Annotated in this window: 102 protein-coding genes, 1 tRNA gene and 5 pseudogenes (2 of these 108 only partly in view); 63 read left to right on the forward strand and 45 right to left on the reverse strand. The window is 66.4% G+C overall.

The genetic code is table 11. From position 1 onward, the window contains the following. The 9 genes and pseudogenes from QSJ95_RS00270 to QSJ95_RS00305 form a co-directional block, all read left to right on the forward strand. Positions 1 to 181, forward strand: the 3' portion of a protein-coding gene (locus QSJ95_RS00270) for a M15 family metallopeptidase (RefSeq protein ID WP_285639008.1). 494 nt of this gene lie to the left of the window's left edge; only the last 181 of its 675 coding nucleotides appear in the window; its start codon lies beyond the left edge, outside the window; it ends in the stop codon at positions 179 to 181. A 232-nt stretch (positions 182 to 413) separates the two neighbouring features. Next, positions 414 to 620, forward strand: a pseudogene (locus QSJ95_RS32840) (PAAR domain-containing protein); the annotation flags it as partial. Between the two features lie 66 nt (positions 621 to 686). Continuing rightward, positions 687 to 2,279: a phospholipase effector Tle1 domain-containing protein gene (locus QSJ95_RS00275; RefSeq protein WP_285639010.1), complete on the forward strand. Its 1,593-nt coding sequence runs from the start codon at positions 687 to 689 to the stop codon at positions 2,277 to 2,279. After that, on the forward strand, positions 2,276 to 2,923 hold the full coding sequence (locus QSJ95_RS00280) for a DUF2931 family protein (protein WP_285639012.1): 648 nt from the start codon (positions 2,276 to 2,278) through the stop codon (positions 2,921 to 2,923). The genes QSJ95_RS00275 and QSJ95_RS00280 overlap by 4 nt, the downstream gene beginning before the upstream one ends. A gap of 232 nt (positions 2,924 to 3,155) precedes the next feature. Continuing rightward, complete coding sequence (locus QSJ95_RS00285) at positions 3,156 to 3,446, forward strand: hypothetical protein (protein ID WP_285639014.1); 291 nt, start codon at positions 3,156 to 3,158, stop codon at positions 3,444 to 3,446. Positions 3,447 to 3,639: 193 nt separating this feature from the next. After that, complete coding sequence (locus tag QSJ95_RS00290) at positions 3,640 to 4,284, forward strand: DUF2931 family protein (RefSeq protein WP_285639016.1); 645 nt, start codon at positions 3,640 to 3,642, stop codon at positions 4,282 to 4,284. A gap of 72 nt (positions 4,285 to 4,356) precedes the next feature. After that, the gene (locus QSJ95_RS00295) at positions 4,357 to 5,001 is read left to right on the forward strand and encodes a DUF2931 family protein (RefSeq protein WP_285639018.1); all 645 of its coding nucleotides are present in this window, start codon (positions 4,357 to 4,359) and stop codon (positions 4,999 to 5,001) included. Between the two features lie 77 nt (positions 5,002 to 5,078). After that, positions 5,079 to 5,675 carry a GrpB family protein gene (locus QSJ95_RS00300; protein WP_285639020.1) on the forward strand — a complete coding sequence of 199 codons (597 nt, stop codon included), beginning with the start codon at positions 5,079 to 5,081 and terminating at the stop codon, positions 5,673 to 5,675. A 134-nt stretch (positions 5,676 to 5,809) separates the two neighbouring features. Further along, positions 5,810 to 6,139 (forward strand): excalibur calcium-binding domain-containing protein, encoded by a 330-nt coding sequence (locus QSJ95_RS00305; RefSeq protein WP_285639022.1) that lies wholly within the window; start codon positions 5,810 to 5,812, stop codon positions 6,137 to 6,139. A gap of 125 nt (positions 6,140 to 6,264) precedes the next feature. Here the strand turns inward: QSJ95_RS00305 and QSJ95_RS00310 are convergent, their stop codons facing one another. Then, complete coding sequence (locus QSJ95_RS00310; RefSeq protein WP_285639023.1) at positions 6,265 to 6,561, reverse strand: XRE family transcriptional regulator; 297 nt, start codon at positions 6,559 to 6,561, stop codon at positions 6,265 to 6,267. 180 nt (positions 6,562 to 6,741) lie between these two features. On the opposite strand from QSJ95_RS00310, the gene QSJ95_RS00315 reads away from it, so the two are divergent. Continuing rightward, positions 6,742 to 6,999 (forward strand): hypothetical protein, encoded by a 258-nt coding sequence (locus QSJ95_RS00315; RefSeq protein WP_024128108.1) that lies wholly within the window; start codon positions 6,742 to 6,744, stop codon positions 6,997 to 6,999. Between the two features lie 34 nt (positions 7,000 to 7,033). Here QSJ95_RS00315 and QSJ95_RS00320 read toward each other — a convergent pair. From QSJ95_RS00320 to QSJ95_RS00355, 8 genes are all read right to left on the reverse strand, one after another. Next, positions 7,034 to 7,129, reverse strand: a tRNA-Sec gene (locus QSJ95_RS00320). Positions 7,130 to 7,211: 82 nt separating this feature from the next. Beyond that, positions 7,212 to 9,137 carry a selenocysteine-specific translation elongation factor gene (gene selB / locus QSJ95_RS00325; protein ID WP_285639026.1) on the reverse strand — a complete coding sequence of 642 codons (1,926 nt, stop codon included), beginning with the start codon at positions 9,135 to 9,137 and terminating at the stop codon, positions 7,212 to 7,214. Then, positions 9,134 to 10,540 (reverse strand): L-seryl-tRNA(Sec) selenium transferase, encoded by a 1,407-nt coding sequence (gene selA / locus QSJ95_RS00330; protein ID WP_285639028.1) that lies wholly within the window; start codon positions 10,538 to 10,540, stop codon positions 9,134 to 9,136. The genes selB and selA overlap by 4 nt, the downstream gene beginning before the upstream one ends. Before the next feature lie 95 nt (positions 10,541 to 10,635). Beyond that, entirely contained in the window at positions 10,636 to 11,568 is a 933-nt protein-coding gene (gene fdhE / locus QSJ95_RS00335; RefSeq protein ID WP_285639030.1) for a formate dehydrogenase accessory protein FdhE, read from the reverse strand. A gap of 185 nt (positions 11,569 to 11,753) precedes the next feature. Beyond that, a complete protein-coding gene (locus QSJ95_RS00340) occupies positions 11,754 to 12,380 on the reverse strand; it encodes a formate dehydrogenase subunit gamma (RefSeq protein ID WP_069863216.1) in 627 nt (208 codons plus the stop codon). Between the two features lie 81 nt (positions 12,381 to 12,461). Further along, complete coding sequence (gene fdxH / locus QSJ95_RS00345; RefSeq protein WP_043318779.1) at positions 12,462 to 13,394, reverse strand: formate dehydrogenase subunit beta; 933 nt, start codon at positions 13,392 to 13,394, stop codon at positions 12,462 to 12,464. Beyond that, positions 13,391 to 16,486, reverse strand: a complete 3,096-nt coding sequence (gene fdnG, locus QSJ95_RS00350; protein ID WP_150131470.1) for a formate dehydrogenase-N subunit alpha — start codon at positions 16,484 to 16,486, stop codon at positions 13,391 to 13,393. The genes fdxH and fdnG overlap by 4 nt, the downstream gene beginning before the upstream one ends. 170 nt (positions 16,487 to 16,656) lie before the next feature. Continuing rightward, complete coding sequence (locus tag QSJ95_RS00355) at positions 16,657 to 16,851, reverse strand: hypothetical protein (protein WP_009613266.1); 195 nt, start codon at positions 16,849 to 16,851, stop codon at positions 16,657 to 16,659. A 197-nt stretch (positions 16,852 to 17,048) separates the two neighbouring features. Here QSJ95_RS00355 and QSJ95_RS00360 point away from each other — a divergent pair, with 197 nt between their 5' ends. The 3 genes from QSJ95_RS00360 to QSJ95_RS00370 all read left to right on the forward strand — a co-directional run bounded on the left by QSJ95_RS00360 (position 17,049) and on the right by QSJ95_RS00370 (position 19,990). Then, the gene (locus QSJ95_RS00360) at positions 17,049 to 19,076 is read left to right on the forward strand and encodes an NADPH-dependent 2,4-dienoyl-CoA reductase (protein ID WP_285639038.1); all 2,028 of its coding nucleotides are present in this window, start codon (positions 17,049 to 17,051) and stop codon (positions 19,074 to 19,076) included. A gap of 333 nt (positions 19,077 to 19,409) precedes the next feature. Beyond that, complete coding sequence (locus QSJ95_RS00365) at positions 19,410 to 19,688, forward strand: type II toxin-antitoxin system RelE/ParE family toxin (RefSeq protein ID WP_285639039.1); 279 nt, start codon at positions 19,410 to 19,412, stop codon at positions 19,686 to 19,688. A 14-nt stretch (positions 19,689 to 19,702) separates the two neighbouring features. After that, the gene (locus QSJ95_RS00370; RefSeq protein ID WP_009613269.1) at positions 19,703 to 19,990 is read left to right on the forward strand and encodes a HigA family addiction module antitoxin; all 288 of its coding nucleotides are present in this window, start codon (positions 19,703 to 19,705) and stop codon (positions 19,988 to 19,990) included. Between the two features lie 246 nt (positions 19,991 to 20,236). Here the strand turns inward: QSJ95_RS00370 and QSJ95_RS00375 are convergent, their stop codons facing one another. Next, positions 20,237 to 20,671, reverse strand: a complete 435-nt coding sequence (locus QSJ95_RS00375; protein ID WP_058488270.1) for an SRPBCC family protein — start codon at positions 20,669 to 20,671, stop codon at positions 20,237 to 20,239. Between the two features lie 89 nt (positions 20,672 to 20,760). Here QSJ95_RS00375 and QSJ95_RS00380 point away from each other — a divergent pair, with 89 nt between their 5' ends. From QSJ95_RS00380 to QSJ95_RS00400, 5 genes are all read left to right on the forward strand, one after another. Next, positions 20,761 to 21,210 carry a DMT family transporter gene (locus QSJ95_RS00380; protein WP_009613271.1) on the forward strand — a complete coding sequence of 150 codons (450 nt, stop codon included), beginning with the start codon at positions 20,761 to 20,763 and terminating at the stop codon, positions 21,208 to 21,210. A gap of 155 nt (positions 21,211 to 21,365) precedes the next feature. Continuing rightward, positions 21,366 to 22,610, forward strand: a complete 1,245-nt coding sequence (locus tag QSJ95_RS00385) for a DUF1835 domain-containing protein (protein ID WP_285639043.1) — start codon at positions 21,366 to 21,368, stop codon at positions 22,608 to 22,610. 83 nt (positions 22,611 to 22,693) lie between these two features. Continuing rightward, entirely contained in the window at positions 22,694 to 23,095 is a 402-nt protein-coding gene (locus QSJ95_RS00390; RefSeq protein ID WP_043318795.1) for a YkgJ family cysteine cluster protein, read from the forward strand. Between the two features lie 52 nt (positions 23,096 to 23,147). Continuing rightward, entirely contained in the window at positions 23,148 to 24,497 is a 1,350-nt protein-coding gene (locus QSJ95_RS00395; RefSeq protein ID WP_285639046.1) for an MATE family efflux transporter, read from the forward strand. Between the two features lie 112 nt (positions 24,498 to 24,609). After that, a complete protein-coding gene (locus QSJ95_RS00400) occupies positions 24,610 to 25,068 on the forward strand; it encodes a DUF2214 family protein (protein WP_285639048.1) in 459 nt (152 codons plus the stop codon). On the opposite strand, the pseudogene QSJ95_RS32845 reads toward QSJ95_RS00400, so the two are convergent. Then, positions 25,065 to 25,897 (reverse strand): annotated as a pseudogene (locus tag QSJ95_RS32845) (arylamine N-acetyltransferase family protein). The gene QSJ95_RS00400 and the pseudogene QSJ95_RS32845 overlap by 4 nt on opposite strands. After that, complete coding sequence (locus QSJ95_RS00415; protein WP_285639052.1) at positions 25,894 to 26,637, reverse strand: NAD-dependent epimerase/dehydratase family protein; 744 nt, start codon at positions 26,635 to 26,637, stop codon at positions 25,894 to 25,896. Before QSJ95_RS00415 ends, QSJ95_RS32845 begins: the two are co-directional and overlap by 4 nt. Before the next feature lie 185 nt (positions 26,638 to 26,822). On the opposite strand from QSJ95_RS00415, the gene QSJ95_RS00420 reads away from it, so the two are divergent. Then, entirely contained in the window at positions 26,823 to 27,383 is a 561-nt protein-coding gene (locus QSJ95_RS00420) for an NADPH-dependent FMN reductase (RefSeq protein ID WP_009613278.1), read from the forward strand. A gap of 617 nt (positions 27,384 to 28,000) precedes the next feature. Here QSJ95_RS00420 and QSJ95_RS00425 read toward each other — a convergent pair. Next, positions 28,001 to 28,303 carry a chaperone modulator CbpM gene (locus tag QSJ95_RS00425; RefSeq protein WP_285639058.1) on the reverse strand — a complete coding sequence of 101 codons (303 nt, stop codon included), beginning with the start codon at positions 28,301 to 28,303 and terminating at the stop codon, positions 28,001 to 28,003. Beyond that, on the reverse strand, positions 28,300 to 29,250 hold the full coding sequence (gene cbpA / locus QSJ95_RS00430; protein WP_043268738.1) for a curved DNA-binding protein: 951 nt from the start codon (positions 29,248 to 29,250) through the stop codon (positions 28,300 to 28,302). The genes QSJ95_RS00425 and cbpA overlap by 4 nt, the downstream gene beginning before the upstream one ends. A 124-nt stretch (positions 29,251 to 29,374) precedes the next feature. On the opposite strand from cbpA, the gene pdxR reads away from it, so the two are divergent. Then, on the forward strand, positions 29,375 to 30,793 hold the full coding sequence (gene pdxR / locus QSJ95_RS00435; RefSeq protein ID WP_285639059.1) for a MocR-like pyridoxine biosynthesis transcription factor PdxR: 1,419 nt from the start codon (positions 29,375 to 29,377) through the stop codon (positions 30,791 to 30,793). A gap of 144 nt (positions 30,794 to 30,937) precedes the next feature. Here the strand turns inward: pdxR and speA are convergent, their stop codons facing one another. From speA to QSJ95_RS00455, 4 genes are all read right to left on the reverse strand, one after another. Next, a complete protein-coding gene (speA, locus tag QSJ95_RS00440; protein ID WP_253392197.1) occupies positions 30,938 to 32,851 on the reverse strand; it encodes an arginine decarboxylase in 1,914 nt (637 codons plus the stop codon). A 232-nt stretch (positions 32,852 to 33,083) separates the two neighbouring features. Next, positions 33,084 to 33,455, reverse strand: a complete 372-nt coding sequence (locus tag QSJ95_RS00445) for a translation initiation factor Sui1 (RefSeq protein ID WP_043268734.1) — start codon at positions 33,453 to 33,455, stop codon at positions 33,084 to 33,086. A 396-nt stretch (positions 33,456 to 33,851) separates the two neighbouring features. Next, entirely contained in the window at positions 33,852 to 34,391 is a 540-nt protein-coding gene (locus QSJ95_RS00450) for an NUDIX hydrolase (RefSeq protein ID WP_472783065.1), read from the reverse strand. Continuing rightward, on the reverse strand, positions 34,391 to 35,458 hold the full coding sequence (locus QSJ95_RS00455; protein WP_024128112.1) for a DUF2333 family protein: 1,068 nt from the start codon (positions 35,456 to 35,458) through the stop codon (positions 34,391 to 34,393). Before QSJ95_RS00455 ends, QSJ95_RS00450 begins: the two co-directional genes overlap by 1 nt. Before the next feature lie 249 nt (positions 35,459 to 35,707). Here QSJ95_RS00455 and QSJ95_RS00460 point away from each other — a divergent pair, with 249 nt between their 5' ends. Further along, positions 35,708 to 37,321, forward strand: coding sequence for a GGDEF domain-containing protein (locus QSJ95_RS00460; protein WP_285639065.1), 1,614 nt, complete (start codon positions 35,708 to 35,710; stop codon positions 37,319 to 37,321). A 186-nt stretch (positions 37,322 to 37,507) separates the two neighbouring features. On the opposite strand, the gene speB is transcribed toward QSJ95_RS00460, so the two are convergent. Together speB and QSJ95_RS00470 are read right to left on the reverse strand one after the other, a co-directional pair. Further along, complete coding sequence (gene speB, locus QSJ95_RS00465) at positions 37,508 to 38,470, reverse strand: agmatinase (protein WP_285639066.1); 963 nt, start codon at positions 38,468 to 38,470, stop codon at positions 37,508 to 37,510. A gap of 67 nt (positions 38,471 to 38,537) precedes the next feature. After that, positions 38,538 to 39,635, reverse strand: coding sequence for a polyamine ABC transporter substrate-binding protein (locus QSJ95_RS00470; RefSeq protein ID WP_472783066.1), 1,098 nt, complete (start codon positions 39,633 to 39,635; stop codon positions 38,538 to 38,540). Between the two features lie 109 nt (positions 39,636 to 39,744). On the opposite strand from QSJ95_RS00470, the gene QSJ95_RS00475 reads away from it, so the two are divergent. From QSJ95_RS00475 to QSJ95_RS00590, 24 genes are all read left to right on the forward strand, one after another. Then, complete coding sequence (locus tag QSJ95_RS00475) at positions 39,745 to 40,653, forward strand: LysR family transcriptional regulator (protein WP_285639068.1); 909 nt, start codon at positions 39,745 to 39,747, stop codon at positions 40,651 to 40,653. Positions 40,654 to 40,786: 133 nt separating this feature from the next. After that, positions 40,787 to 42,643 (forward strand): protein-disulfide reductase DsbD, encoded by a 1,857-nt coding sequence (gene dsbD / locus QSJ95_RS00480; RefSeq protein WP_285639069.1) that lies wholly within the window; start codon positions 40,787 to 40,789, stop codon positions 42,641 to 42,643. 141 nt (positions 42,644 to 42,784) lie between these two features. Next, entirely contained in the window at positions 42,785 to 43,228 is a 444-nt protein-coding gene (aroQ, locus tag QSJ95_RS00485) for a type II 3-dehydroquinate dehydratase (RefSeq protein ID WP_009613296.1), read from the forward strand. A 25-nt stretch (positions 43,229 to 43,253) separates the two neighbouring features. After that, positions 43,254 to 43,724 (forward strand): acetyl-CoA carboxylase biotin carboxyl carrier protein, encoded by a 471-nt coding sequence (gene accB / locus QSJ95_RS00490; protein ID WP_009613297.1) that lies wholly within the window; start codon positions 43,254 to 43,256, stop codon positions 43,722 to 43,724. Between the two features lie 17 nt (positions 43,725 to 43,741). Continuing rightward, a complete protein-coding gene (gene accC, locus QSJ95_RS00495) occupies positions 43,742 to 45,088 on the forward strand; it encodes an acetyl-CoA carboxylase biotin carboxylase subunit (protein WP_009613299.1) in 1,347 nt (448 codons plus the stop codon). Between the two features lie 108 nt (positions 45,089 to 45,196). Then, a complete protein-coding gene (gene prmA / locus QSJ95_RS00500; RefSeq protein WP_116424288.1) occupies positions 45,197 to 46,075 on the forward strand; it encodes a 50S ribosomal protein L11 methyltransferase in 879 nt (292 codons plus the stop codon). Between the two features lie 75 nt (positions 46,076 to 46,150). Next, positions 46,151 to 47,620, forward strand: coding sequence for a DUF3426 domain-containing protein (locus tag QSJ95_RS00505; protein ID WP_285639073.1), 1,470 nt, complete (start codon positions 46,151 to 46,153; stop codon positions 47,618 to 47,620). Between the two features lie 227 nt (positions 47,621 to 47,847). Continuing rightward, a complete protein-coding gene (gene dusB / locus QSJ95_RS00510) occupies positions 47,848 to 48,846 on the forward strand; it encodes a tRNA dihydrouridine synthase DusB (RefSeq protein ID WP_009613304.1) in 999 nt (332 codons plus the stop codon). After that, a complete protein-coding gene (fis, locus tag QSJ95_RS00515) occupies positions 48,843 to 49,163 on the forward strand; it encodes a DNA-binding transcriptional regulator Fis (RefSeq protein ID WP_009613305.1) in 321 nt (106 codons plus the stop codon). The genes dusB and fis overlap by 4 nt, the downstream gene beginning before the upstream one ends. 116 nt (positions 49,164 to 49,279) lie before the next feature. Then, a complete protein-coding gene (purH, locus tag QSJ95_RS00520; RefSeq protein ID WP_285639078.1) occupies positions 49,280 to 50,887 on the forward strand; it encodes a bifunctional phosphoribosylaminoimidazolecarboxamide formyltransferase/IMP cyclohydrolase in 1,608 nt (535 codons plus the stop codon). 90 nt (positions 50,888 to 50,977) lie between these two features. Continuing rightward, positions 50,978 to 52,267, forward strand: coding sequence for a phosphoribosylamine--glycine ligase (gene purD / locus QSJ95_RS00525; protein ID WP_069863200.1), 1,290 nt, complete (start codon positions 50,978 to 50,980; stop codon positions 52,265 to 52,267). 147 nt (positions 52,268 to 52,414) lie between these two features. Continuing rightward, on the forward strand, positions 52,415 to 55,219 hold the full coding sequence (locus tag QSJ95_RS00530) for a hybrid sensor histidine kinase/response regulator (protein ID WP_285639081.1): 2,805 nt from the start codon (positions 52,415 to 52,417) through the stop codon (positions 55,217 to 55,219). Positions 55,220 to 55,734: 515 nt separating this feature from the next. After that, positions 55,735 to 56,331, forward strand: a complete 597-nt coding sequence (gene tspR, locus QSJ95_RS00535) for a type III secretion system genes modulator TspR (protein WP_009613314.1) — start codon at positions 55,735 to 55,737, stop codon at positions 56,329 to 56,331. 273 nt (positions 56,332 to 56,604) lie between these two features. After that, positions 56,605 to 57,855, forward strand: coding sequence for an urea ABC transporter substrate-binding protein (urtA, locus tag QSJ95_RS00540; protein WP_061562897.1), 1,251 nt, complete (start codon positions 56,605 to 56,607; stop codon positions 57,853 to 57,855). 129 nt (positions 57,856 to 57,984) lie between these two features. Further along, a complete protein-coding gene (gene urtB, locus QSJ95_RS00545; RefSeq protein WP_285639086.1) occupies positions 57,985 to 59,574 on the forward strand; it encodes an urea ABC transporter permease subunit UrtB in 1,590 nt (529 codons plus the stop codon). Between the two features lie 68 nt (positions 59,575 to 59,642). Next, entirely contained in the window at positions 59,643 to 60,722 is a 1,080-nt protein-coding gene (gene urtC / locus QSJ95_RS00550; protein WP_285639088.1) for an urea ABC transporter permease subunit UrtC, read from the forward strand. Next, entirely contained in the window at positions 60,719 to 61,564 is an 846-nt protein-coding gene (urtD, locus tag QSJ95_RS00555) for an urea ABC transporter ATP-binding protein UrtD (RefSeq protein ID WP_285639089.1), read from the forward strand. Before urtC ends, urtD begins: the two co-directional genes overlap by 4 nt. A gap of 90 nt (positions 61,565 to 61,654) precedes the next feature. Further along, entirely contained in the window at positions 61,655 to 62,353 is a 699-nt protein-coding gene (gene urtE / locus QSJ95_RS00560) for an urea ABC transporter ATP-binding subunit UrtE (RefSeq protein ID WP_058071130.1), read from the forward strand. 319 nt (positions 62,354 to 62,672) lie between these two features. Then, complete coding sequence (locus QSJ95_RS00565; protein WP_069862356.1) at positions 62,673 to 63,506, forward strand: urease accessory protein UreD; 834 nt, start codon at positions 62,673 to 62,675, stop codon at positions 63,504 to 63,506. 1 nt (position 63,507) lies between these two features. Next, complete coding sequence (locus QSJ95_RS00570; protein ID WP_043268703.1) at positions 63,508 to 63,810, forward strand: urease subunit gamma; 303 nt, start codon at positions 63,508 to 63,510, stop codon at positions 63,808 to 63,810. A 43-nt stretch (positions 63,811 to 63,853) separates the two neighbouring features. Beyond that, positions 63,854 to 64,360 carry a GNAT family N-acetyltransferase gene (locus QSJ95_RS00575; RefSeq protein WP_285639091.1) on the forward strand — a complete coding sequence of 169 codons (507 nt, stop codon included), beginning with the start codon at positions 63,854 to 63,856 and terminating at the stop codon, positions 64,358 to 64,360. Positions 64,361 to 64,516: 156 nt separating this feature from the next. Next, positions 64,517 to 64,822 (forward strand): urease subunit beta, encoded by a 306-nt coding sequence (locus tag QSJ95_RS00580; RefSeq protein ID WP_285639093.1) that lies wholly within the window; start codon positions 64,517 to 64,519, stop codon positions 64,820 to 64,822. Between the two features lie 109 nt (positions 64,823 to 64,931). Then, the gene (gene ureC, locus QSJ95_RS00585; RefSeq protein WP_285639095.1) at positions 64,932 to 66,632 is read left to right on the forward strand and encodes an urease subunit alpha; all 1,701 of its coding nucleotides are present in this window, start codon (positions 64,932 to 64,934) and stop codon (positions 66,630 to 66,632) included. A gap of 310 nt (positions 66,633 to 66,942) precedes the next feature. Then, positions 66,943 to 68,190, forward strand: a complete 1,248-nt coding sequence (locus QSJ95_RS00590; RefSeq protein ID WP_285639097.1) for a substrate-binding protein — start codon at positions 66,943 to 66,945, stop codon at positions 68,188 to 68,190. 6 nt (positions 68,191 to 68,196) lie between these two features. Here the strand turns inward: QSJ95_RS00590 and QSJ95_RS00595 are convergent, their stop codons facing one another. Next, positions 68,197 to 68,460 carry a DksA/TraR family C4-type zinc finger protein gene (locus tag QSJ95_RS00595; RefSeq protein WP_043318848.1) on the reverse strand — a complete coding sequence of 88 codons (264 nt, stop codon included), beginning with the start codon at positions 68,458 to 68,460 and terminating at the stop codon, positions 68,197 to 68,199. Between the two features lie 156 nt (positions 68,461 to 68,616). Between QSJ95_RS00595 and QSJ95_RS00600 the strand changes: the two genes are divergently transcribed. Further along, positions 68,617 to 69,288 carry a hypothetical protein gene (locus QSJ95_RS00600; RefSeq protein ID WP_285639101.1) on the forward strand — a complete coding sequence of 224 codons (672 nt, stop codon included), beginning with the start codon at positions 68,617 to 68,619 and terminating at the stop codon, positions 69,286 to 69,288. Between the two features lie 99 nt (positions 69,289 to 69,387). Continuing rightward, complete coding sequence (locus QSJ95_RS00605) at positions 69,388 to 70,044, forward strand: hypothetical protein (RefSeq protein WP_269962237.1); 657 nt, start codon at positions 69,388 to 69,390, stop codon at positions 70,042 to 70,044. A gap of 6 nt (positions 70,045 to 70,050) precedes the next feature. On the opposite strand, the gene QSJ95_RS00610 is transcribed toward QSJ95_RS00605, so the two are convergent. Then, complete coding sequence (locus QSJ95_RS00610) at positions 70,051 to 70,914, reverse strand: oxaloacetate decarboxylase (protein ID WP_009613347.1); 864 nt, start codon at positions 70,912 to 70,914, stop codon at positions 70,051 to 70,053. A 217-nt stretch (positions 70,915 to 71,131) separates the two neighbouring features. On the opposite strand from QSJ95_RS00610, the gene QSJ95_RS00615 reads away from it, so the two are divergent. Beyond that, complete coding sequence (locus tag QSJ95_RS00615) at positions 71,132 to 72,397, forward strand: Hsp70 family protein (protein WP_285639109.1); 1,266 nt, start codon at positions 71,132 to 71,134, stop codon at positions 72,395 to 72,397. Positions 72,398 to 72,841: 444 nt separating this feature from the next. After that, on the forward strand, positions 72,842 to 73,192 hold the full coding sequence (gene osmE / locus QSJ95_RS00620) for an osmotically-inducible lipoprotein OsmE (RefSeq protein WP_009613351.1): 351 nt from the start codon (positions 72,842 to 72,844) through the stop codon (positions 73,190 to 73,192). 16 nt (positions 73,193 to 73,208) lie between these two features. On the opposite strand, the gene QSJ95_RS00625 is transcribed toward osmE, so the two are convergent. Next, positions 73,209 to 73,463 (reverse strand): hypothetical protein, encoded by a 255-nt coding sequence (locus tag QSJ95_RS00625; RefSeq protein ID WP_043268683.1) that lies wholly within the window; start codon positions 73,461 to 73,463, stop codon positions 73,209 to 73,211. Between the two features lie 112 nt (positions 73,464 to 73,575). On the opposite strand from QSJ95_RS00625, the gene QSJ95_RS00630 reads away from it, so the two are divergent. Next, positions 73,576 to 74,031: a GyrI-like domain-containing protein gene (locus QSJ95_RS00630; RefSeq protein ID WP_285639114.1), complete on the forward strand. Its 456-nt coding sequence runs from the start codon at positions 73,576 to 73,578 to the stop codon at positions 74,029 to 74,031. 1 nt (position 74,032) lies between these two features. On the opposite strand, the gene QSJ95_RS00635 is transcribed toward QSJ95_RS00630, so the two are convergent. Continuing rightward, a complete protein-coding gene (locus QSJ95_RS00635; RefSeq protein ID WP_285639116.1) occupies positions 74,033 to 76,105 on the reverse strand; it encodes an AsmA family protein in 2,073 nt (690 codons plus the stop codon). Positions 76,106 to 76,601: 496 nt separating this feature from the next. Here QSJ95_RS00635 and QSJ95_RS00640 point away from each other — a divergent pair, with 496 nt between their 5' ends. After that, the gene (locus tag QSJ95_RS00640) at positions 76,602 to 77,108 is read left to right on the forward strand and encodes a hypothetical protein (RefSeq protein WP_009613357.1); all 507 of its coding nucleotides are present in this window, start codon (positions 76,602 to 76,604) and stop codon (positions 77,106 to 77,108) included. A gap of 69 nt (positions 77,109 to 77,177) precedes the next feature. Here QSJ95_RS00640 and QSJ95_RS00645 read toward each other — a convergent pair whose 3' ends face one another. After that, positions 77,178 to 78,479, reverse strand: a complete 1,302-nt coding sequence (locus QSJ95_RS00645) for an MFS transporter (protein WP_276215270.1) — start codon at positions 78,477 to 78,479, stop codon at positions 77,178 to 77,180. A gap of 252 nt (positions 78,480 to 78,731) precedes the next feature. Here QSJ95_RS00645 and QSJ95_RS00650 point away from each other — a divergent pair, with 252 nt between their 5' ends. The 3 genes and pseudogenes from QSJ95_RS00650 (at position 78,732) to QSJ95_RS32915 (ending at position 81,069) form a co-directional block, all read left to right on the forward strand. Next, on the forward strand, positions 78,732 to 78,977 hold the full coding sequence (locus QSJ95_RS00650; protein WP_009613362.1) for a DUF6868 family protein: 246 nt from the start codon (positions 78,732 to 78,734) through the stop codon (positions 78,975 to 78,977). Positions 78,978 to 79,284: 307 nt separating this feature from the next. Then, a pseudogene (locus tag QSJ95_RS32910) lies at positions 79,285 to 80,214 on the forward strand (methyl-accepting chemotaxis protein); the annotation flags it as partial. Next, on the forward strand, positions 80,206 to 81,069 hold the full coding sequence (locus tag QSJ95_RS32915; RefSeq protein WP_407072426.1) for a methyl-accepting chemotaxis protein: 864 nt from the start codon (positions 80,206 to 80,208) through the stop codon (positions 81,067 to 81,069). The pseudogene QSJ95_RS32910 and the gene QSJ95_RS32915, both read left to right, overlap by 9 nt. Before the next feature lie 148 nt (positions 81,070 to 81,217). Here the strand turns inward: QSJ95_RS32915 and QSJ95_RS00660 are convergent, their stop codons facing one another. The 3 genes from QSJ95_RS00660 to QSJ95_RS00670 are packed head-to-tail and all read right to left on the reverse strand — an operon-like array spanning position 81,218 to position 82,956. Beyond that, on the reverse strand, positions 81,218 to 81,877 hold the full coding sequence (locus tag QSJ95_RS00660) for a DUF799 domain-containing protein (protein ID WP_058488245.1): 660 nt from the start codon (positions 81,875 to 81,877) through the stop codon (positions 81,218 to 81,220). Further along, positions 81,877 to 82,248 (reverse strand): DUF4810 domain-containing protein, encoded by a 372-nt coding sequence (locus QSJ95_RS00665; protein ID WP_043316621.1) that lies wholly within the window; start codon positions 82,246 to 82,248, stop codon positions 81,877 to 81,879. Before QSJ95_RS00665 ends, QSJ95_RS00660 begins: the two co-directional genes overlap by 1 nt. A 30-nt stretch (positions 82,249 to 82,278) precedes the next feature. Continuing rightward, on the reverse strand, positions 82,279 to 82,956 hold the full coding sequence (locus QSJ95_RS00670; protein WP_285639128.1) for a CsgG/HfaB family protein: 678 nt from the start codon (positions 82,954 to 82,956) through the stop codon (positions 82,279 to 82,281). Positions 82,957 to 83,533: 577 nt separating this feature from the next. Between QSJ95_RS00670 and QSJ95_RS00675 the strand changes: the two genes are divergently transcribed. Next, positions 83,534 to 85,069, forward strand: coding sequence for a cyclic-di-GMP receptor FimW-related protein (locus QSJ95_RS00675; protein WP_285639130.1), 1,536 nt, complete (start codon positions 83,534 to 83,536; stop codon positions 85,067 to 85,069). A 350-nt stretch (positions 85,070 to 85,419) separates the two neighbouring features. Further along, positions 85,420 to 85,872, forward strand: coding sequence for a BRO-N domain-containing protein (locus tag QSJ95_RS00680; RefSeq protein ID WP_285639132.1), 453 nt, complete (start codon positions 85,420 to 85,422; stop codon positions 85,870 to 85,872). Positions 85,873 to 85,974: 102 nt separating this feature from the next. Here QSJ95_RS00680 and imm45 read toward each other — a convergent pair whose 3' ends face one another. The 8 genes from imm45 to QSJ95_RS00720 form a co-directional block, all read right to left on the reverse strand. Further along, complete coding sequence (imm45, locus tag QSJ95_RS00685) at positions 85,975 to 86,307, reverse strand: Imm45 family immunity protein (protein WP_141766186.1); 333 nt, start codon at positions 86,305 to 86,307, stop codon at positions 85,975 to 85,977. Positions 86,308 to 86,421: 114 nt separating this feature from the next. Next, a complete protein-coding gene (locus QSJ95_RS00690) occupies positions 86,422 to 86,742 on the reverse strand; it encodes a colicin immunity protein (RefSeq protein ID WP_285639136.1) in 321 nt (106 codons plus the stop codon). 882 nt (positions 86,743 to 87,624) lie between these two features. Next, positions 87,625 to 87,864, reverse strand: coding sequence for a hypothetical protein (locus tag QSJ95_RS00695; protein WP_285639137.1), 240 nt, complete (start codon positions 87,862 to 87,864; stop codon positions 87,625 to 87,627). Beyond that, positions 87,861 to 88,130 carry a hypothetical protein gene (locus QSJ95_RS00700; protein ID WP_285639139.1) on the reverse strand — a complete coding sequence of 90 codons (270 nt, stop codon included), beginning with the start codon at positions 88,128 to 88,130 and terminating at the stop codon, positions 87,861 to 87,863. Before QSJ95_RS00700 ends, QSJ95_RS00695 begins: the two co-directional genes overlap by 4 nt. An 83-nt stretch (positions 88,131 to 88,213) precedes the next feature. Beyond that, complete coding sequence (locus QSJ95_RS00705) at positions 88,214 to 88,666, reverse strand: DUF6911 family protein (protein WP_285639141.1); 453 nt, start codon at positions 88,664 to 88,666, stop codon at positions 88,214 to 88,216. 67 nt (positions 88,667 to 88,733) lie between these two features. Next, a complete protein-coding gene (locus tag QSJ95_RS00710) occupies positions 88,734 to 88,937 on the reverse strand; it encodes a DUF4926 domain-containing protein (RefSeq protein ID WP_285639143.1) in 204 nt (67 codons plus the stop codon). Between the two features lie 12 nt (positions 88,938 to 88,949). Then, complete coding sequence (locus tag QSJ95_RS00715; protein WP_285639145.1) at positions 88,950 to 89,366, reverse strand: DUF6883 domain-containing protein; 417 nt, start codon at positions 89,364 to 89,366, stop codon at positions 88,950 to 88,952. Then, positions 89,351 to 91,117, reverse strand: coding sequence for a VENN motif pre-toxin domain-containing protein (locus QSJ95_RS00720; protein WP_352230808.1), 1,767 nt, complete (start codon positions 91,115 to 91,117; stop codon positions 89,351 to 89,353). The genes QSJ95_RS00715 and QSJ95_RS00720 overlap by 16 nt, the downstream gene beginning before the upstream one ends. On the opposite strand from QSJ95_RS00720, the pseudogene QSJ95_RS00725 reads away from it, so the two are divergent. Beyond that, positions 91,049 to 91,716: pseudogene (locus QSJ95_RS00725) on the forward strand (transposase); the annotation flags it as partial. The gene QSJ95_RS00720 and the pseudogene QSJ95_RS00725 sit on opposite strands and share 69 nt — an antisense overlap. Before the next feature lie 34 nt (positions 91,717 to 91,750). On the opposite strand, the gene QSJ95_RS00730 reads toward QSJ95_RS00725, so the two are convergent. From QSJ95_RS00730 to QSJ95_RS00740, 4 genes are all read right to left on the reverse strand, one after another. After that, on the reverse strand, positions 91,751 to 92,128 hold the full coding sequence (locus tag QSJ95_RS00730; protein WP_285639146.1) for a hypothetical protein: 378 nt from the start codon (positions 92,126 to 92,128) through the stop codon (positions 91,751 to 91,753). Then, positions 92,128 to 92,535, reverse strand: a complete 408-nt coding sequence (locus QSJ95_RS32850) for a deaminase domain-containing protein (RefSeq protein WP_352230809.1) — start codon at positions 92,533 to 92,535, stop codon at positions 92,128 to 92,130. The genes QSJ95_RS00730 and QSJ95_RS32850 overlap by 1 nt, the downstream gene beginning before the upstream one ends. 52 nt (positions 92,536 to 92,587) lie before the next feature. Then, the gene (locus QSJ95_RS00735; protein ID WP_285639148.1) at positions 92,588 to 93,001 is read right to left on the reverse strand and encodes a hypothetical protein; all 414 of its coding nucleotides are present in this window, start codon (positions 92,999 to 93,001) and stop codon (positions 92,588 to 92,590) included. Positions 93,002 to 93,119: 118 nt separating this feature from the next. After that, a complete protein-coding gene (locus QSJ95_RS00740) occupies positions 93,120 to 93,452 on the reverse strand; it encodes a colicin immunity protein (RefSeq protein ID WP_285639150.1) in 333 nt (110 codons plus the stop codon). 68 nt (positions 93,453 to 93,520) lie between these two features. Between QSJ95_RS00740 and QSJ95_RS00745 the strand changes: the two are divergent. Further along, positions 93,521 to 94,381: pseudogene (locus QSJ95_RS00745) on the forward strand (IS4 family transposase); the annotation flags it as partial. Between the two features lie 52 nt (positions 94,382 to 94,433). Here QSJ95_RS00745 and QSJ95_RS00750 read toward each other — a convergent pair. The 5 genes from QSJ95_RS00750 to QSJ95_RS00770 form a co-directional block, all read right to left on the reverse strand. Then, positions 94,434 to 94,874 carry a WapI family immunity protein gene (locus QSJ95_RS00750; RefSeq protein WP_285639152.1) on the reverse strand — a complete coding sequence of 147 codons (441 nt, stop codon included), beginning with the start codon at positions 94,872 to 94,874 and terminating at the stop codon, positions 94,434 to 94,436. Then, complete coding sequence (locus tag QSJ95_RS00755) at positions 94,874 to 104,770, reverse strand: hemagglutinin repeat-containing protein (RefSeq protein ID WP_285639154.1); 9,897 nt, start codon at positions 104,768 to 104,770, stop codon at positions 94,874 to 94,876. The genes QSJ95_RS00750 and QSJ95_RS00755 overlap by 1 nt, the downstream gene beginning before the upstream one ends. A gap of 28 nt (positions 104,771 to 104,798) precedes the next feature. After that, positions 104,799 to 106,496: a ShlB/FhaC/HecB family hemolysin secretion/activation protein gene (locus QSJ95_RS00760; RefSeq protein ID WP_285639156.1), complete on the reverse strand. Its 1,698-nt coding sequence runs from the start codon at positions 106,494 to 106,496 to the stop codon at positions 104,799 to 104,801. Between the two features lie 113 nt (positions 106,497 to 106,609). Then, positions 106,610 to 107,674: a fatty acid desaturase family protein gene (locus QSJ95_RS00765; protein WP_285639158.1), complete on the reverse strand. Its 1,065-nt coding sequence runs from the start codon at positions 107,672 to 107,674 to the stop codon at positions 106,610 to 106,612. 18 nt (positions 107,675 to 107,692) lie between these two features. Next, positions 107,693 to 108,790 (reverse strand): flavin reductase family protein, encoded by a 1,098-nt coding sequence (locus tag QSJ95_RS00770; protein ID WP_285639160.1) that lies wholly within the window; start codon positions 108,788 to 108,790, stop codon positions 107,693 to 107,695. 147 nt (positions 108,791 to 108,937) lie between these two features. Here QSJ95_RS00770 and QSJ95_RS00775 point away from each other — a divergent pair, with 147 nt between their 5' ends. The 5 genes from QSJ95_RS00775 to QSJ95_RS00795 all read left to right on the forward strand — a co-directional run. After that, positions 108,938 to 109,573, forward strand: coding sequence for a TetR family transcriptional regulator (locus QSJ95_RS00775; protein WP_043268660.1), 636 nt, complete (start codon positions 108,938 to 108,940; stop codon positions 109,571 to 109,573). Positions 109,574 to 110,064: 491 nt separating this feature from the next. Then, on the forward strand, positions 110,065 to 110,565 hold the full coding sequence (gene ureE / locus QSJ95_RS00780; RefSeq protein ID WP_058488236.1) for an urease accessory protein UreE: 501 nt from the start codon (positions 110,065 to 110,067) through the stop codon (positions 110,563 to 110,565). After that, entirely contained in the window at positions 110,562 to 111,236 is a 675-nt protein-coding gene (locus QSJ95_RS00785; RefSeq protein WP_043268656.1) for an urease accessory protein UreF, read from the forward strand. Before ureE ends, QSJ95_RS00785 begins: the two co-directional genes overlap by 4 nt. Before the next feature lie 11 nt (positions 111,237 to 111,247). Continuing rightward, a complete protein-coding gene (gene ureG / locus QSJ95_RS00790) occupies positions 111,248 to 111,862 on the forward strand; it encodes an urease accessory protein UreG (RefSeq protein WP_285639169.1) in 615 nt (204 codons plus the stop codon). A gap of 23 nt (positions 111,863 to 111,885) precedes the next feature. Beyond that, on the forward strand, positions 111,886 to 112,293 hold the 5' portion of the coding sequence (locus QSJ95_RS00795; RefSeq protein ID WP_285639171.1) for a HupE/UreJ family protein. Its footprint extends 165 nt past the window's final position; 408 of the gene's 573 nt are visible here — the first part of the coding sequence; it begins with the start codon at positions 111,886 to 111,888; its stop codon lies off the right edge, out of view.

Below are 112,293 nucleotides of genomic sequence, written 5' to 3' on the forward strand. Positions count from 1 at the left end.
CTTCGGCCCCATCTCCCACCACGGCACCAACCTGATCAGCGTGCAACAGACGCGCAACCGCGAAACCCTGCGCAGCGCCATGCAACGCCACGGCTTCGAGCCCTACGCCAACGAGTGGTGGCACTACACGCTGAAGCAGGAGCCGTATCCCAACACTGCCTTCGACTTCCCGGTGAAATAGCGTCCCAGTTTTGTCGACGACCGAGCCAACCAAGGTTCCAGCGAACAGAGGAAGCATGACTGCTGTCGCCTGCGAAGAACCTTCTTTCCTAGCCGGTGCCACTGCAACGTAGGTCGACGTGCATCAATGCAATTCGGACGCATCCTACATCGGTAACCGCGGAGCTGCGGCTACCCTCGCAATCGACCGATGTTCCGGTCGGGAGTGGATGATTCAATGCGAGGGATTCTGATTGAGAGCGCTAGTCTGCCTTGGAGATAAAACCACATACGGCGAAGTCATATCGGCCACTACAACCTGGTTCGAGGGCGACAAAGCCATTGCTCAAACGGGCGACCTCGCCCTATGCCGTAAATGCAAAGGAATGTTTCCCATCTACGGGACGGCATCCGACTGGTCGGAACAGCAACCCTATGTTGCTACGGGCGATAGAGTCCTCTGTGGATGTCCGGACCACGTGGTGTATGGCTCAGCCACCCAGTACACCACTGTCGCATCCAACTCCATGCCTGCCTCTGCCCAATCGAGGAGCGTCAATGCGCCTGCCCCGTCGCCCGCCGGCAGCGCAATGCCGCCCGCCGCTGCGCCATTGAAAACCGCCCCTAGGCCAGCTACGAACGGCCTCGCGGAAGAGGAGGAAGAAGAGGAAGAAGAGGAAGAGCTGGAGGACACCGGTATTACCTTGCGCCTTGGCCTGTTCTTCGACGGCACCGCAGACAATGCGCAGAACGTCCAGCTCGGGGCGCAATGCCAGGCTGGTGAGCTGGGCTACAGCGCTGAGGATCAGCAGGCCATGTTGATGCGCTGCCGCGACTTCCAGCGTGACCCGCGCAGCAGTTATGGACGGCAACCGACGAATATCTGGCGGTTGTTCAACCTATACCGGGACGAACTCCAACAACCGCTGGACCGCGCGGCTGGAGAGGTTGCTCTACGGATTTATGCACCAGGAGTGGGTACCCGGACCAACGAGCCGGACGCAACCTTTCCCGATATGGCGCTGGGAACGGGCGAGCGTGGGGTGGAAGCGCAAACCAGCTTTGCTGCGCGGGAGACGCTGAAACGCATACGCCAGCTCGCCGGTAACAACCCGGCATTGCAGATCGCGTGTGTGAAAGTGGACTTGTTTGGTTTCAGCCGTGGCGCCGCCGCTGCACGGCATTTCCTCAATGACCTGGCACGTGACACCAAATCCTTGCTAGCCCAGGCCTTGCATGCCGGGAAGGCGCCGCTGGCCCCGGGCTTTCGCTGGCAAATCGGGGATGGGGTGCAAGTCGGTGTGCTCGGCTTGTTCGACACCGTGGCAGCCATCGGCTCCCTGGCCGATGGCTGGGACGTGCACGACGCACGCAATGGCGGCCTGGATCTGTACCTGGCCCCAGGCTGCGCCGAGCGAGTGATCCATCTGGTGGCCGCTGACGAGCGGCGCCACAACTTCTCCCTCAACAGCGTCGAGCCGGGGTTCCGCGATGCCTACCTGCCGGGCGCCCACGGCGACCTGGGCGGCAACTACCCAGCGCTGATGGAAGAACGATTACTGCTGACTCCACCCTATGTGAGCGAAGTGGACAAGGAGCGGCCCGATGAGGAAACCGATGCCTATCGCCAAGCTGCCGTCGCGTTGGAACACTGGCTCCAGTATGGGCTGATCGATCCTCGCCAGCCCAATGGCCGACTCTATGTCGATTGCTATTCGATTCGCTCCACGGAAAGCCCTTTGCGGCGCAAGAACGTCTATGCCCAAGTGCGCCTGGAGCGTCAGGTACGGGGTGAGTATGGGCGTATCCCTTTGCGGATCATGCATGCGCTGGCAGTGCGGGCGGGTAGTCCATTCGACCCAATACCCATGACTCAGGAGTTCCAGCTTCCTTCCGTGCTCTACCCGATTTATCAAAAGCTGTTACAGACCGCCGAACAGGGCCGCGCGATAGCCTTGGAACCGACTGAGCAGGAATTGCTCTGGGCCCACTACATCCACCAGTCCGATAACTGGAATGTCTACCCCGGCATGAGCGGTGGTCTCAAGGTGCAGTTCGTCGACCGCCCCGCTGCGCCCGGCGAACGGGCCCGCCATCCGAATCGCAAGGGTTCAGCATGATGAAAGCAAGGCATTGGCTGCTCATTACAATGCTCTACCTGTGCCAAGCAGGGGCAGCGGAACCGCCGATGCCATTTCCCTCCTGGTATCTGGGTTTCGTGGCACCGGACTACATGGATGTCTGGCTGGAAACGGCGGATGTCACCGATGTACGCGGCGTGACATTCACAGGAGCCATGCAGGGAACCGTATCGATCTGGCAGCCTGCGGATGGGAAAGGTGATCCCACACGGGAACTGGGTCCTTACATTCTGGGAGCAGGCGTCAGCTTGCCCCTTGAACTGCCACAACGCCTGTTCGTGCGCTGGCAATCCCTGGCTGAGCCACAAACCTACCGAACCACAGTGGAGATTCCCGAGTCCGCCCGTGAGCTGATGCGCAAGCGTGAACGAGTCAACTGCCCCATCACCGGTTGGACCGACGAATATCGCGACACCTTGGCGGTGATGCTGGCCCCGGGGGGCATCGTCAAGGTCTGGGTCAGCGGCAGTTGCTTCCCGGCCGTGCCAATTGCCCGCGTCCAGGCAGAGGTGGAGCCGTTGGGGCCGGACCAAGGGCACAGCGGGGGGCAGTATGCTTTGCCATTGAAACCCGCCGCCAAAGCCTATCTCGAGAAACACGGGATTCCCTATGGCTCCTGGTGAACCACAACCGAGATCGGTAACCGGTATATGTCGACGCCATCCCGGCGATGCAGATCGACGCGGTATTGGAACTGATCGAAGCGCTGAGAAACGTATTCCTCACACGACAATTGGGCTGACATCGCGAGTCTCCCAACTAGGTCTTCGACGGCAGGATCTGTCCAGGAAACATTGGCATGGAATTGGTCAGGAATCTCCGCAGCCAAACTCATCTGCTTCCGCCGCCCTCGCCATGAAAAAGACCATTGGCGCCTTCGTCATCCTGTTCGCACTCTGTGGGTTGTTCATGGGCTACTACGAGTCCCTGGATGACGCCCGCATCAAGTACAACCCCTTCATCAAACATCACCCGAGCCTCCAGATTCGCTTCGAGAATATCTTCGCAAATAGCCAGGACCCAAAGCCCCTGAAGCAACTGAGTGAACGGGAGCGGCAACTGGTGATGGATTACTGTCGCTTCCGACTAGGCATCGACACGCAGTTGTCGACGCAGGAAGAACTGGAAAGATGCGGAGCACGATAGCCGGTAAATGTAGCTCTCCGGCTGAAAGCAGTAACGCTCGGGAAGCCAGATGCCGACGCGACCGCCAGCACCTGCGCCAGCTCCTGCTCGCAGGGGCACAATCACCCCCGACGGTCCCTGCCGATGGCGACTACTTCGATTTACTGCGCCTCCTGGTAGAAATGACCCGCCATCCTGATCGCAAGGGTTCTGCATGATGAAAGCGTGGTATTGGCTGTTCATTGCAGCCTTCTATATGGGCCACGCCGGGGCGGTTGAGCCGCCTATGCCATTTCCTTCCTGGTACCTGGGGTTCGTTGCACCCGATTACATGGATGTCTGGCTGGAAACGGCGGATGTCACCGATGTACGCGGCGTGACATTCACAGAAGCCATGCAGGGAACCGTATCGATCTGGCAGCCTGCGGATGGGAAAGGTGATCCCACACGGGAACTGGGTCCTTACATTCTGGGAGCAGGCGTCAGCTTGCCCCTTGAACTGCCACAACGCCTGTTCGTGCGCTGGCAATCCCTGGCTGAGCCACAAACCTACCGAACCACAGTGGAGATTCCCGAGTCCGCCCGTGAGCTGATGCGCAAGCGTGAACGAGTCAACTGCCCCGTCACCGGTTGGACCGACGAGCATCGCGACGCCTTGGCGGTGATGCTGGCCCCGGGGGGCATCGTCAAGGTCTGGGTCAGCGGCAGTTGCTTCCCGGCTATACCGGTTGCGCGTGTTCAAGCCGAAGTGGAACCGCTGGGGCCATACGGAGGAAAGTCAGGCGGCCGCTATCGTCCGTTGGAGCCTGCCGCCAAGGCCTATCTCGAGAAACATGAGATTCCCTATGGCTCCTGGTAAGCGACGACTGCTATCGACTCTCCCTGCGAACCTACAGCCCACCGCGAAACAGTTGATGAAGGATTGCGCCTGATGAAAGCGCGGCACTGGCTGCTCATTGCAGTCATCTACATAGGCCAGGCCGGAGCGACGGAGCCGCCGATACCATTCCCCTCCTGGTACCTGGGCTTCGTGGCACCCGACTACATGGATGTCTGGCTGGAAACAGCAGACGTCACCGATATACGGGGAGGACTTCATGCCGAAGTAATGCAAGGTGTCGTCTCCATCTGGCAGCCTGAGGACGGCACGGGTGATCCGACACGGGCGCTGGGGCCATACATTTTGGGAAAAGGAATCAGCCAATTCACCGAACTGCCACAACGATTATTCGTGCGCTGGCAATCCCTGGCGGAACCACAAACCTACCGTGCCACAGTGGAGATTCCCGAGTCCGCCCGTGAACTGATGCGCAAGCGTGAACGCGTCAACTGCCCCATCACCGGTTGGACCGACGAATATCGCGACGCCTTGGCGGTGATGCTGGCCCCAGGGGGCATCGTCAAGGTCTGGGTCAGCGGCAGTTGCTTCCCGGCCGTGCCAATTGCCCGCGTCCAGGCAGAGGTGGAGCCATTGGGGCCGGATCAAGGGCACAGCGGGGGACAGTATGCCTTGCCATTGAAACCCGCCGCCAAAGCCTATCTGGAGAAGCATGGGATCCCCTATGGCTCCTGGTGAGCGCCCCTCTAAGCATGATCGCTTGAACCTACGCACCAGCCCCAACGTCGAACGACAGCCCCTAGCCAGGACATCCCATGACCCAGCCCCCCACCTTCGACGGCCAACGCTGGAGCAACGCCGAAGCCGACCGCATCGAACTGGCCGAAGCCAACCCGAACTGGCCCCGGCGCTTCGCCGAGGAAGCCGGCGCCATCGCCAGCGCCCTGGCCCTACCCGGCCTGAAGATCGAACACTTCGGCAGTACGGCGGTGCCCGGCCTGAAGGCCAAGCCGATCATCGACATCCTCCTGCTCCCGCCGCCCGACGCCGACTGGCAAAGCCTGGTCGCCCCGCTGGAAGCCCTCGGCTACCAATACTGGCGCGACAACCCTGCGCCGCAGCGGATGTTCTTCGTCAAGGGCATGCCACCCCGGGGCCAGGGCAGAACCCACCACGTCCACGTCATGAACCTGGCCGACGCCGACCGCCACCTGATCTTCCGCAACTGGCTGCGCAACCATCCGCAGGACGCGGCGGAATACCAACGCCTCAAGGAACGACTGGCAGAACGCTTCCCCACCGACCGCGAGGCCTACACGCAAGGCAAGGACGAGCTGGTGGCCCGGATACTGGGCAAGGCCCTGCAAGAGGGCCGCGACTCAGGTGGATCGGTACAGGGAGCCAGGACGTAGGATGGGTTGAGCGCCAGCGATACCCATGCGGTCACGGTGATGGGTATCGCTGGCGCTCAACACCATCCTACGCAGTGCAATGCCTGTGGGTTCGCCACTAGAATCCGCCCATCCCCCAGGACTCGGTGAACCTCATGAAGAAATGGATTCTGCTGATCGCCCTCGCCCTGCTCGCCTGGCAGTACATGGACAACCCGTCCTGGCAGAACCATTTCTCCCGCTCAAAGCCAGTTCCGATGAGCGTCGCGGAAGATACCGACGAACCGACCACCGACCTGATGCCGCCGGCGGCAAACACCACACCCGCCAGCCCTGCTCTCGATGTTCGCTGCGATGGCCGCAAGTACTGCTCGCAAATGACCTCCTGCGCCGAGGCCAAGGCGTTTCTACGCAGTTGTCCGGGGATGAAGATGGATGGGGACGGGGATGGGATTCCCTGCGAGGAACAGTGGTGCAGGATGTAGCGTGATTGGGCCGGGCAACCAACGCCAGGCCGGGGCGTGAACCCATGCCGCCAATGATGGGTATCGCTGCGCTCAACGCCATCCTACGGGTGCGGCAGCCAGACGTTCGTTCCCAGCCGGCCTCCTTACGAATCGGATAAGTCCGCGCGCGCCCCAGGAGAGGAGCTTCGATCAGCCCCCTCCTCTTCATAGCCAGGGCTCGTCTGGCCAATCTCTGGCATTACCTCCCCCGTCAAAATCCACCAGCGAAACTGAGGAAATACCTTGGCGATGGCCAGGATTTCCTCTTCCTTGATCTCCCGGTTTTTCGAAGGGTTCTTCAGGTTGCTCCAGGTGTACCGGCTAATGCCTGTCATTTCCTCAAGCTTGGGGAGGCGTATGTCTGTCCACGAGAGAATGGTTATGACGCGCTCTTTGATCATAAGAAATTCATCTATATAAGCTATAGCCAAAATGACTCAAGCCAAATAAGATCAATTTCGACTAGAGCTAAATTGACTCGAGTTAAATCAAAAAACCACCTTGCATAGTGCAGTAAAGGCTGAGCATGTGGAAGTACTCACAGCCTGGTCGCACTAGGCATCTCACGGATGAAATTCGCGATGATCAAATTCGACGCTTCTACTGCCATGGCTATGTTGGGCAAGACCATCGATGTGGACGTTCCCCTGCACGAGGCACCCTACCGGGAAAGCTACCGCGTGCGCATCGTAGGGGTAGCACTGACGCTGGAGGATGAACGCCCCTACTTCCTGGTCCGCGATCCAAAAGACCCACGACGTTTTCCGGAAGAGCTGTTATGGAGCGATATCCACAGCCTGCAGGTAATCGACGACAAGGCGACAGCCAGCGAAACCTGAAAGTTATCGCAGCAAAGACAGAAGTGGAGGGAAGTGGCGGAAGGCAGTGAGAGTCGAACTCACCCAGGAACGGCTGCCGTCCCCCACCGGGTTTGAAGCCCGGCCACGCCACCGGGCGTGATTGCCTTCCGTGTTGGCTTGCGCCTTTGCGCCAGAAAGTGGCGCTTGGATGTTGCCATCTTTGTATCGACGCTGGCCACAGCCTGCGGTTGTCATACCTCCGAATTTTCCGCGGCCTGCAGCGCCAGCGCCGAATCCTCCCGAACCCTCCGCTCATTGCCGAACCGCCGGGTAAAGCCGATGCGGTCGAAGTATTCCAGTAGCTGGATGCTGCGCTTGCGGCCTATGCCGATGCGGTCGCGGAAGGCGGCGGCGCGGATCAGGCCTTGCTCGGTGTGGAGTTGCAGGGCTTGTCGGGCCAGTTGGCGGAGGGTTTCGTCGGTGTAGAACAGGTCTTTCACCACCTGGTGCAGTTGGCCGAGGCGGGCGAGTTTGCGTAGCAGCAGGCGCATGGCGGCTTCGTCGACTTGCAGTTCGCGGGCCAGGTCGCGGGTCCAGGGGGGGTCGTAGGCGCCGGCTTGCAGCAGGAGGCGGATGCGTTCGCGCAAGGCTTCGTCTTCGGCGCCCAGTTGCACGCGGTGGTCCGGCAGATGCAGCCAGGGGCCGCTGCTTTCCACGGTCTTGCCGGCCAGGGCCTGTTCCAGCAGGGCGATGAAGATCGGGCGCTCCAGTTGCGGGAAAGCGTAGCGGCGCAGGCGGTCGCGGTCGGGGCCGAGTTCGTCGGGTTGTTCGACGTGGAAGCGGGCCAGGGCTTGCAGCAGCTGTTCGCCCAGGGCCTGCCAGTGTTCGGCGGTGAACAGGCGCGGGCCGCCGCGGGTGGGGATTTCCACCAGTTCGGCGGGCAGTCGCCAGCTTGCCCGGGGGCGGTTGAATTGGCGGGCCAGCAGTTTGGGGTCCAGGCCGTTGTCGGCGTGTTGCAGCAGCACCGGCAGGGCCTGTTCCAGGCCTTCGCCGCGCAGGGCCTGGAGTTGTGCCAGACGCTCGGGGCTTCGGCGGTTGCGGGCCGGGGCGAAGGGGTCGAGCACGCGGCCGCCGCCGAGGGTGCGTTGGGCGGATTGGTCGCGCAGCACCAGGCGGTCGCCGTGCACGGTTTGCACGGGAGCGTTCAGCACAAGCTGCGCGAAGGCCCGTTCGCCCGGCGCCAGGCGTTCGTCTTCCAGCAGGGCGACGCGGCCGGTCACGTCCTGGGCGCCCAGGTGCACATGCAGCGGCGTCCAGTGGGCCAGGGCGCGGGGTTCGCCGGGGAGCAGCTGCAGGTCGATGTCGATGCGGGTGGTGGGCGCGTGCAGTTCCGGCGCCAGCAGCCAGTCGCCGCGTTTCACCTGGTCCGGGCCCAGGCGTTCGCCGGCGATGTTGACCGCCACCCGCTGGCCGGCGTGAGCCTGTTCGGCGGCACGGTTCTGGGCGTGCAGGCCGCGCACGCGCACCGGGCGGCCGGCGTTGCCCAGCTGGAGTTCGTCGCCCACTTTCACGCTGCCGGAGAAGGCCGTGCCGGTGACCACCAGGCCGGCGCCGCTGACGCTGAAGGCGCGGTCCACGGCCAGGCGGAAGCCGCCCTGGCTGGAGCGCTCATGGACCTCGCAGGCGGCCTTGGCCAGGGCATGGCGCAAAGCATCTACACCCTCCCCCGTGACGCTGGAAACCGGGTAGATCGGCGCGCCGGCCAGCGGCCCCGCAGCCAGCAGGCTTTCCACTTCGCCGCGGGCCTCGGCCAGGCGCTGCGGGCTGACGCGGTCGGCCTTGCTCAGGGCCACCAGGGCGCGGGGGATGCCGAGCAGTTCGACGATGGCCAGGTGCTCACGGGTCTGCGGCATCACGCCGTCGTCGGCGGCCACCACCAGCAGCACCAGGTCGATGCCGCTGGCGCCGGCCAGCATGTTGTGGACGAAGCGTTCGTGGCCGGGCACGTCGATGAAGCCGGTCAGCGCGCCGTCGCCAAGGTCGGCGTAGACGTAGCCCAGGTCGATGGTGATGCCGCGTTCGCGCTCGGCCGGGCGGCGGTCGCCTTCCACGCCGGTGAGCGCGCGCAGCAGGGCGGTCTTGCCGTGGTCGATGTGCCCGGCGGTGCCGACGATCAAGCCTCGCCCTCCGCCAGCAGCGGCAGTTGCGCGAGGAAGGCGGCCTCGTCGTCGAGCTGGCGCAGGTCGAGCCACAGGGTGTCGTCGTCGATGCGCCCGAGCACCGGGATCGGCAGGCCGCGCAGGCGTTCTTCCAGCTCGCGCAGGGCGCGGCCGCGCAGGCGCTTGGAAGCTTGCGGGCGCAAGGCCAGGGCGGCGCTGGGCAGGCGTGCCACCGGCTGGGCGCCGCTGCCGATCATGCCCAGGGCGGCTTCCGCGCTCACCGCCCAGCCGGCGCCCAGTTGCGCGGCGAGCAGCGGCGCCAGGCGCGCGGCCTGGGCCTGGATGTCGGCCTGCGGGCGGCTGAGCAGGCGCAGGGTGGTGAGGCGTTCGGCCAGGCGGTCGGGGTCGCGGTACAGGCCGAGCACGGCCTCCAGCGCGGCGAGGGTCAGCTTGTCCACGCGCAGGGCGCGCTTGAGCGGGTTCTTCTTGATCCGCCCGATCAGTTCCCTGCTGCCTAGGATGAGCCCGGCCTGGGGGCCGCCGAGGAGTTTGTCGCCGCTGAAGGTGACGATGTCGGCGCCGTCCTTCAGGGCTTCCTGCACCGTCGGTTCCTTGGGCAGGCCCCAGCGCGTCAGGTCCACCAGGGTGCCGCTGCCCAGGTCTTCCAGCAGCGGCAGGCCGTGGGCGTGGGCGATGCCGGCGAGGTCGCGGGTGGCGACGCTGGCGGTGAAGCCCTGCACGCTGTAGTTGCTGGTGTGCACGCGCATCAAGAGGCCCGAGCGCGGGCCGATGGCGGCTTCGTAGTCCTTGGCGTGGGTGCGGTTGGTGGTGCCGACCTCGACCAGTTTCACCCCGGCGCGGGCCATGATGTCGGGGATGCGGAAGGCGCCGCCGATCTCGATCAGTTCGCCGCGGGAGATGATGCCTTCCTTGCGCGCGCCCAGGCTGTTGAGCGCCAGCAGCACGGCGGCGGCGTTGTTGTTGACCACGGTGACCGCCTCGGCGCCGGTCAGCTCGCGGATCAGCCCGGTGATGAGGTCGTCGCGGTCGCCACGCCTGCCGCTGGCCAGGTCGAATTCGAGGTTCAGCGGGTAGCGCGCGGCCATTGTGATGGCTTCGATGGCTTCTTCGGGCAGCAGGGCGCGGCCGAGGTTGGTGTGCAGCACGGTGCCGGTGAGGTTGAACACCCGCCGCACGCGGCTGGCGTGGTGCGCGGCCAGGCGTTCGCCGGCGCGGCCGGCGAGCACCGCTTCGCTCAGTTCCACGGCGGCGAGCTGGCCGTGGCGGGCCGGCTCGCGCAGTTCGTCGAGCAGGTCGCGCAGGGTGCCGAGCAGGGCTTCGCGGCCGTAGCGCTGTTGCAGGGGAGCGCAGGCCGGGCTGCGCAGCAGGCGGTCGATGGAGGGCAGGCGGGCGGAGGTCATGCGCGGTCCTGTCTGGTGCTTCGAGGGTTGGGGAGGCGATGGGTATCGTCGCGGGCTCCTCAACCCATCCTACGGGGGTCTGGATGCAGTCTAGGTCAGTCTGCGTCGCCGGGGGACAGCAGCAGGTTGGGCGCGCTGCGCAGGTAGCCTTCCTCGGCCAGGCGGATGTCCAGGGCCAGGCTGGCGAGGTCGTCGGCCTGGGGCTCGGCGGCTTCGTCGTGCTCCAGGTAGCACTGCTTGAGGTAGGCCTGGCAGTTGGGGCAGACCTCGGCGCGCAGCGGGGCGTGGATGACCTCGCGGTCGTCGTGCTGCTGGGACAGGTAGAACAGGCCCTTGCTCTGCCGGCAGTGGCTGCACTTGATGCGCACGTAGTGCCACTGGCAGGAGCACAGCGAGCAGGCCAGGTAGCGCAGGCCGTTGTATTTGCCGCGGTTGTGGATGACGCCGGCCACCGGCGGCGAGCCGCAGGCCGGGCACAGGGTCTGTTCCTCGCGCTCGCTGAGCAGGCCTTCGGGCAGGCGCAGCAGCCAGTGGCTGAAGGCGACCTGCAGGGTAGCGCCGAGGAAAGGCACCAGGGCCGCCGGCAGCAGGTCGAACTGGCCGTTGAGCAGGGCCAGGGCCCAGGCCTTGCGCTGGCCGGCGTCGGCCTTGCGCAGTTGTTGCAGGGCGCTGGCGATGGGGCTGGCCGGGCTGGTGGCGAAGGCCTGCAGCAGCGGGTCGAGCAGGGCCAGCCAGGCGCCTTCGCGCACCAGCACTTCGAAGCCCAGCGGCGGCATGCCGTGCTCGACGCTGCGGCGCAGGGCGGCTTCGTCGGGCATGGGCAGCGGCGGTGGGTTGTCCAGAAGGTGCTGCTGGATGTCGCAGAGTTCGGCCAGCAGGTTCAGGTAGTCGCCCAGGGGATGGCCTTCGGCAAGCTGCCGCAGGCGCTGGCCGCGCTGGGTGAAGAGTTGCGGCGAGGGCAGCTTGAGGAAGGGGGGGATGTTGGCGGCGGCTTCGATCTGGCCGGGTTCGAGGATTTGGCCTGGCACGCAGGACTCCTTGGTCGGTGGTTTCAGGGATGGGGCGAATCGTCTGGATCAGCCGCCTTTCCCTCTCCCTGGCCCTCTCCCTGAAGGGAGAGGGGATTGTTCGGTGCATGGGTTGGATTACTGTGCTCGTCCCATTGATGGGTATCGCTGCGCTCAACGCCATCCTACGGGGGGTGTGGGCCCGCTCAGTGGCCCTCGCCCTTGTCCACGCTTTTCAGCCAGGCGGCGTGGTGCTTGCGGGCCCAGGCGCGGCTGACCCAACCATAGAGCATCGCGCCCATGGAGCCCTTGACCCAGATGCCGGCGTAGATGTGCACGATGATGCTGCTGATCAGCACGAAGGCGGCGAAGGCGTGCAGCAACGCGGACAGGCGGATGACCTCGATGCCGAACCAGGCGCTGAAGTACTGGCGCCAGATCACCAGGCCGGTCGCCAGCAGCACCAGCATGCACAGCAGCAGGGTCCAGAACAGCAGCTTCTGCCCGGCGTTGTAGCGGCCCACCGCGGGGAGGTTCTCCTCGCGGTTGCCGACCACGTCGCGCCACTGCTTCAGCCATTGCACGTCGCTGCGGTCGAGCAGGTTGTGGTGGGCGAAGCGCAGCACCAGGCCGAGGAAGAACACGAACATCGCCAGCCCCAGGAAGGGGTGCAGGATGCGCGTCCAGGGCCCGCCGCCGAACAGGCTGCTGAGCCAGAACAGCGCCGGGTGGAACAGCGCCAGCCCCGACAGGCCGGCGAAGATGAAGAAGATCGCCACCAGCCAGTGGTTGCTGCGCTCGTTGGCGGTATAGCGTTGGATGTCTTTTTTCATGCTGGGCTCCTCTGAGGGCCGACGAGCGCCCTCTCCCCATCCCTCTCCCCGACGGGAGAGGGGGCTGTTCGGTGCATGGGCTCAACGCGGGTCGCGCGGGTCATAGCGGTGCACCGAAGGGTCGACCTTGTGTACCGGCGCCTCCGGGTCCGGCCCCGGCTGCTCGTCCTCTTCCGTGCGGTTGGGGCCGATGCGGGTGTAGTGGAAGAACCCGGCGAGCACCACCGCGCCCATGGCCAGCAGGCCCAGCGGCTTGGTGATGCCCTTCCACAGGCTGACCAGCGGGCTGATGGCCGGCTTGTCGGGCAGGCCGGCGTACAGCGAGGGCTGGTCGTTGTGGTGCAGCACGTACATCACGTGGGTGCCGCCGACGCCTTCGGGGTCGTACAGGCCGGCGTGCTCGAAGCCGCGCGACTTGAGGTCCTCGATGCGTTCGGCGGCGTGCTCTTTCATGGCGTCCTTGGTGCCGAAGACGATGGCGCCGGTGGGGCAGGTCTTCACGCAGGCCGGCTCCATGCCCACGCTCACGCGGTCGGAACACAGGGTGCACTTGTAGGCCTTGTGGTCCTTCTGCGAGATGCGCGGGATGTTGAACGGGCAGCCGGTGATGCAGTAGCCGCAGCCGATGCAGTGGTCCTGGTTGAAGTCGACGATGCCGTTGGCGTATTTCACGATCGCCCCCGGGCTCGGACAGGCCTTCAGGCAGCCCGGCTCGGCGCAGTGCATGCAGCCGTCCTTGCGGATCAGCCATTCGAGGTTGCCGTTGGGGTTCTCGTGCTCGGTGAAGCGCATCACCGTCCAGGAGTCGGCCGTCAGGTCCAGCGGGTTGTCGTACACCCCATGGTTGTGGCCCACCTCGTCGCGCAGCTCGTTCCACTCCGAGCAGGCCACCTGGCAAGCCTTGCAGCCGATGCACTTGGACACGTCGATGAGCTTGGCCACTTCCTGCTGGTTGCGCACCGAGGGCATCGGCGTGGTGGTGGCCGAACGGGCACTGATGTCTTGCGTGCTCATGCCTCACCTCCGCTGATTTTCTCGACGTTGACCAGGAACGACTTGAACTCCGGCGTCTGCGTGTTCCCGTCGCCGACGAAGGGCGTCAGGGTGTTGGTCAGGTAGCCGTTGCGCGCCACCCCGGCGAAGCCCCAGTGCAGCGGGATGCCGACGTGGTGCACGGTCTTGCCGTCGACCTGCAGCGGGCGGATGCGCTTGGTCACCACCGCCACCGCCTTGATGTAGCCGCGGTTGGAGGAGACCTTCACGCGGTCGCCGGCAGCGATCCCCAGTTCCTTGGCCAGTACCTCGCCGATTTCCACGAACTGCTCCGGCTGGGTGATAGCGTTCAGCCGGCAATGCTTGGTCCAGAAGTGGAAGTGCTCGGTGAGGCGGTAGGTGGTGGCCGCGTAGGGGAACTCGTCGGCCTTGCCGAAGACTTCCATGTCGTTCTTGAACACCCGCGCGGCCGGGTTGCTGGTGGCCTTGGGGTTGTCCCTGTGCAGCGGGTTGATGCCGATGGGCGTCTCGAACGGCTCGTAGTGCTCGGGGAAGGGCCCTTCGGCCATCTTGTCCACGGCGAAGAAGCGCGCCACCCCCTCGGGGTTCATGATGAACGGGTTCATGCCCGCTTCCGGCGGCACGTCGGGCTTGTAGTCGGGCACGTCGGTGCCGCCCCAGGCCTTGCCGTTCCACCACACCAGGCGTTTCTTCACCGGGTCCCACGGCTTGCCGGCAAGGTCGGCCGAGGCGCGGTTGTAGAGGATGCGCCGGTTGGCCGGCCAGGCCCAGGCCCAGCCGAGGGTCTGGCCCATGGCGTAGGGGTCGGCGTTGTCGCGGCGGGCCATCTGGTTGCCCTGCTGCGTCCAGGAACCGGCGAAGATCCAGCAGCCGCTGGCGGTGCTGCCGTCGTCGCGCAGCAAGGCGAAGCCGGGCAACTGCTCGCCGGCCTTGGCCAGGACCATGCCGTTCTTCGGGTCCACCAGGTCGGCCAGGGCCTTGCCGTTGTACTCCTTGGCCAGCTCCTCGGGGCTCGGGTCGTCCGGACGCTGGTAGGGCCAGTCGAGGCCGAGGATGGCGTCGGGGAACTTGCCGCCCTCCTTCGCGTACAGCGTGCGCAGGCGGTGGTACAGCCCGGCCATGATGGCGATGTCCGGCCGTGCCTGGCCCGGCGGCTCGCCGCCCTTCCAGTGCCACTGCAGCCAGCGCCCGGAGTTGACGATGGAGCCGTCCTCCTCGGCGAAACAGGTGGTGGGCAGGCGAATCACCGTGGTCTGGATCGACTTGGTGTCGACGTTGTTGAAGTCGCCGGCGTTACGCCAGAACTCCGAGGTCTCGGTGGCCAGCGGGTCCATGATCACCAGCCACTTGAGCTTGGCCAGCGCGGCGCCGACCTTGCCCTTGTTGGGGAACGAGGCAATGGGGTTGAAGCCCTGGCAGAAGTACCCGTTGACCTTGCCCTGGTACATCATGTCGAACACCCGCAGCACGTCGTAGCCGGCGCCGGGCATGTCGAGCTTGGGCAGCCAGTCGAAGCACCAGTTGTTCTCGGCCGTGGCGGCCTTGCCGAACCAGGACTTCATCAGGCTGACGTGGAACTTGCTGTAGTTCTGCCAGTAGGACAGTTGCCCCGGGCGCAGCGGCTTGGCGGTGCGCTTGGCGATGTAGGCGGCGTAGTCCTGCTCGGCGTCCATGGCCAGGGTCAGGTAGCCGGGCAACGAGTTGGACAGCAGCCCCAGGTCGGTCAGGCCCTGGATGTTGGAGTGCCCGCGCAGGGCGTTCATGCCGCCGCCGGGCATGCCGATGTTGCCCAGCAGCAGCTGCACCATGGCGCCGGTGCGGATCATCTGCGCGCCCACCGAGTGCTGCGTCCAGCCCAGGGCGTACATGATGGTCATGGCCTTGCCGGGAGCCGAGGTCTCGGCGATCTCGGCCCAGACCTTGAGCATCATGTCCTTGGGCGTGCCGCAGATGTTGCTGACCACGTCCGGCGTGTAGCGGCTGTAGTGCTGGCGCAGCAGGTTGAACACGCAGCGCGGGTGCTGCAGCGTGGGGTCGACCTTGGCGAAGCCGTCCTCGCCGCGCTCGTAGTTCCACGCGGACTTGTCCGGGTAGCTGCGCTTCTCGGCGTCGTAGCCGTTGAACAGGCCGTCCTCGAAGCCGAAGCCTTCCTGCACGATGAAGGCGGCGTCGGTGTAGTGCTCGACGTATTCCTTCTGGTACTTGCCGTTCTCGATCAGGTAGCTGATCAAGCCGCCGAGGAAGGCGATGTCCGTCCCCGTGCGGATGGGCGCGTAGTAGTCGGCCACCGAGGCCGAGCGGGTGAAGCGCGGGTCCACCACCAGCAGGCGCGCCTTGTTGTGCGCCTTGGCTTCGGTCACCCATTTGAAGCCGCAGGGGTGCGCCTCGGCCGCGTTGCCGCCCATGATGAGGATCAGGTCGGCATTCTTGATGTCGGTCCAGTGGTTGGTCATGGCTCCACGGCCAAACGTCGGGGCAAGACTTGCCACCGTCGGGCCGTGTCAGACACGCGCTTGGTTATCGAACCCCAGGATGCCGAGGGAACGCACCACCTTGTGGGTGATGTAGCCCGCTTCGTTGGAAGACGCCGAGGCGGCCAGGAAGCCGGTGGTCAGCCAGCGGTTCACCGTCTGGCCCTGCTCGTTCTTCTCGATGAAGTTGGCGTCGCGGTCGTCCTTCATCAACCGGGCGATGCGGTCCAGCGCCTCGTCCCATTCGATGCGCTTCCACTCGCTGGAGCCGGGCTCGCGGATCTGCGGGTACTTCAGGCGGTTGGGGCTGTGGACGAAGTCCAGCAGGCCCGCGCCTTTCGGGCAGAGGGTGCCGCGGTTGACCGGATGGTCGCCGTCGCCCTCGATGTGGATGATGTTCTGGGTGACGTTCTTGGCCGCGTCGCCCTGGCTGTACATGAGGATGCCGCAGCCTACCGAGCAATAGGTGCAGGTGTTGCGCGTCTCGGTGGTGCGTTCGAGCTTGAAGTGGCGGATCTGTTCGGCAAAGGCCTCCGGGGGCGTCATGCCGAGGGCCGCAAGGCTTGATCCTCCAAGGCCGACGGCGGCGACCTTGAAGAATTGCCGACGGTTCATATCCATCGTGCGTCTCCTGATCAGGCAAAGGGCGCCCAGTACCTGGCCAGGCGCCTCTGTTTAAAAGATAGCCAACCTGGCGCATTGCGCCAGGCAGCGCCAGCAGGCGCGGCCGAGCACTCTGCCTGAAAAGGCCGAGACGCTTCCCTGACCCAGGTCAGCCCACGCAGGCCAGCTCAGCGGAAATAAAGCAGTACCTGCAAATCGGTACGCGAGGGGTAGGAACAGATCAGCTGGCCGTCGTCGCCCAGGCAGGAGGGCTGCAGGTCCTGGTTGACGCTCTCGTGCAGGCCCAGCAGGAACAGGCCCAGCAGCGCGGCTAGCAGATAGTGGCGGTAGTGCCGCAGGTGCTTTCTTCTTGTGCCGTTCATGACAACCTCCCGAGGAAGCCGGTCAGGGAACCGGGGGCGGCGAAAGCTGCCGCCCCACCGTTCCAGTGTGTGCCCGCTGCGCCAGCTGTCAAGCACGGCGGCTTGGCCCAAATGCCCGGCGCAGCCGTCAGCCGGGCCGTTCACTGGCGCCGCGCAACTTCCTATGGTGCGCTCATCGCCCTGCCGACGAAGCCAGCATGCACGCCACCGACGCCAGCCCCTACCCTCACCTGCTCGCCCCGCTGCGGATCGGCCCGCTGCAGCTGCGCAACCGCGTGGTCATGGGCTCCATGCACACCGGCCTGGAGGACCGCCTGTGGGACTTCGGCAAGCTCGCCGCCTACTACCGCGAGCGCGCCCGCGGCGGCGTGGGGCTGATCATCACCGGCGGCTTCGCGCCCAACCGCGAGGGCTGGCTGCTGCCGCTGGGCAGCGACCTGACCGGCAGCCTGCAGGTGCCGGCGCACCGCCGCCTGACCCAGGCGGTGCACGCCGAGGGCGGGCGCATCCTGCTGCAGATCCTCCATGCCGGGCGCTACGGCTATCACCCGCTGGTGGTTTCGGCCTCGCCGCTCAAGTCGCCGATCAGCTGGTTCGCCCCGCGCGAGCTGTCCGAGCGCGGCATCGCCCGCACCATCGCCGCCTTCGGCCGCTGCGCGCGCCTGGCCCGCGCCGCCGGCTACGACGGGGTGGAAATCATGGGCAGCGAGGGCTACCTGCTGAACCAGTTCCTCTGCCCGCGCGGCAACCGCCGCCAGGACCGCTGGGGCGGCAGCCTGGAGAACCGCATGCGCCTGGCGCTGGAGATCGTCCGGCGCATCCGCCGCGCGGCGGGCGAGCGCTTCGTCATCGGCTTCCGCCTGTCGCTGCTCGACCTGGTGGAAGGCGGCAATACCTGGGACGAGGTACGCCAGGTGGCGCTGGCGCTGCAGGAGGCCGGCGTGGATGTGCTCAACAGCGGCTTCGGCTGGCACGAGTCGCGGGTGCCGACCATCGTCACCTCGGTGCCGCGCGCGGCCTTCGCCGAGGTGACCGCGCGCCTGCGCCGCGAACTGCGCATCCCGCTCATCGCCAGCAACCGCATCAACACCCCGGAGCTGGCCGAGGCGCTGCTCGCCAGCGGCCAGGCCGACCTGGTGTCCCTGGCCCGGCCGCTGCTGGCCGACCCGCAGTTCGTGCAGAAGGCCGCCGCCGGCCAGCCCGGGCGCATCAACACCTGCATCGCCTGCAACCAGGCCTGCCTCGACCACGCCTTCGCCAACCGCCGCGCCAGCTGCCTGGTCAACCCGCGCGCCGCCCACGAGACCGAGCTGCGCTACCGCAAGGCGCGCCAGCCCAAGCGCATCGCGGTGATTGGCGCTGGCCCCGCCGGACTCTCGGCGGCCTGCGTGGCGGCCGAGCGCGGCCACCGCGTCAGCCTGTTCGAGGCCGGCGGCGCGATCGGCGGGCAGTTCAACCTGGCCCGGCGCATCCCCGGCAAGGAAGAGTTCGGCGAAACCCTGCGCTACTTCGCCGTGCGCCTGGCCGAGCTGGGCGTGGACCTGCACTTGAACCGGCGCATCGCCCGAGACGAGCTGCAAGGGCAGTTCGACGAGGTGATAGTCGCCACCGGCATCCGCCCGCGCCGGCTGCAGCTGCCGGGCATCGAGCATCCCAAAGTGCTCGGCTACCTCGACGTGCTGAACGGCGCGCCGGTGGGCCGGAAGGTGGCGCTGATCGGAGCCGGCGGCATCGGCTTCGACGTCGCCAGCTTCCTGCTCGCCGAACGCGAAGGCCCGCAGCCGCTGGGCCAGTGGCTGGGCGAATGGGGCATCGACCTGGACAACAGCACGCCAGGCGGGCTGCGCAGGCCCACGCCGATCACGCCGAAACGCCAGCTCTGGCTGCTGCAGCGCAAGCCGGGCACGCCCGGCGCCAGCCTGGGCAAGACCAGCGGCTGGGTCCACCGCGCCCACCTGAGGCACCACCAGGTGCGGATGCTGGGCGGCGTGGAATACCTGCGCATCGACGACGCCGGCCTGCACATCCGCATGGACGGCCGCGAACAGTGCCTGGCGGTGGACAACGTGGTGATCTGCGCCGGCCAGGAGCCGCTGCTGGAACTGCCCCCCACCCAGGCCGCGGAGAACCTGCGCCACCACATCATCGGCGGCGCCCGCCTGGCGCGGGAGCTGGATGCCAAGCGGGCGATCAGGGAGGGGGCGGAGTTGGGGGCGCGATTGTGAGGGGTGTTCTGTTGGGGGGCTTGGTGCGGTTCCGAAGAGCGCCCTCTCCCTAACCCTCTCCCTGAAGGGAGAGGGGACCGTTCGGCGCGCTTGGCTGTTCTGGAGTCAGCCGGCAACACCGAAAGCTTCCGACGGAAACCTTGCCTTCCCTCGGCACGGACAAGCCCCCTCTCCCTTCAGGGAGAGGGCTGGGGAGAGGGAACGGTGGTGACCTCATGCACCGCCATGACCGGGAAACTCCGTTCGCGAGCAAGCTCGCTCCTACGAGAAGCGGCGCCATCCTACAAGCATCTCGGCTCAGGAAGCTGTAATCTGTTAGATTACAGTCCGGCGATGATCAGGAGCTTCCGCCACAAGGGCCTGCGTACCCTATACCTGCATGGGGATCATCGCGGCGTCAGGGCTGACCATGTGTCCAGGCTGCTGCGCATCCTTGCTGCCCTGGATGCCGCCAAGGACCCCAGGGAAATGGACCTGCCCGGTTATCGCCTGCACGGGCTGAAAGGCACGCTGCGGGGCTACTGGTCCGTCAGCGTCTCCGGCAACTGGCGGGTGATCTTCCGCTTCGAAGGCACCGACGCGGAACTGCTGGACTACCTCGACTACCACTGAGCGGAGGGCTCGCCATGGCCATGCACAACCCACCCCACCCGGGCGAAATCCTGCGCGAGGATGTTTTGCCGGCCCTGTGCCTGTCGGTCACTGCGCTGGCCACGCACCTGGGTTTCAGCCGGCCGCACCTGTCCAAGGTGCTGCATGGCCGCGCGCCCATCAGCGCCGACCTGGCCTGGCGCCTGGAACAGGCCGGCCTGTCCAGCGCCCGGCACTGGCTGGCGATGCAGGCCGCCTACGACCTCTGGCAGGTCAGCCAGCAACCCCATCCGCCGATCCCCCGGCTGCAGGCGGTGGCGTAAAGAGGGAAATCCCGTAGGAACAATTATCTGCCGGCTACACCAGGTGCATTTCGTAGGATGGGTTGAGCCTGCGAAACCCATGCGGTCACGGTGATGGGTATCGCTTCGCTCAACCCATCCTACAGGCTACGAAAAGCAGCGGCGCCTACAGGTGGCGTAGGGCGTATAACCGTTCGCGGTTATACGCCGCCTGACCTTGGCCCCAAACACGCTCCGCGTTCAACCTCGAAGCACCCGCCCCGAACTTCACGGCGAAAACCCCATCGTCCAAGGCAGCTCCTCCGACTCCAGCAACGCCTTGATCGTCCCCAGGTCCTTCTCCACCCACTGCGCGTCGCGCTCGAAGGCGGCGTCGTCCATCGCCGGCTGGCGCAGCAGGGTCAGCTGCAGCTCGCAGCCGTCGCCGTTGGCGATCAGGCGCAGGGGGATGTGGATGGGCGGGGCGTCTTCGGGCAGCACGTCGTGGTCCAGCACGCCGAACGGGTTGCGTGGCGAGAAGCGCACCCGCAGCGGCCCCTGGGGCGTCTGCGCCAGCCAGTGGTCGGCGTCCAGCGGTTCGATGGCGCTGCACAGGCCCGAGGCCCAGCGCGGGAAGTTGCGCGGTTCGGCGAGGAAGTCGTAGGCCACCTGCCAGGGGCGCTCGATGCGCACGGCCAGGGTGCGGGAAGCGGAGGTGCCCATGGTTTCTCTCCTGGGAAGCGGGAGCGCTGCTCCGGTCTGGTGCATACTAGCCGGCTGTCCTTTTCGCTTCGACTGCCAAGGAGTCCCCCATGCCCACGCCACCCTGGTGGATGTTCGTCCTGCCGCTGATCGCCGGTACCTGCCTGCCGCTGCAGGCGGGCATCAACGGCCAGTTGGCCAAGCAGGTGTCCAGCGTGCTGGCCGCCGCGCTGATCTCCTTCTTCGTCGGCACCCTCGGCCTGCTGGTGCTGACCCTCGCCAACCGCGAGTTCCCCGGCGTGCCGGCACTGCGCTCGCTGCACTGGTGGCACTGGTGCGGCGGCTTCCTCGGCATGTTCTTCATCTTCATCGCCGCCTTCGCCGCGCCGCGGGTCGGCGCCCTGCTGTTCATGGTGCTGGTGCTGGCCGGCCAGTTGGGCATGGCCATGGCCCTCGACCACTTCGGCTGGGCCGGCTTCAGGGAGAACCCCATCAGCGCCCTGAAGCTCGCCGGCATCGCCGCAATCGGCGTGGGCATCTGGCTGATCCGCAAGGGCTGAGCGCCGGCATTGCCCGGCGCGGGCGCCGCCGCTATAGTCGGGCGGCGGCGTCCACCACGCCACCGGTCCGCGGAAAGGGTTCGCCCAGGTGATGCATCCGCCGACTTCCCATACGACTCCGGCCCGACAGCGGACCCGGCCCGAAAGGAGTTCGTATGTCCCCGACTTCCGGCCAAGACGGCCGTATCGACCTCGACCGCCAACGCCAGCACGCCAAGGCCCTGCTGCGCGACCTGCGCGCCGGCCAGGCGCAAGCCCTGCAACGCCTCCACGCCCAGGCCCCGCACGGCCTCGGCCATCCGCCGCGGCTGGCCGACTGCCAGTGGCTGCTGGCGCGGGAACTGGGTTTCGCCAGTTGGCCGAAGCTCAAGGCCCACGTCGAGGCCATCGCCTTCGCCGCGCGCCACCCGGACTTCGCCAGCGGCGACGAGGCCGCCTGCCTGCACCTGCGCTGCGGCAACGATATCGCCCACAGCCTGGAACTCGCCGGCTTCCGCGGCGAGTTCCGCATGTTCGCCGACCCGCTGAGCATGGGCCCCGTGCCGGCGCTGCCGGAAGAAAGCTTCCGCCAGCTGCGCGCGGCCTTCGTCAGCCAGGCCTTCGACATCCCCGCGGCCGACGCCCTGCGCCGCACCCGGGACGAATACGCCCTGCTCGACCGCCTGCCCGAGCGCCAGCGGGTGGTGCTCTGGTGCGAGGCCGATGCCTACGACCAGTTGTTCCTGATCCGCGTGCTCGCCGGCCTGCCGCGCTTGCCCGAGCGCCTGGAGCTGATCGAGACCGACCGGGTGCCCGGCGTGCAGCGCTTCATCGGCATCGGCCAACTGGCCCCCGACCTGCTGGCCTGGCTCTGGCCGCAGCGCCGGCCGCTGGGCGAAGAGGCCCTGCTGCTGGCCCGCGAAGCCTGGGACGCCTACCGCCAGCCCTCGCCACAGGCCTGGGCTGTACTGGCCGGTAAACCGACACCGGCGCTGCCGCTGCTGGGCAACGCCCTGCGCCGCCAGTTACAGGAACTGCCCGGCGCGCGCGACGGCCTGTCGCTGACCGAGCGCCTGAGCCTGGGCATAGTCGCCGAGCGCGGCGAGCTGCCCCTGGGCCGGGTGTTCGCCGAGCTGATGACGCACCGCGAGCCGCTGCCTTATCTGGGCGACCTGATGTTCCACGTGCTGATGCGCCCGCTGATCGACAGCCCCACCCCGCTGCTGGTCGAAGCCGAGCAGCACCTGCCCTGGACGCAGCGCCCGGTGCGCCTCACCGCGCTGGGCCGCCAGGTGCTGGCCGGCGAGCGCCACGGCCTGGACCAACTGGCCGCCGAGCGCTGGGTCGGCGGCGTGCGCCTGCGCCCGGGGCAACCGCACTGGACGCTGGACGACGGCCTGCAACCGCGTTGGCGCGGCTGAGCCGGCTTTTCGTCGAAAGGGCGCGCAATCCGCCAGCCAGGCCACTATGATTGCGCGCCCCCGCAACGCACCGTGCCGCCGCCATGAGAAAACCGCCGCTGATCGCCAACGCCGAACTCGACCGCCTGGAAACCTGGGCCAAGTACAGCTCGGGCTTGTGCCGCGACTGCCACGCCACCTGCTGCACCATGCCGGTGGAAGTGCGCATCGGCGACCTCATCCGCCTGGGCGTGGTGGACGAATTCGAACGCGAGGAGCCGGCCAAGAACATCGCCAAGCGCCTGAGCAAGGAAGGCCTGGTCGAGCGCTTCAACCAGAAGAGCGGCATCTTCACCCTCACCCGCAGCAGCAACGGCGACTGCCTGTACCTGGACCGCAAGACGCGCCTGTGCACCGTCTACGCCAAGCGCCCGGACACCTGCCGCAACCACCCGCAGGTGGGCCCGCGCCCGGGCTACTGCGCCTACCGCAAGAAGCCGGCGTAAGGCCGCGGGCGCTCCGGTCCCGCTATACTGCGGCGCTGCTGCGGAGCCTTGCATGAACCCACTGAGCGACGCCTGGCGCGATCGCCCGACCCACCGACGGGTCTGGGCGCTGGCCGCGCCGATGATCCTGTCCAACGTATCCGTGCCGCTGGTGACTCTGGTCGACAGCGCGGTCATCGGCCACCTGCCCCACGCCCACCAGTTGGGCGCCGTGGCCGTAGGCGGCAGCCTGTACACCCTGCTGGTGGGCGTGCTCGGCTTCCTGCGCATGGGCACCACCGGCTTCGCCGCCCAGGCCGCCGGGCGCGGCGATGGCGGCGCGCTGCGGCGCATCCTCGGCCAGGGCCTGCTGCTGGCGATGGGCCTGGCCTTGCTGCTGGGCCTGCTGGCGCTGCCGCTGACGCCCGTGGCCATGGGCCTGATGAACGCCTCGCCGGAACTCGACGGCCTGGCCCGGCAGTTCTTCCACATCCGCCTGTTCGGCCTGCCCGCGGCCCTGGCCAGCTACGCGCTGATCGGCTGGCTGCTGGGCACGCAGAACGCCCGCGGGCCGCTGGCCATCCTGCTGACCACCAACCTGGTGAACATCGCCCTGGAGCTGCTCTTCGTGCTCGGCCTGGGCTGGGGCGTGGCCGGCGCCGCGCAGGCCTCGGTGATCGCCGAGTGGAGCGGCGCGGCCCTCGGCCTGTGGCTGGCCCGCGGCGCGCTGGGGCGCTTCCCCGGCGTGCCGGACTGGCGCCGCCTGCGCCGCTGGGCGAGCTGGGCGCCGCTGCTGATGGTCAACCGCGACATCTTCATCCGCAGCCTGGCGCTGCAGGGCGTGTTCTTCCTGGTGACCGTGCAGGGCGCGCGCCTGGGCGACGCCACGGTGGCGGCCAACGCCCTGCTGCTCAACGGCCTGATGATCACCTCCTACGCCCTCGACGGCCTGGCCCACGCGGTGGAGGCCCTGTGCGGCCACGCCATCGGCAGCGGCGACCGGCGCACGCTGCGCCGCTCGCTGCTGGTGGCCTGCGGCTGGTCGCTGCTGGCCAGCCTGGCCTTCGTGCTGTTCTTCGGCAGCGCCGGACACCTGTTCATCGCCCTGCAGAGCGACATCCCCGAGGTGCGTGCGGTGGCCGACCAGTACCTGCCATACCTCGCCGTGCTGCCGCTGATCGGCATGTGGAGCTACCTGCTGGACGGGCTGTTCATCGGCGCCACCCGCGCCCGCGAGATGCGCAACGCCATGCTCCTGGCCTGCGCCGTGAGCCTGCCGCTGGGCTGGCTGCTGCAACCGCTGGGCAACCACGGGCTGTGGCTGGCGTTCCTCAGCTTCATGCTGCTGCGCGGGCTGATCCTCGCCGCCTACGCCTGGCGCCTGACGCGCCGCGACGCCTGGGTCGGCCTGCCCTCGGCCTGACTGGCAGGCGCCGCCGCCGCGCTCTAAAGTGCCAGGCGGCGCCCACGATAGCGCCGAACACAACGAAGCCGTGGCGCGGACCACGGCCCACGCCTGACAAGGACCCGACGACATGGCTTCAGCCCTGGTTGCCTACCTGCACTTCATCTCCATCTTCGTGATGTTCGCCCTGCTGGTGCTGGAGCACCGCCTGTTCCAGCTGCCGCTGGACGCCAGGCGCGCCCGCAGCCTGGTGATCATCGACCTGGCCTACGGCGCCAGCGCCGGCGTCGTGCTGCTCAGCGGCATCGCCCGCACCCTGTGGTTCGCCAAGGGCCTGGACTACTACCTGCACAACGCCGCCTTCCACGCCCTGGTCGTCCTGTTCGTGCTGGTGGCGCTGCTGTCCATCTACCCGACGCTGACCTTCCTCAACTGGCGCAACGCGCTCAAGGCCGGGCAGGCCCCGCAGGTCGGCGAGGCCCAGGGCCGGCGGGTGACGCTGGTGATCCGCATCGAGCTGCTGGCGATGCTGATCCTGCCGCTGCTGGCCAGCCTGATGGCCCACGGCATCGGCATGACCGGCAGCTAGAGCAGCCGCGCCAGGGGCTCGCGCAGGGCCTCGGCGGTGGCCGGCGGCAGGAGCAGGTGGAAGCGCCCGCGCAGCACCTCGATCAGTTCGTCCACGTCGAGAATCCGCCGCTGCTCGGCGTTGCCCTTGGCATCGCGCCAGCCGAACTGGCCGTCGAGCAGGGTCAGGCGCGTGTCGCCCTCGCTGAGCGCTACCCGCAGGCTCTTGCGGAACACGCTGTCCGGGTGCGTCGAGGTGTACCAGTTGCGCGGCAGGTAATCGACCCAGTGCTGCGCTTGCAGGGTGAAGCGGTACAGCGCCTGCCAGCCGCTGGCGGTGTGCAGCGCCAGTTCCAGTTCGTCGCCGTCGTGGGGCGCGATGCGCCAGCCGCCGGGCAGTTCCTCGCCGATCACCAGCGGCAAGGCCGTGGCGGGTTGGCGCCGCCGAAGCCGACGTCCGCCAGGTAGGGCCCCTCGTCCAGCTCGATGCGCAGCAGCAGGTGGCTCTGCTGGGTGCGCTCGACCTCCGCCGGCATGCCCCAGCGCACCCGTGCCACCAGCAGGCTGATGCGGTAGCCGAGGCTGGCCAGCAGCCGGGCGAACAGGCTGTTCAGCTCGAAGCAGTAGCCGCCGCGGCCACCCTCGACGACCTTGGCGAAGACCGCCTCCGGCTCGATGGCGACGGGCCGCGCCAGCAGCACGTCGAGGTTCTCGAAAGGCAGGTGGTGCAGCGCCGCGTCGACCAGGCGTTCCAGCGTCTGCAGGGTCGCGGCCGGCGGCTGCGGCGGCAGGCCGAGGCGCGCCAGGCAGGCCTGCAGCTGCTGCGGGGTGAAGGGGGTGAGTGGCGTCATGGGGTTTCTCCTCGGGCCAGGCGGAAGCCCGGCTGCCAGCCGAGCCGGTGGCGCGCCAGCGCGGTGCTGACCTCGATGTCCTGCTCGGCCAGGTTGTAGCACCCGGGCGCGCCCCACTCCAGCGCCAGCAGCGCGGCGCGGGCGGCGTCGTCGACGTGCAGGGCCAGGCGCGGGTCGGGTTCGTCGCAGCCGGTGCCCGGGCCGTACAGGCGCCCGTAGCGCAGCACCAGGCCTTCCAGCGGCGCGGCGCCGAGCACGGCGTTCTCCAGCGCGGCGACGCCGCCGACGCTGATGGCGCGCGGGCCTTCGGCCGCAAGGTCGAGCGGCTGCCGCTCCTGGTGCGGCAAGGGCCCCGGCGCATAGGCCCAGGCGATGCTCTGCGCCACCAGCCGCTGCGCCCCGGCGGCGCGGGCGGCGGCCACGAGGTTGGCGGTGCCCTCGCGGCGCACCCGGGCATTGCGCGGCGCGGCCTCGGCCATGCGCGCCGGGTCCAGGCCGGGCGGCAGGTCGGTGAGCTGGTGCAGCACCCACTGCGGGCGGAATTCCAGCATGGCGCGCGTCAGCGCCGCGCCATCGAAGACGTCCAGCACCTGCGCCTCGGCGCCGGCCGCGCGCAGGGCCTCGGCCCGCGCCGGCTCACGGCTGCACGCCAGCACCCGGTAGCCGCGCGCCAGCAGCATGGGCAGCAGGCGCTTGCCCACGGCGCCGGTGGCGCCGGCGAAGAAGATTCTCGTGCACATGTTCGACCTCGTCTGGAGAGTGGATGGGGCCACTCTAGGGGCGCCATGGCATAGTCGACAGAGCCAAGAATCGATTGAAAGCCTGGGACATGGCCTCGCGACCGATCCGCGCAGCGCCCCCGCGAATGCCACATTTCTCGTCTATAACGAAGGTTCCCGACTTCCCTCGCCACAAGGAAACGCCCATGAGCAAAGTCTTCGACGTCGCCGTGCTGGTCGGCAGCCTGCGCAAGGAATCCCTCAACCGCAAGGTGGCCCTGGCCCTGGCCGAGCGGGCCCCGGCGAACCTGAAGCTGGAGATCGTCGAGATCGGCCAGCTGCCGCTGTACAACGAGGACCTGGACGGCGACAACGCCCCGGCCGCCTACGCGCCCTTCCGCGAGCGCATCCGCCGCGCCGACGCGGTGCTGTTCGTCACCCCGGAATACAACCGCTCGGTGCCGGCTGCGCTGAAGAACGCCATCGACGTGGGCTCGCGCCCCTACGGCAAGAGCGCCTGGGGCGGCAAGCCGGGCGGCGTGGTCAGCGTCTCGCCGGGGGCCATCGGCGGCTTCGGCGCCAACCATGCGCTGCGCCAGTCCCTGGTGTTCCTCGACGTGCCCTGCATGCAGCAGCCGGAAACCTACCTGGGCGGCGCCGGCAACTTCTTCGACGCCGCCGGCAAGGCCAACGACCAGGTCGGGCCCTTCCTGCAGACCATCATCGACAGCTACGCCCGCTGGGTGGAGAAGATCGCCGGAGCCTGAGCCCCGCGCCGCTCCTACGAAGAGCATCATCCTTCTCGTAACGCGTCATCGTTCCCGGGCAACGGTGCGCCTTCCTGCCCACGAAATCGCGCGCAGGGCGCGCTCCTACATTGGAATGGCGCGGGTGGGGCAGCGTAGGAGCGGATCTCATCCGCGATCCGCGCCGGGATATCCGGCTATCGCGGACAAGGTCCGCTCCTACGGGGAGAAACACCGTGCTTCCCGGCAATCTGTAGGAGCGGGCCCTGCCCGCGATTTCGCGCGCAGGGCGCGCTCCTACAGGGGAATGGCGCGGGTGGGGCAGCGTAGGAGCGGATCTCATCCGCGATCCGCGCCGGGATATCCGGCTATCGCGGACAAGGTCCGCTCCTACGGGGAGAAACACCGTGCTTCCCGGCAACCTGTAGGAGCGGGCCCTGCCCGCGATTTCGCGCGCAGGGCGCGCTCCTACATTGGAATGGTGTGGGTGGGGTGGCGTAGGAGCGGATCTCATCCGCGATCCGCGCCGGGATATCCGGCTATCGCGGACAAGGTCCGCTCCTACGGGGAGGAATGCCGTGCTTTCCGGCAACCTGTAGGAGCGGGGAATGTGGAGCGGGGCGGACTCTCCCGCCCCTTCAATCTTCCTCGTAACGCGCCAGCCGCTGGCGCAGGCGGACGTTCTCGCTGCGCAGCTGCTCCACCTCGTCGAGCAGGCGCAGGGCCAGGGCGATGCCCGGCCAGTCCACCTCGAACTCGCGCTGCAGGCGCACCGCGCGGCGCACCAGGGTCAGCGACTCGACGCTGAACAGCCAGGTGTCGCCCCGCCGCTCCAGGGGCTCGACGATGCCGACCTCGACTATCTCCAGCAGCGTCTCGCGCGGCAGCCGCGCGCCCTCGCAGAGCTCTTCCAGCTCCAGGCTCAGCAGTATCTCGCTCATGGCCGTTTACCCCACTGGCTGCGTGGATCGAAGGCCGCGCGGGCGGCCAGTTCTTCCCAGTGCTTGCGCGTCTCGCCCTCGGGCGCGCCCTTGGGCATCACCACCTTGAGCACCGCGTAGAGGTCGCCGGCAGGGTCCTCGCCCTTGCCGGCCAGGCCCTTGCCGCGGATGCGCAGGCGCTGGCCGCTCTGGCTGCCCGGCGGCACGCTGAGGGCGATGCGGCCGTTCAGGGTGGGTACCTCGATCTTCGCTCCCAGCGCCGCTTCCCAGGGCGCCAGCGGCACGCTGAGGACAAGGTTGCGGCCGTCGACGTCGAACAGCGGGTGCGGCGCCAGGCGGATGATCAGGTAGAGGTCGCCGGCCGGCGCGCCGCCGATGCCGGGCGCGCCCTGGCCCTTCAGGCGGATGCGCTCGCCGTCCACTACGCCCGGAGGAATGCGCACCTTCAGCGTCTTCTCCACGTCGGGCAGGCGTCGGCCCTGCTCGTCGTAGCTGGGCAGGCCGAAGCGGATCGGCTGCGGCTCGCCGGACTGGCTCTCCTCCAGGAACAACGGCACCTCCAGCTCGATGTCGCGGCCGCGCCTTTCCCGCCGGCGGTGCCCCTGCGGGCCGGCGTGGGCGCCGAAGATCGACTCGAAGAAGTCGGAGAAGTCCTGCTCCTGGAAATGCTCGGCGCCCTCGAAGCCGCCGGACGGCTGCCATCCCGGCGGCGCCTCGAAGCGGCCGCTCTGCTGGTACTGGCGCAACTGGTCGTACTCGGCGCGCTTCTCGGGGCTCTTGAGTACCTCGTAGGCCTCGGAGACTTCCTTGAAGTGCGCTTCGGCGTCCGCCTCCTTGCTGACGTCGGGGTGGTATTTGCGCGCCAGTTTGCGGTAGGCGGTCTTGATCGCCTTTTCGTCGGCGTCCGGCGCCACGCCCAGCGCCGCGTAGTAATCCTTGAAGTCCATCGCCTTGCTGCTCCCGGGTCTGGAACTGCAAGCCTAGTCGCTGGCGCGGCACTCGTCCGCTCGCGACGGCTGATCCGCGTCATGGCATAGTCATTTTTCCACAACCTCCGCAGCGAACCCGGCCATGACCGAGCCCCTCGCCCTGCGCCTGGACCCCGGCCTGGCGCAGCCGATCTACCGCCAGCTCTACGAGCGCATCCGCGAGGCCATCGCCCGCGGCACCCTGCGCCCGGGCGAGCGGGTGCCGCCGGTGCGCGGCCTGGCCAGCGAGCTGGGCGTGGCCCGCGGCACCGTGGAGCTGGCCTACCAGTTGCTGACCAGCGAAGGCTACCTGCTGGCCCGCGGCCCGGCGGGCACCGTGGTATCGCCGCAGCTGGCCGGGCGCAACGCCGAACGCCCGGCGCGCCTGGCGCCGCAATCGGAGCAGGTGCTGCCCGGGCTGATCGCCCACGGCCCGCAGGTGCTGCCGCTGCAACTCGGCCTGCCGGCGCTGGACGCCTTCCCCAAGGCGCTGTGGTCGCGCCTGGCCGCGCGCCGCCTGCGCCACACCGCCGACGTCGAGCTGGCCTACCCCGATCCCTGCGGCTACGCCCCGCTGCGCGAGGCGCTGGCCGGTTACCTCAACGTGTCCCGCGGGATCGCCTGCGAGCCGGCGCAGGTGCTGATCTGCGCCGGCTACCAGGGCGCGCTGGACCTGGTCAGCCGCACCCTGCTGCAACCGGGCGACGCCTTCTGGCACGAGGACCCCGGCTACCCGCGCGGGCGCCAGTTGATGGCCGCAGCCGGCGCCCGGCCGGTCGCGGTGCCGGTGGACGCCGACGGCCTGTGCGTGGAACAGGGCCTGCGCCGTGCGCCCGACGCCCGCTTCGCCCTGGTCACACCCTCGCAGCAGAGCCCCACCGGCGTGGCCCTGAGCCTGCCGCGGCGCCTGGCCCTGCTGGACTGGGCGGCCCAGGCCGGGGCCTGGATAGTGGAAGACGACTACGACAGCGAATACCGCTACGCCGGCTTCCCCCTGCCGGCGCTGAAGAGCCTGGACCGCCAGGGCCGCGTGCTCTACGCCGGGACCTTCAGCAAGGTGCTGTGCCCGGCCCTGCGCCTGGGCTACCTGGTGGTGCCGCCGCCATTGCTGGAGCGCTTCGTGCGCAGCCAGCAGACCTTCGCCAACGGCTGCGCCGAGCTGCAGCAGGCGACGCTGTGCGACTTCATCGCGGAAGGCCACTTCGCCCGACACCTCAAGCGCACCCGCACGCTCTACGCGCAGCGCCGGCAACTGCTGCGCACGGCCCTGGAGCGGCGCCTGGGCAAGCGCATGAAATTCGCCGAGCTGCCCGGCGGCCTGCACCTGATCGGCCGGATCGACGGCGACGACAAGGCCATCGCCGCCCGCGCAAGGGAAGCCGGCCTGGGCTTGCAGGCGCTGAACAATTGGTGTGTGGAAGCGCGCCAGGAACCGGCGCTGGTGATGAGCTTCACCAACGTGAAGGACGAAAGGCAGGCAACCGAATTGGCCAGGCGCGTGGCGCAGGTGATGGAGACGTAGGATGGGTTGAGCGAAGCGATACCCATCACCATGACCCGATGGGTTTCGCAGGCTCAACCCATCCTACGAAGAGCACCACGTCGGCGGGGTAACGGCGTATAACCGCGAACGGTTATACGCCCTACGAAGAGCAGGCCGTGCCGGTCAGGACGACAGGTAGGCCGAGCGCGTCAGACCCAGGCGTAGCGCGTCGAGGAACTGGGTGCGCTCGCGGGCGGTGAGCTTGGCGCCGGCCACCTTGTCGCGGTAGTGGGTCATCAGCTCCTCGGGCGACAGGTGCACGTAGCGCAGCATGTCCTCGATGGTGTCGTGGGTCTCGATGCCGGCGTGATGGAAGCTGCCGTCGGCGTTCTGGTAGACGTTCACCGAGTCGGTGTCGCCGAACAGGTTGTGCATGTCGCCGAGGATTTCCTGGTAGGCGCCGACCAGGAACACGCCGATCAGGTAGTCCTCGCCCTCTTTCACGTCGTGCACCGGCAGGCTGGTCTCGATGCTCTGCTCGTCGACGTACTGGGTGATCTTGCCGTCGGAGTCGCAGGTCAGGTCCTGCAGCACCGCGCGGCGGTCCGGTTCCTCGCCCAGGCGGTGGATCGGCAGGATCGGCAGCACCTGGCCGATGGCCCAGGTGTCGGGCAGGCTCTGGAACACCGAGAAGTTGCAGATGTACTTGTCGGCGAGCTTGTCGTTGAGCTCGTCGAGCACCTGGCGGTGCGAGCGCTGGCGGGCCTTGAGCTGGTTGTGCAGGCGCCGGCAGATGGCGAAGTAGCACTGCTCGGCCAGGGCCTTCTGGGCCAGGCTGATCTTGCCCTCGGCGTACTGGCTGGCGGCGTCGCTCATGTAGTGGGTGGCGCGCCAGTAGGTCTCGGTGACCATCTCGGCGTCGGTCGGGCCGAGCAGGTCGGCCAGGTACTGGACGATTTCCGGCTGCTCGGCCAGGTCGGTGATCTTCGGCAGCTCGTCGTTGTGCCGCTCGACGTCGGTGACCTGGGTGATCAGCACCGCGTGGTGCGCGGTCAGCGCGCGGCCGCTCTCGGAGAAGATGTGCGGGTGCGGCAGGCCCTGGGCGTCGCAGAACTCCTTGAGCATGCCCACCACCACGCCGGCGTAGTCGTCGATGTCGTAGTTGATCGAGCTGGCGTTGCGCGAGTGGGTGCCGTCGTAGTCCACGCCCAGGCCGCCGCCGACGTCCACGTGGTCCACCGGCAGGCCGAGGGCGCGCAGTTCGCCGTAGTAGCGGATGGCTTCCTTGAAGCCGTGCTGGTAGTCGGCCAGGTTGGCGATCTGCGAGCCCATGTGGAAGTGCAGCAGGCGCACGCCCTGGTCCAGGCCTGCCTTGCGGAAGCGCTCGACCACCGACAGCAGCTGCGCGGCGGAAAGGCCGAACTTGGCCTTCTCGCCGCCGGTGTCGGCCCACTTCGAGGAGGCCAGCGAGGACAGCCGCACGCGCAGGCCGACCTGCGGCAGCACGCCGACGTGCTCGGCCTCCTCGATCACCAGTTGCACCTCGGACTCCTTCTCGATGACGATGAAGACGTTGTGCCCGAGCTTCTGCCCCATCAGCGCCAGCTTGATGAACTCGCGGTCCTTGTAGCCGTTGCAGACAATGGTCCCGCCCTTGGGCGCCAGCGCCAGCACCGCCATCAGCTCCGGCTTGGAGCCGGCTTCCAGGCCGATGGAGACGTTCTGCGTGGCGATGATGCTTTCCACCACCGCTTCCTGCTGGTTGACCTTGATCGGGTAGAGCGCGGTGTAGCGGCTGCCGTACTCCAGGCGCGCGATGTTGGCGTCGAAGGCGCCGGTCAGCTTGCGCACGCGGTCCTGCAGGATGTCCGGAAAGCGCACCAGCAGCGGCAGCGACAGGCCCGCCTCGCGCAACTGGCCGACCAGCGCATGCAGATCGATCGGCTGGGCGTCGGCGCCCTGCGGGCGCACCTCGACGTTGCCGGCGTCGTTGATCGCGAAATAGCCGGCGCCCCAATGGCGGATACCGTAGATGCTGCGGCTGTCCGCCACCGTCCAGTTGCTGCCGTCGTCTTTGCGGGTCCGTCTTGCGGCCATGCGCGGGTGTCTCCTGAAAAGAAAGTCGAGCGCCCGGCGCGGGTAGCGCGCGGACGCAACAAGCCTAAACGTCGGGTATGACGTTGCCGTGTTGACCGCCATCTCTGGCGGTAGTTTAGGAAAGCGTGGCGAACTCGCGAGCGCGACGCATCTCCCATCTAGGGAACGGGCTGGCCGGCATGCCGGCGCCGTGCGCCGCTGCCTAACCCGTTCCCTGCAGGGGAGAGACGAATCAGCCGCCGGATTTCTTGGCCTTGAAGCCGCGCTTGGCCAACTCTTCGAGAAGCAGCTCGACGTGGTCGCCCTGGATCTCGATGACGCCGTCCTTCAACGCGCCGCCGGTGCCGCAGCGTTTTTTCAGCGCCGTGGCCAGCTCCTTGAGGGCGTCTTCGGCCAGGGGCACGCCGCTGACCGTGGTCACGGTCTTGCCGCCGCGGCCCTTGGTCTCGCGGCGCACACGGGCGATGCCGTCGCCGGCCGGGATCACGGACTGCTTGCAGATGCAGGCGCCAACGGGCTGGTTGCAGTCCGGGCAATGCCGGCCCGCATCGGTGGAATAGACGAGCCCGCCAAGGGCGGACAGGGAGGATGCTTTCTTGACCACCGGGCGTTTTCCCCAGGATTGGCCTCTAAGGGCCAGGTCAACGAATGATCGGCTGGCGCCGACCGCGACGCCCCACTCAGGCAGGGGCTGCGCATTCCCGCCGGAGGACCCGAGCGGAAAGGTCGCGCAATTTACCAGCATTGGAGGCAAATGCTAAGGGTGGAAATGCGTCATTGATCGGCGGATTGGCGACATGCTGGTAGAGCACCCTCACCCCGGCCCTCTCCCGCAAGCGGGAGAGGGAGTCCGCGCCGGAGGCTACGCGCTTCGCCGAATCTTCGGAGTGGATGCATAAACCTCGGTACGCCCATGGCACACTTTCGCCGCCCACTGAGGACAGTCCCCTCTCCCGCTTGCGGGAGAGGGTTAGGGAGAGGGAGAGGGGCTCTTGCTCTTTTAAAGTTGCCCCAGGAACAACCGCAAAGCCTGCAACGAGTCCGGACAGTACAAAGCCCCGGAACCAGCCTCCTCCAACGCCACCACCGGCTCGACGAACCGCGCCTCCAGCACCTCCTCCGGCTGCAGCCTCAACGGCCCATCCCAGGTCGCGGAAAACACCGCGCACCACAACCGATTACCCGGCTCGTCGAAGAAGAAAGTGCCATGCTCGCGCAACTCCACACCAGCCACGCCCAGTTCTTCCTCCAACTCCCGGCTGGCCGACAGCGCATAGCTCTCGCTGGCCTGCACCATCCCGCCGGCGGCGGCGTCCCAGTAGCCCGGGTACACCGCCTTGCTCAGGCTGCGGCGGTGCACGCAGAGCTGCCCGGCGCCGTTGAACAGCAGGATGAAGGTGCCGCGGCCGATCAGCCCGCGCTCGCGCAGCTGGGCGCGCGGCAGCTCGCCCAGCAACTGGTCGCGCTCGTCGACCCAGGCGATCAGTTCCCGGTCCGAGGCCAGCCGGTGGGCGGCCTCGGCGGCGCTGACGAGGTCCATCAGCCCTGCGCCAGCAGTTGCCGCAGATCGATGATCGCGGCGTTGGCCCGGGAAATGTAGTTGGCCATCACCAGCGAATGGTTGGCCAGCACGCCGAAGCCGCTGCCGTTGAGCACCATCGGGCTCCACAGCGCTTCCTGGGTGGCCTCCAGCTCACGAATGATCTGCCGCACGCTGACGGTGGCGTTCTTCTTCGCCAGCACGTCGGCGAAGTCGACCTCGATGGCGCGCAGGATGTGCGACAGCGCCCAGGCCTGGCCGCGGGCCTCGTAGAACACGTTGTCGATCTGCAGCCAGGGGGTTTCCTGCACCTCTTCGTCGACCTGCGGCGCCTCCCCCGGCGCCAGCGCCGAGGCGGTCTTGATGTTGGTGTTCAGCTTGACCCGCCCGACGCTGGCGGACAGGCGCTGGGACAGCGAGCCCAGGCGGGTGGAAACGTCGCCCAGCCAGTTGTTCAGGCTGTCGGCGCGGGCGTAGAACTGCGCGTTGGGCTGCTCGGCGGAGAGGCGCGCCAGGTAGCGGTCCAGGGACTTGATGCCCTCGGCGTACTCCGACTCGGAAGACGGCAGCGCCCAGCTCTTGTTGTCGAAGTTGAAGCGCGGCTCGGCGCGGGCCAGGTCGGCGTCCTCGGTGGACTGCGACTGCGAGCGGGCGAAGTCCTTGCGCAGCGCGCGGGACAGGTCGCGGGTCTGCACCAGCACGCCGTATTCCCAGCTGGGCATGTTGTCCAGCCACAGGCCCGGCGGGAAGATGTCGTTGGACAGGTAGCCGCCCGGCTTGTTCAGCAGGGTGCCGACCACTTCCTTGAGGGTTTCCACGGTGGTGTAGCCCACCACCATCTGCCGCCCGGCGCGCTCGGCGGCCTGCTGCGCATGCTGCTGCACGGGGAACAGGTCCGGCTCGCGGCTCCAGTACCAGCCGACCAGGGCGGCGACCACCAGGTAGGCGCCCAGCAGCCCGCCGACCACGCGCACCAGCCAGGGCCCGCCGAAGTAGGCGCGCACATCGTCAACCCTGTCGTCGACGCGCTCGCGCACCGAGCCGCCGCGATTCTTCCAGTTCCACATGGCAAAGTCCTTGGTTCGACCTAACGGAAAAAGGTTGGACCGCAGGCCCCGCCACAGGTGCCGGGCGATGCCGCGATCCAGGCGCACTAGCATGCCGCAGTCGGCGCCCGAAGGGCAGCCTACCCTCTGCATGGCACGCCTGGCGATCCTTGACCGACATCACTGGAATTGCCAGCGGCAAATGGTAGCATGGTGCCATCATCGCTCTGGCGACCCCGCCACCGCGTCAGCCCTCACAAGAAGCGCGCCATGACCGAGCACGACGATCCCACCCGCGATCGCTTGAAACACCATTTTGCCCAGCGGGTGATCCACCAGGCCCGGCACGTGCTGGAGATCTGGCAGCAGCTCAGCCGCTCGGAATGGACCGCCAGCGGCATGGCCGACCTGCGCGAGGCCGTCCTGCGCCTGCAGCGCTACGCCGAGCGCTTCGAGCAGGCCGAGCACGCCCAACTGGCCGCCGCCATCGGCGCCGGGCTGGACGCCGTGGCGGGCAACCGCGGGCGCCTGTCCAGCGAGCGGATCAACGAGTTCGCCCAATTGATGCTGCGCCTGTCGCGCACCGGCCTGCGCCATGGCGACCAGCTCGAACACACCCAGCTGCCGCCGCTGCGCAAGCCGGTCTACCTGGCCCTGCAGGACGCCGAGCGCGCCGAGCGCCTGGCCCAGCAGCTGGAGTTCTTCGGCGTCCACGCGCAGCTGTGCGAGCACGCCGCGGCCTTCCGCGCGGCCATGGCCGAACGCCACCCGGCGGCGCTGCTGATGGACGTCGACTTCGCCGGCGCGGGCCTCGGCCTGGCCCTGGCCGAGGAAGTGCAGGCGGGCCTGGCGCACAAGCTGCCGGTGCTGTTCTTCAGCCACGAGGACACCGACACCCCCACCCGCCTGGCCGCGGCCCGCGCCGGCGGCCAGGAGTTCTTCAGCGGCACCCTGGACGCCTCCGGGGTGCTGGAAAAGATCGAGATGCTCACCCGCGTCGCCCACTACGACCCCTTCCGCGTGCTCATCGTCGACGACTCGCGGGCCCAGGCGGCGCACACCGAGATGGTCCTCAACGGCGCCGGCATCGTCACCCGCGCGCTCACCGCGCCGCTGTCGGTGATGGCCGAGCTGGCCGAGTTCCAGCCGGACCTGATCATCCTCGACATGTACATGCCCGAATGCCTGGGCACCGAGCTGGCCAAGGTGATCCGCCAGCACGAGCGCCACGTCAGCGTGCCGATCATCTACCTGTCGGCCGAGGACGACCTGGACAAGCAGCTCGACGCCATGAGCGAGGGCGGCAACGACTTCCTCACCAAGCCGATCAAGCCGCGCCACCTGATCGCCACCGTGCGCAACCGCGCGGCGCGGGCGCGCAGCCTCAAGGCACGGATGGTGCGCGACAGCCTCACCGGGCTGTACAACCACACCCACACCCTGCAACTGCTGGAAGACGCCAGCTACCGCGCGCGCCGCGAAGGCCAGCCGCTGGCCTTCGCCATGCTCGACATCGACCACTTCAAGAAGGTCAACGACAGCTACGGCCATCCCATGGGCGACCGGGTGATCAAGAGCCTGGCGCTGTTCCTCAAGCAGCGCCTGCGCAAGACCGACCACATCGGCCGCTACGGCGGCGAGGAATTCGCCGTGGTGCTGCCGGACACCGACAGCGTGGCGGCGCACAAGGTGCTGGAGGAAATCCGCCAGCGCTTCGCCGAGATCCGCTACCCGGCCAAGCCCGCCGACCTGGCCTGCACCTTCAGCTGCGGCATCGCCCAGCTGGGCGCGGACGAAGACGCCACCGTCCTGGCCCGCCGCGCCGACGAGGCGCTGTACCGCGCCAAGCATGGCGGGCGCAATCGCGTCGAGGTGTTCGCCTGATCCCGCGGATCGGCGGATAACGCCGGGATGGGCTCGGCGTAGGGCGGATAACCGTTCGCGGTTATCCGCCGCTTGACCTTGGCCATGCCCCGCTCGGTGATGAGCACGAAACGCCGTTGAAGAGCGCGCCAGGTCCAACCACGACGCCCCGTAAAATGGGTTTCCCGCGCCTACCGGGCCATCCCATCAACGCTCGCCCAGCTTGTGCCGCGCCGCGTACAGGCAAACCATCTCCATCGCCAGGGTCGCGCCGGCCAGGGCGGTGATCTCGGCGCTGTCGTAGGGCGGCGCGACTTCCACCACGTCCATGCCCACCAGGTTGATGCCACGCAGCGCGCGGAGGATTTCCAGCGCCTGGTGCGAACTGAACCCGCCGCAGACCGGCGTGCCGGTGCCCGGCGCGAAGGCCGGGTCGAGGCAGTCGATATCGAAGGTCAGGTACACCGGGCTGTCCCCCACCCGCGCGCGGATGCGTTCGGCGATGGCCTGCGGCGAGTGGCGGTGCACTTCGCGGGCATCCAGCACCTGGAAGCCCATCACATCGTCGTTGGTGGTGCGCAGGCCGACCTGCACCGAGCGCGCCGGGTCCACCAGCCCCTCGCGGGCGGCATGGTAGAACATGGTGCCGTGGTCGATGCGCTGGCAGTCCTCGTCCGGCCAGGTGTCGCTGTGGGCGTCGAAGTGGATCAGCGACAGCGGGCCGTGCTTCTTCGCATGGGCCTTGAGCAACGGGTAGCTGATGAAGTGGTCGCCGCCCAGGGTCAGCAGCGCGCAGCCGGCATCGAGGATGCGCGCGGCGTGGGCTTCGATGGCTGCCGGGGTTTCCTGCGGCACGCCGTGGTCGAAGGAGCAGTCGCCGTAGTCGATCACCGCCAGGTGGTCGAAGGGGTCGAACTCCCAGGGGAAGTGCCGGGCCCAGGCCATCTGCACCGAGGCGGCACGAATCGCCCGCGGCCCGAAGCGGCTGCCGGGGCGGTTGGTGGTGGCGGTGTCGAAGGGCACGCCGCTCACCACCAGGTCGACGCCGCGCAGGTCGCGGCTGTAGCGGCGGCGCATGAAGCTGGTGATGCCGGCGTAGGTGGATTCGGCGGCGGTGCCATACAGGCTGTCGCGGGTGATGGCCTGGTCGTTGTCGTGGGCTTGATCCATGGAGTCCTCATCATCGGTGTTTTTTGGGTGTGTCCTGATAGCGCGGTGCCTGCGGCTCCACCCTCGCTCAGGAGCGGGTGCGGAACGCCGACCACAGCCGCGTCCGCTCGCGCTGCTGCTTCAAGGTCAGCAACTGCTCGCCGAACAGCTTCCGGCGCATGGCCGGCGCCGGGTAGATGTCCGGGTCGCTGGCCACATCGGCATTGAGCAGCGGCGTGGCCTTGCGGTTGGCGTTGGCGAAGTACAGGGTGTTGGTCAGCTCGGCGATGGCGTCCGGGCGCAGCATGAAGTCGATGAAGGCGCGCGCTTCCTGCGGGTGCGGCGCGTCCACCGGGATGGCCATGGTGTCGAACCAGATCAGCGTGCCTTCCCTGGGTATCCGGTAGATCACCTCGAATGGCTTGTTCGCCTGCCTGGCCTGCGCGGCGCCCATCAGCGCGTCACCGGTGTAGGTCAGCGCGAGGCACAGCGTGCCGTTGGCCAGGTCGTTGATGTGCTTGCCGCTGGCGATGTAGCGCACGTTGGGCTGCAGCTTTTCGAGCAACTGGCGAACCTGGGCCAGGTCGGCCGCGTCGGTGCTGTAGGGCGACTTGCCCAGGTAGTTGAGCGCCACGCTGATCACTTCCTGGGGCGAGTCGATCAGCGAGATGCCGCAGTCGGCCAGGCGGCTGGCGTATTCGGGCTTGAACAGCAGGTCGAGGCTGTCCAGCGGCGCGTCGGGGATGCGCTTGAGCACTTCGTCCCTGTTGAGCGCCAGGCCCACGGTGCCCCAGGTGTAGGGCACGCCGTAGCGGTTGCCCGGATCGATGGCGGCCAGCTTGGCCAGCAGTTCCGGGTCGAGGTTGGCGAAGTTCTTCAGTTGCGCGTCGTCCACCGGCTGCACGGCCTTGGCCTGGATGGCGCGGGCCAGCCCGCTGCTGGCGGGAAAGACCACGTCGTAGCCGCTGCGGCCGGTCATCAGCTTGCTGTCGAGCACCTCGGCGCTGTCGAAGGTGTCGTATTTGACGCGGATGCCGGTTTCCTGCTGGAAGCGCTGCAAGGCTTCGGCGCCGACGTAATCCGCCCAGTTGTACAGGTTGAGCACCCGCTCCTGCGCCTGCAGGGGCATGGCCAGGGCCGCGAGCAGGGCCGCAAGGGAAGCCCAGGGAAACACACGCATGATCATCGCCTCGGGGTTGTTGTGGTTATGGGGCGAGCATGGGGCGGGCTTTACTTTGTAAAAATACAAAGTTAATTACTTTGGCATTGCATTTTGGCAATGTTTGGAGACAGCCATGCTCAGCCAGTTGCGCGACCTCGACCTGCAGTTGCTGCGCCTGTTCGTCACCGTGGTGGAATGCGGCGGCTTCAGCGCGGCGCAGGGCGAGCTGGGCCTGAGCCAGCCGAGCATCAGCATCCAGATGGCCAAGCTGGAGACGCGCCTGGGCTACCGCCTGTGCGAGCGCGGCAAGGGCGGCTTCCGCCTGACGCCCAAGGGCGAGCGCCTGCTGCAATCGACGCGGCGGCTGTTCGTCGCCATCGAGGGCTTCCGCGACGAGGCGCGCGGCGTGGCCGACAAGCTGCTGGGCGAGGTGCGCATCGGCCTTTCGGAAAGCCTCGAAGAAAGCGTCGTCGCGCGACTGTCCGAGGCGATCCGCCGCTTCCGCCAGCGCAACCAGGCGGTCAGCCTGGAGCTGCTCACCGCCACGCCCGCCGAACTGGAGCGCCTGTTACTGCAGGATCGGCTGCACCTGGCGGTCGGCTACTTCGCCGGCACCCAGGCGGCGCTGGAGCATCACCCCCTGTTCGTCGAATCCCAGGGCCTGTATTGCGGCGCGGGTCACCCGGCCTTCGAGCACAGCAAGCCGAGCCGCGACGCCCTGGCCGACGCCGACCAGGTGCTGCACCCCTACCGCTTCATCGCCGCCGACGAACCGCTGCAGACCAGCCGCAGCAGCGCGCGTTGCGAACAGGTGGACGGCAGCCTGGCGTTCATCCTCTCCGGCGCGCACATCGGCTACCTGCCCCGGCATGTCGCACGACCCTGGATCGAGCGCGGCCAGTTGCGCGAGCTGCTGCCGGGCGAACTGGGCTTCGAGGTGGCCTTCAGCCTGACTCGCCACCGTGGCCGCCACCCCGGCGACGCCGAGCAGGCCTTCGTCAGCGACCTGCTGGGGGCGTTCGGCCAGCACGCGGCCGATTGACGCGGCAGCGATGCGGGAACCCGAGCTCGCCGGCGCAGTCCCACAGCCTCGATCACTTCTTGTGACAGCTCCTCGGGCCGCATCGGAAGCTTTCCGCTATCATGCCGCCACCCAGAAAGTCCGCGAGAGTTCCATGCGCCGTCTGCTGACCCTGCTCCTGTTCCTGGTCGCCCTGCCCGCCACGGCCGGCCTGTTCGACAAGCCGGCCCCCGCCGCCCCCGGTTTCAGTACCGCGGCGCCGGCCGAGGGCAAGTTCCTCCCGGTGGCCGAGGCCTTCCGCCTGAGCGTCGAGGACAGCGACAGCCAGCAGGTGCTGCTGCGCTTCGTCAACGCCGAGGGCTACTACCTCTACCGGCACCGCATGAAGTTCCAGGTCGAGCCGGCCGAGGTCAGCCTCGGCGACGTGCAGCTGCCGCCGGGCAAGCCCCACCACGACGACTACTTCGGCGACTCCCAGGTCTACTACGCCATCACCGACGTCAGGGTGCCGGTGAACAACCCGCAGAAGCTGCCCTACCGCCTCACCGTCACCTACCAGGGCTGCGCCGACAAGGGCCTGTGCTACGCCCCGGAAACCGCCCAGGTGCAGGTTTCCGCCGCGGGCGTCGCCAGCCTCGGCGCCAAGCCCGCCGCCGCCGGCAAGGCGGCCGTGGCCTCCGGCGAGCCGGCGGTGGTCGACGACCTGCTGGCGCTGCTCAAGGGCGAAGGCAGCGGCAAGATCAAGAAGCTCGACCGCGGCCTGCTGATCGCCTTCCTCGCCGGCCTGACGCTGACCTTCACCCCCTGCGTACTGCCGATGCTGCCGATCCTCTCCGGCGTGGTCCTGCGCGGGCGCCCGGGCGGCATGCGCGGCTTCACCCTGTCGCTGGCCTACGTGCTGCCGATGGCGGTGTGCTACGCCGTGCTCGGCGCGCTCATGGGCCTGTTCGGCGCCAAGCTCAACCTGCAGGCGATGCTGCAGTCGCCCTGGGTGCTGGTGCCCTTCGCGGCCTTCTTCGTGGCCTTCGCCATCGCCATGTTCGGCATCTTCGAACTGCGCCTGCCGGGCTTTCTGCGCGAGCGCCTGGACCGCATGGCGGCCGACACCCGCGGCGGCTCCATCGCCGGCGCGGCCACCCTGGGCGTGCTCTCCAGCCTCTTGGTCTCGCCCTGCGTCTCGGCGCCCCTGGCCGGCCTGCTGCTGTACATCGGCAGCACCGGCGACGCCCTCGGCGGCGGCCTGCTGCTGTTCGCCCTGGGCCTGGGCATGGGCACCCCGCTGGTGATCTTCGGCGCTGGCGGCGGCGCCGTGCTGCCGAAATCCGGGGCCTGGATGACCGGCGTGCGCAACTTCTTCGGCGTGCTGCTGCTGGCGGTGGCCATCTGGCTGCTGGAGCGGGTGCTCTCCGGCCCGGTGAGCCTGGCCCTGTGGGGCGCCCTGGCCGGCGGCGTGGCCATCGCCCTGGGCACCCTGGAACTGGTGAACAAGACGCCGCTGCAGCGCGGCGCCCAGCTGCTCGGCCTGATGTTCCTGGTCTACGCCCTGGCGGCCTGGGCCGGCGCCCTGCGCGGCGAGTCCGACCCGCTGCACCCGCTGGGCCGCTCCGAACCCTCCAGCCATGCCGGCCCGCCCAGCTCGACGCCCGGCCAGTGGCAGAACCTGACCACCCCGGCGCAGCTCGACGCCGCCCTGGCCCAGGCCAGCGCCGCCGGCCGGCCGGTGCTGCTGGACTGGTACGCCGACTGGTGCATCAGCTGCAAGATCATCGAGCGCCAGGTGCTGCCGGATGCCGCCGTCCAGGCGCAACTGGCCGGCTACCAGTTGCTGCGCTTCGACATGACCGACAGCACCGCCGAGCAGCGCGCCCTGCTCGACCGCTACAACCTCTTCGGCCCGCCGGCGCTGCTGCTGTTCGACGCGGGCGGCCAGGAACACAGCGACCTGCGCATCGTCGGCGAGACCAACGCGGCCACCCTGGCCGCGCATCTGCAGCAGGCCGGCGCGCGCTAGAGCGCGCCTCATATTTCTGCAGCAATCATCAGGCAACATGCCGACATCTACCGCAAAACCGGCATGACTGGACAGTCACGACCGGTTTCCGGCATAGTCCCGGCCAATTTCCAATCCGCGCGACGAGAGAACAACAAGCCGATGGCCACCCTACTGGTCCTGCACGGGCCCAACCTGAACCTGCTCGGCACCCGCGAACCCGGCGTCTACGGCTCGGTCACCCTCGAGCAGATCAACCAGGACCTGGAGCGCCGCGCCCGCGAGGCCGGCCATCACCTGATGTACCTGCAGAGCAACGCCGAGTACGAACTGATCGAGCGCATCCACGCCGCGCGCGGCGAAGGCGTGGACTTCATCCTCATCAATCCGGCGGCTTTCACGCATACGAGTGTCGCGCTACGTGACGCGTTGCTCGCGGTGAGCATCCCATTCATCGAAGTGCACCTGTCCAACGTGCACAAACGTGAACCTTTCCGGCATCACTCCTACTTCTCCGACGTGGCGGTAGGGGTGATCTGCGGCCTGGGGGCCACAGGCTACCGCCTGGCCCTGGAGTCCGCCCTCGAACAACTTGAACGCCCGTGACCATCACCTGGGAGTGCGAACGCTAATGGACATCCGTAAAGTCAAGAAACTGATCGAACTGCTCGAAGAATCCGGCATCGACGAGCTGGAAATCCGCGAAGGCGAAGAATCGGTGCGCATCAGCCGCCACAGCAAGACCGCCGCCCAGCCGATCTACGCTGCCGCCCCGGCCTACGCGCCCGCCCCCGCTGCCGCCCCGGCCCCGGTGGCCGCTGCCGCCGCACCGGCCGCCGAAGCCGCGCCGGCCGCCGCCAAGCTCAACGGCAACGTGGTCCGCTCGCCGATGGTCGGCACCTTCTACCGCTCGCCCTCGCCGACCGCCGCGCCCTTCGTCGAAGTCGGCCAGAGCGTGAAGAAAGGCGACATCCTGTGCATCGTCGAAGCCATGAAGATGATGAACCACATCGAGGCTGAAACCAGCGGCGTCATCGAGCAGGTCCTGGTCGAAAGCGGCCAGCCGGTCGAGTACGACCAGCCGCTGTTCACCATCGTCTAAGCCGCGGGGAACCTGCGATGTTGGATAAAGTACTGATCGCCAACCGCGGCGAGATCGCCCTGCGCATCCTGCGCGCCTGCAAGGAGCTGGGCATCAAGACGGTCGCGGTGCACTCCACCGCCGACCGCGAGCTGATGCACCTGTCGCTGGCCGACGAGGCCGTGTGCATCGGCCCGGCCCCGGCCGGCCAGTCCTACCTGCACATCCCGGCGATCATCGCCGCCGCCGAAGTCACCGGCGCCAACGGTATCCACCCGGGCTACGGCTTCCTCGCCGAGAACGCCGACTTCGCCGAGCAGGTCGAACGCTCCGGCTTCACCTTCATCGGCCCCAGCGCCGACGTGATCCGCCTGATGGGCGACAAGGTCTCGGCCAAGGACGCCATGAAGAAAGCCGGCGTGCCCACCGTGCCGGGCTCCGACGGCCCGCTGCCGGAAGACGAGGAAACCGCCCTGGCCATCGCCCGCGAAGTGGGCTACCCGGTCATCATCAAGGCCGCCGGCGGCGGCGGTGGCCGCGGCATGCGCGTGGTGCACAGCGAGGAAGAGCTGATCAAGTCGGCCAAGCTGACCCGCACCGAGGCCGGCGCCGCCTTCGGCAACTCCATGGTCTACCTGGAGAAGTTCCTGACCAACCCGCGCCACGTGGAAGTCCAGGTGCTCTCCGACGGCCAGGGCAACGCCATCCACCTGGGCGACCGCGACTGCTCGCTGCAGCGCCGCCACCAGAAGGTGCTGGAAGAAGCCCCTGCGCCGGGCATCGACGAGAAGGCCCGCGCAGAAGTCCTCGAACGCTGCGTTCGCGCCTGCGTCGAGATCGGCTACCGTGGCGCCGGCACCTTCGAGTTCCTCTACGAGAACGGCCGCTTCTACTTCATCGAGATGAACACCCGCGTGCAGGTGGAGCATCCGGTGTCGGAGATGGTCACCGGCATCGACATCGTCAAGGAGATGCTGCGCATCGCCTCCGGCCAGAAGCTGTCGGTCCGCCAGGAGGACGTGGTGATCCGCGGCCACGCCCTGGAATGCCGGATCAACGCCGAGGACCCGAAAAACTTCATGCCCAGCCCGGGCACTGTGAAGCACTTCCACGCCCCCGGCGGCAACGGCGTGCGCGTCGACTCGCACCTGTACAGCGGCTACACCGTACCGCCGAACTACGACTCGCTGGTCGGCAAGCTGATCACCTACGGCAAGGACCGCGACGAGGCCCTGGCGCGCATGCGCAATGCCCTGGACGAGCTGATCGTCGACGGCATCAAGACCAACATCGACCTGCACAAGGACCTGGTCCGCGACAAGGAATTCTGCAAGGGCGGTGTGAACATCCATTACCTGGAAAAGAAACTCGGCATGAGTCACTGAGCCCACGCCGATAAAAGCGCTGGAGGCTGGAAGGCTGGACGAAAAAGCGGATAATCCCGCCCTTCGTCCGGCCTTCCAGCCTTCAGCCGTTTTCTCACGAGGTTTTTTATGCCCTGGGTTCAAGTCCGCCTCGCCATCACCCCGGAACAGGCGCCCACCTACGAGGACGCCCTGCTGGAAGTCGGCGCCGTCTCGGTGACCTTCATGGACGCCGAGGACCAACCGATCTTCGAGCCGGACCTGGGCACCACCCCGCTGTGGACCCACACCCACCTGCTGGCGCTGTTCGAGGACGGCACCGACGAGGCCGCGCTGCTGGCGCACCTGCAGCTGCTGACCGGCGGCGAACTGCCCCAGCACCAGGTCGAAGTGGTCGAGGACCAGGACTGGGAACGCAGCTGGATGGACAACTTCAAGCCGATGCGCTTCGGCCGCCGCCTGTGGATCGTGCCCAGCTGGCACGAGGCGCCGGAGCCGGAGGCGGTGAACCTGCTGCTCGACCCGGGCCTGGCCTTCGGCACCGGCACCCACCCGACCACCGCGCTGTGCCTGGAATGGCTCGATGGCCAGGAACTGGCCGGCGATACCGTGCTGGACTTCGGCTGTGGCTCGGGCATCCTCGCCATCGCCGCGCTGCTGCTGGGCGCGAAGCGGGCGCTGGGCACCGACATCGACCCGCAGGCCCTGGAGGCCTCGCGCGACAACGCCACGCGCAACGGCATCGACCCGGCGCTGTTCCCGGTCTACCTGCCCGCCGATCTGCCCGCCGGGCAGGCCGACGTGGTGGTGGCGAACATTCTCGCCGGTCCCCTGGTCTCACTGGCAGGCCAGCTGACTTCCCTGGTCAAGCCCGGCGGCCGCCTGGCCCTGTCGGGCATCCTCGCCGAGCAGGCCGAGGAAGTGCGCGCCGCCTACGCCGACGCCTTCGAGCTGGAGCCCACCGCCGAGCGCGAAGGCTGGGTACGCATCAGCGGCCGCCGCCGCTGAACCCTGGTGGCGGCCAACTGCCCGCACGCCGAGGCTTGAGTTAGACTAATCGACCGTTTATCGCCGGACCGCCGCATGAGCGCCAGTTTCATCACACAGTGCCCGCATTGCCTCACCAGTTTCCGCGTCAACCAGGCGCAGCTGGGTGCGGCCAATGGCGCTGTGCGCTGCGGCGCCTGCCTCAAGGTGTTCAACGCCCCGCAACATATGCTGGGCGGCACCGCGCGCTCCGGCGGCGAGCCCATCCAGCCGCCGGCTGCGGCCCCGAAACCCGCAGCGCCCGCAGCGCCAAGCGAGCCCCCGCGCCCCATCCCGGCGCCCGGCGTCGCCACCCTCGGCTGGCCGCTGGCGCCGCACAGCGCGCGGCCGTCCGCCGACAGCACGGTGGCGCCGGCCGCCACGCCTGCGCCGGCCAGGCCGGCGGAGCAAACCCCCGTCGCGGCCAAGCCCGCCGACGATACCCTGTGGATCCACGACGATCTCGACCTGGACAGCCTCAACCTCGACGAAGAGCTGGCCAAGCTCGACGAATTCGAGCTGTCCCAGGAATTCCGCGAACTGCAGGCCGCGCCCAAGCCGGCCGAGGCCCTGCTGGGCAACCGCCCGTCGGCGCGCGACCCGCATGACGAACGCTGGGCCGAGGCCCTGCTGCGCGACGAGGAACGCCAGGCGAGCGAAGGCGGCCGCCAGGAACCGAGCCTGGGCCGCATCGACGAAGAACCCGAGCAGCCCCCCGTCGCGCCACCGCAACCGCAGAGCGCGCCGGCCGAAGAGTCGGCCGTGGCCGCCGCTGCCGCAGAAGAGGAAGACGACGACCTGCCGAGCTTCAGCGCCCGCCGCGACGACGAGCCGCTGGAAACCGAAGCCGAGCCGGACGAGGAACCCGAGGCCGAGCCCCCGCTGGCGGAACGCGAGACGCCCCGCCTGGGCGCGCCGCTGGACGACGAGGACGAAGAGGCAGACGACAAGGCCCCGCGCCGCCCCGACCCGGGCCTGGGCGAGGCCGCCCTGCGCGACCTCAGCGACGAGCCGCTGCAACTGGACTGGCAGAAGCCCAAGAGCCGCTGGGGCTGGCGCCTGCTCTGGCTGCTGCTGATCCTCCTGGCCCTGGCCGGCCTGGGCGGCCAGTACGTGGCCTACCACTTCGACGAACTGGCCCGCGAGGACGCCTACCGCCCCTGGTTCGCCGAACTCTGCCCGCAATTGGGCTGCAGCCTGCCGTCGAAGGTCGACGTCGAGCAGATCCGCAGCAGCAACCTGGTGGTGCGCAGCCACCCGGACTTCAGCGGCGCCCTGGTGGTGGACGCGATCATCTACAACCGCGCCAGCTTCTCCCAGCCCTTCCCGCTGCTGGAGCTGCGCTTCGCCGACCTCAACGGCCAACTGATCGCCAGCCGCAGCTTCAAGCCCAGCGAATACCTGGGCGGCGAGCTGGCCGGGCAGAGCGAGATGCCGCCGCAGACGCCGATCCACGTGTCGCTGGACATCCTCGACCCGGGCCCCAAGGCGGTCAACTACAGCCTCAGCTTCCATTCTCCGGAGTGACCGGCGCATAGCGCAGAACCCCGCGCAACGCCAGTTCCGCTCGTCTTCCAACCCCAGGCAATAAGCCGGCGGCTGTTCAGAATTTATCCAAAATCGCCTTTATCCGGTCATCGAGAGCGGGTATCATGCCCTCCCTTTTTTGCAAGCACCGGTGGCCTCTCGCCGACCCTCCCCGAGTCCTCGACCCGCGGGAGCGTGCAGCGATTGCGCCCCATAACAGGGAAGCGATGTCGGTGGTTCGCATCGGCTCTTACACACTGCCCAACAGACTGATCCTGGCTCCCATGGCCGGCGTCACCGATCGCCCGTTCCGCCAGCTGTGCCGCCGCCTCGGCGCCGGCATGGTGGTCTCGGAGATGGTCACCAGCGACGTGCGCCTGTGGAACAGCCGCAAGTCGCGCCTGCGCCTGGTGCATGACGGCGAGGACCAGCCGCGTTCGGTGCAGATAGCCGGCGGCGACCCGCAGATGCTCGCCGAGGCCGCCCGCGCCAACGTCGAGCTGGGCGCGCAGATCATCGACATCAACATGGGCTGCCCGGCCAAGAAGGTCTGCAACAAGGCCGCCGGCTCCGCGCTGCTGCGCGACGAGAAGCTGGTGGCCGAAATCCTCGAAGCCGTGGTGGCCGCCGTCGAAGTGCCGGTGACGCTGAAGATCCGCACCGGCTGGGACCGCGACAACCGCAACGGCGTGAACGTCGCGCGCATCGCCGAGCAGTCGGGCATCCAGGCACTGGCCGTGCACGGCCGCACCCGCGCCGACCTGTACACCGGCGACGCCGAATACGAAACCATCGCCGCGATCAAGCAGGCGGTGTCCATCCCGGTGTTCGCCAACGGCGACATCACCTCGCCGCAGAAGGCCCGCCAGGTGCTCCAGCACACCGGCGCCGACGCCTTGCTGATCGGCCGCGCCGCCCAGGGCCGGCCGTGGATATTCCGTGAGATCGAGCACTACCTGAGCACCGGCGAGACCTTGCCGGCGCCGTCCCTGGCCGAGGTGGAAAGCATTTTGCTGGAGCACCTGGCCGCCTTGCATGCCTTCTATGGGGAAGAGCTGGGTGTCCGCATCGCCCGCAAGCACGTGGGCTGGTACCTGGCGACGTTACCGGGGGCGGCGGAGTTCCGCGCCCAGTTCAATCGTTTGCAGAACACGGATGCACAGAGCGCCAGCGTCAGGCAGTTCTTCGCCGAGCGCCACGACAACGGAAAAGGGGTGGCCGCATGACAACGATGACCGAGACTTTAGTGAGTGGAATGACACCCGTGAGCGACAACGCGAACCTCAAACAGCACCTGAACACGCCGACGCAGGAAGGCCATACCCTGCGCGACAGCGTCGAGAAGGCACTGCGCAACTACTTCGCCCACCTCGATGGGCAGCCGGTCACGGACGTGTACAACATGGTGCTCTGCGAAGTGGAGGCACCGCTGCTGGAAACCGTGATGGACCACGTGAAGGGTAACCAGACCAAGGCGTCGGAGCTGCTCGGCCTGAACCGCGGCACCCTGCGCAAGAAGCTCAAGCAGTACGATCTGCTCTAGAAGCTGGAAGCCCGAAGCCCGAAGCTGGAAGTGGAAAGCCGAACGGCGCTCTTGACTTCCGGCTTTCAGCTTCAAGCTTCCAGCTCTTTCTTTTCCTCTATCCGATGGCCTGACAGATGACCGACCAAACCACCCGCCTGCCCATCCGCCGCGCGCTGATCAGCGTCTCCGACAAGACCGGCGTCGTCGATTTCGCCCGCGAGCTGGTCGCCCTCGGCGTGGAGATCCTCTCCACCGGCGGCACCTACAAGCTGCTCAAGGACAACGCCATCGCCGCCGTGGAAGTGGCCGACTACACCGGCTTCCCGGAAATGATGGACGGCCGCGTCAAGACCCTGCACCCGAAGGTGCACGGCGGCATCCTCGGCCGTCGCGACATCGACGGCGCGGTGATGGCCGAGCACGGCATCAAGCCGATCGACCTGGTGGCGGTCAACCTGTACCCCTTCGAGGCCACCGTGGCCAAGCCCGACTGCGACCTGCCGACCGCCATCGAGAACATCGACATCGGCGGCCCGACCATGGTCCGCAGCGCCGCGAAGAACCACAAGGACGTCGCCATCGTGGTCAACGCCGGCGACTACGCCGGCGTGGTCGCGGCCCTGAAGGCCGGCGGCCTGACCTACGCCCAGCGCTTCGACCTGGCCCTGAAGGCCTTCGAGCACACCGCCGCCTACGACGGCATGATCGCCAACTACCTGGGCACCATCGACCAGGCCCGCGACACCCTCTCCACCGAAGGCCGCGGCGCCTTCCCGCGCACCTTCAACAGCCAGTTCATCAAGGCCCAGGAAATGCGCTACGGCGAGAACCCGCACCAGAGCGCGGCCTTCTACGTCGAGGCGAAGAAGGGCGAGGCCAGCGTTTCCACCGCCGTGCAGCTGCAAGGCAAGGAACTGTCGTTCAACAACGTGGCCGACACCGACGCCGCGCTGGAATGCGTGAAGAGCTTCGTCAAGCCGGCCTGCGTCATCGTCAAGCACGCCAACCCGTGCGGCGTGGCCGTGGTCCCGGAGAACGAGGGCGGCATCCGCAAGGCCTACGAACTGGCCTACGCCACCGACACCGAGTCGGCCTTCGGCGGCATCATCGCCTTCAACCGCGAGCTGGACGGCGACACCGCCCAGGCCATCGTCGAGCGCCAGTTCGTCGAAGTCATCATCGCCCCGAAGGTCTCCGCCGCCGCCCGCGCCGTGGTCGCCGCCAAGGCCAACGTGCGCCTGCTGGAGTGCGGCGAGTGGCCAGCCGAGCGCGCCCCGGGCTGGGACTTCAAGCGCGTCAACGGCGGCCTGCTGGTACAGAGCCGCGACATCGGCATGATCACCGAGGCGGACCTGAAGATCGTCACCCAGCGCGCGCCCAGCGAGCAGGAAATCCACGACCTGATCTTCGCCTGGAAAGTGGCCAAGTTCGTCAAGTCCAACGCCATCGTCTATGCCAAGCACCGCCAGACCGTCGGCGTCGGCGCCGGCCAGATGAGCCGCGTCAACTCCGCGCGCATCGCCGCCATCAAGGCCGAGCATGCCGGCCTGGAAGTGAAAGGCGCGGTCATGGCCTCTGACGCCTTCTTCCCGTTCCGCGACGGCATCGACAACGCGGCCAAGGCCGGCATCACCGCGGTGATCCAGCCGGGCGGCTCGATGCGTGACAACGAAGTCATCGCGGCGGCCGACGAAGCCGGCATCGCCATGGTGTTCACCGGGATGCGCCATTTCAGGCACTAAAAGCTGGAAGCCTGTAGCTGGAAGCCTGAAGCCCGACCGCTTCCAGCTTCCAGCTTCCAGCTTCCAGCTCTCAGACGAGAGCTATCGAATATGAATGTACTGATCATCGGCAGCGGCGGTCGCGAACACGCCCTGGCCTGGAAGGTCGCCCAGGACCCGCGCGTGGCGAAGGTCTTCGTCGCCCCGGGCAACGCCGGCACCGCCACCGAGCCCAAGTGCGAGAACGTCGCCATCGACGTGCTGGCCCTGGAGCAACTGGCCGACTTCGCCGCGAAGAACGTGCAACTGACCATCGTCGGCCCAGAAGCACCGCTGGTCGCCGGCGTGGTCGACCTGTTCCGTTCGCGCGGCCTGGACATCTTCGGCCCGACCAAGGGCGCGGCCCAGCTGGAAGGCTCCAAGGCCTTCACCAAGGACTTCCTGGCCCGCCACAAGATCCCCACCGCCGACTACCGGAACTTCACCGAAGTCGAGCCGGCCCTGGCCTACCTGAAGGAGAAAGGCGCGCCCATCGTGATCAAGGCCGACGGCCTGGCCGCGGGCAAGGGCGTGATCGTCGCCATGACCCTGGAAGAAGCCGAGGAAGCCGTGCGCGACATGCTCGCCGGCAACGCCTTCGGCGACGCCGGTTCGCGCGTGGTGATCGAGGAGTTCCTCGACGGCGAGGAGGCCAGCTTCATCGTCATGGTCGACGGCCAGAACGTGCTGCCCATGGCCACCAGCCAGGACCACAAGCGCGTCGGCGACGCCGACACTGGCCCCAACACCGGCGGCATGGGCGCCTACTCGCCGGCCCCGGTGGTCACCCCCCAGGTGCACCAGCGGGTGATGGACGAAGTCATCTACCCGACCGTGCGCGGCATGGCCGAGGAAGGCAACGTCTACACCGGCTTCCTCTACGCCGGCCTGATGATCGACAAGAGCGGCGCGCCCAAGGTCATCGAGTTCAACTGCCGCTTCGGCGACCCCGAGACGCAGCCAATCATGGTGCGCCTGGAAAGCTCCCTGGTGCTGCTGGTCGAGGCCGCCCTGGCCAAGGCGCTGGACAAGGTCGAGGCCACCTGGGACCCGCGCCCCACCGTGGGCGTGGTGCTGGCCGCCGGCGGCTACCCGGGCGACTACGCCAAGGGCGACGTCATCGAAGGCCTGGCCGAAGCCGCCAAGCTCGACGGCAAGGTGTTCCATGCCGGCACCGCGCTGAAGGACGGCCAGGTGGTCACCTCCGGCGGCCGCGTGCTCTGCGCCACCGCCATCGGCCCGAGCGTGTCCTCGGCGCAGCAGCAGGCCTACCGCCTGGCGGAGCAGATCCGCTGGAACGGCTGCTTCTACCGCAAGGACATCGGCTACCGCGCCATCGCCCGCGAACGCGGCGAAGGCTGAAAGGCCGGCGGGCGCAGGGGCTGAGCCGCCTTTGCGCCCGTTTTTCCGACCTGCGGTCGGCAGGCGGCCACGTGCGGGCCCGGGTGGATTTCGGGGCCGTCGGCACTTGGCTATAATCCGGCCACTCTCCACCGAAGGGAATTCGCCGTGCGCCGGCTCTGGAACGCCACAGGACTTCTGGTCTGCCTGCTGCTGACGGCCCTGCTCGTAGGCCCGGGCCTCGTCCAGGCGCAGGATGCCGACGGCTGGTCGCAGTTGCACGACGGCGAAGGCCGCCTGCAGTTGCAGGACGTCCTCTCCGCACGCCTGCGCCCGCTGTTCAGCCCCCTCGACATCGAAGACCTGCACGCCCCCGCCGGCCCCGGCGCCATCTGGCTGCACTACCGCCTGCCGGCCAGCGACGCGCCGCGCCAGCTGCGCCTGTTCTCGCCGAGCCTGGACAGCCTGCAGCTCTACCTGCTGCACGGCTCGCAGCTGCTGGAAGAGCGCCAGGCCGGCAACCTCTACCCCGGCCAGCGTCCGCTGCTCAACAGCGACATCCTGCTGCCGCTGCGCAGCAGCCCCGAAGTCCTCGACCTCTACCTGCGCCTGAGCTCCAGCCAGAGCCTGCGCCCCACCATCAGCCTGGAAAGCACCGAATACCCCGCCGGCCAGCAGCGCCCGCTGCAGTTCGGCATCCTCCTCGGCTGCCTGGGCATGCTGCTGCTCTACAACCTGGTGCGCTTCGCCTACAACCGCGTGCTCAGCGGCCTGTGGCTGGCCGGGGTGCACGCCGGGCTGCTGCTGGCCTGCCTGACGCTGTTCGGCCTGCTCAGCCCCTGGTACGGCACGCACCAGACCTGGCAGCCGCTGACCGCCCAGCTGGCCCTGCTGCTGGTGCTGTTCTGCGCCCTGGGCTACACCGCCAGCTTCTTCCACGGCCAGCCGCCGCGCCGCCCCTTGGGCCGCCTGCTGGCCCTGGGCAGCCTCGGCCTGCTGGGCCTCGGCGCGCTGCTGCACCTGGCCCTGGACATCCCCACCGGCGAGTTGCTCTACGGCCTGGTGGCGATCACCAGCCTGGGCATGTTCCTCATCGCCGCCTACTACATGCGCCACGGCTACCGCCCGGCCCGGCTGTTCGTCATCGCCATGGGCGTGTTCGTCAGCGCCTGGCTGCTGAGCCTGCCGGCCCTGCTCGGCTACGTGCCCACGCGCAGCGACTGGCTCGGCAGCGCGCTGCTGGGGCTGACCGCGGCGGCCGGCTTCCTGCTCAGCCTGGCCCTGGCCGAGCGCCAGCGCCAACTGCAGCAGGAGAGCTTCGACGCCAGCCGCAAGCGCGCCGCCAGCAGCGCCGAGCTCAAGGCCAAGGGCGAGTTCCTGGCGAAGATCAGCCACGAAATCCGCACCCCCATGAACGGCGTGCTGGGCATGACCGAGCTGCTGCTCGGCACGCCGCTGTCGGCCAAGCAGCGCGACTACGTGCAGACAATCCACAGCGCCGGCAACGAACTGCTGGCGCTGATCAACGAAATCCTCGACATCTCCAAACTGGAGTCCGGGCAGATCGAGCTGGACGAGGTGCAGTTCGACCTGGGCGCGCTGATCGAGGACTGCCTGGCGATCTTCCGGGTGCGCGCCGAGCAGCAGAAGATCGAGCTGATCAGCTTCACCCAGCCGCAGGTGCCACGGGTGATCAGCGGCGACCCGACGCGCCTGCGCCAGGTGCTGCTGAGCCTGCTGGACAACGCCTTCAAGCAGACCGAGGAAGGCGAGATCCTCCTGGTGGTGGCCCTCGATGGCCCGCCGGGCAAGACGCGCCTGCGCATCGCCGTGCAGGACAGCGGCCGCCCGCTGGACCCCAACGACCGCCAGGCCCTGCTCACCGCCGAGCTGCACAGCCGCGACTTCCTCTCCGCCACCCGCCTGAGCAGCCGCCTGGGCCTGGTGATCGCGCGCCAGCTGATCCAGCTGATGTCCGGCCAGTTGGGCATCGAAAGCGGCCTGGACAGCGGTGGCGACAGCGGCAACACCCTGTGGCTGAGCCTGCCGCTGGACCAGGACATGCTCGAACACCCCACCGCCGACCTCGACAGCCCGCTGCAGGGCGCACGCCTGCTGGTGGTGGACGACAACCAGACCTGCCGCAAGGTGGTGGTGCAGCAGTGCAGCGTCTGGGGCATGAACGTCAGCGCCGTGGCTTCCGGCAAGGAGGCCCTGGCCCTGCTGCGCACCAAGGCGCACCTGCGCGAATACTTCGACGTGGTCCTGCTCGACCAGGACATGCCCGGCATGACCGGCATGCAGTTGGCGACCAAGATCCAGGAAGACCCCAACCTCAACCACGACATCCTGCTGATCATGCTCACCGGCATCAGCAACGCGCCGAGCAAGATCATCGCCCGCAACGCCGGGATCAAGCGCATCCTGGCCAAGCCGGTGGCCGGCTACACGCTCAAGGCCACCCTCGCCGACGAACTGGCCCAGCGCGGCCCCAGCGGCGTGACCAACTACCTGCCGGCGGCCGCCGAACCCGCGCCGCTGAGCCCGCCCAGCGACTTCCGCGTGCTGGTAGCCGAGGACAACAGCATCTCCACCAAGGTCATCCGCGGCATGCTCGGCAAGCTCGACCTGCAGCCGGACACCGCCAGCAACGGCGAGGAAGCCCTGGCCGCGATGAAGGCCACCCAGTACGACCTGGTGCTGATGGACTGCGAGATGCCGGTGCTCGACGGCTTCTCCGCCACCGAGCGCCTGCGCGCCTGGGAAGCCAGCGAACACCGCCCGCACACCCCGGTGGTGGCGCTCACCGCGCACATCCTCAGCGAACACAAGGAACGCGCCCGCCTGGTCGGCATGGACGGGCACATGGCCAAGCCGGTGGAACTGTCGCAACTGCGCGAACTGGTGGCCTACTGGGTAGCCGAACGCGAACGCCGCCTGCGCCAGCAGAGCGACGCGGCGCTGCCGTCCTGAGGCCCATCACTGCCCCGAGGTGCTTTTCGTAGGATGGGTTGAGCTTGCGATACCCATGCGGTTGCGGTGATGGGTATCGCTCCGCTCAACCGCATCCTACGGGCGTTGTGTCTGCCGGAGGGTGTAGGAGCGAGCTTGCTCGCGAAGGGCGTTTACCGGCGACTTCGGTGTATTGGCTTGCCGCCTTTCCCTCTCCCCAGCCCTCTCCCTGAAGGGAGAGGGGGCTTGTCCGTGCCGAGAGAAGTGATGGTTTCAGCCGGAAACCTTCGGCGTTGCCGGCTAACGCCAGAACGCCCGGCTCTGCCCAACGGTCCCCTCTCCCTTCAGGGAGAGGGTTAGGGAGAGGGGCGAGGTCAACCCGAAACACCGTAGCCACCGGGAAACACCCTTCGCGAGCAAGCTCGCTCCTACAATAAAACCCCCACCGAAACCCGCCCCCAGGCAATGACCGCCGCCCACCCCGCCCGCTATGCTTCAGCCCCAGCAGAGCCATCTCACCCGGACGAGATCCCCCCATGCATGTGCTGTTCAGCGTGTACCTGAAGATGCTGGTGCTCTACAGCCCCTTCTTCGTGCTTTCCTGCTTCATCAGCCTCAGCCGCGGCTTCGCCCCGCGCGACCGCAAGCACATGGCCTGGCGCGTGGCCCTGGCGGCGCTGGTCGCCAGCGTGCTGCTGTACCTGTTCGGGCGCTACATCTTCACCCTCTTCGGCATCACCGCCGACGCCTTCCGCATCGGCGCCGGCAGCGTGCTGTTCATCTCCGCCCTGGGCATGGCCCAGGGGCGCTCGGCGGTGCAGAGCGACAACGTGCAGCAGGACGTCACCATCGTCCCGCTGACCATCCCCATCACCGTCGGCCCCGGCACCATAGGCGCGCTGCTGGTGATGGGCGTCGGCCAGCACTGGGAGGACAAGCTGCTGGCGCTGCTGGCGATCGTCCTCGCCTGCCTCACCCTCGGCGTCACCCTCTTCCTGTCCGACCGCATCGAACGCATCCTCGGCGAGCAGGGCCTGCAGATCGTCAGCCGGCTGATGGGCCTGTTCGTCTGCGCCCTGGCCGCGCAGATCATCATGACCGGCGTGCGCGGCTACTTCCTGCCCGCGCCCTGAGACCGGCGTCACACAGCGGCGCGCCCCAATTGGGGGCGAATCGTCCGTGCGCCCCCTCGGCGCACCAGAATGGCGCCGCGAAAAGCCTGGCCGAAACGGCAGAAAATCCCGCGCAGGCCTTCTGGCACAGGGCTTTGCGCTGCTTGGCACGGATGCTGCGATAGACCTCCCGACCCGCAGGGGTCCCCTACCCACTTCGGGAGGCTGCACAGGCGACGGCCCAGAATCCGCGCGGCACCCTCCCAGGTACTGGAAGCCAAGGAGGCTGCCGCGATGAAACGTCGTCCCCTGTTGAAAAGCACCCTGGCGGTGAGCGCGCTGCTGCTCACCGGCCTGTTCCCCTTCGGCTCCCAGGCCGCCGAGACCATCAAGGTCGGCATCCTGCATTCGCTGTCCGGCACCATGGCCATCTCCGAGACCTCGCTCAAGGACATGGCGCTGATGACCATCGACGAAATCAACGCCAAGGGCGGGGTGAACGGCAAGAAGCTGGAGCCGGTGGTGGTCGATCCGGCGTCGAACTGGCCGCTGTTCGCCGAGAAGGCCCGCCAGCTGCTGACCCAGGACAAGGTCGCGGTGGTCTTCGGCTGCTGGACCAGCGTCTCGCGCAAATCCGTGCTGCCGGTGTTCGAGGAACTCAACGGCCTGCTGTTCTACCCGGTGCAGTACGAGGGCGAGGAAATGTCGCCCAACGTCTTCTACACCGGCGCCGCGCCGAACCAGCAGGCCATCCCCGCGGTGGAATACCTGATGAGCGAGGACGGCGGCGCGGCCAAGCGCTTCTTCCTGCTCGGCACCGACTACGTCTACCCGCGCACCACCAACAAGATCCTGCGCGCCTTCCTGCACAGCAAGGGCGTGGCCGACAAGGACATCCAGGAGGTCTACACGCCGTTCGGCCACAGCGACTACCAGACCATCGTCGCCGACATCAAGAAGTTCTCCGCCGGCGGCAAGACCGCGGTGATCTCCACCGTCAACGGCGACTCCAACGTGCCCTTCTACAAGGAACTGGCCAACCAGGGCCTGGAAGCCACCGAAGTGCCGGTGGTGGCCTTCTCGGTGGGCGAGGAAGAACTGCGCGGCATCGACACCAGGCCGCTGGTGGGCAACCTCGCGGCGTGGAACTACTTCGAGTCGGTGAAGAACCCGCAGAACGAGAAGTTCGTCGCCGACTGGAAGGCCTACGCCAAGGCGAAGAACCTGCCGAACTACGCCACCGCCGTGACCAACGACCCGATGGAAGCCACCTACGTCGGCATCCACATGTGGGCCCAGGCCGTGGAGAAGGCCGGCAGCACCGACGTCGGCAAGGTCCGCGAAGCCATGGGCGGGCAGACCTTCAAGGCGCCCTCGGGCTTCACCCTGACCATGGACAAGACCAACCACCACCTGCACAAGCCGGTGATGATCGGCGAAATCCAGGACGACGGGCAGTTCAACGTGGTCTGGAAAACCCCCGAGCCGATCCGCGCCCAGCCCTGGAGCCCGTTCATCCCGGGCAACGACAAGAAGCCGGACTGAATTGAAAAGGCTGGAAGCTGGAAGCTGGAAGCTGAAAGCTGAAAGCCAAAAGCGACGCGGTCTCGCTTCTAGCTTCTAGCTTCTAGCTTCTAGCTTCCAGCTTCCAGCCTCCAACCAACGAAAAAACCCATGCCCCCACCCGCCCTTATCCGTCTAATCCGAGCCTGCGCCCTGGCGCTGGCCACCCTCCTCGCCCTGCCCGCGCAAGCCGGCCCGGCCCGGGACTTCGCCGCCGCCGACAACACCGGCCGCGCCACGCTGCTCGAACACTGGGCCGCCGCCCCCGAGGCCGAGCGCCTGCCGCTGCTCGAAGCCATCCAGGCCGGGCGCTTCGCCGTCGACGCGCAGAACCATGCCTTCATCCTCGGCGACGACAAGCAGTACCGCGCCGCCGAAGGCGACGCCCCGCCCGCCGGCGAACCCGACAAGCTGCGCCTGAACAACCGCCTGCGCGGCCTGCTCAACACCGCCCTGGCCAGCCACCAGCTGGTGGCGCAGGACCCGACGCTGCGCCTGGAAGCCGCGCGCCAGTTGCAGAAGACCGCCAAGCCCGCGCAGCGCGACCTGCTCGCCCAGCGCACCGGCGCGGAAACCGACGACAAGGTGAAAGCCGCCCTGCAACTGGCCCTGGCCAACCTGCAACTGGCCGACGCCGACCCGCAGGTACGCCTGGCCGCCGTGCGCCTGCTCGGCGATTCCGGCGACCCGCTGGCCCTCAGTCGCCTGCAGAACCTGCTCGACCCGGCGATGGAAGCCGACCAGCAGGTGCGCACCGCCGCCGCCACCAGCCTGGCCCAGGTCAAGCGCCGGCTGCTGCTCGGCGACCTGCTCGGCCAGGCCTTCAGCGGCCTGTCGCTGGGTTCCATCCTGCTGCTGGCGGCCCTGGGCCTGGCCATCACCTATGGCCTGCTCGGCGTCATCAACATGGCCCATGGCGAGATGCTGATGCTCGGCGCCTACTCCACCTACCTGGTGCAGTCGCTGCTGCAACGCTTCGCCCCCGGCCTGCTGGAGTTCTACCCGCTGCTGGCCCTGCCGGTGGCCTTCGGCGTCACCGCGGCCATCGGCATGGCCCTGGAACGCACGGTGATCCGCCACCTCTACGGCCGCCCGCTGGAAACCCTGCTGGCCACCTGGGGCATCAGCCTGGTGCTGATCCAGCTGGTGCGCGTGCTGTTCGGCGCGCAGAACGTCGAGGTGGCCAACCCGGCCTGGCTGTCCGGCGGCGTCCAGCTGCTGCCGAACCTGGTGCTGCCGTGGAACCGCATCGTCATCATCGGCTTCGCCCTGTTCGTGCTGGCGCTCACCTGGCTGCTGCTCAACCGCACGCGGCTGGGCCTGAACGTCCGCGCGGTGACGCAGAACCGCAACATGGCGGCCTGCTGCGGCGTGCCCACCGGGCGCGTGGACATGCTCGCCTTCGGCCTCGGCTCGGGCATCGCCGGGCTCGGCGGGGTGGCCCTGTCGCAGGTCGGCAACGTCGGCCCGGACCTGGGCCAGAGCTACATCATCGACTCCTTCCTGGTGGTGGTGCTCGGCGGCGTTGGCCAGCTGGCCGGCAGCGTCTGCGCGGCCTTCGGCCTGGGCGTGGCGAACAAGATCCTCGAACCGCAGATAGGCGCGGTGCTGGGCAAGATCCTGATCCTGGCGCTGATCATCCTGTTCATCCAGAAACGCCCCCAGGGGCTGTTCGCCCTGAAAGGGAGGGTCATCGATTGATGAAAACGCCAATGCCCGAACCGACCGCTCCTACAGGGTGCGTCCGCCGACCGTAGGGAGATTTGCCCGTGAACCAACCACTCACCGTGACGGCCGCGCAGAAGGCCGGCCCGAAACTCACCGCCGGCATCGTCGTCGCAGCCCTCGTCGCATTGCTGATCCTGCCGCTGCTGCACCTGCTGCCCGAAAGCAACGCCCTGCACCTGTCGGCCTACGGCCTGACGCTGACCGGCAAGATCCTCTGCTACGCCATAGTGGCGCTGGCCCTGGACCTGGTCTGGGGCTACGCCGGCCTGCTATCCCTCGGCCACGGCCTGTTCTTCGCCCTGGGCGGCTACGCCATGGGCATGTACCTGATGCGCGAGGCGGCCGGCGACGGCCTGCCGGCGTTCATGACCTTCCTGTCGTGGAACGAGCTGCCCTGGTACTGGGCCGGCACCCAGCACTTCCTCTGGGCCCTGTGCCTGGTGGTGCTGGCGCCGGGGCTGCTGGCCTTCGTGTTCGGCTTCTTCGCCTTCCGCTCGCGGATCAAGGGCGTGTACTTCTCGATCATGACCCAGGCCCTGACCTTCGCCGGCATGCTGCTGTTCTTCCGCAACGAGACCGGCTTCGGCGGCAACAACGGCTTCACCAACTTCCGCAGCATCCTGGGCTTTTCGATCACCGCGCCGGGCACCCGCGCCGCGCTGTTCCTGGCCATCGTCCTGCTGCTGGCGGCCAGCCTGGCGCTGGGCTTCGCCCTGGCACAGAGCAAGTTCGGCCGGGTGCTCACCGCCCTGCGCGACGCCGAGAACCGCCTGATGTTCTGCGGCTACGACCCGCGCGGCTACAAGCTGTTCGTCTGGACCCTGAGCGCGGTGCTCTGCGGCCTGGCCGGCGCCCTGTTCGTGCCGCTGGTGGGCATCGTCAACCCCAGCGAGATGTCGCCCACCAACTCCATCGAAGCCGCCGTGTGGGTGGCCCTGGGCGGCCGCGGCACGCTGCTCGGCCCGCTGCTCGGCGCCGGCGTGGTGAACGGCGCCAAGAGCTGGTTCACCGTGGCCTTCCCGGAGTACTGGCTGTTCTTCCTCGGCGCCCTGTTCATCGTCGTCACCCTGTACCTGCCGCGGGGCATCCTCGGGCTGATCAAGCGGGAGAAAGCGCAATGAGAGCCGTCCCCCACCTGATGCTGGAACCGGCCTTCGACCCCAGCGGCACGGGCCGCGACGCCGTCGGCCTGGGCGCCAGCGCAAGCCAGGGCCTGGACGTGCGCCACGGCACCATCCTCACCCTGGAAGACATCAACGTCAGCTTCGACGGCTTCCGCGCCCTGCGCGACCTGACGCTGTACATCGGCGTGGGCGAGCTGCGCTGCATCATCGGCCCCAACGGCGCGGGCAAGACCACGCTGATGGACGTGATCACCGGCAAGACCCGCCCCGACAGCGGCAAGGCGTACTTCGGCGAGACCTACGACCTGCAGCGCATGAGCGAGGTGGAAATCGCCCAGGCCGGCATCGGCCGCAAGTTCCAGAAGCCCACGGTGTTCGAGGCGCTCTCGGTGTTCGAGAACCTGGAGCTGGCGCAGAAGGCCGACAAGTCGGTATGGGCCAGTCTGCGCGCGAAGCTTTCCGGCGAGCAGAAGGACCGCATCGAGGAGGTGCTGGCCACCATCCGCCTGCGCGACTCGCGCAACCGCCCGGCCGGCCTGCTCTCCCACGGCCAGAAGCAGTTCCTGGAGATCGGCATGCTGCTGGTGCAGGAGCCGCAACTGCTGCTGCTCGACGAACCGGTGGCGGGCATGACCGACGCCGAGACCGAATTCACCGCCGAACTCTTCAAGTCCCTCGCCGGCCAGCACTCGCTGATGGTGGTGGAGCACGACATGGGCTTCGTCGGCAGCATCGCCGACCACGTCAGCGTGCTGCACCAGGGCCACGTGCTGGCCGAGGGCTCGCTGGAAGAAGTGCAGGCGAACGAACAGGTGATCGAGGTTTATCTGGGACGCTGAGCTTGAAGCCGAAAGCCAGAAGCTGGAAGCCGGAGCCGCTCTGCTTCCAGCTTCCGGCCTCAGGCTTCCAGCGCTGAAAAGGAAAACGACATGCTACAAGTCAGCCAACTACATCAGTTCTACGGCGGCAGCCACATCCTCCGCGGCCTGTCGTTCGACGCGAAGATCGGCGAGGTCACCTGCCTGCTCGGGCGCAACGGCGTGGGCAAGACCACCCTGCTGCGCTGCCTGATGGGCCTGGTGCCGGCGCGCGAGGGCAGCGTCAGCTGGGAGGGCAAGGCCATCACCGGCTTCAGGCCGCACCAGCGGGTGCGCGCCGGCATCGCCTACGTGCCCCAGGGGCGCGAAATCTTCCCGCGGCTGAGCGTGGAGGAGAACCTGCTGATGGGCCTGTCCCGCTTCGGCGCCAGGGAAGCGAAGCAGGTGCCGGAATTCATCTACGAACTCTTCCCGGTGCTGCGCGAGATGAAGCAACGCCGCGGCGGCGACCTCTCCGGCGGCCAGCAGCAACAGCTGGCCATCGGCCGCGCCCTGGCCAGCCGCCCGCGGTTGCTGATCCTCGACGAGCCCACCGAAGGCATCCAGCCCTCGGTGATCAAGGAGATCGGCGCGGTGATCCGCAAGCTCGCCGAGCGCGGCGACATGGCCATCCTGCTGGTGGAACAGTTCTACGACTTCGCCGCCGAACTGGCCGACCAGTACCTGGTGATGGCCCGCGGCGAGATCGTCCAGCAGGGCCGCGGCGCGGACATGGAAAGCGAAGGGGTACGCGGGCTGGTGGCCATCTGACGTAGGGCGTATAACGCTCCGCGTTATACGCCGCCTGACCTTGGCCCCAGGCCGCTCGGTGTCGACCTGGACACCACCGAGGCCGACTTCGGGGCGGCCAGGGAGATTGGTGTATCGGCGTATAACCGCGAACGGTTATACGCCCTACGCCCCATGGTGGTGCATTGCGCACCCCGACGCACCGCAATCGCGCCCATACCTGACCACTCGGACAACCCCATCCCCCGCTGCCGGCCAGGCTTTCCAGGCCCACGCACTATCCTGGCGCAGAAGGCACGCCAATTGCTCTACCCAGGGCAACCCCAGCAGAACACGCCCCATGAACGCACCCGCCGCCCTCTTCCACCCCGCCTGGCACGCCGAGCTGGAGCTGGCCTACGCCCGCGTCGGCGACGGCACGCGGCCGGTCACGCGGCGCCACCTGGGCCCGCTGCGGGTGCAGAAGCACCTGTACGCCGAGGGCCCGCAGGTCTGCCAGCACATCGTGGTGCACCCGCCCGGCGGCATCGCCGGCGGCGACACCCTAGCCCTCGACATCCACGCCGGCCCCGATGCCTGGGCCCAGTTCACCAGCCCCGGCGCGGCCAAGTGGTACCGTGCCGCCACGCCGGCCAGCCAGCGCCTGCGCATCCGCGTCGAGGCCGGCGCCACCCTGGAATGGCTGCCCCAGGAAACCATCGTCTTCTCCGGCGCCCGGGCCGAGCTGCACACCGACATCGACCTGCAGGGCGACGCCCGCCTGTTCTACTGGGACGTGGTCGCCCTCGGCCGCCCCGCCGCCGGCGAGCGCTTCGACCAGGGCCGCTTCGCCGCCAACCTGGACATCCGCCGCGACGGCCGCCGCCTGTGGCACGAACGCCAGCGCATCGACGGCGGCGAGCGCCTGCTGGACTCGCCCATTGGCCTGGCCGGGCAGCCGGTCATGGCCACGCTGATCGCCAGCGGGCAGATCGACGCCGAGCTGCTGGAAGCCTGCCGCGCGCTACCCTGCCAGGGCCGCGGCAACCTCACCCAGCTGCCCGGCCTGCTGGTCGCCCGCTGCCTGGCCGCCGAGGCGCTGCACGCCCGCGCCTGGCTCATCGAACTCTGGCGCGCGCTGCGGCCCGCGCTGCTCGGCCGCGAGGCCGTTCCCCCCAGAATCTGGAGCACCTGAGATGGACTTGACGCCCCGCGAGAAAGACAAGCTGCTGATCTTCACCGCCGGCCTGGTGGCCGAACGGCGCCTGGCCCGCGGCCTGAAGCTGAACCACCCGGAAGCCATCGCGCTAATCTCCGCCGCCCTGCTCGAAGGCGCCCGCGACGGCCGCACGGTGGCCGAGCTGATGCACTATGGCACCACCCTGCTCAGCCGCGAGCAGGTGATGGAAGGCGTGCCGGAGATGATCCCGGAGATCCAGGTGGAAGCCACCTTCCCCGACGGCACCAAGCTGGTCACCGTGCACCAGCCCATCGCCTGACCAGCGGCCGCTTTCGAACGAACCTGTCTGAAGGAACACCGCAATGCTGATCCGCGACGCCCACCCAGCCGACCTCGGCGCCCTGCGCGACATCTACAACGACGCCGTGCTCAACACCACGGCGATCTGGAACGAAGTCGCCATCGACCTCGACAACCGCCGCGCCTGGCTGGAACTGCGCGCCCAGCAGGGCTTCCCGGTGCTGGTCGCGGAAGACGCCGGCGAAGTGGTGGGCTACGCCAGCTATGGCCCCTGGCGCGCCTTCGACGGCTTCCGCGAAACCGTCGAACACTCGGTGTACGTGCGCGCCGACCAGCGTGGCAAGGGCGTGGGCCCGCAACTGATGCAGGCGCTGATCGACCGCGCCCGCGCCCAGGGCCTGCACGTGATGGTGGCGGCCATCGAGAGCGGCAACGCCGCCTCCATCCGCCTGCACGAACGCCTGGGCTTCGCCACCACCGGGCAGATGCCGCAGGTGGGCCAGAAGTTCGGCCGCTGGCTCGACCTGACCTTCATGCAACTGATCCTCGATGGGCGGGATACGCCCTGACAAAAGACGAGAAAAGCCGCTGGAGGCTGGAGGCTGGAGGCTGGACGAGGGAGCCGCTTTTTCGTTCAGCCTTCAGCCTCCAGCGAATCGAGGGAAGCTGCGCATGAAAAACAGTCGTCAACCCCACACCGACAGGTTCGGCCTCAGGAGCCCCCCATGATCCCTGGCGAATACGACGTCCAGCCCGGCGAGATCGAACTCAACGCCGGCCGCCGCACCCAGGCCCTGACCGTGGCCAACGGCGGCGACCGGCCGATCCAGGTCGGCTCGCACTACCACTTCTACGAGACCAACGACGCCCTGCAGTTCGACCGCGAAGCGGCCCGCGGCATGCGCCTGAACATCCCCGCCGGCACCGCGGTGCGCTTCGAGCCGGGGCAGAGCCGCGAGGTGGAGTTGGTGGAGCTGGCTGGCGCGCGCCGCGTCTATGGCTTCGCCGGGCGGGTGATGGGCAATCTGTAAAGCCGATAAGAGCCGATAAGAGCGCTGGAGGCTGGACGAGGGAGTCGCTTTTTCGTTCAGCCTTAAGCCTTAAGCCTCCAGCGGCTTTTAAACCGAGAGGAAGGGAACCATGAAAATCAGCCGCCAAGCGTATGCCGACATGTTCGGCCCCACCGTCGGCGACCGCGTGCGCCTGGCCGATACCGAGCTGTGGATCGAGGTGGAGCAGGACTTCACCGTCTACGGCGAGGAAGTGAAGTTCGGTGGCGGCAAGGTCATCCGCGACGGCATGGGCCAGGGCCAGCTGCCGGCGGCCGAGGTGGTCGACACCGTCATCACCAATGCGCTGATCCTCGACCACTGGGGCATCGTCAAGGCCGACGTGGGCCTGAAGGACGGGCGCATCTCCGCCATCGGCAAGGCCGGCAACCCGGACATCCAGCCCGGCGTGAGCATCGCCCTGGGCGCCAGCACCGAAGTCATCGCCGGCGAAGGCATGATCCTCACCGCCGGCGGCATCGACACGCACATCCACTTCATCTGCCCGCAGCAGATCGAAGAGGCGCTGATGAGCGGCGTCACCACCATGATCGGCGGCGGCACCGGGCCCGCCACCGGCACCAACGCCACCACCTGCACCTCCGGGCCCTGGCACCTGGCGCGCATGCTCCAGGCCGCCGACGCCTTCCCGATGAACATCGGCTTCACCGGCAAGGGCAACGCCAGCCTGCCGCTGCCTCTGGAGGAACAGGTGCGCGCCGGCGCCATCGGCCTGAAGCTGCACGAGGACTGGGGCACCACCCCGGCGGCCATCGACAACTGCCTGAGCGTGGCCGACCGCCTCGACGTGCAGGTGGCCATCCACACCGACACCCTCAACGAATCCGGCTTCGTCGAAACCACCCTCGCCGCCTTCAAGGGCCGCACCATCCACACCTACCACACCGAGGGCGCCGGCGGCGGCCACGCGCCGGACATCATCCGCGCCTGCGGCTTCGCCAACGTGCTGCCCAGCTCCACCAACCCGACGCGGCCGTTCACTCGCAACACCATCGACGAACACCTGGACATGCTCATGGTCTGCCACCACCTGGACCCGAGCATCGCCGAGGACGTGGCCTTCGCCGAATCGCGCATCCGCCGCGAGACCATCGCCGCCGAGGACATCCTCCACGACCTCGGCGCCTTCAGCATGATCAGCTCCGACAGCCAGGCCATGGGCCGGGTCGGCGAAGTGATCACGCGCACCTGGCAGACCGCCGACAAGATGAAGAAGCAGCGCGGCGCCCTGGATGGCGACGGCGCGCGCAACGACAACTTCCGCGCCAGGCGCTACATCGCCAAATACACCATCAACCCGGCGATCACCCATGGCGTCAGCCACGAAGTGGGCAGCATCGAAGTGGGCAAGCTGGCCGACCTGGTGCTCTGGCGTCCGGCCTTCTTCGGCGTGAAGCCGAGCCTGATCCTCAAGGGCGGCGCCATCGCCGCCAGCCTGATGGGCGACGCCAACGCCTCCATCCCCACCCCGCAGCCGGTGCACTACCGGCCGATGTTCGCCAGCTACGGCGGCAGCCGCCACGCCACCAGCCTGACCTTCCTCAGCCAGGCCGCCTGGGAATCCGGCCTGCACGCCCGCCTGGGCCTGCACAAGGCCATCGGCGTGGTGCAGGGCTGCCGCACGGTGCAGAAGACCGACCTGATCCACAACGCCTACCTGCCGCACATCGAGGTGGACCCGCAGAACTACCAGGTACGTGCCGACGGCCAACTGCTATGGTGCGAACCGGCCGAAGTGCTGCCCATGGCGCAGCGTTACTTTCTGTTCTGAGAACACCCTCGTAGGATGGCGTTGAGCGAAGCGATACCCATCCTACGAAGAGCACCTCGGCGCAGCCTGCAAGACAGTCGCACCTACGCCACAAGCGAGCACGGCGTCTCGGTACACCACGCCATTCCCCTGTAGGAGCGCGCCCTGCGCGCGATTCGCGGGCAGGGCCCGCTCCTACAGGCGGCTGAAATCCCCCGGGGAAATTCAGAAGACCTCCCCCACCGGCACCGCTTCGCATTTCCCCCCGGAGTCCACCCCCTACGCTGGCAGGGCCTCTGTGCCCGTCCCTCCAGAACAACAAGGACTCCCGATGAAACGACTGACCGCCACCCTGGCCCTGGCGCTGGGCCTGTGCGCCTGCGCCCAGGCCGCCGATCCCATCACCCTGGGCCTCAACTACCCCCGCACCGGCAGCTACCAGAACGAAGGCCGCGACCAGATGCGCGGCGCCCTGCTGGCCATCGACGAGATCAACGCCAACGGCGGCGTGCTCGGCCGCTCGCTGCGGCTGTCCAGCCATGACAGCGCCTCGCGCTCGAAGAAGGCCGTGGCCAACGTCGACAAGCTGGCCGACGAGGGCGCCGCCATGCTCTTCGGCGGCGCCTCCAGCGCCGTGGCCATCGCCGCCGGCAAGCGCGCCGCCGAGCGCGGGCTGCTGTACTTCGGCGCCGTCACCTACTCCAACGACACCACCGGCAAGGACGGCCACCGCTACATGTTCCGCGAGGGCATCAGCGCCTGGATGAGCGCCCGGGTGCTGGGCCAGTACCTGGCGCAGAAGCACCCGGGCAGCCGCTACTTCTACGTCACCTCCGACTACACCTGGGGCCACACCACCGAAGCCTCGCTGCGCCAGGCCACCGGCACGCAGGACGGCGCCCAGCACCCCGGTCGGCGCATTCCCTTCCCCGCCGTCGGCCTCGCGCACTACCGCGACAGCCTCACCCAGGCGGCCGCCAGCGACGTCCAGGTGCTGGTCCTGGTGCTGTTCGGCCGCGACCTGGAGCGGGCCATGCGGGTGGCCCACGACCTCGGCCTGACCAGGCGCATGCAGATAGTCGCGCCCAACCTCACCCTGAACGTGATCGAGCAGGCCGGGCCGAGCGTGATGGAGGGCGTGATCGGCACCGAGCCCTGGACCTGGCGCGTGCCGGAACTGGAGAACAGTGCCCGCGGCAAGGCCTTCGTCAACGACTACGTGAAGCGCTACCAGAAGTACCCGTCCAGCTCCGCCGCCTCGGCCTACGGCATCGTCTACCAGTGGGCGGACGCCGTCAGGCGCGCCAACAGCCTGGACAGCGAGGCGCTGATCAGGGCGCTGGAAGGCCACCGCTACGCCCTGCTCAAGGGCGAGCAGTACTGGCGCGCGTTCGACCACCAGAACGTGCAGCGCATCTATGCGGTGAAAGTGAAGCCGCGCAGCGAGGTGCTGAAGGACCCGCTGAAGCAGGACTACTTCGAGATCATCCACCAGCTCGACGGCGACCAGGCCGCGCCCAGCCTCGACGAGTGGAAGGCGGAAAGGCGCGCCGCCGGCAAGCCCCCGCTGCTGCAGTGAAGCGCCTCAGCGCAGCTGGCTGTCCTTGCTGCCGCGCCGGTTGTAGCCGGCGAAGGCCGCCTGCTCGTCGTGGGCGGCCTGGCAGTTCACGCACAGACGCACGCCGGGCACGGCCTTGCGCCGCGCCTCGGGAATGGGCGCATCGCACTCCTCGCAATGCGTCAGGCTCTCGCCGCGGGGCAACTGGCTGCGCGCCCGGGCGACTGCGTCCTCGATGGTGCTGTCGATCTGTTCCTGCACCGCGCCGTCGTTCGCCCAACCACTGGCCATGGCAACCTCCGATCAAACTTTGTACAGATTGCAGGTATTGGCGCCCCGGCGGCCGATTGCAAGGGCGAAAACGCGGCGGGGTGCGCTGAAAAGCCCCTTCCCCGGGCGCCGCGCAACGAGAACAATAGCGCGCTTTCCCGCCATGGATGTTCCCCGATGCGAATCCTCCCGTCTCCTCTGCGCCACTGCCTGCCGCTGGCCCTCTGCGCCCTGCTCGGCAGCCAGGCCCAGGCCGCCGAGGCCCCCGGCGTAGAAGCCGACCTGATCGACGCCAACCGCTACCTGCTGCTGTACAGCGCCACCGCCGACGAGCGTTTTCTCGACCGCCTGGACGCCACCGGCAAGCACCTGCAGGCGGCCCTCGGGCAGCGCCAGGACGCCGCCGCGCTGCGCGCGCTCTGGGCCAGCTACGAGCAGGGCCGCCAGCAGATGCTGGCCGAGCACGCCGCCCGCAAGCTCGACCAGAACGGCGAGATGGCCCGCAGCCTGAAGCTGGCCGAGCCCCTGGATGCCTACCTGCAGGCCCACCCCCTGGCCACGCCGGGCCTGGCCGACGACCTGCGCAGCCGCGCCCTGCTCACCGCCCGCCTGGCCAACCTGCAGAAGGTCGACGGCCCGCGCGCCGAAGCCGAGGCGGCGAACGTCAAGGCCCTGGACGAGCGCATCCAGCAGCGCATCAATGCCCTGGCGAAGAGCGACCCGGCCCTGCACGACGAACTGGACAAGCGCTGGCGCTACCTGCAGGTCAGCCAGCGCAACGGCCAGCAACTGCTCTACCCCTTCAACGCGCAGATCGAGGCCATGCTCGGCAAGCTGGCCGGCGCCTGACGGGGACGCGGAGGCGGTCTACCGCAGCTTCGGAATCGTCCGATATCCGGCGCCGGGAGAGCCGCCAAGAATGGCGGCTCCATCGCCAGGAGCCGCCCCATGCACCGCCTCGTCCTTTCCCTGCTGCTGAGCCTGCTGGCCAGCCTGCCGACCGCGGCCCTGGCCGATGACTTCGACGCCACCCTGCAGGCCGCGCAGCGCTACCTGCTGCTCTACAGCGCCACGGGGGACGAACGCTTCCTCAAGCGCCTGGAACGGCTCGACGAGGCCTTCCAGGGCCAGGTCGCCGAACAGCACAACGGCGAGACGCTGCAGGACATCTGGTCGCTCTACGGCGAAACGGTGGCGCAGGTGGAAAGCGGCTACGAACAGAGCGGCCCGGCGCTGCGCCAGGCGCTGGCCCAGGCCCTGGAAGTCTCGGCGCTGCTGCAGGAATTCCGCCTCCAGCCCGGCGCCGCGCCGGGGGATGCGACCCTGGCGGCCAACCTGCAGCGCCTGGCCCTGCTGCAGGCCAAGCGGGCCAACCACCGCCTGCTGGGGGAAGACACCGACACCCTGCGCGAGGCCATCGCCGACCTGCAGCAGACCATCGAGACGCAGTTCGCCGCCCTGCCGGCCAGCGTCGAAGGCGAGGCGATGCGCGCCCGCTGGCGCTACCTGCGGCTGACCGAGCGCCCGGCCGGCACCCTGCTCTACCCGTTCAACGCCCAGGTCGAGTACCTGCTGGAGAAGCTCGGCGAGAACGGGGAAGCCTGAAAGGCCCTACTCCTTCACTTCCATGTATTCCCTGGCGAAGATCTGGTACTCCTCCGGCAGGGTGTACTTCTTCGCCAGCTCCGAGGCGGTCAGGTCGGAGGCATCCACGCCGCGCTGCTCGCGCAGGCAGTCGTAGGTCGCCTTGATGGCGGCGAAGTAGGCGGCATGGCCGTCCACCACGATGCGCACGCCGAGCTTGGCCAGGCGCTTGTCGTCGTGCAGCTTCGGGTTGCCGTAGGACACCAGCATCAGCGGCACGCTCAGGTGCCGGGCGATGGCCTCCAGGTGCTCGAAGTCGCGGATGCCGACCATGCAGATGCCGTCGGCGCCGGCGGCCTGGTAGGCCAGGGTGCGGCGGATCACGTCGTCCACCTCGATCACCTCGGCGTTGGTCCGCGCGATGATCGCCATCTCCTGGTCCACCCGCGCCTCCAGCGCCGCGCGGATCTTGCCCACGCCTTCCTCCACCGGGATCAGGTCGGTGGACTTGCGGCCGAACTGCGCCGGCAACAGGGTGTCCTCGATGGTCAGCGCGGCCACGCCGGCGCGCTCCAGCTCGACGATGGTGCGCATCACGTTCAGCGCGTTGCCGTAGCCGTGGTCGGCGTCGGCGATCACCGGCAGGCGCGCCACGCGGCCGATGCGGGTGGCCTGCTCGACGAACTCGCTGAGGGTGATGAGGGCGAAGTCGGGCGCCGCGAGCACTTGTAGCGAAGCTACAGAACCACCCAGGATGCCGACCTCGAAGCCGAGGTCACCGGCGATGCGCGCCGACATCGGGTCGAACACCGATGCCGTGTGGTAGCAGGAGGAAGAGTTCAGCAACGCCCGGAAACTCTGGCGTAGCTCGTGGTGGGAGGCTCTGTGCATGGCGGGATCCAACTGCGACCTGGAAGTGGGAAAGGGTTCTGCGGAATCGGCAAACTCATGTAGCAAAACTACAGGATGGCAAATGTAGCAAAACTACAAGGCCTTCCCAAGCACTCTATAACCTCCACCGTCCAGCGGCACATGAGCCGATAGTCGAGCAGGCCCGGGCGCACTCGCGTAAACTGCGCGGCCGTTTTTTTCGCCGGACCTTTCCGCCATGCTGCACTCCACTGACGCCCGCGCCCTGGGCATCGACTTCGGCACCTCCAACTCCACCGTCGGCTGGTGGCGCCCCGAGGTGGAACCGCTGATCGCACTGGAAGACGGCAAGATCACCCTGCCCTCGGTGGTCTTCTTCAACACCGAGGAACGCCGCCCGGTCTACGGCCGCCAGGCCCTGGGCGAATACCTGGAAGGCTACGAAGGGCGCCTGATGCGCTCGCTGAAGAGCCTGCTCGGCTCGCCGCTGCTCAAGAGCGAGACCACGGTGCTGGGCAGCGCCCTGCCGTTCAAGGACCTGCTCGGGCTGTTCATCGGCGAGCTGAAGAAGCGCGCCGAGGTAGTCGCCGGCCGCGAGTTCGAGGCCGTGGTGCTGGGCCGCCCAGTGTTCTTCGTCGACGACGATCCCGAAGCCGACCGCGAAGCCCAGGACACCCTGGTGGCGGTGGCGCAGAAACTCGGCTTCAAGGACATCTCCTTCCAGTACGAGCCCCTGGCCGCGGCCTTCGACTACGAGCGCGGCATCCAGCGCGAGGAACTGGTGCTGATCGTCGACATCGGCGGCGGCACCTCGGACTTCTCCCTGGTGCGCCTGGCCCCGGAACGCCGCGAGCAGGCCGAGCGCCAGGCCGACATCCTGGCCACCGGCGGCGTGCACATCGGCGGCACCGACTTCGACAAGCAGCTCAGCCTGCAGGGCGTGATGCCGCTGTTCGGCTACGGCAGCCGGATGAAGTCCGACGCGCTGATGCCCACCAGCTACCACCTGAACCTGGCCACCTGGCACACCATCAACGCGGTGTACGCGCAGAAGTCGCAGCTGGCGCTGAAGAACATGCGCTACGACATCGTCGACGGCACCGGCATCGACCGCCTGTTCCGCCTGATCGAACAGCGCGCCGGGCACTGGCTGGCGATGCAGGTGGAAGCCAGCAAGATAGAACTGAGCGACAGCCAGCGCCGCGACATCGACCTGGCGCGCATCGAGCCAGGCCTGGTGGCCGAACTGACCCGCGAGCTGTTCGAGGGAGCGATAGAGCCGCAACTGGAACGCGTGCGCGCCGGCATCGGCAAGCTGCTGGGCGATGCCGACATCGACCCGGACAAGGTCGACACCGTGTTCTTCACCGGCGGCTCCAGCGGCGTCCCGGCCCTGCGCCAGAGCGTGGCCGCCATGCTGCCCAACGCCCGCCACGTCGATGGCGACCGCTTCGGCGGCATCGGTAGCGGTTTGGCTATCGAGGCGAAAAAGCGCTACGGCTGAGGGGCTGGCTTTTCGTAGGAGCGGGCTTGCTCGCGAATGGAGTTTCCCGATTGCTCTTGAGCTGGACCTGAGCACGTCCCCTCTCCCCGGCCCTCTCCCTGAAGGGAGAGGGGGCTTGTCCGTGCCGAGAGAGGGAATGGTTCAGCCGGTAGCTTTCGGCGTCGCCGGCTGACTCCAGAACACCAGCGTCTGCCCAACGGTCCCCTCTCCCTTCAGGGAGAGGGTTAGGGAGAGGGCGCTCTACAGCCCACCCCCCAAAGTCCCCGGTAGGCACGATTCGCGAGCAAGCTCGCTCCTACAAGCCACACTCCCCGTAGGGCGTATAACCGTTCGCGGTTATACGCCACCGCCCCAAGCCCCATCCCCCCAGTTTTTTCGAACTCCCCTCCCCGCCCCCGACTCGAAACAGCACCACCCACAGGTCCGAGCCGACAAGGAGGCCCCATGTACCGGCAAGCCCTGCTGACCGCCACCGCCCTGGCCCTGCTCGCGGGCTGTTCCCATGAATCCACCCGGGTGCAGAACCCGGTCAACCTGGTGACCTACCGCGACGCGCCGCTGGTGCGCGACGTGCACGACGGCATGAGCAAGGACGAGGTGCTGCGCGTCGGCGGCCCGCCGTCCAGCAGCCAGGCGCGGGCGTACAAGGCCGGTAGCTGCAACAGCTACATCCTCAACAAGGACGGCCGCGAGCAGCCCTACTACGTGACCTTCGACGACCAGGGCAAGGTCGACGGGACCGGCTTCCTCAGTTGTTCCGAACGCGACCGCCACGACCGCGACGCCCACCCCTGAGGCCGGCGGGCGGCGCTCAGCTGAGCGCCGCCACCAGTTCCGCCTTGGTCATCCGCCAGCGCCCGCGCACGCCTGCGCGGGTCGCGCGCGCCAGCAACTCCTTGCGCGTCATGCCCAGCAACTTCTCGGTGGCCGGCTTGCTGCGCCGGGCGAGCCTGGCCAGGGCGTCCACCTCTTCCGGGCTCAGGCCCAGCTTCCCATAATGCGCCTGAACGTGCGCCCGCTGCTTCTCGTGGCGCGCCGTGTGGCCCTGCGTACCGTTGCGAGGCATGGCAATCTCCTTCTGCAAAGGGGGAACAGAGCAATGGACCGGGCGCTGCGAAAAATATTCAGCCTTTATCGCTGCCGTCTATCATGCGAGCAGGAAAACAGGAGAGGACCTCATGAAACACCGCATCGTCGAATTGCCCGCCTTCAGCGTGGTGGGCCTGGAATACCGTGGCGACGGCCAGGACGGCAGCATCGGCCAGCTCTGGCAGCGCTTCCTGCCGCGCGAGCACGAGGTCGCCGCGCAGGCCGACGACCGCAGCGCCTATGGCATCTGCGCCCAGGCCGCCGGCGGCGTCTTCCACTACGTCGCCGGGCTGCCGGTGGCGCCGGGTACAACGGTGCCCGAGGGCATGGTGAAGTTCGAAGTGCCGGCGCAGAAGTACGCCGTGTTCACTCATATCGGGCCGGTGGAAGGCATCGCCGACAGCTTCCAGCGCATCCATGCCGAGCTGCTGCCCCAGCGCGGGCTGGAGCCGCGCCACGCGCCATCCTTCGAGCGCTACACCGAGCGCTTCCACGGGCCGGACGACGCCACCTCGGAAACCGACCTGTACATCCCCATCTACTGACTCAGCGCTTCGGCGCCCGGGCCGGCTGCTTCATCTGCGCCAGCAGGGCGGCGCACTGGTTGTCCTCGCTCTTGCTCGGCGCGATCAGCGCCAGCAGCCCGGCCGCCGGCCCCGCCGCCACGCCCAGGGCGACCATGCCGGCGCCGCGGGCGATCAGCGGGCCGGCGTGGACCCCGGCCTTCGGGTTCTTGAAGGTGCCCTGCACGTACAGCGGCGAGCGCAACGAGAACAGCCGCACGCCCTTGCTGTGAGGGATGATGTCCAGGTCCAGCTGCTCGGTGGCGAAGTTGCTGGTGCCCTCGACGTTGATGATGGCGTTCTCGGTATCGAAGGCGAAGATCCGCGGCTGGGCCAGGCCCTTGCTGATGCCGACGTCGGCCGCCGCGCAGTTGATCTTCACGTCGTCGTCGCCGAACAGCTTGGCCACCAGGTAGTTGCCGACGTTCAGCCCGGCGATTTCCATCAGCCCCTTGCTGATCCGCCCGTCGTTGATCAGCAGCTTGAGCTCGCCGTTGGCGCCGCCGAGGATGGCCGCCACCGAGTTGCCGGTGCCGCTCAGGGCGGCGTCGCCGTTGAGTTCGCCGAAGCTGGTCTGCATGGGCGCGAAGCTGGGGAACAGCTGCTTCAGCTTGAAGCCGCGGGCCTGCAGCTGTACCCGGCTCTGCATCGGCGCCTTGCCGCCGTCCAGGCGGATCTGCGCGGTCAGGCTGCCGCCGGCCACGCCGAAGCGCAGCGGGTCCAGGCGCAGCAGGCCGTTTTCCAGGCGCAGGTGGGTCTGCAGGTCGCTGATGGGCAGCTTGTCGCTGTGGACGATGCGCTTGCCGGCGAACTCCACGTCGGCGTCCATGGCGCGCCAGCGCTCGGTGCGGAATTCCTCCACCGGCAGCACCTTGTCCGCCGGCTGGCGGGTGCTCTGGCCGCGCGCCTGCTTCTGCGCGTTGCTGTCGGCGCCGATCAGCGGGCCGAGGTCGGCCATGCGCAGCTGCTCGGAGGTCAGCTTGCCGCTGAGCCGCAGCCGCGGCTGGCCGTTGACGAAGGTCAGGCTGCCGTGCAGGTCGCTCTCGCCGACCTTGCCGTTGAAGTTCTGGTACTCGAAGCGCGCGCCGTCCGGGTCGTGCAGTTGCGCGCGCAGGCGGCCGTCGGTGGAATAAGCCGGGGTGTCCGGCAGGGTCACGCCGGTCAGCGGGTAGAGGTTGGCCATGCTGTTGCCGGCCAGCTTCAGGCGCAGGTCCAGGGCGCCCAGGTGCAGCGGATCGGTAAGGGTGCCGACCACCGCGGCGCGGGTGTCACCCACCTTCACCTCGGCCTGCAGCGGGAACGGCCGGCTGGCGTCTTCCAGGGCCAGCACGCCGCCCACCTTGCCCTCGCCGGCCAGCGGCAGGCTCTTGTAGGTGCCGCGCACCTTCCAGCCGAACACGTAGTCCTGGGTGGCCGCCGCCTGTTCGCCGCCCAGCGCCTTGCCGGCCAACTGGGCGAAGGGCACCGGCTTGCCGAGGCTGTCCACCAGCACTTCCAGGCGCGTCTTCAGGGTCTGGTCGTCGAAGCCCACGCGGCCCTTGTCGAAGCCGATCTCGCCGATGGCCAGGGACCAGGGCGTGGGCTCCTCGGGCTGCCCCTCTTCCTTGGGCGGCAGGGTGAAGGTCCAGTTGGCGCGGCCATCGGCCAGGCGCAGCAGGTCGGCGCTGGGCTGCGTCAGGCGCACCTGCGGGATCACCACCTGGTGCCACAGCAGCGGCAGCGGCGAAAGGCGGAACTCCACGTGCTTGAGGCTGGCGAACTCGGCCGCGCGGGTCTTGCCCTGCGCCCAGTCGGGGTTGCCCAGGGTGATGTCGCTGGCGGCGAAGTGCGGCCAGGGCACCCAGGCGCGCCAGCCGCCCTCCTCCGGTTCGCGCTGCCAGAGCACCTGCAGCTCGCCGTTGATGGCGAAGGGGCGGCCGATGGCGGCGGAGACCTTGTCGTTGATCAACGGCCGCACGCGGTTCCAGTCGAAGGTGGCGATGAACGCCAGCGCCGCCACCAGCAGGGTGAGCAGGCCGGCAAGGCTGAACAGGCAGATCTTTGCGCCGCGCATCATGCAGAACTCCTTGTCGCCGCGTCGGTTGGGTGCGCCCAGGCAGGCTCTTCTACCGGGTTGGACCGCAGGGCGCCGGCGAAATGCCGGAAAAATCGCCGGGGCGGAAAATCGAACGCTTCCCCACCGTAGCACGCCACCCCGACCGCACGCCGGCATCCGCGCGTCGATGCAAGCCGACGCCATGCCCCAGAAACAGGCGCAACCGCTCTGGCATGCGGCTTAGCGAGCGTCCGGGCCGCTTGCGGCGATAGCCATGGCCTTTTGCGCTGGTAGATTTATCTAATCGACAGATATTAACAATCACGTCGATACGCCCCATCGAGACCATTGATAGAAGTCAATATTCACAATCAATTTATTGTTTTTAAAGGAATAAATTAAACATCATCGGCATCGATAACGACAATTGCCCGGCTTCGTTTTCAAATCGATAATCCAGATTGGATACTGGCTCCGTGTCCAGAACAACACCCCTTTCCTCCAGGAGCCACACATCATGAAACGCACTCTCACCTTCGGTTTCGCCCTTTCCCTGATCGCCGCCAACCTCGCCTTCGCCGCCCCGCAAGTGGCCGAGAACGGTTCCTCCTACAGCGTCGACCGTCTGCACCAGCAAATGCAGGCCCGCGTCGCCGAGAACGGCAGCGGCCAGACCATCGACCGTCTGCACAAGCAACTGAGCGAGCAGGTCCGCGTTTCGGAAAACGGCAGCAGCCAGACCATCGATCGCCTGCACAAGCAAATGGGTGAAGAAGCCCGCGTGGCCGAGAACGGCAGCAGCCGCACCATCGACCGCCTGCACCAGCAGATGGGTGAAGAGGCTCGCGTAGCCGAGAACGGCAGCTCCAACACCATCGACCGTCTGCACAAACAGATGGGTAGCGAGGAAGCCCGCGTCGCCGAAAACGGCAGCAGCCACACCATCGACCGTCTGCATGGCGCCATGAGCGTTGCCGAATCCGGTGGCGACACCGTCTTCAACGCCCACTTCCGACAGGCCTGAAGCCACGCGCAGTACACCGCAAGGTGAAAGAAAAGCCCGGCATTCGCCGGGCTTTCTCATTTCCGCAGGTCAGCTCGCCTGGTCGGGCGAACCGTCGGAGCGGCCGATGCTCGGCGGCGCCTCCACCACCAGCTCTTCCGGCACCTCGTCCACCCGCGGGTCGAGGGTGGCGGCCATGGGGCTGACAGTGTCGGGCATGGCCACGTGGTGCAGCGGCGCCTCGTCGACGCGGTGGATGCCGGTGACGCGCCGCGGCTGCACCCAGAAGATCAGCACCAGCGCATAGGCCGACACCAGCATGTAGAACATGCCCGGGCCGAAGTGGCTCATCAGCGCGCCGGCGAACAGCGGGCCGATGCACGCGCCCACCCCGTAGGTGGTCAGCAGCATGGCCGAGAGCGCCACGCGTCGCGGCTGCTCGACGTGGTCGTTGGCCAGGGCCACTGCCAGCGGGTAGAGGGTGAACAGCAGCATGCCGGTGACGAAGCCATTGGCCAGCAGCGCCCAGTAGGGCAGCTGGATCAGCCCCCACATCGGCGCGGCGGCCACGCACAGCAGCAGCGCGTTGCCGCGGATCAGCCAGCTGCGGTTGACGCGGTCCGACAGCCAGCCCAGCGGCCACTGCGCGCAGAAGCCGGCGACGATGCACATGCCGACGAACAGGCTCGACTGCGAGGTGTCCAGCCCGTTGCGGTTGGCGTACACCGGCGCCAGGCCGTAGAAGGCGCCGACCATCAGGCCGGCGACGAAGATGGTGCCCAGCGACTGCGGCACGCGCTTCCAGAAGAAGCCGATCTCCAGCGGCGCCGCCACCAGCTTGGCCGGGTGCACGCGGCGCGTCAGCGCCAGCGGGATCAGGCAGGCGGAAAAGCAGATCGCCACCAGCAGCAACGGCTTGTAGTCCAGCGCCGGGCTCGCCGCCAGCAGGCCCTGGCCGAGCACCAGGCCGAGGTCCACCGCCACCATGTAGCCGGCGAACACCTTGCCGCGCTGGTGCCCTTCGGCCTGCTCGTTGAGCCAGCTCTCGATCACCATGTACTGGTTCATCATCACCGCGCCCATCACGAAGCGCAGCGCCACCCAGACCGCCAGGGTGTCGATGAGCGCGTGCAGCAGCACGATCACCGTGGCCAGGCCCGCGCAGGCCACGTAGGAACGGATGTGGCCGAAGCCGGCGATCAGCTTGTGGCCGAACTTGCCGCCGCAGACCAGGCCGAAATAGTAGGCCGCCATCAGGCCGCCGACCCACAGGTCGCCGGCGCCCTCGGCGGTCAGGCGCAGGCCCATGTAGGTGGTGAACAGGCCGGAGCCGGCCAGCATCAGGAGGGTGGCGGTGTAAAGCGCGGGGAAGGTGACGAGCGGGCTGAACATGGGGCTACCTCGCCGGGCGACGCTGCGCACGGCGGACGAGAGGACCAGGGAGAGGGGCCGGGAAACCACGGGCGCAGCGGGGCGACCACCACCGCGCGGGAACCGGCCGCGGGCCACGCCGCAAAGCCGCGGCACGGCAGTGGCGCATTATCCACGGCGGCCGGCCGCCCCGCCATTGGCCGCGACGTTCGGCGAGCGCTGGAACCGTCCGACATAGACGCCCTCGAATGAAAAAACGCCCGGGAGATCGCCATGAACGTCAGAGACCCGCAGGAATTCCTGCTCTGGTGCACCCTGCTCAACTACGCCGTGCTGCTGCTCTGGTTCGGCGCCTTCAGCCTCGCCCACGACGGCCTGTACCGCCTGCACAAGCACTGGTTCGGCCTGGGCCGGGAAGCCTTCGACGCCCTGCACTACGGCGGCATGGCCATCTACAAGATCGGCGTGCTGCTGTTCAATCTGGTGCCGCTGCTGGCGTTGTGGATAACCGGGGGCTGACCGTCCCCGGAATGGCTCGCCGCGTTTCTGGCGTCAGATTTTTCTTACTTTTCCTACGGTTCCGCCATGCCCTGCCGATAACTCCTCCCTGGCGCGGTGCGCCTTGCCATGGCCTCGACAAGAACAATCTCCGAATGGCCTGCCTTCACCGAACCTTCTTTGGAGATCGTCAATGCATAGCTGGATATCCAACCTGAGCGTGAACCTCAAGTTGGCCCTCGGCTTCGGCGTGGTCCTGGCGTTTACCGCCATCCTCGCCGCGGTCAGCTGGGTCGGCCTGGGCTCGCTGATCGACCGCAGCAACTGGATGAGCGACATCACCGAGCTCAACGCCCGCCTCACCAAGCTGCGCATCACCCGCCTGCAATACATGATCGCCGACGGCGGCGAGCAGGAAGCCGGCGCCGTCATGAGCGCCCTGGGCGAATTCAAGGCCCACCAGCAGAAGCTGCGCGGCTACTTCGTCAGCCCCGAGAACGTGCGCATGCTCGACCAACTGGGCGGCGTCATCGCCGACTACGAGAAATCCCTGGCCGCCATGCGCAGCGGCTACCAGAACGCCAACGCCACCCGCCGCGCCCTGGAAGGCGAGGCCGCCCGCGCCGGCGAGCTGACCGCGCAGTTGCAGGAAGACGTGCTCAAGGCCCCGGCCGACGAAGAACGCGCCGCCCGCTACCAGGCCATCAGCCGCACCCGCGAGGACCTGCTGCAGGCCCGCTACGACGTGCGCGACTACCTGGCCACCGCCCTGTCCCGCGATGGCGACGGCGTCACCCGCCACCTGGACGAAAGCCTCGCCAGCCTGCCGACGCTGGAAAACACCCTCGGCCCCGACCTGGCGGCCCGCGTGCAGCAACTGGGCGCGGCGTTGCGCGGCTACCGCGAGGGCGTGCAGGCGCTGCGGGCAAACATGGCCGCCATCGTCCAGGCGCGCAAGGAAATGACCACCCAGGGCCAGGACATCGTCAAGCTCAGCGAATCCCTCTACCAGTTGCAACTGGACCGCCGCGACATCGAAAGCGCCCGCGCCCGCAACCTGCAGGTGCTCTTCACCCTGCTGGCCCTGGTGCTGGGCGGCCTGGCCGCGCTGGTCATCACCCGGCAGATCACCCGCCCGCTGCACGCCACCATGGAAGTGGTCGACCGCATCGCCGCCGGCGACCTGTCCCGCGACATCCAGGTCGAGCGCCGCGACGAACTCGGCCGCCTGCAACAGAGCATGCAGCGCATGAGCCACAGCCTGCGCGACCTGATCGGCGGCATCCGCGATGGCGTGACGCAGATCGCCAGCGCCGCCGAGGAGCTGTCGGCGGTCACCGAGCAGACCAGCGCCGGCGCCAACAGCCAGAAGGTGGAAACCGACCAGGTGGCCACCGCCATGCACGAGATGTCCGCCACCGTGCAGGAAGTGGCGCGCAACGCCGAGCAGGCCTCCCAGGCCGCCTCCGCCGCCGACCGCGAAGCCCACGACGGCGACCGCGTGGTGAACCAGGCCGTGGAACAGATCGAGCGCCTGGCCGAGGAAGTGGAACGCTCCGCCGACGCCATGCAGCGCCTGGAACAGGAAAGCGAGAAGATCGGCAAGGTCATGGACGTGATCAAATCAGTGGCCGAACAAACCAACCTGCTGGCCCTCAACGCCGCCATCGAAGCCGCCCGCGCCGGCGAGGCCGGCCGCGGCTTCGCCGTGGTGGCCGACGAAGTCCGCGCCCTGGCCCAGCGCACCCAGCAATCCACCGAAGAGATCGAAGCCCTGGTCGCCGGCCTGCAGAGCGGCACCCGCCAGGTCTCCAGCGTCATGCTCGGCAGCCGCGAGCTGACCGCCAGCAGCGTGGCCCTGAGCCGCCAGGCCGGCGAATCCCTGGGCAGCATCACCCGCACCGTGTCGAACATCCAGGCGATGAACCAGCAGATCGCCACAGCGGCCGAGGAACAGAGCGCCGTGGCCGAGGAAATCAGCCGCAGCGTGGTGAGCGTGCGCGACGTGTCCGAACAGACCGCCGCGGCCAGCGAAGAAGTCGCCGCCTCCAGCGTGGAACTGGCGCGCCTGGGCGGGCAGCTGCAGACGCTGGTGAGCCACTTCCGCGTCTGATCGGAATCGTCTGATTGCCCCGCCAGGCCCGTCCGGCGAATGCTGGGCGGGCCCTTGCTGAGGGCGGATAGGTCATGGCAGGGACGCCGGGCCCATCCTTGCCGACGGCTGAAGAGACAACCTCATCCCCTCGCCCGGCCTCGGCGGGTCAGTCGGTGCCGTACTTCGGCGAACGCGGGCCGTACAACAGCGCACCCGGCCGCCCGGCGGACAGCAGGCGCTGGCTGGCGACACCGGCGATGGGGTAGCCGGCATCGTCCTGGGCGCTGCTGATGATCTGCTTGACCGCCGCGGTGATCAGCATGCCCAGCAGGCCGCCGTTGTTATTGCTGCTGCCCTCCTCGCTGGAGGCGGTGGCGCTTCCCGTCCACAGCGTGGTGCCGGTCTTCAGGTCCACCAGCTTGGCCCCGGCGGTCACCACGGTCGCGCTGCTCAGCACCATGTAGCTGGTGCCGTACTGCGTCACGGTGATGTACAGGGCCGCATCCGCACCGAAGATTTCCTGCAGCTTCGCCGGGGACACCGCATGGATGTCCGCCGGGGTGGAGAGGCCGTTCTGGCGGAACGTCTCGGCCACCAACGCCACCGGCAACACGTAGTACCCGGCCTCGGCGAGTGGGAAGGTCACCTGCGAGAGCATGCTGTAGGTCGCCTTCACGTCCGGCGAATCGTTCAGCGGCGGCAGCACCAGGATCGAACGCGGCCGGGCCTGCTTGTAGGCTGAGTAGTCGACGGTCTTCTGCGGCGCGCAACCGGCGAGCAGCGCCAGCGCGAACAGGGCCAGCAGGGGCTTGATCGGGTTCCACATCACTTGCTACCCCCTTGCCTTGCGTTCTTCAGCAGAAAATCCATGTAGGCCGACGACTCCGGGAACAACGCCTTCTCGGTATTGAACTGCTGGACCATCTGGTCGTCCTTGCCCAGGCTCGAATACAGCAGGCCCAGTTGCGCGTGATAGCCCGGCGGAACATGGCCGTCGGTGGCGGCGATCTTCTGCAGGTCGCGCTCCAGCGCCTCGGCCTGCGCCTCCTTCGCCTCGGTGGTGAAATAGTCGTGGACCTGGGACTGGTAGCTTTCCCACTGGTACAGCGTCTTCGGCGAGGAACACCCGGCAAGCGACGCCACGCCTGCGCATACCAGCGCCACCAGGCAGCCCCTGGCAACAAAGTTCTTACCCATGAACATCACTACTCCCTGCTTTTCTTCGGGTTATCGGGCCGGGTTCCAGGCGCCGCTGTCCACCGCGTTCACCAGCTTGTTCACCGCCTCGCGCATGGCCAGGTCGAGGACCTTGCCGTTGAGCGTGGAGTCATAGCTGGCGGTGCCGCCGAAGCCGATGATCTCGCGATTCGACAGCTCGTACTCGCCCGCCCCCTGCGAGGAATAGACGACCTCGGAGGTGCTGATGTTGACGATGTTCAGCGCGACCTTGGCATAGGCCACCTGGGTCTTGCCGCGCCCGAGGATGCCGAACAACTGGCGGTCGCCGACTTCCTTGCGGCCGAACTCGGTGACGTCGCCGGTCACCACGTAGTCGGCGCCCTTGAGCTGCTGGGCCTGGCCCTTGATCGCGGCTTCCTGCTGGATCTCGCTCATGTTGTCGCGGTCCAGCACGTTGAAGCGGTTGGTCTGCTGCAGGCGGGTGATCAGGATGGTCTTGGCCTGGCCGCCAAGGCGGTCGACGCCATCGGAGAAAATCCCCCGCATGTAGCTGGAGCGGTTATCGAACTTGCCCACCGCGATGGGCGAACGCACGCCGGAATACGGCTTGTTGACGCTCTCCACCTGCTGCACCGGCAGCGCCCTGGAGCTTTCCGTGGCACAACCGCCGACCGTCAGCAGGGCGGCGGACGCCACGCCCAACAACAAGCCCCGGGACATTTTCATCTTCACACTGCATTCCCCCTCGGAAATCCAATAAACAGGGCCGCCAGCCAATGCCGACGGCCGTCTTCTCAATGGCCAGGCAATGCCATAGAGCCACCATGGCAACCGGAACCACGATGGGCCCGGGCACCCGACGCGCACGGCGGAACCCATGCACGCAGGCATGCGAGGAAGGAAAGTTCGAGCACGGGAAACGCAGCCGCTACAGGACGTACCGGCGTGAACGGCAGGAGGAGGCGAGACAAGGCCTGGCATCCAGCCTGTGGGAATGAACTGCATCCCGTCGATCCTTCGAAAACATCTTGTTACCTGGCCGCGCCATTAAAACACAAGCATTGCGCCACCACCCATACCACCTACGTGGAATCAGAAGTGCCTCAAGAAATCCTCTTCGCGCAGTGGACGGAACCGCGGCTCCAGCACGGTGCTCCTGGCCCTGGCGAGCACATCGGCGCGCAACAGTCCATGCAAAAAGCCCTTTCCCCGGCATTTTTCAGATGCGTCCTAAACCCATCGCATAGCGAAGCAAGCAGTCTCCGGGCAAGTTCTGGAGAACCGCAACCTAGAGCCTTCCGCGATGAAAACGCAGTCGAACGACGCCACCCGGCGCCCCGACGTTGCCTACCTGGCAACCCGGACACGAGCCCTCTACCACCGCCTGGTCGACCTGGATTCCGCACGCCTGCCGCCAGCCACACGCCTCAAGCAACTGGAGCGTTCGCGAGCGGAAGTCTTCGACCTGGGGCACAACCTCGCCGAACTGCTCGGCGACCGACGGGGCAGCACCGAGCGACGGCGGGCGGACAAGGCGGCGCAACTCATCGCCGCCCTGCACCGCCGGCTGATCCAGGGCTACTGGGCCCTGGCCCGGGGCGAATGCACCGAGGCGCAACTCAAGGCACTGCTCTTGCAGCGCACGCTGCGCAGCGCCCAGGAAATCCACTTCAGCGCCCTGCTCAACGGCCAGGAGGCACCGGCCGGTTTCTGGCGCCTGCTCCATCGCCTCTACGCCAAGGCCCGGCAGGCGTCGCTGCAGGACATCGACGTGAAGGACCCGGAAATCCCGGAAGCCCGCAGCCAAAGCATCAGCCGCGGCTACCTCGGCGCCCTGCTGCTGGCAAGCTCGGCCCCCTTGCAGATGCCCGGGGAAGCCCTGCAGGTGCTGATCGAATCCCTGGAAACGCTCGCCTCGACGGCCCGCCTGGGCAATGCCCGCGACACGGACCGCTGGATCATCGCCAGCGACCGCGACCAGGCGTTCCTCGACATCGACAAGACGCCCGCCACCGAGGGCCGGCTGGCGCTGCAGCTGGACGAAGCGATCAAGGTGATGCAGCACTTCAAGGGCCTCGGCGGCGCCAAAGAGGGGTTCGACCTCAAGGACCACCTGCTGCGCAGCTGGCGCGGCCAGCCGCCCGGCGCCGACTGGGAAGCCTGCCACGGCTTCGGCGCACTCCTGGAGCACCTGGGCGCCGGCAAGGACGAGGCCGCCCTGGACGCCCGTCACTTCGCCCTCCAGGCCAAGGCGCAGGACGTCTGGGCGATCCACAGCGACGGCCGGGCCGGGCTCGACGAAGAAGTGCCGCACCTGGAACCCATCGAATTCAAATCCCCCAGCGAAAGCGCCGCCGAACGGCCCCCGGTCATAGCGCTGAGCCAGGTCACGCCCCTTTCCAACGGCGTATCCGCGCTCTGGAGCAACGGCGAGCCCCCACCGCCCAAGGCCGGCGACCTGCTCGGCATCCGCCCCGGCTCCGAAGCGCCCTGGCAACTGGCGCGCGTCGACAGGGTAACCCCGGCAGGCAACGGCCAAGCCCAGCTGACCCTCGCCTGGCTCTCGAAACATCCCCGCGCCTGCCGCATCACCCTGCGCAGCAAACTGCAGGAAAGCGCCCCGCGCAACGCCCTGCTGCTGGACGACGCTGGCACGACACGCATCCTCTGCCCCACGCTGCCGCTGGCCAGCGGCAAGAAGCTGCTGGTGGAAGAAGCTGAAAGCCGCTACATCGCCCTGCTCGGCGAAGCACTGGACAGCGGAGCGGAGCCGGCCTGCTTCAGGTTGCAGCGCCTGGACATCGAAGTGGAGGCAGAGCCGGCTGGCAGCCCGGGATAAATCCGCCGCCTTGTCGCCAAGCCCCGTCCTACAGGGAATTTCGGAAATTATCCGTCTTCCGCCGCTCCAGCGACCTGCCTATCCTGCCCCGGCCACGGTCAGTCCCGTGGCCGGGTTTGACAGTCCGACGAATAGGCGCGATGCGCCAGAAGGTGCAGGCGAAAACGGCGAACGTTTTCGCAGGCTCCCGCACACCTGCAGTTTTCTGCTGCAATCCTCCATGGCGGATCGTGCGGGGGAGACCTTCGGGTCTGCCGGTTCCTATTCCCGGTCTGTCACCCCCGCACGGTCCGCCTCCATTCGACTGACAGCGGATGGCGGCGGCTCCTCAATGGAATAGGAGTCCGACAATGCACGACGCATACACCCCAACCACCTTCATTCGCCACGGCCGCCCCCTGCGCGGCGTGATGATCGACAACCAACCCTGGTTCGCCGCCCAGGACCTCGCCCGCCTCCTCGGCATCGGCTACCCCCAGCGCTTCCACCATCGCTTCCACCCCCACGAAACCCGCCGCATCCACGTCCGCTACGCCACCGACAGCGAAGAACCGCTCGACATGATCAACGAAGCCGGCCTCTACAAGGCCCTGATCCGCTTCGGCCACCCGGAAAGCCAGCACCTGGACCAATGGCTGAGCCGCGAAGTCATCCCCACCCTGCGCGACCAACACACCCCCGACCACCACACACCCCGCCGCGTACTGATGAGCTGGCAGGCACGCCGGGTGATGTTGCTGGATTGGCAGGGGGAGCTGTGGGTGCCGCTGGAGGAGATGCCGAGGTTGATGCTGGATAGGTGAGGGGTAGGTGCGGCTATTTACTGGTTCAGGAAAAAAGAGACAGGCTTATTTTGTGAGGACAGGAAAATAAGTCTGTTTCCTTTTCGCTCCCTTTCAGCTCCGCTAACTCTTCGGCAATGAAGCTGGCGCTGGAAACCTAGCACAATAGACGTCTCCGACATCAACCCCAGGAAAGAACCAGCGCTGCCAATTCTCGATAACCCATCTTTTTTTAAGGCACCTTCCTTCGGTACTTTCAACTGGGAAAATTGCCAAATACATACCCGCCTTCTGCCCTGAGACAATCAGCCCTCCCATTCCCCTGTTCCGGTCCAGCGGGTCAAATACAATAATATCCACATATTCCTCATACAACCCACCTGATGGAGATCTAATTACAACACCCCTTGCTATTAGATCATCAAAATCAGAGAGCCTTTTCCACTCATCCATCATCTAGACCTCAAATAGTAAGCACCAAAAGCAGAAAAGGGGATTTATTTCTCACACCCTAATCCTGCCCAGTCAGCCAGCTTTAGAGTAGAAAAAATAAATCCGTCACTCGCCAAATCAAAACTTACTCACAGTAACGATAAAGGTGTCATGCTGAAAACTTTCACTCTTAATAAAACTTGCAGCAGACCTATTACTTTTCTCCGCACTAACCTTATCTACCGAGGAGTCTGCCCCATCCCAGATACAATCCAGACGCGCTTCAAATCCAGGATTATGCCAAATACCACCTTCAACTCGAGAAACAATCAACCCATGACGGATAGCCTGCTCGCATACAGAGATAGCTGCGGCTACCGTCATTTTCATCACAACACTCCCATTAAGCGCGAAAAAATCATCAGCAGACTCATATTGCCTTAGCGAATCAATGTTCATATCTTTACTTCCAATTTATCCTAGCGTCTGGGCGATCCGGAGCTGAATCCTTACTGCGCGATCAGCCGCTCGCTGCGCTGCTTGGCCTCCGATGCCTGGTCGTTGTATCAGGCTGACTATGAGCAGCTAGGCAGGCGACAATAGTTGAGACGCTGAAAATCCCAGGCAGAGACCGGGGATTTTTATGCATTAGGGATGATCTGAAAAAGCCCCTACTCGAAAAATGCGCCCCAGTAGCCACGCGGCTTACAGGCCTGCAAACTCGAAAAGGCAGGCTTTTTCAGAGTTTCCTTAGCAGGTTGAAGAAGGCGTAAGCGTCCGTATTCGATGTATGCCGACGGGCGCGCTGCTGTTGATGAATGACGGCTTGGCGCTTAGGATTCATCTGGGCTGCTCCTTGGGCTCGGTGTGTGTTCGCAACTATCACCGTAGACCAAGAGCAGCCTTTCTTTTCTGAATCAATCGCTTAGCGCTTAAGTAAGTGCCATTCAAATCCCTTTTCGGTCCCAATATGAACATATGGCTTCATGGCATTAATACTTCATCAGATCACCAGTAGCAGTGGGGGCGACCTCAAGTGCTCTGAAAGTTAGCGACGTATCTTAAAAAAATAGTTTAAAATAATTAAGACCACTAACGAACAAAAGACAATACCTCCTAACACTCCGCCTTAGTGTAGGGAGTATACGAACCACCCCTCCACATCCAGCCCCTTACCTTGTACAAGCTCACTAATATTGCCTGCCAAAAATATTGCAAAAATACAACATTCAATACACACTGCAAGACTCTTAACTCCCCATAAAAACCAAAAAACAAATTTATTTTTCATTTCCGTCCAAATTCATTAGCACCTAAGCAAGATCCTTTTAAACAAGATAATTACTTCCGAACTCTAAACCAATAGTTCTTCAACATCACTGCTGCAGCAGCAGCAGTCATGACCGCCCCTCCTTTTAGTGAGTCAATTGCCGCATCCAGAATCACCCTCTCAAGATCTATATTCACATTCTCTATTGCAGCGGAAACATACACTCCCAACACCATAGCCACAAAGATAGCGCCAGTGCACACAACATAGCTCTTTATCAAAAATCGAAGAACAGAAAATTTCCCGTTCATTTCTTCTTATCCATAATTCCAGAAATTTGATCACTGACAAACTCTGACGAGATCGCCCCTCCCACTCCTTCCAACTGCTCTTTTACCCCAGACGAAACTTCACTTGCCACTCCTACCCACAGAGTCTTTCCAGCAGCACCTCCCGCTACAGCGCCAACTACGGCAGAGTTAGAATTTCCACCCTTAACTTGGCTTCCAATATAGGCCCCTCCCATATTGATATATGTGGACATAAGCAGCGAAAAGGGGACAGATTTATTTCTCACACCCTAATCCTGTCCAGCCAGCCAGCTTTAGAGTAGGAAAAATAAATCTGTCCCCTTTTCGTCCCTATGAGGTTGATGTCCTTTTATGGCTTAGGGTTCCACGGAGAACGCATTTGAGATAGCCCCGCCTGTAAATCTCCCGTTTCATAAAGCTCCTTGAAAATAGCTTTTGCTACTGAGATGTCCGTGCAAACCGTTCGGGCATCCCAATCATCATCACCAAACCTGACCACGCCTCTAAAAGTGGAGTCAGAATGTTCCCACCACTCAAGATACTCTTCCTTAGGATTAGACGCGCGAGTTAGGACTTCAAGTCTAAATTTACCTGGCAAGGATTTCATCGATAGCTGACTAACGAAAGATGTCTTAGGGGCGATAACTGCCAGCCGAACGAACCCACCAAATTCAAACGATCCCTTTATACCCTTTTCAATACTTTCCCAAACAGGCTTTTCCACTACATTAGCCAGCAGTGGCATTGATTTGTCTCGATAGCTCAATTCCAAATGAATCGAGATATCTTCATATTCAATCATAACTCCCACCCATTAGTTCCGCGTATCCAAGTAAAAATTCTGCCAGTTGCAGAGTCGGGGCTATTCACTATGAGTCAGGAGCTAATCTTAGTTGGTCAGGTGAAAGTGCTAGCTGTGCAATTGTACGCCCCTGTTCATCACAAAATTCCACCTCATATCCTTCAACAGGCTGGCTATATACATCAATTACTGCGCCTATCATTCCAGCACGCAGTCCTTCATCCGAAAGATCCTCATTCAAAACAACAACATCAAATAATTTGTACTTCACTGAATACGATCCTTACTTGACATAGAGAGTCGTCATTCTTGGAATCGAGGAGCCTGGATCATAAATCCAGCCGGTTCGAACAATTGCCGTCTTCCCATTAGGGCCAGTTATGGGCATGTCGATGGTTATGCGTTGGCCAAATTTATCAGCGACACCTAGCTTAGCTGGATACAGCGCAGCTCCTTCTTGCACCTTCGTGATTAGTTCAGAAGCGTTCTTTTGACTATAGCCTAAAGCTGACTCAAAAACTTTAGCCTTGTTGCCACCGACCGGATGCTCTGTATTCAGCGCATATGACGTAATTTTATTAGGATCAATAACTGCTTTTTCTGCGTTAACGAGTTGCCCAGAGATCCGAGTTTGAATTACAGCCTCTGCGTGAGTGTAGTTATTCCAGTTTCCTGTTGGCCCAGCTAACGGAGTACGCAAAGCAGTAGCCTCACCAACCCCTTTTGCACCACTCCCCCCGTCAAAATACTCTCTATAGCATCAGCCGACAGCTTCTGCCCAGTCTGCTGCTCCACCTCCTGTGCAATACGGACCTTGGTCGCCTGCTCAAGGGTGAGTTTTGTACCCGCCGCGCCCACCAGCCCGGCAGGCAGAGCTTCGCCGATCCCCATCTCGGCTACCGCAATGCTGGTTTCGTTAACACACAGAATGGGGTTGAGCTTGCAAGCCTCCACTGCTGCTCTCGCAACAGCGAGTATCGCCGGAGTACTGGCCGCTCCCGCAATGGCTACCGGCAAAAGTGCAAAGGTGGCGGCCACTTCAAGGCCGCCATTGGCCAATTGTTTGTTCTCGTAGTCCTGGCGGCACTGTTGACGTGCGGCTCCGCCACACCCCCCGCTCTGCACGTAAGCCTCGAATACACGGTCGAGGTATAGCCTGCCGCCGAACTCATTGTTCTCGACGGCGTTCTGTCCTCCTTTCGCACCGGCGACGGCACCCTCGGCTCCGCCTTCCAGCACCCCGCCCACCATGCCGCCCGCCAGCGAGGCCAGCGCCACCACTGTCTGCTTCTGTGCCTCGGTGAGGTCTTCGGAACCCTTGCCGTACAGTTGCTTGGCGATGGTTGATGCCAAACCCTCAGCAGTGGCCGCACCTGCCGCACCCGCGACGGCGGAGTTGCCTTGGGCCTGAGCGACCAGCGCCCCCAGCACAGCATGGGCCATCAATTGCGCTTCGGTGTTTCCATCGGTGTAACGCTTGATGAGATTCGCAAGGTAGGGCGCCGAAGCTCCCGCCAGGGCTGCCCCCATATCTCCACCGGCAAGCCCTTGCAGCGCGGCGGTTATGGCCTGAGCAGCACGCTGCAAGTCGCTGCCAGTGCCATAACGAGCCATCTCAGATTGGTAGATGGCGCTGTTCTCTATCTCTTCGCGCGTAGGATTCGGAGTACCGTTTTTGACTAGTTCCTCCCGCGCCTTGCTCTCGGCATTGATCTCCCCCTGCGTCCGAACGATATCCATCGCCTGGGTGCCAATCTCGGCGATCAGCTGCACCTGCTTCAGCCGGTTCTGTTCCTTCTCCTTGTCGAAGATCGGGCTGATGCTGCCGTTGGCGTGCTCGACGTCGCGGCTCAGGCTGGCCACGTCCTGCTGCTGGTTGGCCGGGTCGCGGATTTCGAGGGTGCCGTTGGAGATGGCCGAGCCGGTGGTGCCGCTGGCGCTGTCGCCGTGGTTGTAGGCGACCAGCATGCCGCTGGGCATGTTGCTGATGAATTTGCCGCTGCCATCGCTGGCGCTGCTGATGCTGACGCTCTGTTGCTGGCTCTTGTAGTCGGTCTTGTTGTCGATGCTGCTCCAGCCCAGGGTGCCGGTGCTCAGGCGGTTCTTGTCGGCTTCGGCGGTGCTGGCGATGACGCTGCCGTCCAGTTGCGTGTGGTTGCCCACGTCGATCTGGAAGCCGCCCTTGCCGGCGTAGAGGCCGGTCTGCTCCTGCACGCTCTTGTAGTTGGAGTCGATCTTGCTCTGGCTGGCACTGACGCTGGCGCTGCCGCCAGTGCCGATGATGGCGACGCTCGCCCCGGCGGAGACGTTCTTCTGCTTGGAGTCGTAGTAGTCGCTGTCCTGCAGGCTCTGCAGGGGCAGGTCGCGGCCGACATTGGCGACTGCCTCTCCAGCGGTGCAGTGCTGAACGCGGCATTGGGTGGTTTTCGCGGCAAGGGTGGCGATGAGCAAACCCTGTTGCGGTCGATGCTCGATACGTTGAACGCTGACTGAGCCAGGCTTACTACGAGCAAGTGCCTGACAGGTTGGAGGTTCGGGAGTTGAAAGCGGGCGACAAGATTCTGGTCACGACGCTGCGCTGCACGAGTCAAACGCCCAAGGCTGCCTTGAAAGCGCTGTTCAAAAGCCGCTGGCACGTAGAGTTGGATCTGCGCAATCTCAAAACCACGATGGGGCTCGAAATGCTGAGCTGTAAAGCTCCCGCGATGGCTATCAAGGAACTCTGGATTTACCTGCTGGCACACAACCTGATTCGCCTGATCATGGCGCAATCGACCTCGATGGCTGACTGTCTACCTCGTGAATTGAGTTTCAAGCACAGCCTCCAGCTATGGCTGGCGTGGCGGCAATTCGACGATGATCCTAACGGAGGCGCGAATCTTCGCGGCCTGCTGGCTCTGGTCGCGCAACAGCGTGTCGGCAAGCGCTCCGGGCGAGTTGAACCCAGAGCCCTCAAGCGAAGGCCAAAGCCCTATCCACTACTGACCTGCACATGTCAATCTGCTCAGGCAGAGATCAAGAAACATGGCCATCCGAAAAGGGTTAAGTAAGTGCCATTCAAATCTGCCCCCTTTTCCTCCAAAACTACCTCTCACAAAAAAAGAAATCTGAAACCAATTTCACATCATTTAGAAAGCCATCTAAGGCCTTCCCTTTCAGCCCGAAACTTTCAAGATCTGAAATATCAAAATCAGAATAAATCAACGACAAACTCTCAATCGCATCCTCTGTATCAGGGCTATCCGGGGACAATCTTAATCCGAACCCCATGCCAATCTTAAATATTGCAGTTTGCAAGACCAACTCCAGGCCAGGTTTGCCCATCAGTCTTAACGTATCCGTTTCCTCTTGAACATACGAAAAAGCCTGCTCAGGCAGAAACCCCTTATCTTCTATCGCCCTAATATATAGCCTCTGTACCAACACATATATTTCCTCCCAATCCAAATCATAATTCTTCATTATTTTTCCACCGTGAATATATTCAATTTAACATTAGGATATCGCTCCCTAAACTGTCGAACCACATCCGTGCAGCTAGGGCAGACCATTTTTTCGGATATTAAATTTATAGCACCAGATGCAAGCGGATTACTTTCTAAATTCTGAGCGACCGTCTCTAATATCTTAAATTCAGTATCCATATCCCGAAGATATGCAGCAGGGGTTCCAATGTATTTGGATGTCGCTTCCTGAGGTTTAAGCACCCAGGAGTCTAGATCACCTCCAGGTTTTGGCAGGAACTCACCTACACGCTCGTCGTACCGGCTAAACGCCTTCAATACCATCGTTTCAGGGGCTAGCTCAGCAATATTTATTTCTGCAAACGCTACATTTCCCCCAACGCTCAAGTCCTGGCGCCCAGTCAACCAGCTTTAGAGTAGGAAAAATAAATCTGTCCCTTTTCGGTCATTTCGCTTTCTAGTCTCGCATCCCACTATACGGATCATCTATATTATTTCTCAACTCCTCTACTGCTTCATGTATCTCCTTCAATACATCAGGAGACACTTGACTGGAGTCGAGGGCACTCAAAAACCTAAGAACACGCCCAAGCCCTAGTCTCGCAACTATCGAAACTATCGTTTCTGCCGCCCCTATGCTTTGGCCATCCCAAAGTTTGACTAAAGCATCCTCTATTGACGATCTTAATTCATCATTCAAAAAACCATAAGTATTCCATTGCCTATCGCTTAACTCTGAAAGAGCATTAAGAGCATCTTCCTTAGACACCACTCCAGACTTAACACTCTCCAACACCTCAGCAAACTCACAACTTATAGCCTCTATCGACATAGATTCTGGCAAACACCGATAATACTCAGCAGACTTCATACATTAAAAACCCACAGGAATATAAGTTAAATTAGAAAAAAGGGACAGATTTATTTTCATTACTCTAGCCCTGCCCGCCAGATCAGCTTTAGAGTAGAAAAATAAATTCCCCCTTTCGTCACTCGCCAAATAAAACCTTACTCACAGCAATGATAAAAGTGTCATGCTGAAAACTTTCACTCTTAATAAAAACTGCAGCAAACCTATTACTTTTCTCCACACTAACCTTATCTACCGAGGAGTCTGCCCCATCCCAGATACAATCCAGACGCGCTTCAAACCCAGGATTATGCCAAATACCACCTTCAACTCGAGAAACAACCAATCCATGACTGATAGCCTGCTCGCATACAGAGATAGCTGCGGCTACTGTCATCTTCATCACAACACTTCCATTAAGCGCAAAAAAATCATCAGCAGACTCATAACGCCTTAGCGAATCGATGTTCATATCTTTACTTCCAACTTACCCTACCATCAGGAATCCAACCCGGATCATTTCTCCCACTAACCTGCACTGTCTGCCTCTCCAGCGGTGCAGTGCTGAATGCGGCATTGGGGCGTTTTCGCGGCAAGGGTGGCGATGAGCAAACCCTGTTGCGGTCGATGCTCGATACGTTGAACGCTGGCGATGTTTTGCTGGGAGATGCCTACTATGCGACCTATTTCCTGCTGTGCGAATTGCAACGCAGGGGCATCGATGGTGTGTTTGAGCAATATGGTGCGCGTCGGCGCAGTACCGACTTTCGGCGAGGTAAGCGCCTGGGGACGCGCGATCATCTGATCGGTCTGGAAAAGCCCCGGAAACGCCCATCCTGGATGAGCCAGGCTTACTACGAGCAAGTGCCTGACAGGTTGGAGGTTCGGGAGTTGAAAGCGGGCGACAAGATTCTGGTCACGACGCTGCGCTGCACGACTCAAACGCCCAAGGCTGCCTTGAAAGCGCTGTTCAAAAGCCGCTGGCACGTAGAGTTGGATCTGCGCAATCTCAAAACCACGATGGGGCTCGAAATGCTGAGCTGTAAAGCTCCCGCGATGGCTATCAAGGAACTCTGGATTTACCTGCTGGCACACAACCTGATTCGCCTGATCATGGCGCAATCGGCCTCGATGGCTGACTGCCTACCCCGTGAATTGAGCTTCAAGCACAGCCTCCAGCTATGGCTGGCGTGGCGGCAATTCGACGATGATCCTGACGGAGGTACGACTCTTCGCGGCCTGCTGGTTCTGGTCGCGCAACAGCGTGTCGGCAATCGCTCCGGGCGAGTTGAACCCAGAGCCCTCAAGCGAAGGCCAAAGCCCTACCCATTACTGACCTGCACACGTCAATCTGCTCGGGCAGCGATCAAGAAACACGGTCATCCGAAAAGGGTTAAGTAAGTGCCATTCAAATCTGTCCCCTTTCGACCAACCCATTCCTTCCAAGAAGGTCTCAATGCCTTACTGGAAATTTCTCAATCAGCATATCAATATCTCTTATTAATCGCTTCAAATCGCCATCAAAGACCTTAAAGCTCAGCACAAACTCAGAATCAACCCCATATCGATATTTACCCCCTAACGGATGAAAGCCAAAGTCTAAAACAACATCAATAACTCCAGACTCCCCAGCCAAAAAACCAATTTCCCCCTCGGTAAACCTCAGCTGACTCCCAGATACCCAGCAACAACTAAGATCTTGAAGCCATTCTTTCAAAGCAAGCAACTCAAAGGTTCTAAGGCAAGCATCAGTGGCACACCAATATAGCTCCCCAACCCGCGCAGCCATCTTAACAATTAACCAGTTGGAGTCATAAATATCTTTAGAGTGAGAGTATTGATACCCAACCACATCAAAAGAAAAACAAGAAGCATCATCCTTTACAATTATCATTATTTACTCCTATTTTTTGCCGGCCTAAAAGTAATGATACGTTTAGATATTGGATCAATTATCGCCTCCAAACCACCGTAGGACAATCCGATCTCACCATTACCCGCATCAAACCGCTCTCCCTTATTAAACACTTTCACAATATCGTTAGGAGTTTCAAAACCAATATTACTTGTTCTAGCATCTTTAAGCCTAGCAATCGCATGATTCGAAAGCTCAAAGCCTGTCCCACTAAATACATCTACTATTTCTTGGTGGGTAAGCTCCTGCAAAGGCCGATTTTGCGAAAGTCCATTTAGTTTTATAGGTTCAAAGCCATTGCTGTACATGTTTCCCGGAGTAGAAACCGGGTCTGCTAATGTCGTAGTGTTCCAAGCCCCTGTCTCAACAATCCGACTCCCTTCAGTACTGTTTGGCAGTTCAACCTTCCCACCCGCACCGTAACCATTGCTATCCGGAGACGATGTTCCTTGCTCCGCAATCGGGAAGATGAATTTACCCAGCTCCCCCTTGTGGATTGGGAACCCATCCGTACCCAACAGATCGGCTAGGTTTTCGAGCCGGCGTCGCTCGGAATCGGAAAGCTTTGCCAGTGCATCAGCCAGCTTCTGCTGATACTCGGGGTTATTGGCGATTACCTCTCCACCAACCAGCACACCAACCAGCAGTACGACCGCCCCGGCGCCAATAGCCTGGGCAAAACTGGCACTTCCCGACGGCCCTCCCGGACCTTGGAGTTGCCTCAGGAGATCAAGAGCTTCGTTAGCCGCTGCGGGGTCCTGGCGAGCCAGGTCCGCCAAGCGGTTGGCCACCAACCGCCCGGGCTCGGTGCCTGCAGCGTCCCCCATTTGATATTGGAAGAGCTTCCGCGCCGCATCGCTCCGCTCGTCAGGCGAGCCATTGAGCATTTCATTGCGAGCCTGGGCACGCTGCCTTACCTCATAGACTTCATGTGCATACTCCGCGGCCTCTCCCACCTTCTCCACGGAGTTGGAGCTGATGTAGAGATCTTCCTCGCGCTTCTTGTCCTTGGTGATTTCCTGGGCCCTGTCGGGGTCGCGGTTCAACCCCGAGAGATCCTGATCAGGGTTGTCGCGCACGACTATCTCGCCAGCACCTACCGTGGCGCGGTTGATCTGTTCGCGGTCACGCGAGCTGTACTGCCCCTGAAGAATCAGGTTCGACGCTTTGCCCTCGTCATTGCGCACCAAGGGTTTGCCGTCGGCATCTTTACCAGCGAAGGAGCCTCCGAAGCTAATGTCGTAGCTCTTGTAGTGGTCCTTGTCGCGGATGTCGCTGTAGCCAAGCGTACCGGTATCGAGTAGCAGGTTGCCGTTGCCGGCAGTCACGACGGCGCCATCGATCTGGGTGTGCTGGCCGGTGTGGATGTCGACCTGGTTACGCCCTTCCAGGCGAGTCTGCTCGCTGACCCACTGGCTGGCCCCCTTGGTCTCGCCTAGACCGATATTGAGACCGCCGCCACCACCAAGGCTGAGCGAACCGCCAAGGCTATAGCGATCCCCCTGGACCTTGTCGCTGTCCTGGCGCGAAGCGATGGTCAGATTGCGCCCGGCATCCACCGAAAGCCGGTCGCCACTGACTCCAGCGCCGGCGATAGTAGTGTCGCGACCGCTGCTGAGGGCCACATCACCACCCGCCTCAATGTGAGCATTGACGTGCTGGGTACCACTGCCCTTCTGTTCAGCCTTGGCCACGGAACCAGCGACATAGGGGCCGCTATTGCCCTGCCCACCATCCCATGCGTTGTAACTGCCAACAGCGATACCTGCGGACAGGCTACTGCTGGAGTCCTTGCTGCTATGGCTGGAATGGCTTTCCGCACTTTGTATGGTCAGGTCACGCCCGGCATCCAGGCGGATATCACGCCCAGCCCCCGCCTGGGTACCTACCAGGGTGATGTCGCGCCCGGCCGAAGCAGTCAGATCACGGCCCGCGTTCACCGTTGAGGGGCGCGCATTTTCCTGCTGCGAGGCGTTGCGGTTGGTCGACTGGCTGACGCCACCGCTCACCCCGGCGGAAACGCCGAGATCGGTAGCCCCATCAATGCCACGCATCACGCTGGAAGCCTGGCTGAGCGGCGAACCACCCGAGCCGATCTTGCCGACATCCTGCAAGCCAGTGGTGACGCTCTGGCTGACCTGAGCCGAAATACCGGCGCGTTGAACCTGCTTGTAATGCTCGGAGCTAGATGTGTCCTGGCCGGTATCGAAGCGAATGTCACGCCCGGCATTGAGCGCGATATCACGCCCGGCGCTGATGTCACTACCTTGTTGGACAATATCGCGCCCGGCGCTGATGCTCATGTCCTGACCGGCACTGAGCTGACTGGGTGCGTTGCTGGTACTGACTTGGCGGTCCTTCTCCTTCAGCTTCTCCGCACCGGCGAAGACGCTAGCGCTGGTTTCGCTGAAGTCCCAACCCAGGCCGAGCCGCTTCTTGCTTTCCCAACTGCTGCTGGCCGCGGCGCTTTCGCCGGCAACCACATTGACGTCTCGCCCGGCCAGCACGCTGAGGTCACGCCCAGCATCCACAGCGCTGCCGACCACACTGACGTCACGCTCGGCACGCAGGGTGACATCCCGGCCGGCACTGACCAGGCTACCGACGTTTTCGCTGGTCTGACCCGCCTGGCCAGCCTGTTTGGAGGAGGCCAGCGACACGAAACTGCCCGAGCCGGAAAGACCTACCTTGCTACGGTACTTTTCGGACTCCTGGTAAGCCGTGTTGTTGCCAGCCTCCAGGCTGATATCACCAGTCGCCTGTACGAGCCCCGCCCGCATCTCGACATCATTACCGGCGCGGACTGCACTGGCACGAACGCCAATATCGTTACCGGCAGCAATCACCACGTCGTTGCCAGCATCCAGTTCGCTGCCTACCTGCGAAGTGGTGGTCTGCAACTGGCTGTTGCCACTCTTCGACAAGCCACCGAAGCCAGACTTGCTCTTCTTGCTGGAAGCACCATGCTCTTCGCTGCCGGCAAGCACCGAGACATCCCGGCTGGCACCAAGCAGCAGGTCATTGCCGGCCGATAATTGGCTGCCAACGACGGTAACGTCCCGCCCTCCGTTGAGACTGATGGCCCCATTGGCATCCTGACTCACATTGATAGTCAGGTCCTTGCCGGCCTGCACCACCGAGGCAACGTTCTCGCTGTCATAGGTCTCGGTCTGCTTGGTCTTGCTACGACCGAAAGAGCCCTCTTTCTTTTTCTTGTAGAAGTAGGCTTCCTCGTTCTGCGCAGACAGGATGGCGACATCCCGGACGGCGTCCAGGGCTACGGAACCCTGGGCCTTGGCCTGGCTACCGATGAGAGTCAGGTCCTGGCCGGCGTAGACGCTCAGGTCCCCGCCAGTATTCAGCTGAGTGCTGACTTGCTGGACGCTGTCACGCTTGCTGGTGACCTTCCGGCTCTTGCTGTAGCTATGGCTCTCATCCGCCGCCGAAGCCAGCGTCACGTCCCGCCCGGCGCTGAGCGCCGCATTGCGCGCGGCGTCGAGGCTACTCGCCACCGCGGTCAGGTCGCGGCCGGCGCTGATGTCCAAATCGCGACCGGCACTGACCTCGGCCCCCAGTTGCTGGAGGGTCTGGCTGTAGGAGCGGCTGCCGTTGACCTGGCCGTTCTCTACCTGCACAGCGCTGATGTTGACGTCGCGCCCGGCGTTCAGCAGCAGGTCGTTGCCGGCCTTGAGTGCGCCGCCGAGGTTGCTGATGTCGCGCCCGGCGCTGATGTCGAGGTTGCCGGCCGCTTCGATGCGTGCGGCGCTGTCGGCGAAGCTGGCGGTCCAGGTGCGGTTGCCCTGAGCGCTGTCGATACGGGTGACGCTGCGTTCGTTGATCACGTCGCCGGTCAGCGCGGTGAGGCTGACGTCGCGCCCCTTGAGGATGCCGCCGGCGGTATTGCGGATGCTGTCGGTGGCCAGCAGGTCGAGGCGGTTGCCGGCCTCCACCAGGCCGCTGTTGGTGATGTTCGCCGCGGTGGCGTTGAGGTTGTTGCTGGCGCGCAGGGTGCCGGCATTGTTCAGTGCGCCGCCGCTGATCAGGCTCAGGTTCTGGCCCTGGATCAGCGCGCCGTTGGGCGCCAGGCGGTTGTCGGCCTGGGCCAGGTAGAGCACCGGCACCAGTACCTTTTCGCCGTTCACCACGGCCTCTTCCAGCCAGACGATGTCGTGGGTCAGCGCCGCCACCTGTTCGGCGGTTAGACCCACACCCACCGTCAGGTTGAGGCGGTCCTTGTAGGCGATGGCGTTGTCCATCAGGTACTTGAACAGCGCCTCGTCGCTGGCCATGCCGTCGATGAAGCGCTGGCCGGTGCGGGCCACCACCGCCTGTTGGATCAGGCGCTGTTCGTAGAGGCCATCGCCCAGGCGCTTCTGCGCCTGGTCCGGGTCGTAGCCGAGCAGGCCCAGCAGGTAGTCGGAGCTGAGGAAGCTCTTCAGGCTGGTCAGCTCGGGATTGGTCTCGATCAGGTACTTGTGGCTGTTGCTCGGCGTGGTGCTGCTGGGCAGCCCCTGCACGCGCGGGATGTTCAGGCCGGAATCGGACTGGGCGCTACTGGCACCGGCCAGCGCCGGGTCGCCGGCCCCCTGCACGCTGCCGGCGGCCCCGCCGCTACCGGCTTCGCCGCTGAGGCGGAACAGGCCGTTCTGACCTTGCGGCAGGCTGAAGCCCGGCAGCGTGATGGGGTTGACCTGCTGCTGGGCGAGGTCCGGCGGCAGTTGGGCATTGATCGGCACCACGGTGCTCACCGGGCTGGCGCCGACGGCGGTGTCGCCGGTCTTCTGGCCCGGATTGACGTAGGTGTAGTTGTTGCGGATGACGCTGTTGTTGATCGGGTTGCTGGCGCTGATGCTGACGTTGCCGGCGGCCTGGATGATGCCGGCGTAGGTCTGGTCGCCACTGTTGAGCTGCGTCACCGAGCCGAACTGCGGCAGGTCACGCTCGGTTCGGGCGATGAAATGGCTCATCGCGTCGGCCAGGCCGGCTGGATCGTTGATGTAGTCCGGGCTTTCGTACCAGTACTTGTCGGTGAAGGCGTTGGCCTCGTTCACCCAACTGGACATGTTGCTCGTGCGCTGAGAAACGAATACGCGGAAGGTCTCGGTCTCGCCGGTGACCACGCCCTGGTTGGTCAGGTTGGCGACCGTGGCGTAGAGGTTCTGCCCGGCGCTGATCACGCTGCTGGCGTTGTTCAGGGTGTCGCCGGCGCTGATGGAGGATGCGGCGCTGGCCTGCAGCACCTCGAGCTTGTCGCGCTCGGTGATTTCCCATACGCCGTTCCGCTTGCCGGAGCAGTCGGCGATGCTGTCGTTGAGGTACTTGTAGCAGTTCACCTCAACGATCTTGGCGGTGTACTTGCCGGCATCGTTGACCACCAGCACCACACGCTGGTTGTTCAGCGCGGCGACGTTCAGGCGCATGTCGCCCACGCTCTCCAGGTTGGCGGAGAGGTTGTCCAGGCGCGCGGCACGGTTGCCGGCGTCGTCCGCCGCCAGGTCCAGCGCGCCGAGGCTGTATACGTCCGCCTCGCGGTTGGTGAAGCTGCCCACGCGCAGCGCCATGTCACCGCCGCTGAAGATCAGGCCGTTCTGGTTGAGCAGGTTGCTCGCCACCAGGCGCAGGTTGGCGGCGCTGCCGAGGGTGCCGTAGTTGTTCAGGTTGGCTGCGCTGACTTGCAGGCCCGCCGCAGAGGTGAGCCGGCCACTGTTGTCGAGGGTGCCGCTGCTGCTGACGCGGGTGCTGCCGCCGCCGGCGATGCTGGCCGAAGCGCCCAGGCCGATGTAGCCGGCGCCCAGGGTCAGGTCGCCCAGGCTGCTGAGGCGGCCGTTGCCGGTGTAGCTGCCGCTCAGGCTCAGGTCGAGGTTGCCGTCGCTTGCGATCAGGCCGTCGTTGGTCCAGTTGCCGCCACTGCCGTTGAAGCTCTGCGCGGCGAGCAGTTGGCCGCCGCTCCCCTGGTTCAGGCTGCCGACGTTCAGCGTCAGGTTGCGCGCCTGGATGATGCTGTTGTTGGTCCAGTTGGCCGCCTGGTAGCTGAGGCTGCCGTTGGTGGTGAAGCTGCCGCCGGCCTGGCCGGCCTGGGCCAGGTCGATACCGAAGCTGCCAGTGCCGACATGCAGCACGCTGCCGCCGCCGTTCTGCAGGGCGCCGGCCTGCAGGCTGAAGTCCTGGGCGGCGGTTTCGATGCGGCCGAGGTTGTTGTCCAGCAAGCCGGCACTGCTCACTCGGGTGCTGCCGTCCTGGCCGAGGGCGCGGATGGCGCCTACCACGTTGTCGATGCTGGCCGCGGACAGGTCGAGGCTGCCGCTGCTTTCGACCAGGCCGAAGCGGTTATTCAGCGCGCCAGCCAGGCTGAAGTCGATGTCGCCCGCGCCTATCTTGCCACCCTGGCCCAGGGCGGCGCCCTGGTTGAGCAACTGGTTGCCGGTGACGCTCAGCAATTCGCCGGCGTAGAGGCCGCCACCGCGGTTGTCGAGGTCGCTGGTGACGAGGGTGTTGTTGCCGCTGACCGCCGAAAGGTGGCCATTGCGGTTGTCGATGCCGCCCGTGGCCTGCACGTCGAGCGATTGCGCCTGGGTGATGCCGGCGTTGTTGCTGAACCCGCCAGTGACCAGTTTCAGCCAGCCGGCGGCGCTGTCGAGGACGCCGCCAGTGCCGTTATCCAGGCTGGCGCTGCGCAGGTCGAGGTTGCCGGCCTGGCTGCTGATGCGCCCGCCCTGGTTGTCGGCGGCGCCCTGGATGCGCAGGGTGGTGTCGAGTTGGCCCTGCAGGGTGCCGGCGGCGTTGTCGAGGCTGGCGGCGCCGATGTCGAGCTTGCCGGTCTTGCTGTAGATCAGGCCGTCCTGGCCGTTGAGCAGGTCGCCGCTGAGGCTGAGGTTGAGGGCGTCCTGGCTGGCCACGGTGCCGCCGGCGCTGTTGTCGAAGCGCCCGGCCAGAACCTTGAGCAGGCCCTGGCTGACCAGTTGCCCGCCACGGTTGTCGACGCTGCCGGCGCTCAGGTCCAGCGGGCCGGCGCTGGCCAGCTTGGCGTTCGGTCCCAGGTTCAGCAGCGCGCCGAGCAGGCCCAGGCGCAGGGCCCCGCTGCTGGCCAGGCTGCCACCGCTGTTGTCCAGGCTGGTGGCGTCGAGTTGCATACCGTTGGCGTTGATCTGCCCGCCGCGGTTGTCCAGCGCGCGGCCACTGCCGGCCAGTTCGCCCTGGGCGCTGAGCAGGCCGCCATTGCGGTTGTCGAGGTCGCCGGCCAGGGCCAGGCCGAGGTCGCCCTGGGTGGAGAGGATGCCGCCGGCGTTGTTCAGGCTGCCGGCTGCCAGGCTCAGCTTGCCCTGGCTGACCAGCGCGCCCTGGTCGTGGTTGTCGAGCACGCCGCTGAGCGTGACGTCGAGGGTGCCGTTGCGGCTGGAAAGCGTGCCGCTGGCGCTGTTGTCCAGGCTTGCGGCGTTCACCGCCAGCGCCTGCCAGCCCGAGAGCAGGCCCTGGTTGGCGTTGCGCAGGGCGGCTGCGGACAAGCTCAGTTGCCCGGCACTGATGATGCCGCCCTGGTCGCCGTTGTCGACGTCGCCGCTGGCGCTCAGGCTGAAGTCCTGCGCGCTGGAGATTTCCCCACCGCGGTTGTCGAGGTTGCCCAGGCCGTTGACCTGCAGCGCGCCGGCGGCGCTGAGCAGGCCGCCGCGGTTGTCGAAGTCGCCATGCTGGTCGTTGCTGCCCAGGTCGATGCGCACGTTGCCTTCGCCGATCAGCTTCGCCTGTTGCTGGATCAGCCGGGCCACGCTCAGTTGCAGGTCGCCCTTGGCGGAGACTTCGCCGCCGCCGATGGCCTCGAATTGCCCGGCGCGCAGGTCGAGGGCGCCCTGGCTAGTGATCAGGCCACCGGGCTGGCCGGCGGCACGGGTGCCGTTGCGGATGTCGCCGGCATGCAGCGACAGGCCCTGCTGGCCACTGAGCACGCCGTCGCGGTTGTCGAGGTCGGCGGTGCTGGCATCGAGGCGGCCCTGGGCGAGGATCTGCCCGCCACGGTTGTCGCTGGCGCCGCTGGCCAGTTGCAGGTTGCCGTTGCTGGAGAGCAGGCCGCCCTGGTTGTCCAGGCTGCCGGCCATGACGTCGAGCGTGCCGCTGGCGACCAGGGCGCCGTCGCCGTGGTTGTCCAGCGCGCCGCGGACATTCGCCCGCAGGTCGCCGCTGCTGGCCAGGGTGCCACCGTCGCTGTTGTCGAGGCTTTCGAGGTCCAGTTGCAGGCCGGCCTTGCCGCTGGCCACGCCCTGGGTACTGTTGTCCAGGCTGCCGCCGGAAACGCTCAGAACGGCATCGCTGACCAGCCGCCCACCGCGGTTGTCCACGGCACCGGCCTGCACGCCCAGCGCGCCCTTGGCCGAAAGCAGGCCGTCGGCATGGTTGTCCAGCTTCTGGCTGACCTTGGCCTGCAGCGTGCCGTTGCTGACCAGTGTGCCCTGGCCGCTGTTGTCGAGGTTGGCGAGGTCGAAGCTCAGCGCCTGGCCGGCACTGAACAGGCCGAGGCGGTTGTCGAGGTCGCCGCCGCTGACCTGGAGGCTGGCGGCGCCGGCCTGGCCGTTGCGGTTGTCCAGGCGCTGCGCGGCGAGCGTCAGGTTGCCGTCGGCCAGCAGGCGGCCCTGGCGGTTGTCGAGGGTGTTGGCCGTGAGGTTCGCGCTGCCGCCCTTGATGGCGCCACCCTGGTTGTCCAGGGTGCCGGCGACCTTCGCTTGCAGGTTGCGGCTGGCAAGCACGGTGCCGGCGTTACGCAGGTTCTGGGCGTCGATGGCCACGTCACCGCGGGCGTTGCGGCTGTTGTCGGCGTTGACGCCAGCCTCGATCACACCGCTGTTGTTGAGCTGGTTGGCCTTCAGTTCGAGGGTCGAACCCGCCGCCAGGCTCTGCGCATTGCTCAGCGCACCGCTGGCCTGCACGCTGGCACTGCCCCCAGCATAGGCCGGGCCGTTCAGGGCCACGTCCTGCCCTTTCAGCGCCAGGTTCCCGCTGGCCGCTACCTGGGCCAATTCCAGCTTGCCGTTGGCGTCGATGCGGATGTCGCCGGCGCTGGCCGCCATGTTGCCGGCCAGTTTCACGCCCACGCCCTGTTCGGTACCCACCAGGCGGATGGTGTTGGCGTACATGCCGCCGAGGGCGGAGCTGTCGATGGCCAGTTGCGGCTTGGCGCTGCCGTCGTCGGGCTTGGCGGTGGCGGCGAGACTTTCCGCATCCACCGTGTTGCGGCCAGCCACCACGGTGAGTTGCTTGGCGTACAGGTCGGCGTTGAGCTTGGCGCTGCGGGTGATCAGCTCGAACTGGTCGAGGTTGCTGGCATTGAGCCCGGCGCCTTCGATGGCGATTTCGCCGCCATCCACGTCGTAGCCCTGCAGGCGCTCGCCAGCCAGGATCGGCTTGCCGGTGGTGAGGGTGGCGCGCGGGGTGTTGATGAAGCCGCAGCCGTTGCAGGTGATGCCGTGGGGGTTCGCGACTATGACGTGGGCGCCCTGCCCGGCCACTTCGGTGTAGCCCTTGAGCTGCGAGGGGCTGCCGCCGGTGACTTCGTTGAGGATCTTCTGCGCCGCCTGGCCCTTGAGGTTGGGGTTGCCGATGACGATCCCGCCCAGCTGGGTGCTGGCGGTCTTGCCGGTGGCGTTGTTGAGGATCAGCCCCTGCTGGCCGACGTTGTAGTCGCTGAATTTATTGTGCGAGAGGCCGCTGCCATTGGGCGTGGCGATGTTGACGATGGGCACGCCGTTGCCCGCCGCGCCGATCTGCGTGTTGCCGCCGGCGGCCGCATCCACCGCCAGTTGCGCGGCGGTCGCGACTATGGGGTTGAGGAACAAGATGCCGGCCAGGGCGCTGGCGATGGCTTGGTAGAGGGGGCGGCGGATGTCCATGTCCTGGGGTCTCCGTGGTGTTGCGGCGTCAGAAGAACAGGTCGACGCGGAAGTAGACCGGGTGTTCGCGTTTGTCGATCACGCTGGGCCGCTCCAGGGAGCGGGCGAAGCTCAGGGTCGCGGCCAGGTACTGGCCGCGGGCGTTGAACTCCAGCGCGTGGCCGCTCAGGCGGCCGTGCAGTTCGGGGTTGTAGCGGTCGTGCGCGATGGCGCCGAAGTCGTAGCCGTAGCCCACGCCGTACTCCTGCAGCCAGGGCTGCAGCGCCACCCAGGTCACCGGGCGGCGCCAGCGCAGCTGGTTGCGCCAGTAGTAGCCGCTGTCGCCGGACAGGCTCTGGTCCTTGAAGCCGCGCACCGAGTTGAGCCCGCCGAGGCTGATGCGCTGCGGGCTGTAGAGCACGTCTTCGCTCTTCTGCGCGGTGGCCAGGGCATCGAAGCTGAAGTTCTCGCCCCACAGCTGGAAGGGCTGCAGGTAGCTGAGGGTGAGGGTGTATTTGTCGTAGCGGGCGTGGGGCTGGTAGGGCTGCGGGTCGTGCTCGCCCTGGGCGCCGAGCGCGCCTATGCCCTGCTGCCAGCCGGCGTCGAGGTTGACGAAGGCGCTGCCGATGCGCCGGCCGTGGTTGAAGCCCAGTTGGCCCTCGGTGATGCGGCTGCTGGAGACGTCGAGCTTCTCGTCGTCGATGTAGTTGTTCGAGCGCACGTGGGCCAGGCCGAAGTTGACCGCGGTCTTGCTCAGGCTGTCGCGGTGCAGCACGCGCTCGGCACCGAACTGGTGGGAGCGGCTGTCGCCGTCGAGCTTGAAGGCGAAGCCGCTGCCTTGGTTGCGGGTGCGGTAGTAGCTCTGGTTGTAGCTGTAGCTGAAGGTCCACCAGCCGTAGGGCAGGCTGTAGAACAGGCCCTGGTTGTCGGAGTGCTTCCAGTGGTCGCTGACCACGTCCTCGGCCACCCGCAGGCCGAGCTGGTCGGCCAGGCCCAGCGGGCTGTCCCAGTCCAGGCCCAGGCCGGCCTGCTGCTCGCCGCTGCTGCGGTCGCCGTTGTTGTCGCGGAAGGTCGAGACGCGCCAGGGCTTGCCGCGCTCGCCGGCCAGCTGCACGCGGCTGCCGCCGACCTGCTCGCCGGGCACCAGCTCCACTTGCGCGTGGCGCGAGGGCAGGCGGTTGACCTGGTCCACCAGCTGTTCCAGCTCGCGCAGGTCGAGCACCTCGCCGGCCTTGCCGGGGAAGCCCATGGCCAGTTCGCGCGGGGTGGCCACGGCGGAGTCGTCGAAGCCTTCCAGGCGGCCTTCGACCACGATGATCTTCAGCGTGCCGCCGGAGAGGTCCTGCTGCGGCAGGTAGGCGCGGGTGGTGACGAAGCCGCGGGCCAGGTAGTGGTCGGTGATGGCCTTGAGCAGCGCGTTGAGCTGGGCCACGCCCAGGCACTGGCCGCGGTAGGGCGCCAGCAGGCGCTCGCGGGTGGCGGCGCCGAGGTGCCCGGCGCCTTCCAGGGTGATGTCGCGTATGTCGAAGCAGCGCGTGTCGGCGGGCTGCTCGGCGGGGGCCTGCGGCGCGGCCTTGCCGGGTAGCTGCTGCAATTCCTCCAGGCGCTTCTGTTGCTCGCGCAGCAGCTGCTCCTGGCGGTCGCGTTGCAGGTCGCGGTCGCCGGGGGTGGTCAGCGGCGCGGCGGAAACATCCAGAACGACGGCCAGGGCCAGGCCCAGCGTCCAGTAATGGGGAATGGACTTCATCCCTTCGATCCCTCGACTACGACATCCGGTTACAAAACCGGGCCGATTAAATCATGGCCAATTGATGTTGAGGGAGTGTCATTCGGCGACTGGTTTCTCTTTTAGGACTATTCCTATGAAGCCGGCAGACGGTGAACCCAGATGCGCCGCAGCACCGTGGCGAATTGCCGCGACAGGCGCCCTCTGTTGTAGTGCTGGCCATAGCGCTCGGCTATCTGCCGCACTTCGCGGGCCAGTTCGGCGTAGCGGCGCGCCGGCAGGTCGGGGAACAGGTGGTGCTCGATCTGGTGGCTGAGGTTGCCGGTGAGCAGGTGCAGCAGCGGCCCGCCCTCCAGGTTGCTGGAGCCGCGCAGCTGGCGCAGGTACCAGTGGCCGCGGCTCTCGCCCTGCAGCACGCTGACCGGGAACACCGCGGCCTTCTCGGTGAAGTGGCCGCAGAAGATCACCGTGAAGGTCCACAGGTTGCGCAGCAGGTTGGCCACGAGGTTGCCGCAGAACACCGCCCAGAAGCCGCCTGTCAGCAGGCCCAATAGGGGGAAGGCGAGGTAGTCCCTGGCCCACTGGCGGCCGAGCTTGGCGTTGAACTGGCGCAGCAGCGGGCGCAGTTCGTCCTTGCCCAGGCGGCCCTTGAAGTACTGGTCCAGGCGCAGGTGCTGGATGGCCACGGCGTACTGGAAGAGCATGGCCTGGATCGTCACCCACAGCGGCTGCCAGCGGTAGAAGGGCTTCCACTTCTGCTCGGGGAACAGGCGCACCACGCCGTAGCCGACGTCGTCGTCCTTGCCCAGGACATTGGTGTAGGTGTGGTGGATGTGGTTGTGGGTGTGCCGCCAGAAGTCGGAGGGGCCGGCGATGTCCCATTCGTACTGGCGCCCGGAGAATTCCGGGTCGTTCATCCAGTCGTACTGGCCGTGCATGACGTTGTGGCCCAGCTCCATGTTTTCGAGGACCTTGCCCAGGCCCAGGAGCAGGCTGCCGAGCAGCCAGGTGGGCGCGGACCAGCCGCACAGCAGCAGCGCGCGGCCGGTCCAGCAGCAGGCGCGCACGGCGCTGCGCACGCGGCGGATGTAGCGGGCGTCGGCGCCGCCGAGGTCGTCCAGGGTGCGTTGGCGCAGGGCGTCCAGTTCGGCGCCGAAGGCGGCCAGCTCGGCCGGGGTGAGGTCGCGGTCTTCGCGCATGCTGGGGTTCCGGGGAGGCTAGAGGTCGAGGCTGACGTCGCCCTGCGGGGCGCTGACGCACAGGCGGATGGGTTGTTGCGGCTCGCTGTGCAGCGCGCCGCTGCGCAGGTCGCGCACGCTGCCGGCGAGCAGGGTGCAGGTGCAACTGGCGCAGATGCCCTGGCGGCAGCCGTGGGTCGGGCGCAGGCCGGCGGCCTCGGCCTGTTCCAGCAGGCTGCGCTGGTTGTCGCCGGCCACCTGGCGGCCGCTGCGGGCGAAGAGGAGATGGACCTCGCGCTGGGCCTCGTCGGTGGCCCAGGCGGGCGCGCTGAAGGCTTCCCACTGCAGGCTGGCGGCGCGGGGTTCGAGCTGGTCGCGCACGGCGCCGACGAAGCCGGCCGGGCCGCAGGCCAGCACGTGCTCGGCGGGCAGGCCCTGCAGGTGTTCGGCGTGGAAGCGCCCGCGCAGTTCGCCGGCCTGCGCCGCGCCGCCGCTGATGGCCCAGCGCGGGCGGAAGTTGGGGTACTCGCGGGCCAGGGCCTGCAGGCGCTCGACGAAGGCGCGCTGGCTGCGTTCGCGCACGTAGTGCAGCAGCGTCACCGGGCCGCGATAGCCGTCGGCCAGGGCCTGGCGCAGCAGGCCGAGCAAGGGCGTCAGGCCGCTGCCGGCAGCCAGCAGCAGCACGCCGCGTTCGTCCTGCGGCCAGTGCAGCTCGCCGCCCGGCGCGCCCAGTTCCAGCACGTCGCCGACGCACAACCGGCCCAGCAGCAGCGGCGAGACCCGCCCGCCGGGCTGCAGCTTCACCGCGATCTCCAGGCAGCCGTCCTCCTCGGCGATCAGGCTGTAGCTGCGCCCCAGGCGCACGCCGTCGTGCTCGATGAACAGCTGCAGGTGCTGGCCCGGCCGCGCACCGCGCCAGTTGGCGTTGGGCCGCAGGCGCAAGGCGAGCATGTCGTCGGCCACCCACTGGCGGCCTTCGACGCGGGCGAACACCCGGTTCAGCGCCCAGGCCGGGTTGAGCACGGCCAGCACGGCATCGACGTCAGCCTCGCGCAGCCAGCGCTGGCGCACCAGTGCGCGCAAGGGGCCGAGCAGCGGGCGCAGGGCTCGCAGCCAGGTCAGGGGAAGCAGGGACATGCATGGCATCCAGACAGTAAACACCTGTTCACTAAACTGGCACGCCGCCACTTTTCAGTCAACAGTCGTTCACTGAAGTGGCCGGCGCAGTCGCCGATTTCCCCGGCCATTTGCTAGAGTGCCGGGGCCCCTGCCATGGAAGCCCCGATGTCCTCTCCCCGCGCCGAACAGAAACAGCAGACCCGCCAGGCCCTGATGGACGCCGCGCGCGGCCTGATGGACAGCGGCCGCGGCTTCGGCAGCCTGAGCCTGCGCGAGGTGGCGCGCGCGGCGGGCATAGTCCCGGCCGGTTTCTACCGGCACTTCGCCGATATGGACGCCCTGGGCCTGGCCCTGGTGGCCGACGTCGACGAGACCTTCCGCCAGACCCTGCGCGCGGTGCGGCGCAACGAGTTCGAGCTGGGCGGGGTGATCGAGGCCTCGGTGCGCATCTTCCTCGACGCGGTGAGCGCCAACCGCACCCAGTTCCTGTTCCTGGCCCGCGAGCAGTACGGCGGCTCGCTGCCCATCCGCCAGGCCATCGGCACCCTGCGCCAGCGCATCACCGACGACCTGGCGGCGGACCTGGCATTGCTCAACAAGCTGCCGCACCTGCAGGCCCAGGACCTCGACGTGCTCGCCGACCTGGTGGTGAAGACGGTGTTCGCCACCCTGCCCGAACTGATCGACGCGCCGGCCGAGGCACTGCCGGCGCACCTGACGCCGGAGGCCAAGGTTACCCAGCAGCTGCGTTTCATCATGATTGGGGCCAAGCATTGGCTGGGGATCGGGGCGCGGGGCTGAGGCTGGGGGCTTCCTTGTAGGAGCGAGCTTGCTCGCGAACCAGCCGGTGGCACCTGCGCACGGGTTCAACTCCGCTCCCTCTCCCCAGCCCTCTCCCTGAAGGGAGAGGGGGCTTGTCCGTGCCGAGAAAGGGAATGGTTTCAGCTGGAAACCGTCGGAGCTGTCGGCTAACTCCAGAACATCCAAGCGCTCCGAACGGTCCCCTCTCCCTTCAGGGAGAGGGTTAGGGAGAGGGAATGGAGCCAACCCAAAACACCGGCGTCACCGGATAACACCCTTCGCGAGCAAGGACTAGGCGTCCCCCTCGCTCCTACAAAAACCCTCATTCCGCCCCACATCGGTGCGCACCATTTACGTGCGCACCAGCAACGCGCACGCGCACCATTGCTGACCACTCGGACAACCCGCCCAGCCCCCGCCATTGCTGGCCGCGCCCGGCCCTGGCAAGGCCCTTGCTGTAGCTCGGCCATTGCCTACTGCCGGACACCGCCATGCTGGTCATCCACCAACGCATCGAGCCCCGCGAGCGCTGGGACGCCGAACTGCACCTGAACTACGAGGCGCGCAGCAAGAGCCGCCTGCGCTGCTACAGCCGCGATGGCGAGGACGTCGGCCTGTTCCTCGAACGCGGCCAGCCGCCGCTGGCGGATGGCGACTGCCTGCTGGCCAACGACGGCCGCGTGGTGCGCGTGTGCGCCGCGCCCGAGCAACTGATGCACGTGACCTGCGCCAGCCCCCGCGAGCTGAACCGCGCCGCCTACCACCTGGGCAACCGCCACGTGGCGCTGCAGGTGGGCGAAGGCTGGCTGCGCCTGCTCGACGACTATGTGCTCAGGGCCATGCTCGATCAGCTCGGCGCCACCGTGCAGAGCATCGAGGCGCCGTTTCAGCCCGAGCACGGCGCCTATGGCGGCGGCCATCACCATTCGCACCATGGCGAGGCGGAGTTCAACTATGCGCCGAAGCTGCACCAGTTCGGAGTGCGCAAGTGACCGGCGCAGGCCTCTGGCCGTTGCTGCGCCTCGCCAGCCCGCAGCTGCCCATCGGCGGCTACAGCTATTCCCAGGGCCTGGAAGCCGCCCTGGAGCACGGCCTGGTGAGTGATGCCGACAGCGCCTTCGCCTGGCTGGCCGACCAGTTGCAGCTGAACCTGGCGCGCTTCGAGGGACCGCTGCTGGCCGAGCTGCTGCGCGCCGCGCTGGCCGCCGACTGGGCCGCGCTAAGCGATGCCGCCGAACGCCACCGCGCCAGCCGCGAAACCCGCGAGCTGGCCCTGGAAAGCCGGCAGATGGGCTTTTCCCTGGCGCAACTGCTGGAGGCCCTGCCCGAGCTGGACGAAGCGGCCCGCGCCTGGCTGGCCGCGCAGCCGGAGCCCTCGCTGGCCGCCACCTGGGCGCTGGCCGCGCGGGCCTGGGGCCTGGACGTGGAGCAGGCCCTGGCCGCCTGGCTGTGGAGCTGGGCCGAGAACCAGCTCGCGGTGCTGATGAAGGCCCTGCCCCTGGGCCAGCTGGCCGCGCAGAAGCTCACCTCGCGCCTGCTCCCCGAACTCGAACGCGCCTGCGCCGCCGCGCTGGCGGAGGACGCGCCCGGCGGCGCGCCCTTCGGCCTGGCCCTGGCGAGCATGGTCCACGAAACGCAATACAGCCGTCTGTTCCGTTCCTAGGAGAACCCCGCATGAACTCCCAACCCCTGCGCGTCGGCATCGGCGGCCCGGTGGGCTCCGGCAAGACCGCCCTGACCCTGGCGCTGTGCCACGCCCTGCGCGAGCGCTACAACCTGGCCGTGGTGACCAACGACATCTACACCCAGGAAGACGCCCAGTTCCTGGTGCGCAACCAGGCCCTGGCGCCGGAGCGGATCATCGGCGTGGAAACCGGCGGCTGCCCGCACACGGCGATCCGCGAGGACGCCTCGATCAACCTGGAGGCGGTGGACCAGCTCAACCGCCGCTTCCCGGGCCTGGAGCTGATCCTGGTGGAGTCCGGCGGCGACAACCTCTCGGCCACCTTCAGCCCCGAGCTGTCGGACCTGACGCTGTACGTGATCGACGTTTCCGCCGGCGACAAGATCCCGCGCAAGGGCGGCCCGGGCATCTGCAAGTCCGACCTGCTGGTGATCAACAAGGTCGACCTGGCGCCGCTGGTCGGCGCCTCGCTGGAAGTGATGGCGCGCGACGCGAAGAAGATGCGCGGCGAGCGGCCCTTCGTGTTCAGCAACCAGAAGACCGGCCAGGGGCTGGACGCAATCATCGCCTTCATCGAACGCCAGGGGCTGCTGACCGCGGCCTGAGAACAACCCACAAGGAGTCCCCCATGTCCCTGCGCAAAAGCCTCTTCGCCCTGGCGCTGTGCCTCGCCCCGGCCGTCGCCTTCGCCCACCCCGGCCACGGCGAGCACGGCCTGGCCGCCGGCGTGCTGCACCCGCTGACCGGCCTCGACCACCTGCTGGCGATGTTCGCCGTCGGCCTCTGGGCCGCCCAGCAACGGGGCGCGGCGCGCCTGGCGCTGCCCTGCACCTTCGTCGGCGCCATGCTGCTCGGTGGCCTGCTCGGCTTCGACGGCGTGCAGTTGCCCTTCGTCGAAACCGGCATCGCCGCCTCGGTGCTCGCCCTGGGCCTGTGCGTGGCCCTGGCGGTGCGCCCGCCGCTGCCGCTGGCCATGGCCGTGACCGCGCTCTTCGCCCTGGCCCACGGCATCGCCCACGGCCTGGAGCTGCCGGAG

The sequence above is a fragment of the Pseudomonas sp. NBRC 100443 genome (genome assembly GCF_030268185.1).
In the GTDB taxonomy this organism is placed as follows: Bacteria; Pseudomonadota; Gammaproteobacteria; order Pseudomonadales; family Pseudomonadaceae; genus Pseudomonas; species Pseudomonas citronellolis.

Coding starts and splice junctions, on each gene's coding strand:
- QSJ95_RS00275 (WP_285639010.1), top strand. CDS start 687: ATGCCTGCCTCTGCCCAATCGAGGAGCGTCAATGCGCCTGCCCCGTCG.
- QSJ95_RS00280 (WP_285639012.1), top strand. CDS start 2,276: ATGATGAAAGCAAGGCATTGGCTGCTCATTACAATGCTCTACCTGTGC.
- QSJ95_RS00285 (WP_285639014.1), top strand. CDS start 3,156: ATGAAAAAGACCATTGGCGCCTTCGTCATCCTGTTCGCACTCTGTGGG.
- QSJ95_RS00290 (WP_285639016.1), top strand. CDS start 3,640: ATGATGAAAGCGTGGTATTGGCTGTTCATTGCAGCCTTCTATATGGGC.
- QSJ95_RS00295 (WP_285639018.1), top strand. CDS start 4,357: ATGAAAGCGCGGCACTGGCTGCTCATTGCAGTCATCTACATAGGCCAG.
- QSJ95_RS00300 (WP_285639020.1), top strand. CDS start 5,079: ATGACCCAGCCCCCCACCTTCGACGGCCAACGCTGGAGCAACGCCGAA.
- QSJ95_RS00305 (WP_285639022.1), top strand. CDS start 5,810: ATGAAGAAATGGATTCTGCTGATCGCCCTCGCCCTGCTCGCCTGGCAG.
- QSJ95_RS00310 (WP_285639023.1), bottom strand. CDS start 6,561: ATGATCAAAGAGCGCGTCATAACCATTCTCTCGTGGACAGACATACGC.
- QSJ95_RS00315 (WP_024128108.1), top strand. CDS start 6,742: ATGATCAAATTCGACGCTTCTACTGCCATGGCTATGTTGGGCAAGACC.
- selA (WP_285639028.1), bottom strand. CDS start 10,540: ATGACCTCCGCCCGCCTGCCCTCCATCGACCGCCTGCTGCGCAGCCCG.
- QSJ95_RS00340 (WP_069863216.1), bottom strand. CDS start 12,380: ATGAAAAAAGACATCCAACGCTATACCGCCAACGAGCGCAGCAACCAC.
- fdxH (WP_043318779.1), bottom strand. CDS start 13,394: ATGAGCACGCAAGACATCAGTGCCCGTTCGGCCACCACCACGCCGATG.
- QSJ95_RS00355 (WP_009613266.1), bottom strand. CDS start 16,851: ATGAACGGCACAAGAAGAAAGCACCTGCGGCACTACCGCCACTATCTG.
- QSJ95_RS00360 (WP_285639038.1), top strand. CDS start 17,049: ATGCACGCCACCGACGCCAGCCCCTACCCTCACCTGCTCGCCCCGCTG.
- QSJ95_RS00365 (WP_285639039.1), top strand. CDS start 19,410: ATGATCAGGAGCTTCCGCCACAAGGGCCTGCGTACCCTATACCTGCAT.
- QSJ95_RS00370 (WP_009613269.1), top strand. CDS start 19,703: ATGGCCATGCACAACCCACCCCACCCGGGCGAAATCCTGCGCGAGGAT.
- QSJ95_RS00375 (WP_058488270.1), bottom strand. CDS start 20,671: ATGGGCACCTCCGCTTCCCGCACCCTGGCCGTGCGCATCGAGCGCCCC.
- QSJ95_RS00380 (WP_009613271.1), top strand. CDS start 20,761: ATGCCCACGCCACCCTGGTGGATGTTCGTCCTGCCGCTGATCGCCGGT.
- QSJ95_RS00385 (WP_285639043.1), top strand. CDS start 21,366: ATGTCCCCGACTTCCGGCCAAGACGGCCGTATCGACCTCGACCGCCAA.
- QSJ95_RS00390 (WP_043318795.1), top strand. CDS start 22,694: ATGAGAAAACCGCCGCTGATCGCCAACGCCGAACTCGACCGCCTGGAA.
- QSJ95_RS00395 (WP_285639046.1), top strand. CDS start 23,148: ATGAACCCACTGAGCGACGCCTGGCGCGATCGCCCGACCCACCGACGG.
- QSJ95_RS00400 (WP_285639048.1), top strand. CDS start 24,610: ATGGCTTCAGCCCTGGTTGCCTACCTGCACTTCATCTCCATCTTCGTG.
- QSJ95_RS00415 (WP_285639052.1), bottom strand. CDS start 26,637: ATGTGCACGAGAATCTTCTTCGCCGGCGCCACCGGCGCCGTGGGCAAG.
- QSJ95_RS00420 (WP_009613278.1), top strand. CDS start 26,823: ATGAGCAAAGTCTTCGACGTCGCCGTGCTGGTCGGCAGCCTGCGCAAG.
- QSJ95_RS00425 (WP_285639058.1), bottom strand. CDS start 28,303: ATGAGCGAGATACTGCTGAGCCTGGAGCTGGAAGAGCTCTGCGAGGGC.
- cbpA (WP_043268738.1), bottom strand. CDS start 29,250: ATGGACTTCAAGGATTACTACGCGGCGCTGGGCGTGGCGCCGGACGCC.
- pdxR (WP_285639059.1), top strand. CDS start 29,375: ATGACCGAGCCCCTCGCCCTGCGCCTGGACCCCGGCCTGGCGCAGCCG.
- speA (WP_253392197.1), bottom strand. CDS start 32,851: ATGGCCGCAAGACGGACCCGCAAAGACGACGGCAGCAACTGGACGGTG.
- QSJ95_RS00450 (WP_472783065.1), bottom strand. CDS start 34,391: ATGGACCTCGTCAGCGCCGCCGAGGCCGCCCACCGGCTGGCCTCGGAC.
- QSJ95_RS00455 (WP_024128112.1), bottom strand. CDS start 35,458: ATGTGGAACTGGAAGAATCGCGGCGGCTCGGTGCGCGAGCGCGTCGAC.
- QSJ95_RS00460 (WP_285639065.1), top strand. CDS start 35,708: ATGACCGAGCACGACGATCCCACCCGCGATCGCTTGAAACACCATTTT.
- speB (WP_285639066.1), bottom strand. CDS start 38,470: ATGGATCAAGCCCACGACAACGACCAGGCCATCACCCGCGACAGCCTG.
- QSJ95_RS00470 (WP_472783066.1), bottom strand. CDS start 39,635: ATGATCATGCGTGTGTTTCCCTGGGCTTCCCTTGCGGCCCTGCTCGCG.
- QSJ95_RS00475 (WP_285639068.1), top strand. CDS start 39,745: ATGCTCAGCCAGTTGCGCGACCTCGACCTGCAGTTGCTGCGCCTGTTC.
- dsbD (WP_285639069.1), top strand. CDS start 40,787: ATGCGCCGTCTGCTGACCCTGCTCCTGTTCCTGGTCGCCCTGCCCGCC.
- aroQ (WP_009613296.1), top strand. CDS start 42,785: ATGGCCACCCTACTGGTCCTGCACGGGCCCAACCTGAACCTGCTCGGC.
- accB (WP_009613297.1), top strand. CDS start 43,254: ATGGACATCCGTAAAGTCAAGAAACTGATCGAACTGCTCGAAGAATCC.
- accC (WP_009613299.1), top strand. CDS start 43,742: ATGTTGGATAAAGTACTGATCGCCAACCGCGGCGAGATCGCCCTGCGC.
- prmA (WP_116424288.1), top strand. CDS start 45,197: ATGCCCTGGGTTCAAGTCCGCCTCGCCATCACCCCGGAACAGGCGCCC.
- QSJ95_RS00505 (WP_285639073.1), top strand. CDS start 46,151: ATGAGCGCCAGTTTCATCACACAGTGCCCGCATTGCCTCACCAGTTTC.
- dusB (WP_009613304.1), top strand. CDS start 47,848: ATGTCGGTGGTTCGCATCGGCTCTTACACACTGCCCAACAGACTGATC.
- fis (WP_009613305.1), top strand. CDS start 48,843: ATGACAACGATGACCGAGACTTTAGTGAGTGGAATGACACCCGTGAGC.
- purH (WP_285639078.1), top strand. CDS start 49,280: ATGACCGACCAAACCACCCGCCTGCCCATCCGCCGCGCGCTGATCAGC.
- purD (WP_069863200.1), top strand. CDS start 50,978: ATGAATGTACTGATCATCGGCAGCGGCGGTCGCGAACACGCCCTGGCC.
- tspR (WP_009613314.1), top strand. CDS start 55,735: ATGCATGTGCTGTTCAGCGTGTACCTGAAGATGCTGGTGCTCTACAGC.
- urtA (WP_061562897.1), top strand. CDS start 56,605: ATGAAACGTCGTCCCCTGTTGAAAAGCACCCTGGCGGTGAGCGCGCTG.
- urtB (WP_285639086.1), top strand. CDS start 57,985: ATGCCCCCACCCGCCCTTATCCGTCTAATCCGAGCCTGCGCCCTGGCG.
- urtD (WP_285639089.1), top strand. CDS start 60,719: ATGAGAGCCGTCCCCCACCTGATGCTGGAACCGGCCTTCGACCCCAGC.
- urtE (WP_058071130.1), top strand. CDS start 61,655: ATGCTACAAGTCAGCCAACTACATCAGTTCTACGGCGGCAGCCACATC.
- QSJ95_RS00565 (WP_069862356.1), top strand. CDS start 62,673: ATGAACGCACCCGCCGCCCTCTTCCACCCCGCCTGGCACGCCGAGCTG.
- QSJ95_RS00570 (WP_043268703.1), top strand. CDS start 63,508: ATGGACTTGACGCCCCGCGAGAAAGACAAGCTGCTGATCTTCACCGCC.
- QSJ95_RS00575 (WP_285639091.1), top strand. CDS start 63,854: ATGCTGATCCGCGACGCCCACCCAGCCGACCTCGGCGCCCTGCGCGAC.
- QSJ95_RS00580 (WP_285639093.1), top strand. CDS start 64,517: ATGATCCCTGGCGAATACGACGTCCAGCCCGGCGAGATCGAACTCAAC.
- ureC (WP_285639095.1), top strand. CDS start 64,932: ATGAAAATCAGCCGCCAAGCGTATGCCGACATGTTCGGCCCCACCGTC.
- QSJ95_RS00590 (WP_285639097.1), top strand. CDS start 66,943: ATGAAACGACTGACCGCCACCCTGGCCCTGGCGCTGGGCCTGTGCGCC.
- QSJ95_RS00595 (WP_043318848.1), bottom strand. CDS start 68,460: ATGGCCAGTGGTTGGGCGAACGACGGCGCGGTGCAGGAACAGATCGAC.
- QSJ95_RS00600 (WP_285639101.1), top strand. CDS start 68,617: ATGCGAATCCTCCCGTCTCCTCTGCGCCACTGCCTGCCGCTGGCCCTC.
- QSJ95_RS00605 (WP_269962237.1), top strand. CDS start 69,388: ATGCACCGCCTCGTCCTTTCCCTGCTGCTGAGCCTGCTGGCCAGCCTG.
- QSJ95_RS00610 (WP_009613347.1), bottom strand. CDS start 70,914: ATGCACAGAGCCTCCCACCACGAGCTACGCCAGAGTTTCCGGGCGTTG.
- QSJ95_RS00615 (WP_285639109.1), top strand. CDS start 71,132: ATGCTGCACTCCACTGACGCCCGCGCCCTGGGCATCGACTTCGGCACC.
- osmE (WP_009613351.1), top strand. CDS start 72,842: ATGTACCGGCAAGCCCTGCTGACCGCCACCGCCCTGGCCCTGCTCGCG.
- QSJ95_RS00625 (WP_043268683.1), bottom strand. CDS start 73,463: ATGCCTCGCAACGGTACGCAGGGCCACACGGCGCGCCACGAGAAGCAG.
- QSJ95_RS00630 (WP_285639114.1), top strand. CDS start 73,576: ATGAAACACCGCATCGTCGAATTGCCCGCCTTCAGCGTGGTGGGCCTG.
- QSJ95_RS00635 (WP_285639116.1), bottom strand. CDS start 76,105: ATGATGCGCGGCGCAAAGATCTGCCTGTTCAGCCTTGCCGGCCTGCTC.
- QSJ95_RS00640 (WP_009613357.1), top strand. CDS start 76,602: ATGAAACGCACTCTCACCTTCGGTTTCGCCCTTTCCCTGATCGCCGCC.
- QSJ95_RS00645 (WP_276215270.1), bottom strand. CDS start 78,479: ATGTTCAGCCCGCTCGTCACCTTCCCCGCGCTTTACACCGCCACCCTC.
- QSJ95_RS00650 (WP_009613362.1), top strand. CDS start 78,732: ATGAACGTCAGAGACCCGCAGGAATTCCTGCTCTGGTGCACCCTGCTC.
- QSJ95_RS32915 (WP_407072426.1), top strand. CDS start 80,206: ATGAGCCACAGCCTGCGCGACCTGATCGGCGGCATCCGCGATGGCGTG.
- QSJ95_RS00660 (WP_058488245.1), bottom strand. CDS start 81,877: ATGTGGAACCCGATCAAGCCCCTGCTGGCCCTGTTCGCGCTGGCGCTG.
- QSJ95_RS00665 (WP_043316621.1), bottom strand. CDS start 82,248: ATGGGTAAGAACTTTGTTGCCAGGGGCTGCCTGGTGGCGCTGGTATGC.
- QSJ95_RS00670 (WP_285639128.1), bottom strand. CDS start 82,956: ATGAAAATGTCCCGGGGCTTGTTGTTGGGCGTGGCGTCCGCCGCCCTG.
- QSJ95_RS00675 (WP_285639130.1), top strand. CDS start 83,534: ATGAAAACGCAGTCGAACGACGCCACCCGGCGCCCCGACGTTGCCTAC.
- QSJ95_RS00680 (WP_285639132.1), top strand. CDS start 85,420: ATGCACGACGCATACACCCCAACCACCTTCATTCGCCACGGCCGCCCC.
- imm45 (WP_141766186.1), bottom strand. CDS start 86,307: ATGATGGATGAGTGGAAAAGGCTCTCTGATTTTGATGATCTAATAGCA.
- QSJ95_RS00690 (WP_285639136.1), bottom strand. CDS start 86,742: ATGAACATTGATTCGCTAAGGCAATATGAGTCTGCTGATGATTTTTTC.
- QSJ95_RS00695 (WP_285639137.1), bottom strand. CDS start 87,864: ATGAACGGGAAATTTTCTGTTCTTCGATTTTTGATAAAGAGCTATGTT.
- QSJ95_RS00705 (WP_285639141.1), bottom strand. CDS start 88,666: ATGATTGAATATGAAGATATCTCGATTCATTTGGAATTGAGCTATCGA.
- QSJ95_RS00730 (WP_285639146.1), bottom strand. CDS start 92,128: ATGAAGAATTATGATTTGGATTGGGAGGAAATATATGTGTTGGTACAG.
- QSJ95_RS00735 (WP_285639148.1), bottom strand. CDS start 93,001: ATGAAGTCTGCTGAGTATTATCGGTGTTTGCCAGAATCTATGTCGATA.
- QSJ95_RS00740 (WP_285639150.1), bottom strand. CDS start 93,452: ATGAACATCGATTCGCTAAGGCGTTATGAGTCTGCTGATGATTTTTTT.
- QSJ95_RS00750 (WP_285639152.1), bottom strand. CDS start 94,874: ATGATAATTGTAAAGGATGATGCTTCTTGTTTTTCTTTTGATGTGGTT.
- QSJ95_RS00755 (WP_285639154.1), bottom strand. CDS start 104,770: ATGGACATCCGCCGCCCCCTCTACCAAGCCATCGCCAGCGCCCTGGCC.
- QSJ95_RS00760 (WP_285639156.1), bottom strand. CDS start 106,496: ATGAAGTCCATTCCCCATTACTGGACGCTGGGCCTGGCCCTGGCCGTC.
- QSJ95_RS00765 (WP_285639158.1), bottom strand. CDS start 107,674: ATGCGCGAAGACCGCGACCTCACCCCGGCCGAGCTGGCCGCCTTCGGC.
- QSJ95_RS00770 (WP_285639160.1), bottom strand. CDS start 108,790: ATGTCCCTGCTTCCCCTGACCTGGCTGCGAGCCCTGCGCCCGCTGCTC.
- QSJ95_RS00775 (WP_043268660.1), top strand. CDS start 108,938: ATGTCCTCTCCCCGCGCCGAACAGAAACAGCAGACCCGCCAGGCCCTG.
- ureE (WP_058488236.1), top strand. CDS start 110,065: ATGCTGGTCATCCACCAACGCATCGAGCCCCGCGAGCGCTGGGACGCC.
- ureG (WP_285639169.1), top strand. CDS start 111,248: ATGAACTCCCAACCCCTGCGCGTCGGCATCGGCGGCCCGGTGGGCTCC.